Source organism: Melghirimyces profundicolus, assembly GCF_003054245.1.
GTDB lineage: Bacteria > Bacillota > Bacilli > Thermoactinomycetales > DSM-45169 > Melghirimyces > Melghirimyces profundicolus.
Window position 1 is genome coordinate 1 of record NZ_QBKR01000002.1, and the last position, 115343, is coordinate 115343.

A 115343-nucleotide genomic window follows, 5' to 3' on the forward strand; every position below is an offset into this window, starting at 1 on the left:
GCACAAGCGACCCAGGCGAGACTTGTGCTCTGTGAGTGCATAGCGAGACCGGGGAGCACAAGCGACCCAGGCGAGACTTGTGCTCTGTGAGTGCAACCGGAGCGGCTTCGGGTAAATGCCGCAGCTCACTTTTTCACAACGCTTCCAGGGCAACCCGGATCCAAGCAGGTGCTTCATTCATCAAATTCCTTCTTCCAAAGCATCCTTCCGCCGGGAAGGAACAACCCTCAACCTGCCGGACCGTTCGAGACGGCGGAACAAAACGTGGTAAACCGACGCGCTGACGAAGGCGAAAGCCGCCAATACCACGAAAGTCCATGCATAACCCGCCCAGGCCGCCATCGGAATGGCAAAGGGAGCAATGGCCCGACCGATGGAAAAACGAAGGCTGGCTGCGGCAAAATACTGCCCCCGCAGATCTTCGGGTGCCAGCTTGGAAACAAACCCCTCCTGCAGGCCCACCACCAACAGCTCCGCAACCGTCAGAAGGGCGATTCCCCCCACCGCCACCCACAGATGGGTCGAGCTCCCAATCACCAGCATCGACACTCCGTAGAGGAGAGACGACACGACAAAAACCGGCCCTTCCCTCCATCTGTCGACCCAACGGGTCACCCGGACGGTGAACAAAACGACCAGAAAACCGTTTTCCGCCATCAGCCAACCGAAAAACTCCGCCCCTCCCGTCGTCACCGATCCGTCACCCCAGGCGATGAAGGACTGAACCGGGATCATTTCCGTCACATAAACGGCAATGGCCAAATCCAATTGCATGAAGGTCTGGGCCGCCAGTATTCCCGCCAGGATGAACAGCACAAAATTCCGATCGGACAGGATGACCCGGTAATCTCTCAGCTGAACGGCCAGGAACCGGTACCACGGCAGATCTTTGCTTTCCCGGAAGCCGGAAGCGTCATCCGGGCGGGGAACGGTTTCCCGTATACAGCGGGCGATCACGAAGGTCAGGATCAGGGTCACGGCCGCCGCGGTCAGAAGAAGGGTAAACCGGTGTTCAAAAAAGAACAGCCCCCCCAAAACCGGCCCGATCACCACTGCGATGTTGATCGCCGTGTAAAAGACGGCAAACACTTGATTCCGGTATTCCGGCTTCACCAAATCCGCCACCATGGCGTGACTGGCCGGCCAATACAGAGAGCCGAACACACCCAGAGCGGTGAAACAGACAAAGGACAACACAGGAGAATCGTACCACGGAGAGTTGGCAAGAGCGAAAAAAACGAAGGCAACCCCTTGCCCGAAAGCGGACGCCACCATCATCCGTTTGCGGCCGAAACGATCCGCGCAATATCCACCGACCAAATTGGCAAAGACCCCGATGACCTGAGACAGGATCAACAGTCCTCCGGCCGCTCCTTTTCCGAACGAATCGGCAAAATAGACCGCCATGAAGGGAAAGAACATCCAAAAAAGGATATGGACCATCCCTTCCCCGAGCAGGCGGATCTTCAAGTTCCGGTCCCAATCCTTCCAACGCACAGGGCCTCCCTCCGTTTCTTCTGTCCCGCAAAAAACACAAAAAAGCCATGGGGAAGGTTTCCCTGCCCATGGCTCCGGCTCCCGGATAACGTTTCTACCTCTCTCCCGAAGCGGCGAAAAAGGTCGAGCAGGAGGTGGAAAGGAAACCCCTGCGCATATCACGGATTTGGTTCATTTTTCCACAGAAAGACCCAACCTTCCACCGGAATGCCAAAACGCCGCTCTTCCGGGAACGGATGATGCCGGTTGCAGGGCTGTGGCTGACGTTTCCGTTGATGCGCATGGTTCGTTCCACCTCCTTTTTCCGAGTGAATGACAACTTCATTCTATCCCATTCTCATGGGATTGGCAACGGTTTTTGAAAGAGTGCGAACTTACGCAAAAAAAAGAAGGGTCTCCCCTCCAATGTCACCGTTAAAGTCCCTCTCAGAAAAAACTTCCGAAGAAGGTAACAAATTCTCCCCTGCGGAGATTGATGGTCCCCCGGTTGAAACGGAGGAAAGAGTTGAACACTGTCACACTTCTTCCCAGACAGGTCACTCTCACGAAATCGCCGGGCCTCAACCGGATCCTGGCCACCTGTATGCCGAAGAAAACGCATGCCAAGCTAAATCTGCGTCCGGGGCGGACGTTGATGTTACGGGAGGTGCTCCCGATTACGGCTTTCCGGGTTTCACGGGTTTTGACAGCCACGATCATCACCCTCCTTTTCTCCTTTTCTATCTTTTATATGGAAGAGAGGGCCACTCGGATCCGGCCAAGTATCCATGTACCGGAGAAATTGGACGCAAACACGCACATTGGATGGGTTGTGAAAAAGTGAGCGGCAGCATTTACCCAAAGACTGTAAAACCAGGGAGCGGATCACGGATCCCTACTTTCGCACAAACTGAGCTCCCGGAAGCTGGCGAACGGCCCCCTTGATCTGCAGGTTCATCAAATGCCGGTGCAGTTCCCCAAGGGAGAGGTTCAACCTGGCCGTCAGGGTGTCAACCGTCACCGGAACGTCGCCCAAAAGGTTCAACACCCTCTCCTCTTCCGGGTCCAACGGGGAAGGAGCGGATGTTTCCCGAACACCGGGAGGTTCCGGGCTGGAAATGTGCTCCAGTTCCTCCCAGATGTCTCCGGTCTCCACCACACATTTGGCTCCTTCCTGAATCAACCGGTTGGTGCCCATGCTTTGAGCCGAGGTGACCGGACCGGGGACGGCGAAAACCTCCCTCCCCTGCTCCAAGCTGCAATGGGCGGTGATCAGGGAACCGCTTTTTTCCGCCGCCTCCGTCACCAATGTTCCATAGCTCAACCCGCTGATAATCCGGTTGCGCTGGGGAAAAAGGCCCGGATGGGGTGGGGTTCCCGGCGGCGCCTCGGAGATCACCGCTCCTTTTCTCACGATTTTTCCGTACAGTTCGCGGTGATGCTTGGGATACACCACATCCACCCCGCACCCCATCACGGCCAGTGTCTTTCCCTCCACTTCCAGGGCCGCCCGGTGGGCCTCCCCGTCCACGCCCGCCGCCATTCCGCTTACCACCGTCCATCCCCGGGCGCCGATTTCCCCGGCAAACCGGCGGGTCACCCGGAACCCGTAGGAGGTGGGCTTTCGGCTTCCCACCACTGCCAGACCGGGCCGGGACAACAGGGAAAGGTCCCCCCTGAGATACAGAACCCAGGGCGGCTGAGGCAACTGGCTCAACAGCGGTGGATACGCTTCCTCCAGCATCGTCACCGCACGGATTCCCCGGTGTTCCAGCTCCTTTCCAACTTTTTCGATAAATTCGGGCGTCCATTTTTCCCGGATCCGTTGAATCGTTCCCTCCCCGATCCCCGCTTCTCTCCAACGTCTTTCCTCTTCCCCCGTCAACGGTTCACCGGGATCCCAATCCGATTGTCTCAATTTATCAATGGTATGCCATCCCACCCCCTGGATCTGGTGAACCGCGACCAATCCTTCCCGTGGCTCCCAAGCGTTCAAGGTTGTTCGCTCTCTCCTTTCCTGTTTCCAAATAAAAAGGGACCTCCAAGCAAAGGTCCCTTGAAAAGCCGATGTTATTTCGCCGTGGTGCATTCTTCCAAAAGCCCTTTTTCTTCGAGGACCCGGGCCAGGGTTTCGCCGATGACAGCCGGGGTGGACGCGACGGACACCCCGCATTTTTCCAGGGTGGCGATCTTTTCGGCCGCCGTCCCTTTTCCTCCGGAGATGATGGCGCCGGCATGGCCCATCCGTTTTCCGGGAGGGGCGGTCTGCCCGCCGATAAAGCCGACCACCGGTTTGGTCATGTTGGCCTTGATCCACTCAGCAGCTTCCTCTTCGGCGGTACCGCCGATCTCCCCGATCATGATGACCGCTTCCGTTTCCGGATCGTTCTGGAATTCTTTCAGCACATCGATGAAGTTGGTTCCGTTGACCGGATCCCCGCCGATTCCCACGGCGGTGGACTGACCGATGCCCCGCTGGGTGAGCTGATGGACCGCTTCATAGGTCAGGGTCCCGCTCCGGGAGACGATCCCCACTTTCCCGGGGGTATGGATATAGCCGGGCATGATTCCGATTTTGCACTCTCCGGGAGTGATGACACCGGGACAGTTGGGTCCGATCAACCGGGTCTTCTTGCCCTCCATGTAGCGCTTGACTTTGACCATGTCCATCACTGGGATCCCTTCGGTGATGCAGATGACCAGATCCAACTCCGCGTCCACCGCTTCCATGATCGCGTCGGCGGCGAACGCCGGCGGCACGTAAATGGCGGAAGCGTTGGCGCCGGTTTTTTCCACCGCTTCACGGACGGTGTCAAAGACCGGAATCCCTTCGACTTCCTGTCCCCCTTTACCGGGGGTCACCCCGCCGACGATGTCGGTCCCGTATTCGATGGCCTGCTTGGTGTGGAACAGACCGTTGGAGCCCGTGATCCCCTGCGTGATCACTTTCGTATTCTTGTTCACGAAAATACTCAACTTGGAACCCGCCTTTCCTTTCCAGATGTTAGGGACTTGTCCGTTACTTCACAAGGGAGACGATTTTTTCCGCAGCGTCCGCCATCGAATCGGCAGCCGTGATCTTCAGGCCGGATTCGTTCAGGATTTGCTTGCCCAACTCCACGTTGGTCCCTTCCAGCCGCACGACCAAAGGACGATCCAGACCGACTTCTTTGGCGGCTTCCACGACCCCGTTGGCGATGACGTCGCATTTCATGATCCCGCCGAAAATGTTGACCAGAATTCCTTTGACGTTGGGATCCTCCAGGATAATCTTAAAGGCCGCGGTCACTTTTTCGGTGGTGGCGCCGCCTCCCACATCCAGAAAGTTGGCCGGCTCTCCGCCGTAGTGCTTGATGATGTCCATCGTGGCCATGGCCAGACCGGCACCGTTCACCATGCAGCCGATATTGCCGTCCAGTGCGATATAAGTCAGATCGAACTTGGAAGCTTCGATTTCTTTCGGATCTTCTTCAGAGAGGTCCCGAAGCTCCACGATGTCAGGATGGCGGTAGAGGGCGTTGGAGTCAAAGTTCAGTTTGGCGTCCAGGGCCATCACTTCACCGTCTTCGGTGGTGATCAGCGGGTTGATCTCCGCCAGGGACCCGTCTTTTTCCACAAAAGCCTGGTACAGTCCCATCATAAACTTGACCGCTTTGTTGACCAGTTTCTTCGGAATGCCGATGGCATAAGCCAGCTGCCGTGCCTGGAACGGTTGCAGCCCCACGGCCGGATCGGCGGTCACCTTCACGATTTTTTCGGGAGTCTTGGCCGCCACTTCTTCAATCTCGGTACCGCCCTCCGAGGAGGCCATCATGGTCACCCGGTCGGTGGAACGGTCCACCACGACTCCGACATAGTACTCTTTCTGAATCTTGCAGCCTTCCTCGATCAGAAGACGCTTCACTTCTTTTCCTTCCGGGCCGGTCTGGTGGGTTACCAGTGTTTTGCCCAGAAGTTCTTCTGCGTATTGTTTCACTTCATCCAGGTTTTTGGCCAGTTTCACCCCGCCGGCTTTCCCGCGTCCGCCTGCATGGATCTGGGCTTTGACGACCCACAGGTCCCCGCCCAGCTCTTTTGCAGCGTCAACCGCTTCTTCCGGGGTGAAAGCCACATGGCCGCGGGGTACGACCACCCCGTACTGTTTCAGCACTTCTTTACCCTGATACTCATGTACGTTCATGCCCCATCCCCCTATCCAATGGAAAAATGACTGTGTAATGAAACCAAGCCGGAACGGTTCCCTCCTCCGATTCAGGAGTTTCGAACCTGCGATGGGATCGGTTTCACCCCTCGATCGAGGCCGCTGCAGGAAACACTCCGGCCCAGATACCGGTACCCTTCACGATAAACCTCGAAAGGGATTACATTGTCGGCCCTCTGAAAGTATAGCGTAACGATCGGGATCTTGCCAACCTTGCCCTCCCCGCCTTCGGCACAGGCCTGCCCTTTTCGGGGGAGCGCACGGATGAACGGATCAGCTTTTGCCCTCCAACACGCGGTTCCGCTTCTTATGTACGAACGCCGGGTCAGATCCCCGCTCTCCCCTTCCGGATCACGGACATCGGTTCCTCGAACAGGGGATGGTTCCCCATCCTCCCCGGATTCTTCCTCCCGCTCCGCATCGGCGGATTGAGACGCGGTCCGACTCCAGGAACAGGAAGTAAGCAGGGATCAAAAGAAAAAGCCGCATCCGGCGAATACGGAACGGAGATCCGCAACCAAATCCCTCTCCCCTTCCCTTGCTGTGGACATAAGAACAGAGGGCTGTCACCAGCCCTCTTGGAAAAGATACGTTACTTCAAAAGCTCGGCCAAAATCGCACCGATCAGCGCGATTCCCATAAACAGGCCAGTAAAGATCATTGTCCCTTTCACCATGTCCAGAAAATCGTTTTCTTCTTCATGATGATTGCGGGATTCCGTTTGGGAGCCCATCTTTCACCCTCCTGCCATCCGGACCTGAACCGGTCCTCGTTTCCAAAGGGGCAGCGCCGTGTGGCTGCCGCCGGGTATCAATTTCGTCCCTGTTTCAGTATAGCATGCTTTTTTTAAGCCGAAAATACTTGGGTCCTGCCAAAAAGACGGTGAATCGGAACCGTACGCGTTTTTTACCCTGGAAGCGTTGTGATTGAATGTTCGTTTCGAGAAAAGGGGAAGCGTTTACCCAAAATAGCGACTTTGCTGTCCTGCCCGGCGGAGAATCAGCCTGCAAGGGCGTTCAGGGGCAAAAGCTTCTCTGTGTTGCATCCGAAGGCGTTTGCCCCTGCCCGCAGCAGGATGATTCGGAGCGGACCGTGCCTGCATCTCTGCAGGACAGCATAGCGAGACCGGGGAGAGAAGCGACCCCGGCGAGACTTGTACTCTGTGAGTGCATAGCGAGACCGGGGAGAGAAGCGACCCAGGCGAGACTTGTACTCTGTGAATGCAGCCGGAGCGGCTTTGGGTAAATGCTGCCGCTCACTTTTTCACAATGCTTCCAGGGCTCCTTCCATTTAAAAGGAGCACACACCGCCTGCACGTTTTCCAAACCCGGCTTCCGTCCTGGCCGCAGCCAGGATTCCCTCCCGCCTCAGCCGTCGAAACTGCCTCCGTTTGCAGCAATACACCCGAACGGTATCCCCGTCCATCCCGAGAACCCACACCTTTCTCTGGGTCAACCGGCCTTGCCGGTCCAGATAAATGACTTCCACCGCTTCCTTTCTTCGGGCCGCCTGATTCAAGACCGTTCTCATCTCCATCCCTCGCAAGCGGAACGTTTGTTCTTATTATATGCCTGGCATCTGAAAAGATATAACATCCATAATCAGGATCGATGAAGGGATAAAAGCTCGGAAAATTGTCGACAAAAAGTAATGAAATCCCATGAATTGGATCGGAGGGATCCTGATGACCACTTCACGGCAGTGGCTTTACCTGAGTCTCGCCTTTGCTTTCGTTCTCATCGCCACCACGGCCCTGCTCCCGATTCCGTGGTTCGGAGGAAAAACGGTGATCGAAGAAGTGGAAGAGGTGTCGTCCCGGGAAACCCCCGCGGAAAAAACTTTCCACCTGATCACAACGGAGTACCAAACCAACCACAACGGTCAAAAGAAGGAGGTATACCGCTGGGACCCCGGCTCCTTGGTCGTTCGGGAGGGGGATGAAGTCAACCTGGTGATTCACGGCTTTCACGGCAACGTTCATCACTTCTCTCTGAAGGAGTTCGGGATTCAAGGAAGCGTCAGAAAAGGGGAAAAAACCGAAGTCAGCTTTACCGCCGACCGCCCGGGAACCCACGAGCTCGTCTGTCACAACCACTCTTCCGCGGAAAAGGAGGGCCCGATGGTGGCCTACATCACGGTGCTCGAAAACAAACGGTGAAAAACACGGCTTTTGCCGTGTTTTTTTATGCCCAGCCCCCCCTCCGCGTCACCCGGTTCCTCCATCCCCTTATTTCCTTGAAACCGAATGGGTTCCGATTTTTTCACCCTCGTGATATAGTGGCGTCAACCGTAAAAGTAAGATGGAGGGATCCGGCTTTTGAACATCCGGTTTTCCACACCCCACCAATACGTCTTTATCCATGAAAATGTCAAACACCTTCTCCTCGTCTGGTCCAAGGAAGCCAAAAAACAACTGTTTGTCGTGGAGGAAGAAGAAGAGGCGATGACCCTCACCTACCCCGGGGAAACCTATCTGGAGACGGTGTTGGCTCAGGTCGAACCCATCTTCTTCCGTCAATTGGAAACCGAAGACGAAAGCTTTCCCGTCGCGCTGGGTGCCACCTTTGATTTCCGGGGTCAGCGGATCGGCATGTACTACAATCGGGAAAAACCGGGGGGCCATCCCTTTTTCTTCCGGTTGGAAAACGAAGAGCTGAAAGACATCCCCGACGAGGAATACGAAGAGGTGGCCCGCACGTTTCTGGAGGAATTTCCGGAGTATATCGTGAACAATGGGGACTGAGGCACCCGGTTCTCTGATGAATGAAAAATGACAAAAATTAGGTATTTGTCAATTGACATTTTTCTGATATAATGTCAGTACCGTAAGGTTTCTCCCCAGAAACCAATTTTCATGACACGGGGCGGCAGGATCGCTCCTGTTTTTTTTTGTTTCTCTGCTCCCATCAATAACGAAAACGGATCTGCCGTGACGGCAGATCCCAATTATTCCAAAGGGCGCAGTGCCGCCCGAACCGGACTTCCGTCCGCCTCCGCCAACGGAAGCGGAAGGGCGGCCAGTTCATACTCCCCCGGCTCGACCCGGTCCAGTACGACTCCCTCCAGGATATGAACCCCATGTCGGGTCAGGGCGTGGTGGGCAGGCAGCGCTTTGCTGTCCAGAGGATCCACCGAGGGAAGGTCCAACCCCAGGAGCCGGATCCCTTTCTCCTCCAGATACGGAGCCAAATCGGGGTGAACGGGCGGGATTTCCCCGGGGAAAACCGATTTGTCCGGCCACGCATCCGTCCGGATCAACAGGCGGGCAACCCCCTCCAGATTTTCCCCCTCCAGTTCCCGGCGGCTGATTCCCGCCGGCCGGTGCAAACGGATCACCCGCACCGGTCCGATGTACAGGTCCAGGTCGAGTTCCGACACCCTTTTTCCGTCCCGATCAAAATGGTACGGTGCGTCGATGTGGGTCCCGGTATGGGTGCTCATCGTCACCCGGCCCACATTGACCGAACCCGTCTCTTCCTTTGTCCAGGTCAGCCGGTAAGAAAACGGGGTGTCTCCCGGCCAGACGGCCATTCCCGCCTCCAGCCGTTGAGAGATATCGATCCACCGACTCACGCCACCACCCCCCGCTTTTTTTCGTGCCGCTCATAGTCTTTGGTTTCCATGATCTCTTTCAGGATCCGCACTGCCTCCCATACCTCCGTGTAGGAGGTGTAGAGAGCGACGGGGGCGAGACGGATCACATCCGGGGCCCGGAAGTCGGGCACCACCCCTTTTTCCTTGAGCGACTTGGAGATCCGGACCGCTTCTTCGTGAACCAGGCAGACATGCCCGCCCCGACGGTGATCCTCCACCGGGTTCCCGAAGGAAAAGTTCATCCCCGGCATTTCTTTTTCCACCAGATCCATCAGGTAGCGCGTCTGTTTGAGGGATTTCTCCCTGATCCGATCGATTCCCGCTTCGACAAAGATCTCCAGGGAACCGATCAGGGGGGCGAGGCTGAGAATATGGGGGGTCCCGATCTGAAACGCGCCGGCGTCCCCGGCGGGTGTCAACCGGTGCTCCATGTCGAACTGGATGCTTTTGTCGGAGCTGAACCAACCGGCCAATCCCGGCATCCGGCCAAAATGGTTCCGATGGACAAAGAGCCCCCCCACTCCCCCCGGTCCGCTGTTCAGGTATTTATAGTTGCACCAGAAGGCAAAATCCACTCCCCACTTGTGCAGCCGGTGCGGAATGGCCCCGACGGAATGGCACAAATCGAACCCGATGGGAATTCCCCGTGCCCGGGCCGCCTCCGTCAACCGTTTCATATCCAGGAGCTGTCCGCTCTTGTAAAGGACCGAGGGCAGCACAATGACAGCTACCTCATCGGTCATCTGAGCGATGAGGTCTTCCTCTTCCAGGGTGCGACCATCCCGACTGGCAACCCGGATCAGATGCTCTTCCGGGTTCAGTCCGTGGAGACGAAGCTGGCTTTGCATGGCATAAATATCCGAAGGAAAAGCCAGTTCGTCGGCCAGAATCCGGGTCCGCTTTCCCTCCGGACGGTAAAAGGTGCCCAGGAGCTGGTGAAGGTTGAGTGTGGTGGAGCCGGTCACGATCACTTCTCCCGGCTCCGCTCCCACCAGAGGGGCGTTTTGTTCTCCCAGTTTCTCCGACAGGTCGAACCAGGGAAACTCTCCCGAAGTCCAACCGTCGATCCCATACTCCTTCCAGGCGGAAACCACCTCCATCAGGCTCTTTTCCGCCCGCCTGGACATCAAGCCGAGAGAGTTCCCGTCAAGATAAATGCTCCCCTCCGGGATGTAAAACTCATCCCGGAACCGGGCCAGCCCGTCATCTCTGTCCAACCGTTCCGCCGTTTCCCGCGATGCATCCCATGTCAAGGTCTCAACCCCCTTTACCCCTCTATAAGTATTGTGAAAAAGTGAGCGGCTGCATTTACCCAAAGCCGCTCCGACTGCACTCACAGAGTACAAGTCTCGCCTGGGTCGCTTCTCTCCCCGGTCTCGCTATGCACTCACAGAGCACAAGTCTCGCCTGGGTCGCTTCTCTCCCCGGTCTCGCTATGCTGTCCTGCAGAGATGGTGGCACGGTCCGCTCCGAATCATCCTGCTGCGGGCAGGGGCAAAACGCCTTCGGATGCAACCCAGAGAAGCTTTTGCCCCTGATTCTCCTCTGGGCAGGAAAGCAAAGTCGCTATTTTGGGTAAACGCTTCCCCTTTTCTCGAAACGAACATGAAATCACAACGCTTCTATAACCGTGTCCTCAGGCTCCACAACTCGGGAAAGAAGCGGTGATCCAGCACCCGCTTCAAGTAACTCACCCCGGATGAGCCGCCGGTTCCCGTCTTCTGTCCGATGATCCGTTCCACGGTTTTCATGTGGTTGTATCGCCATTGTTGTTGTTTGTCTTCAATATCCACCAGCTTTTCGGCCAGTTCATAAAGATCCCAGTATTTCTCCACATCCCGGTACACGGCCAGCCACGCCTCTTCCACGCTGGGATGGGCTTGGTAATCCTCCGACCAGTCCCTCTCCAGGCGGGAGGGATCCACCGGCAGCCCCCGCCCGGCGAGGGTCCGGATGGAAACATCGTAGATACTCGGGGCATGAAGCGCCTGATCCAACCGTTGGTACAGGTCGGGGCGGTGCCGGTGAACCGTTAGCACCTTCCGGTTTTTATGGCCCAGAGCGAACTCGATCAGACGGTTCTGGTACGACTGGAACCCGGAGGAATGCCCCAGTTTGTCGCGGAACTGCATATATTCCGCGGGTGTGAGCGTGGAAAGCACATCCCAGGACTGGATCAACTGCTCCTGGGTCCGGGCCACCCGGGCCAGCATCTTGAAAGCCGGTTCCAGCTCCCCGGACCGGATACGGACAATCGCCGCCTCCAGTTCATGCAGGATCAGTTTCATCCACAGTTCACTGGCCTGGTGGATGATGATGAACAGCATTTCATCGTGATGTCCCGTCAGCCGTTTCTGGCTGTTCAGAATTCGATCCAGCTGGAGGTAATCACCGTAGGTCATCTCTTTGCTGAAATCGGTGTGGATCCCCTGTTCCGGAGCGTCCTTTTCCGCCTCTTTCCTTTCCGGCATGGTTCTCTCCCCCTTATCTCTCTTCTCTTTTAAGCATACCATGAAAAAGGGGGTTCCGGCGGTAACCACGTGAATGAAAAACGACCCGGTGGATTACCGGGGAAGAAGAGGTGAGCGTCATCCGGGATGGCTACGGCCCCCGAATCCCCGCGCGGAACCGTCACGATCTCCACTTCGCCCGGAAGTATGGTAAAGCCCTGTCCCGATCAGACAGGGCTGCATGGTGTTATTCCGATGCCACCCCGACCGGTACCAGATACAAAGGGGACAGCCCTTTCCCCTTCAGCCCGAGAGCCTCGGTGGCGGGACGGTCCAGAAAACCTCCGACGGGAGCCGCGTCCCAGTCCATGGCACGGGCCGCCAGTTGCAGGTTTTGCACCATGTGGCCCGCTTCCATCAGAGTAAAACGATAGCCCCGAAAACCGTAACCCTGAGCCGCGGCCGGCAAGTCGGCGGCGATCACCAGGCAGAAATTGAAGTCCAAGTCCGGTTGGACCAGAGCCGGTGCCAGATTCCCGCTTCCCCCACCGGGAATCAGAGAGTGCTCGTCCGGGAGGTACTCATACAGTCCCGGGGACAGCCCGTCCACATGGCGGATCGAAATAAAAATCCGGTTAGGATAACGGGAGCCCGCCGAGGGGTACATGCGCTTCTCCGCACGGGATCCCAGGGACCACTCTAAAAACGGACCCAGTTCACCCGCCGCCAATCCTTCCACCGGCTTCATCTCCTTCGGGGAACGCCGGGAAGTCAAGGCGGAAGTGAGAGAATCCTTTTTTAGCTTCCCGGTCTCCAAAGAAATCACTTCCGGGTGGCTGCCCCCTGTGTGCTTGGGAGGGTCCGGAGGGGGAGAGACCACCGGCGGCCAGGAAGAGGCTTCATGGATACAGACCTCCGGAGAACCCTCCTCCGGAATCAGCATCCGCTTTCAAGCAACCGATCCCGTTCCGGAAATGGAGGAAGTTCGGCCGATTCGCCGATGAAACGGCCGAACCGGTTTTCCTCCCAGAACCGACCCGCTTCTCCGGAATCTTTCACGACCACCGTTTCCCTGCCGAGACGAAAAATCCAACGTTCTCCCTCTCGTTCAATCCGAACACCCGGTTTCAAAAAAAACCGGAAGCTCTCTTTCCCCATTTCTCCCGTCCTTTCTTCTTCCCGGTTCCAAACCCAAAAAAGACGCCCGGGGTTCTCCTTCAGTCCTCTTTCCGGTTGGGCACCACCGCCATGGTGCAGCGGGAAACACAGATGAGCTTGTCTTCTTCATCCTTGATTTTGATCTCCCAAACCATGGTGGACCGCCCGATGTGGAGGGGCTCCGCAACGGCGGTGACCGTTCCCTCCCGCTTGGACCGGATGTGGTTGGCGTTGATTTCCAAACCGACCGTATGTTCCTTTTCATGGTCACAGTTGAGCCAGGCCCCGAGACTGGCAGCCGTTTCCGCCAGCACGACGGACACCCCTCCGTGCAAGATCCCGTACGGTTGATGGTGACGGGAGTCCACCGGCATCTTCAACACCACAGAATCCCGTTTCAATTGCACCGCCCGGATCCCCAATTCGTTCAAAACCGTGTTGTCGAAGGAAAATTCCGTTTGTGACATGCTCATCCTCCGTTCCGTTTAATCTGTGACTTGACAGTTGGGCCATGGATTGCCGAGAAGGGAAATTCTCTCAATCTGCACGATTGTATGTCTGATCCAAATAACTCCTTATATCTATTCAAGATCAGGTCCCCGTTTCCTTCTTTCTTCGGGTCGGTCACGGCCAAGCGCCGTTTCTCTGCCCGTCCTCCTCTCATAAAATGTTCTATCAAATCGGGAGGACGGGTTACGATGTTATGGTTGAGTTTTACGCCGGTCATCCTCTATCTTCTGCTGGAGACCCTGCGGAAACAACCTCAGGGAGAGAGGAGAAAAGACCGCACCTCCACTCTCGTTCTGGCCGCTGCCCTGGCATGGATGACTCTGGTTCCGACCTGGGTCTTGCTCAGCCGGCCGACAGACTTCTCCCTTCACCCCCCCTTCTTCTACACCGGCCTCGCCACCGGGATCGCGGGGGTTTGGTTCCGGGCCAAAGCCATGCAGACCTTGGGCCGTTTCTTCAGCCGGAACATCGGGATCCAAAACCGTCACCGCGTGGTGGATACCGGGTGTTACCGTTATATCCGGCACCCCGGATACCTGGGCACGATGGGAACCTTTGTCGGATTCGCCTTGAGCACGGGTTCCGGAGTGGTGGTCCTCGCCAACCTGCTATGTTTTCTGACGGCCTATTCCTTCCGGATGCAGATGGAGGAACGGGCCCTGGTGGCTCATTTCGGCTCCGTATACTCAGAATACCAAGCCCGGACTTGGAAATTGATCCCCTGTCTGTATTAAAAAACGCGGCCTCTTTTAAAAGAAGAGAGCCGCATTTTTTCATCATCCGGAAGAAGAGAGAAGGACGGAGAGTATTCATCCCGACAAAATAAGAGCCCTCGCGGGCTTTTCGGCCATGCCGGTTGCCGAAGGCAGCTCCGTCGCTTCGCGCCGGCGGACGTTGATCATCACCAACGTGATTTCCGCTCCCATCCCGGCCGCTACCTTGTGGTCACCGCCCGGCCCGGATACGAACTGGCAGATGTCCACTCCCCCACCAGGAGCAGGGCACGGCTCCCTTCACCGGATCGACTCCACCGCTCCCATCATCATCGCCGGGACGGACCGGCTTCCAAAACACTGGCGGATCGTGAACCTGAAAGCGTTCATACTCTCTCTTCCCGTCCCCGCCGGAAACGGTTCATGAAAAGGACCGATCCTTTTGGATCGGCCCTCTCCCATTTTCCCTTATCCTCCCGCCAGCATCCAGCGCATCCACTGGCCGATGAAAATTCCGACATAATTGCCGACGGCATAACCCAAAACCCCCAAGAGCACCGCCGGGGTCACCAGAGAGGTCCACCCTTTGGAGCTGGCCAGAGCCAAAGCGGTGGACGGTCCTCCCACACAGGCCTGACTGGTCACCGCCAACAGTTCTGCCTCCACCTTAAAGATCCGGCCCATCCCGAAGAGGATCAGTGCGTGGATACCCACCATCACGGCCAGAAACAGTAAAACGACCGGCCCTTTATCCACCAAGGTGCTCAAAATGGTCCCGGCTCCCATGGTGGCAAAGAAAAAATGAAGAATAAAGTTACCCATCTCTTCCCCTCCCTTTAAACGGTTCACCGGCGTCAAAAAGGAGAGGAGCAAAGCCAGAGTGGTATACCAGATCACAGAGGGGATTTCAAAGCCGGCCCACCCGTTGATCACAGGTGTCACCGCCTCGGCTGCAGCCACCACGATAAACGTCACGGCCGTCAAGACAATCAGATCCTGGGTGGAGGCTTCCTTCCGATTCCAAAATTCCGTTCCCGACCCGTCCGGGCCGAAAGAAGCCCGGTCCCGGATACTCGGGTACCAGCGAAGCAGAAGCGCGGGCAGGAGCGCGGTCATGACCATCCAAAAATTGGTCATGAGATTGTCTGCCGCCGCTCCGGTGGCGTACAACGTCTCCGGGGTTCCCAAAGCGCTGCCCACAGCCGCATAATTGACACCGCCCCCGATATAGCTGGCCGCGAATTGCCCTCCCAGCTTCCAGGCGTCCGGTCCGATTCCTCCGGCGGTCAACCAAACGGCCACCATGGCTCCGGCGGCGGTTCCAAGAGCTCCCAGCAAAAACGCCAACCCAGCCCGGCGTCCCAAGGAACGAAGCTGGCTTAAATCCGAAGAGAGAAGCAGAAGGACAATGGCAATGGGAATTCCATAATCATTGGCAAAGGTGTAAATCGGGTTTAACTGCTCCACCCCCACGGAGGGGGGAATCACCCCGAGATTGACCAGCACCGCTGCCCCGGTGATCACGAGGATCGCGGTGCCCAAAAAGGAAAACAGGCGAAATTTACGGTCCAGCCAAAACGATACGGCAATAAGGGATGTAATGACTGCACCCACTCCAAATGGTGTGGCAATCAGCGCATCACTTGGCATCAGACCTACCTCCGTTCCATGTTTCTCAGCACTTCCGCATTGGCACCTGCTTTTCCATCATACCAGAGAAATCCCGAAATGGGCGCACATGATTCACGCCCCGCTTGCCAGCTCCCTTCCCTTGAATCCTCCTGCCCCCGATCCGGTCGGGAGGCCAAAAACCCGCCCACCAGCACCATGATGCCCACCTGGGTAAACCATGAAAAGATCAGGACCATCCATCCGCCGAAGAACAGGTATCGGGCACGTGATCCTGGGCGAGACGCGAAGAAGTGGCATACAGGCACCCGGATACACCGCGGCCGGCCAGCCATCCGCCCCCTGCCTTTTGCCGTTACAAATACATGGATCGCAAGGGCGGCTGAACCGACCGCTACCAAAGAGAACTCAACATCCCCCACCATACCTCCGCCGTCGGATCTCTGCACTTGGCCACAACTTCTCCCTCCTCTCTCTGATGTCTCCATCTTATGCGACAAGGAGGGGATGAAATGTTGGTTTCAGCAAAACTTCCTCGCCAACCGGGAGGCGCCACCGACGTGTGAACCCTGGGAAGCGGTCTTAGACAAGCCGGGCGGCTTCCGGATCGAGAATGACAGTGACGCGGGAATGCTGCCGGAGAAGAGAAGCGGGACAGCTGGCAGTCACGGGCCCCCGAAGCATCCGCCGCACCGCCTCCGCTTTTTTCACCCCTGACGCCAGCAGCAGGATTTCCCGGCTGAATTCAAGGATGGTTCCCAACCCCATCGAGAGAGCCCGACGGGGAATGTCATCTTGATCGCGAAAATAACGGGCATTCGCTCTCCGGGTGGATTCCGACAGTTTCACCACCCGGGTTCTCCCCGCGGGATCGGAGGTGTCCCCTCTCATCAGATGAATGTTCTTCCCTGAAATGTTGACGAATAAATGCCGATCCATATAAGCGTGATAACTCGGTTCATCGGAGGGGGACAACTCCAAATACTCGTCCAGATTAAAGGTGGAAACACCGCTGAAATCCAGCTCTCCTCTGCGGTGCAAGCGAACCAGTTCCCGATACATCCCCTCAGGCGTCCCTCCCGTTGCCAATCCCAAGACAGCCATGGATCGGCTTCGAATGATTTCAGCCACCCGCCTGGCCCCCTCCCTGGCCATTTCATCGTCATTCTTCGTACAAACAAGCTTCACTTCTCGCCCTCCTTCATCGTGCAACCCGGGTTTCAGGATCGGGATGCCATGGACACGAGAACGCTTTTCCCGGGCTGCTCATGAAAGCCGTACTCGTGGTCCTCATGCACTCCCTCTCTTGTAAAAAAAGAACTCCTCTTTTGAATTTTATTATGAAAGGAACATCCCTTTGTCTTTTCACAAAAGGATTGTTTATGGACATAAAATAATTTAAATTTATTCACTCATCACATATGATAGGAATAGACTGATATGATTACATAGGATCAACCAACGGGTGGTTGGAAGCGAACAACCAAGCAGACCGAATCCACCCTCACGGCAGGGTACCGGGGAGAGGAAAGAGAAAGAAAGAGGGATCGGCCTATGGAAGATGTAAAAATCATTCGAAGAGGCATGATTTATGTTGCAAAGTCCGGGAAAACCACGGGAAAGGGCTTCACTGAGCAAGAAGCTCTCATGAATCTGCAAAAGAAGCTGGACCGGAAAAAAGCGGAAGATTCCCCTGATCGCAAGGAATAATCAACGACGAAAAGAAGGTCAACCCGAAGGTTGGCCTTTTGCCCCCCGGATCAAAACGACGGATGATCCATTAGCCGGATGTCCAAACATCCCATCAGCGGGAAATCTATGAGCCAACGTTTTGGGACCGAAGGGGATTGCCCCGGTGGATTCGCAATGAACCACCTTTCTCCCCAATCATCCCGTCGCTGACAGACTACGTCAGAATAAACGCCATCGTGTGCCGGGATACGGTCCGCCTCGCTCGGATGCAATCCGATCCCGGCGATGAAAAAGGAAATAAGGAACCGGATGCCTAATCCATAAAGGGACAGACATCGCAAGGAGGTTTCACCATGGGAAAAACCAAACACACGGGACCCGTCTCCCTGCCGAAAAAACCGGACCCCCGTCTGTGGGTCAGCAAAGTGCCCTTCGGGCTGGGGAAAGTGAAACCCCATCACCTCCGGGACACATTGAAAACGGTCTGGGAAAACCGGGACAATCTGAAATACGCATCCAGAATCCTTACCCGGGGCGTGTGCGACGGATGCGCCCTGGGGGTGGCGGGTCTCAAAGACCAAACGCTCACCGGCCCCCATCTGTGCACCACTCGACTGAACGTCCTGCGCCTCAACACCATGCCGGCCATTCCGCCGGAAGTGCTCCACTCGGATATCGACGCGTTGAGGGAAAAAGACAGCGAAGAATTGCGCAAACTGGGGCGCATTCCTTATCCCCTTCTCCGCGAACCGGGGGACCGCTCATTCCGACGGCTGTCGTGGGATGAAGCCCTGGACCGTATCGCAGGCAAAATCAAGGAGCTGAATCCCCGTCAATTCGCTTTTTATCTCACTTCCCGGGGCATCACCAACGAATCCTATTATGCCGCCGCCAAGGCAGCCCGCTTCTTGGGGACCAACAACATCGACAACGCATCCCGGATCTGCCACTCCCCCTCCAAGACCGCGATGAAGCGCTCTCTCGGCATCGGGGCTTCCAGCTGCAGTTATAAGGACTGGATCGGCACCGATGTACTGGTTTTCTGGGGATCGGTGGCAGCCAACAATCAACCCGTCTCCACCAAATACATGTATGCCGCCAAGCGAAAGGGAACGAAAATCATCGTGATCAACCCTTACCGCGAACCGTCGATGGACCGTTACTGGATCCCGTCCATTCCCGAGTCGGCCCTCTTCGGCACCAAATTGGCGGACGACGTGTTTCAGGTGAACATCGGCGGGGACATCGCCTTTATGAACGGCGTCATGAAACACTGGTTTGAAATGGAAAAACTGGACCCCGGCTCCGCCATTAATCACGCCTTTGTGCAGGCCCATACCAACGGGTATGCGAAGTTGAAAGAACATGTGTTGAAGTACAGCTGGGAGGAACTGGAGCGGTCCTCCGGACTCTCCCGGGAACGGATCGGAGCCTTCGCCGAACTTCTCGCCCATTCGAAATCCGCTGTCTTCGTCTGGTCCATGGGGCTGACCCAGCACCGATACGGGACCGACAACATCTCACAAGTGGCCAACCTGGCCCTGCTCCGGGGATTTTTGGGTCGGGAACACTGTGGGTTGATGCCGATCCGCGGCCATTCCGGAGTACAGGGATCCAGCGAGATGGGAGCCGATCCCTTCAGCCTGCCGGGAGGCGGTTTTGACGAGGAGACTGTGCGCCGGGTGGAAGAAGTATGGGGGTTTGAAATCCCCCGTTGGCAGGGAGATATTGTGGGCGTCACCCTGGAAAACGCCCTTCTCCCCGACGACCATGAGCAGAAAACCCGGCTGTACTACCTCTCCGGGGGGAACTTCCTGGAAACCATGCCCGACCCGGATTTCGTGAAACAGAGCCTGGAAAACCTGGACATCCGGGTCCATCAGGATATTATCCTGAACTCCTCCACCCTGTTGGACGCCCGGGAAGCGGTGATCGTCCTGCCGGCGATGACCCGGTATGAGCAGCCGGGAGGCGGCACTTCCACTTCAACGGAACGAATGGTGTATTTCTCGCCGGAAATCGAGGGGCCACGCATCGGAGAAGCCCGGGCGGAATGGGAGATCTATCGGGACCTGGCGGCCCGGATCAAACCCGGGAAGCGACACCTTCTCCGGATGGAGGACGCGGAACGGATCCGGGAGGAAATCGCCAAGGCCGCCCCAAACTATGACGGCATCCAACACCTCAAGGAAGCGGGAGACGTGTTTCAGTGGGGCGGTGCCTGGCTCTGTGAAGGAGGGTTTTGCCCCACCACCGACGGAAGGGGGAACCTCCTCGCCATCGAACTTCCGGAACGGCGCCAGTCGGAAGGCCGCTTCCACGTGACCACCCGACGCGGCAAACAATTCAATTCCATGATTTACGGGAATACCGATCCCTTCAATGAGGCGGAACGCCGGGATGTCTTGATTGACGGGGGGGACGCACGAAAACTTCATATCGGGGAGGGAGACGCCGTCGTCCTCTACAACCGCCACGGACGCTTTTTTGGAAGAGCCCGGTATGCCCCGATCCGATCCGGCAACCTGGGCGTTCACTGGCCGGAGGGAAATGTCCTCTTCCCCAAGGGCGTTTACGAGGGACACGCCGGCATCCCCGAATACAACACCGATGTCTTTCTGGAGAAAGCGGAAACATTCCACGCACAAAAAGACATCAACTACGTGGAAAAACGGATCGAGGAGTTGGAAACGGAAGTCGGATGAACCCATTCTCCGGATCTTCCCGGAGGATGGATCGAATATCAGAAAACAAAGGCATCCGGGAACGTATACAAGGCCCGTCGAGGGTGGGTTTTCCCATTCACCTTCGCTATAATGGGAGGGGAGGAACACTACGTATGAAGGAGATTTGATGAAACTGATCCGAACTTTATTTCATTGGTCGATTTCTTTGTTGATCGCGGCCGTCCTTTCTCTCCTCATCACCACTTTTTTGATCGAACCTGCGGAAGTTCACGGCCAATCCATGATGCCGACCTTGCAGGACAACAACTACATCCTGATTTCCAAACTTTCCCACACCCTGGATCAAACACCCGGCTACGGGGACATTGTGGTGATTGACAGCGAGATCGATCGGGACCGGAGCCTGATGCGGGAATTCAAGGAGGCCTCCCTCTACCGCCTGCTCACCGGAAGGGAGAAAGCCCACAACCGTTGGCTGAAGCGGGTCATCGGCGAACCGGGCGACACCCTGGAATTCAAGAACAACAAAGTCTACCGAAACGGCAAACCGTTGCAGGAACCCTATACGATGGACCCCACAACGCCTCCGCCGAGAAACGCCCGTTGGCAGAAAGTCACCGTACCCGAAGATCATGTGTTCGTAATGGGAGACAATCGGGACAACAGCAAAGACAGCCGTGACATCGGACCGATTCCGAACAACCACATACTCGGAAAGATGATTGTACAGATGGAAAGCTGGCCCTTTCGTTGATCAACCAACCCCCGCCGATCGGCGGGGGTTGGATATTTTTCATGATGGTCTCCTTTCCAAATCACGTACTGTTTCACTCCGCTCAGTCTCTCTTTCCCTTCGGTACGTCCCCAATCCCATATCCAAAAAGGGCTGGGTCACTCCGAACCAGTAGTGCTCGTTTTTGAAATGGTGCCACAGGTGGACTTTTTTCATGTACCGGCCCCAGGGAGTAAAGGGCTTCACCGGTCGGTGGGCGATGAAATGCATCCATTCATAATGAAGGAGATACCCCATGACGCCCACTGCAAACGCGACGGTCCATAAGAGGTTCCCCGTCAGCGCGTAAACCCCGGCGGAGGTGAGCGCAATCAGGGGGAAGCTGTACCAAATGGGCAAAAACAGAAGCTTCCGGTTTTGTGGATCCACATGATGATCATAGTGGAGGCGCTTCAGCAACTTTAACAACCAAGGATTTTTCGGCGGCTTCAGATGAAAGAAAAAACGATGGATCAGATATTCGCTGCAGGCGTAACCCACCATCCCGGCCAGGATCGCCAGCCAAACCCCTCCCTGGTCCAAACCGGGAAGGATCCAGACCGTCGCGGCGAGAAAGACCGCTCCGGTCACCAGGATGTCAAATTGGCTGAAAAACTCTTTCAGATACACCTTCAAGATCATCCCCCCTTTTCCGATTCACCTTAAAAGCGTTGTGATGGATTGCCAGGCTCAGAAGAAGGGAAGCGTTTACCCGAAACAGGTGACTTTGCTCTCCTGCCTGGTGGAGAATCCGCCGGCAAGGGTGTTCAGGGGCAAAAGTTTCTCCGTTGCATTCTGCAGGCGTTGCCCCTGCCCGCAGCAGGAAAATTCGGAGCGGAGCATGCTTCGGGTAAATGCCGTCGTTCCTTTTTTCACAATAATCCTAATGGTAGCACAATATTCCGGAGAAAAAAAGCTCCGTACGGGAGCTCTTAAGTTACGGCCGGACGACAAACCGGGCGCGTTTCAGGAGAATTCGATGTTGCCGGAGGGCGTTCTCCACTTGTTTCCAAAGATCGTCGACGAGATCCAGACGGCCGGTCCGTCGGGCCCGGCGGAGATCCCTCCGGAGGGGGGCCACCACCCGGCTGTAATACAGGTCCGATTCCTTGATCATCTTTCGCTTCGGGGGTATTTTCGGTTCTTTGGGCCGATTGGACCGACGCCTTTTTTTCTTTGCCATCCGGAACCACCTCTGTCACAGGATGATTCATCCTATGCAGCGGGGGCTTGACGGGACTCTTTTTCCCGCCGGATTCCAAAACAACCCCGGCAAAACCTTCACCGGGGTTGTCGGGTTCAGTATCTCCTGATTTTGAAGTTCTCCCGGAGGAGCGACCAATTCCGGGGGAAGTCTTCCCCGAGGACCCAGTAGCTGATGCCGCGGAGACGGTATTCTTTGATCAAGTCGAACTTCGCCTGGGCACTCTGTTCGTTCTCAAACCAGACCACGTGCTTTTTCCCTCCGTTGTCCCGGTAGTAGAAGTACGGAGCCTGATCCCGGTTGTTGTACTGGATTTTGGCCCCCGACCGCTGAGCCAGTTTCATCGCTTCCTGCGGCGCCAGACGTTTGGCGGGCGGGCCCCCTTTTCGGTAAGGCAGGGTCCAGTCATACCCGTAGAGCGGAGCCCCCATCATGATTTTTTTCCGGGGGATCTTGGTGACGGCGTAATCCAGTACTTTTCTCACCTGGGGAATCGGGGCAACCGCCATCGGGGGCCCCCCGGTCCAACCCCATTCATATGTCATCAGGATGACAAAGTCCGCCACTTTGCCATGAAACGCGTAATCATGCGCTCCGTGCCAGGGACCTCCCTGACGGTCACTTGCCTTTGGAGCCAAGGCTGTGGACACGGTAAACCCTTCCCGTTTCACGATCGGCAGGATGGTTTCCAGAAATCCATTGTATAGAAGCCGGTCCTTTTCCCGGATGTGTTCGAAATCCACATTGAGGGCTTTGTACCCTTTTTGTTTCATCACGCGAACCACGTTGCGGATCAGTCGTTTGCTCGCCTTGGGATCGGTGAAAATCCGGTGGGCGATGTCCGGCTGGAAGTTGCCTTCATGAAAGTTGGTGATCACCAACATCGGCAAGGCCCCGTGGTTTCGGGTAACTCTCAGCGGATCTTTGTCATTTAAGGGGATCAGATCCCCGTCGGATTTGACGCGATAGCTGAAAAAGCTGACGTAAGTCAGGTGATCGGCGACATCGTGAACATCCTTCATCGCCTTTTTCCTGTCCATCGGCTCCAGAAAGCCGATGGATTCGATCCTCGGTTTGGCGGGACGATTCTTCGCGGAATCGGTTTCGTGTCCGTGTCTGACTTTCTCCGCTTTAGGAGGGTGGGAAGACTGGGCTTTGTGGGGATTGTTTTCCCCGCTTCCCTGCTTCTTCTGTCCCATTCCGGCGCAGCCGGTTGCAAGAAGGGCCAATACCAAGACGATACCCATCCATCGTTTCATAGCAGATCTCTCCTGATTGTCAGTGGTAATGATCAGCTATAACGTTTCAGAAAGAACCGGTTTTTATACTCAAAAAGAAAAAGCATGCCGTGCGGCATGCTTTCCCGGTCAAGACCGGAGGTGTTGTTCCAGTTCCTCGATCCGGTCGGCAAGAAACTTCCCTGTCCGCTCGTAAACCAAGGGGTCCGCTTGATCCGACAGTGCCTCCAGAACATGGTCGTAATGCCGGAGGACATCATCGGCCATTTTCCGTTTCAATGCTTCGGCCTCCTCCCGCCATGCCCGGACGTAGTGAGGGATCCATCGGGATTGTTCTTCCCGAAGATAGCGGTCGACCGCTGGTTCCAGCTCCGTTTTCATCGCCTCGCGCATCCGGAGTTTCCCGTTTTTCTCAAAAAAATCCCGGCTGTTTTTGAACAGGTTCGCCGCTTTTTTAAATGCTTCCGGATCGAGGGACGGGAAAGGCTCTTTCCACTCCGGAGGTTCCGGCGCCTCTCCCGGGAATTCCGCCAGGGAGAGGCTGTCATTCCACCTGAGACATTCCTTCCGTACCGATGCTTGAACGCGCTCCAGCCTCCCTGAAAACCATCGCTCCACCCGGAGTGAAGTGGCACGCAGTTCCTGCATCAGATCCTGCCGCAGAAACTCGATCATCTCCCGGATGCAGGAATACAGCCGTTTTTTGGCGTGGACCCCCTTCAACGCGGATGGATGGAAAATCTCCGTGAACACATCATTATAACGGAGAAAAAGACGCTGTTTCACGTAGTAAAACAGCTCCTCGATTTCCTGACTGAGAGCCTGTTCGTCGGAGCGGGGGTCCACCTCGGAAAGAAAAGATAAAACCTCTTTCTTCTCCCGTCCGTATACATCCATTTTCCTCCGTTTCTCTTCGTTCCCCTGACGAACTTCCTTCGCCAAACGCTTCAGGACGGCATCGGCCCGCCGGAGGTCCGCTTCCATGCCGTGGAGGGAGACGGACATCAGGTCCACCTCCAGAAATTCCGTAAACGCCTCCCTGAAGGCCTTCATGCCCGATCCGGCCGGCGGCGCGATTCGATCCTTCTCTTCGCCCTCTTTCAACGCTTTTAAGCTGGAGACGGCAAACATCCGGGGGTGACGGATTCCGTATTGAAGCAGTTGATCCCGGAGGTAAGCCGACACTTCCGCCCGTTCTTGGTCGGAAGCAGCCAAATCGGCAGCATTCATAATGAAGAACATCTTGTCCATGGAAAAGGCATCTTTCACCCGGCCGAGCTGGATCAGAAACTCCCGGTCCGCCCGGGAGAAGGCATGGTTGTAGTAGGTGACAAACAGAATGGCATCCGCTTCCTTGATATAACGAAAGGCGACTTCCGTGTGGCGGGCATGGATGGAATCGGCGCCGGGGGTGTCCACCAGGGTCACCCCCCGGCGAGTCAGGGGGCAGTCATAAAACAGCTCCGCCATTTCCACCAAACAGGAGCGGGATTCCCTGGCTGCGAAAGAACCGAACGCTTTCAGGGGAAAACGACGGGTTTGGCCCAGCATTTCCGAAAGTTCATCATACCCTTCCCGGACCGCCCGCAGAAAGGGGAATACGGTTTGTTGAGCCGGATCCGGATCCGATACCGACAGCAATTCCCCGATGTCCTGCACCGCCGCCCTCAAACTGTCCGCCGACTTTCCGAACCGACCAAAGGCTTCCCGCAGTTCTTCCAGCAACCCCGCTTCCGATTTGAAATGGATCAAGACGTCCCCGTGACCATAGTCTCCCTCCGGTGCGGTAATCCGGTTGATGGCGGCTGTGGTCGGGTTGGGAGAAACGGGCAGGACTTCTCTTCCCAACCATGCGTTGGCAAAGGAAGATTTTCCTGCACTGAAAGCTCCGAAAAGAGCCACGGTGAAACGGCGGTTTTCCACCCGTTTCCGCTTCCCGGCCAAATCGTCTCCGATGGATCGGAGCGCCTTGATGTCCTTCATCGCGGACTCCGCCTCCCGGAGGCAACGAAGCGCTTCCCGGGTTCGTTCCACGCTCTTTGAGGGGTCAGGCTCCTTCACCGTCCCCGGCTTTTCCACACCGGGTCCGGCTTCCCCCGACCGTTCCTCATTCGGGAAAATCGAGCCTGTCTCTTCCGGTTCTTCCTCCCAAAAAACATCCGGTTCCGTCCGGATCTCCGGCGCACGGGTTCCATCCAAGATCAAGCGAAGGTTTTCCTCCCAGTCCGAATGCTCTTTATGAAGACGATCCACTTCCGCAGCCTTTTTGCGAAGCGTCTCCAGTTTCCGGATCCGGTCCTCCGCTTCCTCCCGTCGGGCTTCCGTTTGTTCCTTCAGTATTTTTACATAAGAATCAAAGAGGGCCTGGGCCTGCCGGGAATAGCCCTGTTTGATCCGGCCGGCAAGGTCCCCGGTGTATTTCAGCAAGTAATCACCGGTCATCCCCGCCCCTTCCTTGATCGTCTCCTTCAACAACTCCGGACGGAACGGGCTTTCCAACCCGTAGACCGCTTCCGCCCGCTCCTCGGTGTGTATGCCCTGCTGTTTCAAAAATCCGATCAGATACTGTTTGACATGAAAATCCAACTGGGTGTCCACGGTCTGCTTCAGTTTTTCGTAAAAATCCCGGAATCGCTCTTCCCTTTCCTTTTTCGTCTTCCCCTTGGACAGGAACCAGCCGACCCGGAATTTGGTCAGTTCCGTTTCCAGGTAGCGACGGGCACGCTCCCGGTTTTCATAGGACATCAAATAGGCGTTATGCAGGAGGTCCTCCAGTCCGTTCCGGAATTCCCGTTCCACCTCCCGGATTTCACGGTCCAGACCCTCCCGTCTTTCCTTCCACTCCGCGTATTCCCGATCCAGCTCTTCCAACGGGGGAAGGGGCTCTTCCAATCCGTCGGTGATTTCCTCGATGGTATTCCTCTTTTGTTCTTTCAAATGAGAGAGATGTTCACGGATCAGATACTCTGCTTCCAGGGACAGACTTTCCTTCAGAAGAGCCTCCCGGTCCCGGATCAATTCGTCGACCTGGGCCTTCAGCCGGGGCATTTGGTTATGAGGGTGTTCCGGCTCTCTAATCGAAGTGTAGAATACTGGATCCGGATCCAGGCCCCACGCCCGGAACGTCTCCTCCACCCTTTCCCGAAAACGATGAAAGGAAAGCTCCTCCTCCCGGTGTTTGTCAATCTGGTTGATCACGGGAAAAATCCGTTTATTCCTCTCCTTCATCCGTCTTAAGAAGCGAAGGTTCCCTTCGGACTGGACGTGGTTGTAATCCATCACATAAAAAATGGCGTCGGCCAGATGGAGGGCCGATTCGGTCACCCTCTGGTGAGCCTCATCGGTGGAATCCACTCCCGGTGTATCCAACAGCGCCACCCCTTTCGGAAAGGGGGCATCCGGACGGTAAACGTCCACGGCGGTCACTTCGTCGCCGTTTTGACACAGGGCTTTCAAATCCTCTTCGGTATAGGGACCCCGATAGATCTTCTTTTTTCCGGAAACCAGTGTCAATACCACCCGATGTTCCCCGGGACGCACTCTCACCACGTTGGCACTGGTGGGAACCGGGCTGGTCGGCAGCAGATTCTCCCCGTACAACCGGTTTAGAAGCGTGGATTTACCTGCCGAAAAATGACCGCAAAAAGCCATGGAAAATTCTTTTTCACGGTCTTTTCGGATCAGATCTTGGATCCGGTCCCGACGGACCGTATCTTTCCGGCTCTCCATCAAACGGTGAATTTCCGCCAGTCGATGGTACATTTCAGATATCAACGTTTGTGGCACGTTTCTCGTTTCCCCTTTTATGTCATTTCCGTCACCGGTGATTCGGCTCACCTGTCATGTTAATACAGGTGCGGAAATAAAGTAAATGTTCCCCTTTCCGGAACGAAAAAGGCCCCGCTGCCGTCGGCAGCGGGGCTATCCTTGAGACCAGACCAGATAAGCAAGAGGGATTCAAATCCGTTCCTATTTATTTATTCGGACCGGCATCGGTTTTTATGGCCACTTTGCAAAAATTTTTTTGACATCGGTCACTGAATCTTAATTTTTTTCTCGGGATCTTCCCGGTGCTTCTTGTAATAGGAGACAAGGTTGGGCAAGTAGGAAGCGAAGTCGGGACAACGGATTCCTCCCTCGGCGAGTACCGCCTGAGCGTGGGAGCTGTCGTAATCGGATTGATTGGTCATGTAGGCAATCGCTTCTTTTTCCACATCGTAGTAACGGCGTACCGGCTTGATGGACATCAGCCCGTCGGCTAATCGGGCCGGAAGGGTGAACATCGGTTTTCTGCCCAAAAGCTCCTCCGAGATCATCCGGTACACCTCCCGTGCCGTATAGGGGGAAGGATCGGTCAGGTGGAATGTACCGTCTTTTCCCGCATGGGCCAGGTAAACCGTGGCGTTGACGATATAATCCACGGGAACGATGTTAAAGGGATTTCTTCCGTGACCGATGTAAGGAATCGGAAGAGGCCCCATCCCGTCGAGGAACCGCATCACGAAATACGGACCGTCAAATTTGGCCGTCTCCCCCGTGCGGGAATCGCCGACCACCACGCCGGGGCGGATAATGGTGAGAGGAACTCCATCCAAGGCTCTCACCCGTTTCTCCGCTTCAAATTTCGTGGATTCATAATGATTTTTAAAACGTTGTCCCTGATCCAGTTCCTCCTCTGTCACCCGACCCGTCCGTTCTCCCGACACATATGCCGTGCTGAAGTAAAGATAGCGTTTCAGTCCCGGAATGGACCGGACGAATTGATTCACCCGATCGGTTCCGGTCACATTGACCTTTTCTGCGGCTTCCTTCGGGACGGCCAGATCATAAATGGCTGCCAGATGAAAAAAATGAGTGACGGTTTCTTGGAGCGAGGCCATGACTCCGCTCTCCATGCCCAGATCTTCCTGTGTGATGTCTCCCTCCACCAACTTCACCTTTTCCTCCATATCCAACATTTGACGGGCTTTTTTCATTTGGCTGGGATGGACCAGAAAAGTGAAACGGGCCGAAGGATCTTTTTCCTTCAACCCCCTGTACAACCTCCCGGAGATAAATCCCGGATATCCGGTCATCATATAGTGATTCTCCATCTGCTTTCACCCCTTCACGTACGAATTGGAAATATAACCATCAAAATCATTCGTTGTTTTTATATTTTAATGAATTGACATTATTATCGCAAATATCAATCGCTCCTTTTCGTTCTTTATGCGGTAGAACATTTATTTTTTTGCAGACTGGAAGAATCAACCGTTGTCCACCTCCTCATAATAACGCCAGAAAGACGAAGGGGGACATGCGGATGAATAAAGAAACGCAACCCGCCGGATCCAACCCGGTGTTTTGGATTTCCGCCGCGGTGATTGCCGGTTTTGTCGTCTGGGGGGCGCTGTCTCCCAAAACATTGGCGGACAACGCCACCACGGTCTTTGACTGGACCACCGCCGCTTTTGGCTGGTTCTACCTGCTTTCCGTCCTCTTCTTTGTCCTGTTCTGTCTCTTTCTGGCATTGAGTCGATACGGCCGGATCCGGCTGGGAAAAGACGGAGAAGATCCTGAATACCCCTACTTCACTTGGATCGGGATGCTGTTCAGCGCCGGATTCGGAGTCGGGCTGGTGTTTTGGGGAGTCGCGGAGCCAATGTCTCACTTCTTCGAACCCCCGATGGGGTTGGAACCGAAAACCGCCCGGGCCGCTCTGATGGGATTGCGGTATTCCTTTTTCCATTGGGGGATCCACCAATGGTCTGTATTCACCGTCGTCGGCCTCGCCATCGCCTATCTCCAGTTCCGGAAAGACCGTCCCAGTCTGATCAGCAACACCTTCAACCCCCTGATCGGAGAGGAAGGTCGTCCCTCCCTCCGGCGAACCCTCGACATCCTCGCTGTCATCGCGACGGTGATCGGGGTGGCCACCTCCCTGGGCATGGGAATCCTGCAGATCAACGGAGGATTGAGCCATGTTTTTGGGATCCCCAAAAACGGCTTCACTCAACTCATGATCACCGCGGGACTGGCCGTTCTCTACCTCGCTTCCTCCACCAGCGGCCTGAACCGGGGGATTAAATGGCTGAGCAACCTCAACCTCGGCCTGGCTCTGGGAATCCTGGTCTTCGTACTGGTGGCCGGCCCCACGAAATTCATCCTGGACAGTTTCACCCACACCCTCGGTCAGTACATCCAGCACTTCTTCGGGATGAGTCTCCGTCTCACACCCTTCCTCAAAGGCACTTGGGTGCGGGATTGGACGGTTTTTTACTGGGCTTGGGTCATCGCCTGGTCCCCCTTTGTCGGCACCTTCTTCGCCCGGGTCTCCCGCGGCCGGACCATCCGTGAATTTGTGATCGGGGTCCTGATCGTTCCCCCTTTGATCGCCATCCTGTGGATGGCGGTCTTCGGCGGCTCGGCCCTCCACCTGGATCTGTTCGAGGGCACCCGGATCGGGGAGGCCGTGCAGAAAGACGTGGCGCTGGCCCTCTTCGCGATGTATGAACACTTTCCTTTCGCCACCCTGGTTTCGGTTCTCTCCATCCTTCTCATCTTCACTTTCCTGATCACCTCGGCCGATTCCGCCACCTACGTGTTGGGGATGATGACCAGCGAGGGTCGGTTGAACCCGCCGATGACCGTCAAGGTGATCTGGGGAGTATTGATTGCCGCCATCTCCGCCGTTCTGATCCTGTCCAGCGGATTGCAGGGCCTGCAGACAGCCTCCCTTGTCGCCGCCCTTCCCTTTGCCTTCATCCTGCTGGGAATGTGCATGTCGCTGTTGCGGGCGCTGAAACAGGAACGAATCAGCCGAATACCAAAACTCTGAAAAACCAAACCACCTTCTTCCCTGCCCATGGAAAAAGGTGGTTTCCTTCGGGAAAATTTGCGAGGCACGGCTGCTTTGGGTTGGTTTTTTCATGGGCTGGTTGGGAAGAGTTCGGCTGGGACAGAAAAACCGTGAAAAAACGCATTCGCTTACTTAAGCTGGAATTGAATGTCGCCATCAATCGTTATTATTTCAGTGATCACGTTACGAAAGTCGGTCAGCAGTACATCAGTGAATGGCAAACGGATGAGATAAACGAGTGTTCCCTGGGCTTTTTTTTGCCTAAAATTCTTCGCTGTGTGAAACGTTTTTGGAGAAAAAAAGTCTAACGGGTGAGCATCAAAGGAAGGTAAAACAAAGACAAGGGAGGTTGAACATGTTAATCGAGGAAGAGGTAAAAAAGGCTAAGAAAGGAAATACAAAAGTCTCTTTTATTCCCGAGAAAACCCTTAGGATCGGGCTTGATCAGTCGAAGGAAAATAAAGATTCCGTAAGGGAGGTCCGACAGATTGTAAAGAAGATCCTGGCGTCGCGAAATATCGATGCCTTGGCCATCGAAGTCAACCTGAGGGGTGGAGAAAAAGGAGGCCCGACCGAGGAGCAGAGACAAGAAATCGAAAAACTGCATAAGATCGAAGAAGACATCATGAAAGAATTGAAGAGAAACCAACTGAGTGAAATTCGTCCACAAATTCGACCGTACGATAAAACCGTCCACATGGAGATTCCCAATACAGAGACACAAGTAAAGGAGATCAAAGAGACGGTGATCCGGGTTCTGAAACAAAAAGGCCTGGGGAACTACACATTAAAAGCTCATATATATGATCCCGAGCTCCGAAAAAAAGACAGCCAGTGGGCCGATGTCGTCTCGGATATCGGGAATGGACTCATGGCGAGAAAAGAATTCCATGTCACGGGGATCGGCTATTCCGTTCATCCGGAACCGACCACCCGGGTCATCATCCGTACGTCTTTACCAAGTTTCGACCCCGATGCCCGTCGGCTTGGAAACAAGATTGAACATGACGTGGATAAGTTTCTGAAATCAAAAAAAATGGATAAGGAACCCTATATCATCATCGTGAAAAGCAAAGATAAAAAGAAAATCAACTGATCTTGTTAATCCCGATAATCCCTTCCAGCTGGAGATAGGGATTGTCGGGGTTTTTCCATTTACCGTGGGATTGGGATTTCTCTGATGATCCTTGCTTTTTTCTGCGGCATGTTCTTTGCTCGAGAGGAAATTGCAGAGGAAATACATATGGGAAGACAGTGCAACCATCTCTGCAGGACAGCATAGCGAGACCGGGGAGTGAAGCGACCCAGGCGAGACTTGTGCTCTGTGAGTGCATAGCGAGACCGAGGAGCAAAGCGACCCCAGGCGCGACTTGTGCTCTGTGAGTACAGCCGGAGCGGCTTTGGGTAAATGCTGCCGCTCACTTTTTCACAACGCTTTAAGGAGTGGATGGTAGTAGGGATCGGGCCAACGCCGTGATTTTTGAAACCCAAAAAAAGCCGGCGCCTTGTGCGCCGTCCGGATCTCCATTCTCTTATCTTTCTAGGCTTCTTCCGCGCCCTTCACAAAAAACCAAACAATCGTCAAGATCCATAGCAACCCTGCAAATGCCGCCACGCGCTTTCCTCCTTTTTTCTCTCAACCCCGGGGTTCGGTTTCAGGGTAACACTTGCAAACCGATTCCATCGACATCCTTCAACGGAATCTCCTGGCACCTCCATTCTACCTCATTTGAGAAAAATTACAACAAATGTGTTATAATTCCGCACAAAAAGAACCCGCGCATTCGACGCGGGCTCTTGCCGTTTACTCGTTTACGGCAATTCGGTCTCACCCATCAGAAAACGGTCGCATTCCCGGGCCGCTTCCCGGCCTTCGTGGATGGCCCAGACGATCAGGCTCTGTCCCCGGCGCATGTCACCGGCGGCGAAGACCCCTTCCAGGTTGGTTTCGTACTTGCCGTATTCCGCTTTCACTTTGCGCCGCTCATGCTCCAAACCGGAGCTTTCGAGCAAGGAATCTTCCGTTCCCTCAAAACCGATGGCGATCAACACCAGCTGAGCGGGCCATACCTTTTCGGATCCCGGGATCTCTTTGAAGGAATAGTTCCCGTTTTCATCGAAGATCTTCTCCGCTTCCACCGTGTGGAGTTCCTTCACGTGTCCCTTTTCGTCCCCGAGAATCTTCTTGGTGATGATGGAATACTGCCGGGGATCTTTGCCGAACCGGGCTTTCGCCTCTTCATAGGCATAGTCCAGCGTGAAGACATACGGTTGTTCCGGCCAGGGGTTATCCTCCGTCCGCTCGCCCGGCAGGCGCGGGTGACGCCCGAATTGGACCACACTGCTGCATTTCTGCCGAAGGGCGGTGGCCACACAATCCGCACCGGTGTCGCCGCCCCCGATCACGATGACATCCTTCCCTTCGGCGTGGATGGTCTCCCGGTACTCCGGATCCAGAAGGGCTTTGGTGGACTGGGTCAAATACTTCATCGCGAGATGGATGCCGTCCAGACTCCGGCCTTCGATCGGCAAATCCCGATGCTTCTGGGCCCCGGCGCAGAGAATGACCGCGTCATACTCTTCCCGCAAATCGTCCAGGGTCCGGTCTTTTCCGATCTCCGTACGGGTGATGAAGGAGATCCCTTCTGCTTTGAGCAGCTCGACCCGGCGTTTTACCAGCCGTTTCTCCAGCTTCATGTTGGGAATCCCGTACATCAGGAGACCGCCGATCCGATCGTCCCGCTCGTAGACCGTCACCGAATGTCCCACTTTGTTCAGCTGGTCGGCGGCCGCGAGGCCGGCGGGGCCGGAACCGACCACGGCCACCTTTTTGCCGGTCCGCTTCTCCGGCGGCTGAGGGACAATCCAGCCTTCGTCAAACCCTTTGTCGATGATCTCCCGCTCGATGCTCTTGATGGCCACCGCCGGGTCGTGAATGGCGACGGTACAGGCCCCTTCACAGGGGGCGGGGCATACCCGTCCCGTGAATTCCGGGAAATTGTTGGTCATAAGAAGCCGGTCCAGCGCTTCCTTCCAGCGTCCGCGATAAACCAGATCGTTCCACTCCGGAATCAGGTTATAGAGCGGACAGCCGGAGTCGGTACCGTTGATCGGGATCCCGGTGTGGCAGAAGGGGGTTCCGCAGTCCATACAGCGGGCACCCTGGCGTTTGAGTTCCGTTTCGGGCATCCGGAGCTGGTACTCACCCCAGTCATTCTGGCGGGAAAGCGGGTCCCGTTCCTTTGCCGTCTTTCGTTCATATTCCATAAATCCCGTGGCTTTCCCCATGCGTCATCTCCCTCCTTTTCACAAGAGTACCGGTTCTTTTTTCCGGTCCGGATCGGGATGGACCGGCTTTTTCCGTTTTTTGCTTTCGAAGGCCGTCTCGATCGCTTCTTTGGGGTCCATGCCGGAGGCCACCAAGTGTTCGATCGATTCCAGCATCTGTTTGTAATCCTTCGGGATCACTTTGACGAAACGGGAGACCGATTCATCCCAGCGGTCCAGAATCCGCTCTGCATGCCGACTGCCGGTGTAATGCACGTGGTTTCGGATCATCCGCTCCACTTCGGCCACTTCCCCGTCGTCATCCAAGGTCTCCAAGAGCACCATTTCCGGGTTGCAGCGAGCGGCGAAGGTGTTCAGGTCGTCGGCCAATACATAGGCGATTCCGCCCGACATCCCGGCGGCGAAATTCTTGCCCACATCGCCGAGGATGACCACACGGCCGCCGGTCATGTATTCACAACCGTGGTCACCCACGCCTTCCACGACCGCCCGGACTCCGCTGTTGCGGACGCAGAAGCGCTCACCGGCGATCCCGCGGATGTATGCTTCGCCGGCTGTGGCGCCGTAAAAAGCGACGTTGCCGATCACGACGTTCTTTTCCGGATCAAAGGAAACCGTCTCCGGCGGCCGGACGGCGATTTTGCCGCCCGAAAGCCCTTTTCCGATATAATCGTTGGCGTCTCCTTCCAGGGACAGGGTGATCCCCTTCGGGACGAAAGCCCCGAAGCTCTGCCCGGCAGATCCCCGGAAATGAAGGCGGATCGTATCTTCAGGCAACCCTTCGGCCCCGTATCGTTTCGTCACTTCATGGCCCAGGATCGTGCCGACCACCCGGTCCGTGCTGCGGATCGGAAGCGCGGCTTCCACTCTTTCACCCGACTCGAGCGCCGGTTCGCACAGCGGGAGCAGTTCCCTTCGGTCCAGAGATTCCTCCAGCCGGTGGTCCTGGGAACGACGGTGATACCGTCCCACTTCCTCCGGCACATCCGGTCGGTACAGGAACCGGGACAGGTCCAGATGCTTCGCCTTCCAGTGGGTTTTCGCCCGCTCGCTCACTTTCAGCACATCGCTGCGTCCGATCATCTCTTCCACCCGGCGGAAACCGAGCGCTGCCATGATCTCCCGGACTTCTTGGGCGACAAACTTCATGAAGTTGACCACGTGATCCGGATCCCCGACAAATTTCTTCCGCAGTTCCGGATTCTGGGTGGCGACACCCACCGGGCAGGTGTCCAGGTGGCAGGCGCGCATCATGACACACCCCATGACCACCAGGGGAGCCGTGGCGAATCCGAATTCCTCCGCCCCGAGCAGTGCAGCCACCACCACGTCCCGTCCGGTCATCATCTTGCCGTCGGTCTCCAGGGCGACGCGGTCCCGAAGCCGGTTCAACAGCAAGGTCTGATGGGTCTCCGCCAACCCCAGTTCCCAGGGCATCCCGGCGTGGCGAATGCTGGTCCGGGGGGAAGCGCCGGTTCCTCCTTCGTACCCGCTGATGACGATCACATCGGCCAGGCCTTTGGCCACGCCGGCCGCAATCGTCCCCACTCCGGGTTTGGAGACCAGCTTCACGCTGATTCGGGCCTCCGGGTTGGCGTTTTTCAGATCGTGAATCAACTGGGCCAGATCCTCGATGGAATAAATATCATGGTGGGGAGGCGGGGAAATCAATCCCACCCCGGGAATGGACCCCCGAACTTCGGCGATCCAGGGATATACTTTGTTCCCGGGAAGCTGCCCGCCTTCTCCGGGCTTCGCCCCCTGAGCGATCTTGATCTGGATCTCGTCGGCGTTCACCAGATAATGGCTGGAAACCCCGAACCGTCCGGAAGCCACCTGTTTGATGGCACTCCGGCGCAGATCCCCGTTTTCGTCCGGGGTGAACCGGACAGGATCCTCTCCGCCTTCTCCGCTGTTGCTTTTGCCACCGATCCGGTTCATGGCGATCGCCAGCACTTCGTGGGCTTCCTGGCTCAGCGCGCCGTAGGACATCGCCCCCGTCTTGAAGCGGCGGACGATCGATTCCACCGGTTCCACCTCATCCAGGGGAACGGCGGGACGATCGGATGTGAATTCCAGCAACCCCCGCAGAAATGCGAGATTCTCTTCATCCACCATTTTGGAGAACTTCCGGAACCGATCGAAGTCCCCCCTGCGGCAGGCCTGTTGCAGGGTGTGGATCGTGATCGGATTGAAAGCGTGGTACTCTCCGTTTCTTCGCCATTGGAGCTCACTTCCCGGATCCAGACCGTCATCCCCGTCTTTGCGGGGCGCATGGGCCGCTTCGTGACGCATCAAGGTTTCCTTGGCGATCACGTCGAGACCGATTCCTCCGATCTGGGAGGTCGTACGGGTGAAGTACCGGTCGATGAGCTCCTCATCGATGCCGATCGCTTCAAAGATCTGGGCTCCCCGGTAGCTTTGGACGGTGGAAATCCCCATCTTGGACATCACCTTCACGATGCCGTCCGTCGCCGTCCGGATATACTTTTTCACCGCTTCTTCCGCGCTCTCCTCCGGAATCGCACCTTCCCGGACCATCCGGTTGAGCGTATCCAAGGCCAGGTACGGGCAGACGACATCCGCGCCGTACCCGATGAGCATGGAGAAATGGTGCACGTCCCGGGGCTCGCCGGATTCGATGATCAGGCTGGCCTGGGTGCGGGTTCCCCGCCGCACCAGATGGTGGTGCAATCCGCTGGTTGCCAGCAGAGCCGGGATGGCCGCGTGTTTTTCGTCCACCCCCCGGTCGGACAGGAACAGAAGGGTGACACCCTCTTCGATGGCCCGGTCCGCTTCGGCGAACAAGCGGTCCAGCGCTTGTTTCATTCCCTCTGCCCCGTCTTCCACCGGGAACAGGATGGACAGTGTCCGGCCCCGGAATTCCGGGTGCGGGTTTTTCCGCAGCATCATGCAGGCTTCCTTGGAGATCACCGGGGTTTCCAGCCGGATGCGCCGGCAGTGTTCCGGCTCCGGCTGAAGGAGGTTGCCCTCGGACCCCAGATGGGTGAGAGTGGAGGTGACGCAGGCTTCCCGGATCGCATCGATCGCCGGGTTGGTCACCTGGGCGAAAGACTGTTTGAAGTAGTTGTAAAGAAGCTGGGGACGATCGGAGAGAACGGCCAGGGGTGTATCGTTCCCCATGGATCCGACCGGATCCTTCCCTTCCGTCACCATCGGGGCGAGGTTCTTGGTCAATTCCTCGTAAGTGTAACCGAAGGTTTTTTGGAGACGGAGGAGTTCCTCTTCTTCCGTTTCCGCCGCCGCTTCCGCTTCCGGGAGATCCTCCAGGGAGATCAGATGTTCATTCAGCCATTCCCGGTAAGGCTGTTCGCAGGCGATCCGATTCTTCAGCTCGTCATCGGACACGACCCGTCCTTCTTCCAAATCGGCCAGTAACATGCGGCCGGGTTCCAGCCGGCCTTTGTAAGCCACTTTTTCCGGCGGAATGTCCACCACTCCGACCTCGGAGGAGAAGATTAACGTGTCCTCCGTCGTGACATAATACCGGGCCGGCCGAAGTCCGTTCCGGTCCAGGACGGCCCCGATCTGACGACCATCGGAGAAAGAAATCGCTGTCGGTCCGTCCCAGGGCTCCATCAGACAGCTGTGGTATTCGTAAAAAGCCTCTTTGGGATCGGTCACCTCATCGTTTTTATCCCAGGGTTCCGGAATCATCATCATGGCCACATGGGGAAGGGAGCGGCCGGAGAGGGCGAGAAATTCAAAACAGTTGTCCAGGATGGCCGAATCGCTTCCCTCCAAGTCGATCACCGGCAACACCTTTTCGAGGTCGTCACCGAAATCATCGGTGTCAAACATCCGCTCCCGGGCCAGCATCCAGTTGACGTTCCCCCGCAGGGTGTTGATTTCCCCGTTGTGAAGGAGATAGCGGTTGGGATGGGCCCGCTCCCAGCTGGGGAACGTATTGGTGCTGAAACGGTTGTGAACCATGGAGAAAGCCGACTGAAAGTCCGGCTCTCGGAGATCCCGGTAAAACGCATCCACCTGGGCCGGGGTCAAGAGTCCCTTGTAAACCAGGGTCCGGCTGGAAAGGCTGGCGACGTAGAGCTTTTTCCCCGCCGCTTTTTCCAGTTGTTTGCGGATGACATACAGTTTCCGCTCGAAAGACAGAGGATCCTCCAACTCTCCGTCCCGGCCGATGAAAACCTGACGGATATGGGGCTGACTTTCCCGCGCCGTCTCCCCGATTTCCGAGGGGTTGACGGGAACGGTCCGCCACCCCAAAAGCTTTTGTCCTTCTTCTTCGACGATGGTTTCCAACATTTTTTCACAGTCGGCCCGTTCCGCCTCGTCACGGGGCAAAAACAGCATCCCGACCCCGTATTCTCCCGGGGCGGGCAATTCGAAACCGCAGTATTTTTTGAAAAATTGATGCGGGATTTGGAGCATGATCCCCGATCCGTCCCCGGTCTCCAGATCCTGCTGGCCCCCCCGATGAACGAGACGGCAGAGGATCTCCAGGCCGTTTTTGACGATATCGTGGGAAGGCTTCCCTTTCAGGTTGGCCACAAAACCAATCCCGCAGGCATCGTGTTCAAACTCGGGAGTGTACAATCCCTGTTTGTCCGGATAGCTCGTAAACGCCGCCACGAGGCTTCACCTCTCTTTTCTGTGCTGGTCAAACCACTCTGAACCGCACCATTTGGTTCTCTCTCTGGTATGTTCCCTTTAAAAATAATGCCGGACGAAGATCGTTCGGCTTACTTTCTGACGATTGTTGCGCTTCGCGCTTTTACTTGTTATTTTAAAAGCAACGATTGATCCCAACAATATATATTTTAGATATAACCAATCTCATTATGAGATGAATGGCCGTGGGAGGTTGATATCATGGAATTGAGACAGATCCAATACTTCATCGAAGTGGCCAAAAGGGAGCACGTCACCGAGGCGGCCCACGCTCTGCACGTGGCCCAGTCGGCGGTCAGCCGTCAGATCGCCAATTTGGAGTCGGAGCTGGGGGTTCAGCTGTTTGTGAGAGAAGGAAGGAACGTCAGACTGACCCCTCTCGGAAAAATCTTTATGGAGCACGCGGAAAAATCGATGCTGGAAATTGAAAAAGCTAAAGTGGAGATCGAAGAGTTCCTGGACCCGGAACGGGGAACCATTCGCCTCGGGTTTCCCAGCAGCATGGCTTCCCATATCCTCCCCCGCGTCATCTCCGCCTTCCGGGCCCGATATCCCCAGATTGGATTCCAACTCCGCCAAGGTTCCATGAAGCAGTTGATCGACGCCCTCGTTCGGGGGGAAGTCGAATTGGCCATGATCGCCCCCGTCCCCACGGATGAGAAAGATTTTACGGGAACCATCTTTTTTTCGGAGAAGCTGGTGGCACTTCTCCCCGCCAGTCACGAGCTGTCCGATCAGCCCGCCCTTCGGCTCGATCAACTGCGGAATCATTCCTTTGTCCTTTTCCCTTCCGGCTTCGTCTTGAATCAGATTGTGGTTGAGTCCTGCCAACAAATGGGGTTTCACCCGGATATTTCTTTTGAGGGGGAGGATATCGATGCCATCAAAGGGCTGGTCGCCGCCGGTCTCGGTGTCACCATCCTGCCGGAAATCACCCTGATGGACAATATCCCCCGGGCCACGGTCAAGATCCCCGTCAGCGAACCGGAACTCACCCGGACTGTTGGGGTCATCGTCCCAAAAAACCGGGAACTCCCTCCGTCGGAGAAACTTTTTTACGACTTTCTGAAAGACTTTTTCGCCAACCTGGATCGTTTCCGCAGTTGAAAGGAACGAACCAACCCCCGGTTTTCCACCGGGGGTTGGTTCGTTCTTTTTTATCAACTGAACAATGGGTGTACAAACCCGGCCAAGAGGGGAAGCGTTGTGAAAAAGTGAGCGGCGGCATTTACCCGAAGCCGCTCCGGCTGCACTCACAGAGCACAAGTCGCGCCTGGGTCGCTTCACTCCCCGGTCTCGCTATGCACTCACAGAGCACAAGTCGCGCCTGGGGTCGCTTGCGCTCCCCGGTCGCGCTATGCTGTCCTGCAGAGATGGTTGCACGGTCCGCTCCGAATCATTCGGCTGCGGGCAGGGGCAAACGCCTGTGGATGCAACACAGAGAAGCTTTTGCCCCCGAACGCCCTTGCAGGCTGATTCTCCGCTGGGCAGGACAGCAAAGTCGCTGGTTCGGGTAAACGCTTCCCTTCTTCTGAGCCTGAACATCAATCACAACGCTTTTAGATCCACCCCTCCTTCGGATGGCCGAAGCGATAGTACTCTCATCCGCCTGTTCATATCCCCCCGTTCTCCCCACATACGTATTGTGTACATGCGGATTTCGGAGGGTGAAGAAATGCGGAAAGAGTTCAAAGAATTTGCTTCTCGTGGAAACGTGGTGGATATGGCCATCGGGGTGATCCTGGGCAGCGCCTTCGGAAAAATTGTCACCTCCCTGGTGGAAGATGTAATCATGCCGCCCATCGGGTTGGTGCTCGGCAAAGTGGATTTCACCCATCTCTACATCAACCTCTCCCAAGAGCGTTTTTCCACATTGGAGGAAGCGAAAGAAGCCGGTGCCCCCACCATCAACTACGGCACTTTTATCAATACGGTCATCGATTTTTTGATCGTGGCCACGGTCACTTTCTTTCTCGTCCGCCAAGTGGAACAGTGGCGTCCAAAAAAGAACGTTGTCTCTTCAGTTTCCCGGAGAAAACCATGCCCATTCTGCCACTCACCGATCTCTCCCCGGGCAATCCGGTGTCCCCATTGCACCTCCGCGCTGAAAGGAGACCTCAAAGTGGTGATCCGTTCCGGAGGAAGAAAACCCTCAAAAGAGGCATAAACAGCCGCACCCTCCATCAAAACGGAGGTGACGGCTGTTTCGGGAATGGGGGACTTACCGGTTGGCCACCGGTTCCACCCGGTATTCTTCCAGCTTTTTCACCCATTCTCCGGGGATGGGGACGCTTTGTTGCTCACGGAAATCGAAGTAGACCATCACCGATTCCGATCGGCCCACCGGAACGCCGTTTATGGCATCCAGGATGTCCTGCCGGAGACGGAAGCTTTTGTTTCCGATCCCGGCCACTCCCGTCCGGATAGTCAGCTTCTGGTTGAAATAGGCCTGCTGCAGGAAATCGCATTGGATGTGTCCCAGGATAAAGGGCCAACGGGACATCGCCATGGATGAGCCCAAGTTTTCAAAAAACTCCACCCTCGCCTGTTCCAGATAGATGAAATAACTGGTGTTGTTGACGTGACCCAGCGCGTCGGTTTCGCAAAAACGCACCTTGATCTCCGATTCGACCATGGATCTTCTCCTCTCCGTCTGCTGTTTAAACCGATTCCACCACCATGGCGATTCCCTGCCCCCCTCCGATGCAGAGGGTAGCCAAACCGTACTTTTTGCCGCACCGCTTCAGTTCGTGAAAGAGCGTGAGCAGGATCCGGGCCCCGCTGGCTCCGACCGGATGCCCCAGCGCGATGGCGCCGCCGTTGACGTTGACCCGCTCCCGGTCAAGTCCCAGTTCCTTTTCCACGGCGATGTACTGAGCCGCAAAGGCTTCGTTGACTTCCACCTGATCGATCTCTTCCAGCTTCATTCCCGCCCGTTCCAGGGCCAGCCGGCTGGCGGGCGCCGGACCGATTCCCATGATGGTGGGGTTCACCCCGCAGACAGCCCAACTGACGATCCGTCCCATCGGAGTCGTGTCCCGAGAGTGGACCGCTTCTTCCGAAGCCAGGACGACACAGGCGGCACCGTCGTTGATACCGCTGGCATTGCCGGCCGTGACGGTTCCTCCCTTTTTGAAGACCGGTTTCAATTGGGCCAGGCCTTCCGCCGTGGTCCCGGACCGGATATGCTCGTCACGGGAGATTTCCTTCTCCCCCTTTTTTCCTTTCACCCGGACGGGGACAATCTCCTCGGCGAGGCGGCCGCTTTCTCTCGCAGCCTCGGCTCGTTGCTGGCTGAGGAGGGCGTACTCGTCCTGTTCCTCCCGGGTAATCCCGTACTTATCGGCCAGATTTTCCGCCGTCAGGCCCATTCCGAGGCCGCACTGCTTGTCACTCAGGGTTTCGGACAGGGTATCCGCCAGTTCCCCGTCCCCCATTTTCATCCCCCAACGGGCTTTCCGCAGAACGTAGGGAGCCTGACTCATGTTCTCCGCTCCCCCGGCCAAAGCAATTTCCGATTCCCCCAGCTTCACCGATTGTGCCGCAGAGACGACCGCCTGCATCCCGGAGCCGCACAGACGATTGACGGTCAACGCCGGTGCCTCAATCGGAATTCCCGTCCGGAGAGCCACGTGCCGGGCCAGGTAGGGTGCCCCTCGATGGGTTTGGATCACGTTTCCCAACACCACGTTATCCACGTGGGAAGCCTCCAGCCTTGCGCGCCGGATCGACTCCCGGGCCGCCTGCACGCCCAGCTCTTCGGCGGAGACGTCTTTGAGAGCCCCTCCAAAGCTGCCAAAGGCCGTTCTTGCGCCGCTGACGATGTAAACATCCCTCATTCTTCCATCCCCCCTGGCTGATCATTGCGCAAAAGATCCACCCTTCCCAACCATCTTACTAGTCTGACTTCGGTTTCGCCAGAGGAAAAAGAAAAAACCTCCCGTCCCAAACGGGAGGCGGCCCTCCGTCTCAATCCGGATACTCCACTCTCAACCCGCACCGGGGACAGGTGAACGAAAACGTGACTTGGTACCATCTCATGGAGCAACGGGGACAACGATGAACCGGTTCTTTTTCGGAACGGCAGAGTTCCTCGGCATGCAAACGATCCCGGGCGTGCTTGACGATCTGTTCCGTCTGCTTCAAAGGCAAGCCAAACTTCCGCGACAGTTGTTCCGCCAAGTGGCTGGACACAGGAATTCCCCCTCTTTCCCCGAGGCCATCCTTTATGATTGTTAGTTCATTTCGTCCCCGGAAGCAGAAAACCTCTTTTCGATTCCAAATTTCCCGCTTCCCGTCCTCCCCCCTACCGAAGAGCGAGCCACCATGGTAAAGTCGATATGGACTTCTGCTGAAAAAGACGACACCGGAGGGATCATCATGGCTTTTCAACTGCCGGCGGACTGGAACGAAGTCCTGGCTGAAGAATTGGAACAACCCTATGTGCATCGCTTGAAAGCGTTTCTTGAATCCGAACGGACCCGACATACGGTCCACCCCCCGGAAGAGGAACTGTTCTCCGCCCTGAGGCTCACTCCTTACAAACAGGTGAAGGTCCTTCTGCTTGGTCAAGATCCCTATCACAACCCCGGCCAGGCCCACGGCCTCTCCTTTTCCGTCCGGCCCGGAGTGCCCCTCCCCCCTTCCCTGAAAAACATATTCAAGGAGCTGGAAGACGACCTGGGGGTCAAGCCTCCCGGACACGGCCACCTCGCCCACTGGGCCCGTCAGGGCGTGCTCATGCTCAACACCGTGCTGACCGTTCGGGAGCACCAGCCCCACTCTCATCGAAACCAGGGGTGGGAAACCTTCACCGATGCCATCATCCGCTCCGTGAACGATCATGAGAAACCGGTGGTATTCCTTTTGTGGGGAAACCACGCCAAAAAAAAGAAAAAGTGGATCGATCCCCAACGTCACACCGTGATTGAATCCGCCCATCCCTCCCCCCTTTCCGCCAAACGGGGCTTTTTCGGCAGCCGCCCCTTCTCCGCCATCAACCGGGCCCTCCGGGAAGCGGGACGGGAAGAAATCGACTGGCGGATTCCCGGGGAGTGAAGCGCGTGGCGGGTGTGTCACCATCTCTTTTTTCACATCCCCTCTTTCTTCGAACCGGAATACGCGGTGAATCCGGCCTACCTGTATAACCGGTACCTTCTCAGGGCTTTGTTCAAAATGGGCAGGTTTTTGGGGAGTATGGTTTCAGCTCGTTGCGTGGGTTGATACATATTGATCCATGCTTGCTGGGTCCGGGCGAGGGTGGGGGCCCGGTAATAACCTTGTTGGACAATCTGCCGCAGTGCGATGGATGTCCCGCGAACGAATGGGAGCGTTATAGACGGAAGCAGTTCAATGAGAGGAGGGAGTCCCGGTGGCGAAAAAATCAATGATCGCCAAAACCAAACGAAGGCAGAAGCATGCAGTACGAAACTACACCCGCTGTAAACGTTGCGGACGTCCACACTCCGTCATGAGGAAGTTCAACCTGTGCCGGATCTGTTTCCGTGAGTTGGCTCATAAAGGGCAGATTCCCGGCGTGAAAAAAGCCAGCTGGTAAATCGGGGTAGAAACGTTGTGAAAAAGTGAGCGGCAGCATTTACCCAAAGCCGCTCCGGCTGCTGTCCTGCAGAGATGTAGACACCGTCCGCTCCAAATCATCCTGCTGCGGGCAGGGGCAAACGCCTTCGGTTGCAACACAGAGAAGCTTTTGCCCCTGAACGCCCTTGCAGGCTGATTCTCCGCTGGGCAGGACAGCAAAGTCGCTATTTTGGGTAAACGCTTCCCCTTTTCTCGAAACGAACATTCAATCCCGAAGCCACTCCGGTTCCTGTCCTGCAGGGGGTGGGGTGTTTGCATGTTTAGGAAAAACGGGAAATCAGCTGCCTCCGGGCCTCTTAATGGGGTATTCCTTTCCTTTTTTTCCGCACCGACATTTTACACCTCCGGCATCCCTTTTCCGATTGACAGATCAAGCACATCCATGCATAATAATACAAACAATCAAAACACTGCCCATCCGAAAAACGCGATGACGGAGGCCAGTAAGGCGGGCTTACCGCCCAGAGAGCAGAACCCGAAGGCTGTGAGGTTCTGCCGGGACGCCCGTCTGAACCCACCTCCCGATGCGGACGGTGACGAACCGGACGGTCCTCCCGGCCGTTACACCCGGGAAGCGGCTGTGATCAGACGGCCGCCAAAGTCGGGCACGTTTTGTGCCAACAAAGGTGGTACCGCGGAAGAACCCCCCTTTCGTCCTTGGACGGAAGGGGGGTTTATGTTTGATGAACCGGAGGTGAGAACATGCAGACAGAAACCATCGTGGTGAAAATCGGAACTTCCTCGCTGACCGATGGGTCGGGACGGTTGGATCCGTCCCTTCTGGAAGGTCACGTCGCTTCCCTCATCCGGTTGAAGCGTTCAGGTTTCCGGGTTGTACTCGTCTCATCGGGGGCGATCGCCGCCGGTTTTCACGATTTGGGGTTGAGCGGCCGCCCCTGCACGCTGGCGGGGAAACAGGCGGCGGCGGCCGTCGGCCAGGTACATCTGGTGGAGCGGTACCGAAAAGCTTTCACCGCCTTCGGGGAATCCTGCGGCCAGGTGTTGTTGACCCGGAGCGATTTCGATCAACGGACCCGTTATCTCAACGCCCTCAATACCCTGAACTATTTGTTGGAACGGGGATGCGTGCCGGTCATCAACGAGAACGACTCTGTCGCCGTCGACGAGATCCGCTGGGGGGACAACGACACGCTGGCCGCGATGGTGGCCGGCCTTCTCCAAGCTCGGTGGCTTCTCTTGATCACCGACACCGACGGAGTCTACACCGCGAATCCCATGGACCATCCCGACGCGGAGAAAATCCCCCATCTGAACCGGGTCGATGAAGCATTGCTCAACCGGCTGGATGACAGCCGGTCGGCATTCGGCACCGGCGGGATGCGTTCCAAACTGACCGCCGCCCGGAAAGCCGCCCGCATCGGAGTCCGGGTCTACATCGGCACGGCCCGGGAGTCCGCCGGGTGGATGCACGACGTCATCGACGGAAAGGGAACCGGTACCTACCTGGATGCCCTTCCCCGCCGGGTCAGTCGAAAAGAGCAGTGGATCGCCGCCCACGCCTGTCCCCGGGGCCGGCTGACGGTGGACGGCGGTGCCGCCCGCGCTCTTCTCGAATCCGGAGGAAGCTTGCTTCCCTGCGGGGTTGTCGATGTCACCGGCCGCTTTGCAGCCGGCGAGGTGGTGGAGGTGACCGGACCGGGGCAGCTTTCCCTCGGCCGGGGAGTCTGCCGCTACTCCGCCGACTTGCTGAGACAGGTGAAAGGATTGCAATCCCATGAGGCTCTCCGGTTGGCCCCGGGCTGCCCGGAAGAAGTGATTCACCGGGATGACTGGGTCCGGACCGGTGCCGAATCTGATTGAAAGAGAGGAGAGAGACAGGGTGTCCGACGTACGAAGGAAAACGGAAGCGGCTCGCACCGCCTCGAAGCGCCTCGCCACCGCCCCGGCGGAAGAAAAAAACACAGCCCTGGAGACGATCGCCCGCACGCTGCGGGAGGAACAAGATTCGATTCTGGAATGCAACTCCGAAGACCTCCGGAAGGGAGAGGAAGCGGGGATTTCCCCGGCCCTGGCGGACCGGCTGAAGCTGACGGAAACACGGTTGGAAGAGATGGCCCGGGGCCTGGAAGAGCTGACCCGGCTCCCCGACCCGGTCGGTGAAGTGATGGAGAGGACGGAGCGGGAAAACGGTCTCCGGATCGAAAAAGTGCGGGTCCCCCTCGGCGTGATCGGCATGATCTACGAGGCACGTCCCAACGTGACGGTGGACGCCGCCGGTCTCGCTCTGAAAACGGGCAACGCGGTGGTGCTCAGGGGAAGCTCATCGGCATATCGTTCCAATGCCCGTCTGGTGGAGATCATCCGGAAATCCCTCGCCCTCACCCCCCTGCCAAGGGATGCGGTCCAGCTGGTGGAAGATCCCGATCGGGAAGCCGTCCGGGAAATGCTCCATTCCAACGGACGGATCGACGTGATCATCCCCCGTGGCGGAGCCGGGCTGATCCAGCGTGTGGTTCGTGAGTCCACCGTTCCCGTGCTGGAGACGGGGGTGGGAAACTGCCACATCTATGTGGACCGGTCGGCCGACCCTGAAATGGCCGGGAGGATCGTTCTCAACGGGAAGACCGACCGTCCCGCCGTCTGCAACGCCGTGGAAACCCTCCTCATCCACCGGGAATGGGCGGACCACCATCTTCACGAACTGGGCGAAGCCCTTCTGACCGCCGGAGTGGAGATCCGGGGTTGTCCCCGGACCCGGGATCGGTTTTCCCGGGCCGTTCCCGCCCATGACACCGACTGGGAAAAAGAATACCTGGATCGGATCCTGGCGGTGCGGGTGGTGGACTCCCTCAATGAAGCCATGGAACACATCGACCGGTACGGCACCCGCCATTCGGAGGCCATCGTCACCGAAGATGCAGAAGCGGCCCGCCGGTTCCTGCAGGAAGTGGACGCCGCCGCCGTATACCATAACGCCTCCACCCGCTTCACCGACGGATCCCAATTCGGTTTCGGCGCCGAAATCGGCATCAGCACCCAGAAACTTCACGCCCGCGGCCCGATGGGGTTGAAGGAACTCACCTCCTGCAAGTACCGGGTGCTGGGCTCGGGACAGGTGCGATAAAAAAGGAACCGCCTCCTCCTGCTGAGGGGCGGTTCCTTTTGAATAACGGATGTGGCACCCGATCGATTCATGATTTCATATTTCGTTGCAGATTTTCCGCCGGTTCCACGTTGCCGAAGACCGGTGTGTTTCCCGCCGTGGACGCAGCCCAGCGAACCGCATTGGAGATGACCTTCTGGACCTCCGGCTGATGATAGGTGGGATAAGTCTCATGCCCCGGGCGGAAATAAAACACCTTTCCCAACCCCCGCGTATAGGTGCACCCGCTGCGAAACACCTCTCCCCCCTCAAACCAGCTGACGAACACCAGCTCTTCCGGCTCCGGAATATCGAAAAACTCCCCGTACATCTCTTCCTTTTCCAACCGAATGGACTCCCCGATCCCTTCCGCGATCGGATGGCGGGGGCTTACCGTCCAGATCCGTTCGGTTTCACCGATATCCCTCCATTTGAGGTCGCAGGTGGTTCCCATCAGCTTCTTGAAAATCTTGGAGAAATGGCCGGAATGAAGGACAATCAACCCCATTCCCTCCAACACCCGCTTTTGCACCCTCTCAACGATCTCCTCTTTCACCTCGTCATGGGCCTGATGCCCCCACCAGATCAATACATCCGTCCGTGCCAACACTTCTTCGGTTAAACCATGCTCCGCCTCATCCAGCGTCGCCGTCGTCACGTCCATGCCTTCCCGGCTCAGGAAGTCGCCGATGGCCCCGTGGATTCCCCGGGGATAGATGCTTTTCACCTTTTCATTCGTCTTTTCGTGCCGGTTCTCATTCCAGACCGTCACCCGAATTCCATTGGCCATATCGCTCCCCCTCCTGTTTTACAGCTTGACGGCTTCCCCGGTTTCCGCCGATTGATAGATCGCTTCGATCAGTCGTTGGAGAATGACACCTTGCTCCGGAGTGGACAAGGGGGAGGTGAGCCCCAGGCAACTGTGGACGAATCGCTCGATCTCCACCTCGTGATAATTCTTTTTCGGAAGATAGGCGGGAGTGATGTCCAACAGGGTATCGTGCTTCTCCTGATAGATTTTCAGAGGAAATACATCCGCCCCGCCCCGGTCCCCCATCAGGGTCACCTGCATGGTGTCATCCTTCTCCACATTGGCTGCGAACGCCGTCTCCAGCATCAGGGAGCTTCCGTCTTTGAAACGGATCATGCCCCGGGCCATATCTTCCACGGAGTAATTTTTCCAGTCCCATTCCCCCATCAGACCGACCCCTTTGCGGTTTCCGATCTTCTGATAGGCGGCCCCCATCACCAACTCGGGTTCGGGGTACCCCATCAGGTACAGAGCGCTGTCCAACATGTGAACCCCGATGTCAATCAAGGGGCCGCCGCCCTGGAGTTCCTTGTTGGTGAAAACACCCCAGCCGGGAATCCCGCGGCGCCGGACGGCATAAACCCGGGAGGCGTAAATCTCCCCCAGTTCCCCCGCATCCACGAACCGCTTCAGGGTCTCCACTTCGGGGGAATGACGGTAGTGAAACCCGTAGGTGAGAATTTTCCCTTGCCGTTTTGCCGTCCGTGCCATCTCTTCGGCTTCTTCCGATGTCATGGCCGGGGGTTTTTCGCAAAGCACGTGGCAACCCGCCTTAAGAGCCGCGATGGTGGCCGGGGCGTGAAATTTGTTGGGAGTGCACACGCTGACCGCATCCAACTCCACCTGATCCAGCATCTCTTCCAGGCTGCTGAAAAAATGGGGGATGGAGTGGATCCGGGCGCATTCTTCCGCTTTTTCTTCGATCACATCGGCCACGGCGACCACCTGCACCCGATCGCCCATTTTTTTGTAATTGGGAAGGTGGGCCCCCCGGGCAATGCCTCCCGCGCCCATGATTCCCACACGCAATGGTTTCGTCATCCTCTGTTGGCTCCCTTCTGCGATGATTGGATGGTTTTGATGATTTATTGACCGGTCAAGGAGCCGGGGCGGGACACTTTCACCCAGGTTCCCGTCCGGGCGGACTCCTCCACGGCTTCCAGCACCCGCTGGTTTTGCAGTCCGTCCTCAAAATCGGGCGTCGGAGCCGTTTCTCCGGCAATTCCTCTCATGAATTCGGCAAGCAAATTGATGAAGGTGTGTTCATAACCGATGATATGTCCCGGAGGCCAGTAAGCCCCGGCATAGGGATGAACGTCCTCGGTGCAGTTGATCGTCCGGAATCCCTGCAGCCCCGCTTCATCCTCCGTGAAATACACCTGGAGGTGGTTCATATTTTCCAGATCCCAGCGGACGGACCCCTTTTCCCCGTTGATTTCGAAGCGGTTCCCGTTGCGGTTTCCGCCGGCGAAACGCGTTGCCTCGAAGACGCCCAGGGCTCCGTTTTGGAACCGGGCCATCACGGCCACCGCATCATCCACATCCACTTGACCCGAGCGTTCCCGGTCGGTCCGGGCATTCAACCCGCCGCTCATCTCTCCCAGCGGCCGCTCCTGGATGAAGGTTTTCATCATGCCGGTCACTTCATCCATCTCTCCGACCAAAAACCGGGCCAGATCCAGGATGTGGGAACCGATGTCCCCCAGCGCCCCCGAACCCGAAACCTCTTTTTTGAGCCGCCAGACCAGGGGAAAGGAAGGATCCATGATCCAATCCTGCAGATATTGGGCCCGAATGTGATAAATCCGGCCCAACCGCCCCTCTTCGATCAGCCGTTTGACATATTGGACGGCGGGGGCGAAGCGGTAATTATGGCAAATCATATGGACGGTACCGGCTTTCCGGACGGCCTCCAGCATCCGTTCCGCCTCCGACACCGACAGGGCCAGCGGTTTCTCGCAAATGACGTGTTTGCCCGCCTCGGCGGCGGCAATGGCCATTTCCGCGTGAGTGTTGTTGGGGGTGACGATGTCGATTACATCGATATCGTCCCGCTCAACAAGGCGGCGCCAATCCGTTTCATAGGAAGCCCATCCCATGGCGTCCGCCGCCGCCTTCAACTCCTCTTCGTTGCGCCCCGCCAAATCGCTCAAAACCGGCTCGACCGGAAGGTCGAAGAAAAAAGGAAGATCCCGGTACGCATGGCTGTGCACTTTTCCCATGAACCGGTGGCCGATCATCCCGATCCGCACCCGTCTTTTGTTTATGCCCACCACATGTCACCGATCCTTTCTTTCGCGCTTTTGGAACTTCACAATCCATCGGCCTTCCCCAGTACCATTGACTCATGCCCTCTGCCCCTTGTCAATTAGCGTCAACAACGAAAAAACCGCCCCATTTTCGTTCATTTTCCACAACACCTCCAAAACACCCCCGCGGTTTCGGAAACCGCGGGGGTGTGGATCCTCAGTGGTCGTGATGATGGGACATCTTCCGTTGCATCGCTTCCGAGAGCCCGTCCGCCGTCACTTGGATCATGTCCGTGGTGATCGGAAGGGAAACCCCTTTCGTCTTGTCAGGGGATGCCCCCGGCAGATCCACCTCCAGGATATCCAGGCCCCGTGTGGGATCGCTTACATAGACAAGGTTGGACATGTCACCGGTGATCCGTCCGTTTTCATCCCGTTCGGGCACCCAGTGGGCTCCCCAGGCTTCCTGGACACCGGCGAACCAGTATCCGACCTGCTTAATCTCCGTGGGATCCCGCACATCCAGGATTCGGACCCCCTGCTGATAAAAGCCGATGGCGACAAACCCGGCCTGATGATAGTCAAAGTAATGAGCCGAACAGATGAAGCCGGCCTGTGTATTCACGTCGGTATTCAAAATCTTGGAATTCCAGTGGTCCAGCGGTTCGATGGTGCCGGTGCCGGGCTCGATGCGGGACGGATCGGTGCCTCCTGCCTTCTTGTCGAGGCGCTGGACCTGCCAGGTTTGAAACGATCCTTCATCCTCGCAGGTTCCCGGATGGAGATAGTCTTCCTCGGTCACCATCAATGTCTCTCCCTTTCTCACCTGATCGGCCGTCCGCTCGGTGCTCTCATCGGTCTCCAGCTCCCCTTTGCCCCGGTTTTTAAATTCTTTCGCATGGGGACGAAGGGTGTTGTGGTGGATGAAGTTGTTCCAATCGGTTCCGTTGAGACCCCGTTCATCCGTGGCGTTCAAAACTTTGGGATTCAGAGGATCGGATATGTCATAGGCGACGGTTCCCTCCAGTCCCGTGTGCCACGCCACCCCGGAAGCATCGATGTCCCAATCGTGGCCGGTCGCCCCGACCGAACTGGGATAGACTTTCTCTTCAAAGGGTTGAGCAGGGTCTTTCAGGTTGATGATGGAAAAAGCGGGGTTCCCGGCATCATCCTTGCTGCCGGAAGTATAGGCGTAGGTGCATTCCGGATTGACGCAGGTGACCGTGTGGGTGCGGGTGGTGGTTTTTACCCGTGAAGTCACATGGGGATGGGTGGGATCGGTGACGTCCACCACGGCGATTTCATTGTCGGTGGCCAGACTGGGATCGTCGTGGGTCGGGGTGACCCCGTACAGGTCAATGGCCACCAGAAGAAACTTGGTCCCATCCTCCCGTTCCGCCAGATTGGCGTTTTCGTTCTCGAAATAAGAGATGGGAAGATGGCCGACGGGAACGGGCCGGGTCGGTTCGGAAATGTCGTACACTGTGATCCCCGACAATGTATTGGCGTACATATAGGGTTGATCACTGGCAAAGCTGGCGGAGATCAGGAGTTCCCCGGGATATTGCCCCACCAGACGGACATTGTCGCTGGAAAGCAGGGGAATGTCCCCCTCCAGGCCATCCCCTTCCACGACGGCGGCACCGGGGAGAAAAGCAAAAACAACGACACTCAAAATCAGACTGAACCCTTTAAAGAAAGAACTTTTCACTCAATAACCTCCTTTACGAAGAATCAGTTATATTTTCGCTGACAAAGATAAGGTTTCCTGTCTAATAAAAAACCAAGCAAAACAAAACAAGGCCGGGCAACCTTTGATCAGGTTGTCGGCCTTGTTTCATCCCTTTATAACTATGGATTTATCAGGATTTGGGAGCCAGCTCCACCGCCTGGCGGAGAGCTTCTTTCATGCTTTTCTCGTCTGCTTGACCGGTCCCGGCGATGTCGAATGCGGTTCCGTGGTCGACACTGGTGCGGATAATGGGCAAACCCACCGTGATGTTGACCCCGGCGTCCAACCCCAGCACCTTCACCGGTCCGTGCCCCTGGTCGTGATACATGGCCACCACGATATCAAAATCCCCCCGGACCGCGCGGAAAAACAGGGTGTCGGCGGGCAGAGGGCCCTTCACCCGGATCCCTTCCCGCTCGGCCTTTTCCACGGCGGGGATGATTTTCTCCTCCTCTTCCCCATTTCCAAACAGTCCGTTCTCCCCGGCATGGGGATTGATCCCGCAAACGGCTATCTTCGGTTCGGAGACACCCGCACGCTTCAACGTATCATGAGCCAGCCGGATGACGCGGTATACACGTTTCGGTTCGATCATCCGCACCGCATCGATCAAGCCGACGTGAGTGGTGACATGAATCACCTTCAGCCGGGGGGCGGACAGCATCATCGAATAATCTTCGGTTCCGGTCAGCTCGGCCAGAATCTCGGTATGCCCCGGATAGGGGTGCCCACCTTTATGCAACGCTTCTTTGTTCAGCGGAGCCGTGCAGATGGCGCTCAGTTCCCCGTCCAACGCCAAGTGGACTGCCCGCTCCAGATACCGGAAGGCCGCATCGCCCGCCTGGGCGGAAATTTGGCCGGGCTCGAGGTCGGCGGGGAGCAGGTCCAGATCGAGGACATCCACATAACCCCGCCGAAATCCGGCTTCACTTACCGTCCGGACAGGGTTCACCTTCAGTCCCGTTCGAACAAACCGGTCCGCACGTTCCATAATGGCGGCGTCCCCGATCACAAGGGGGCGGCAGATATGTTGAATCTCCGGGTCCTTCAGCGCCTTCAGGATGATTTCGGGACCGACTCCCGCCGCATCCCCCATGGTGATTCCGATGATGGGCAAATCAGACATTGGCTTTCGTTCCTTTCAATTGATGAATCGCATGGATCAGGGAATCCCCCGATCCGAAAGCACCGGCTTTGGTAACCGTCATCCGGCGGGGGTTTCCGATCAGGTTCCCGAAGGGCAATCCCGGTTCCACTTCCCCCCGAAGGGAAATCCCACGGGCCCCCAGACGGCGACAAACGCTCTTGGCGGTGTCCCCACCGGTGAGAATCAGCTTATTCACTTCGTGGCGTTGGATCACCCGGCCGGTCAGACGGGCCAATTCCTCTGAAATACGGTTTCCTGCTTCGAGCGGGGTCATTCCCAGATCCGCCCCTGTCCGCCGCGCTCTCCGAAAGGCGTCATCCCGGGTGCTGACATGGACGATCACATCGTCACCCCTCCTCAATGCCTCCTCCATTTCCGCGGTGTAGCGGTCGAGGATTTCCGAACGGGGCCGGAGAAGCTCGGAAGGATCCACTTCCACCCCTGCAGTGCGCGGTCGGGTGAGCGCCCGTTGAATCTGAACCCGGGTTACTTCTGCCATGCTTCCCGCAACCGCCATAACGGGACCCGAAGCCACATTTTCCATCCGCGCTTCCTTCCCTGTTTCCGGTACGGAATCAAGGAGATGTTCGGCCAATCCGGCGGATCCCACCCAAAGGACAGAGTGGGAAGCTGCTTTTATCTGCCGGACAAGAAGAGCGAGGTCCAAATCCGTTCGGGCGTCAAACACCAGCCAACGGATTCCCTCCTCCCGGCAACGATCCAACACTTCCTGCCACCGGGTAGCATCGTCGCCCAAGGAACGCGGATCGATGTGAGCTGTCTTCTCTCCGGACTGCTGCCTGAGCAGCCTTACCAGGTTGGATTCTTTCACCGGGGTTTTGGGATCCCGGGCCATTTCCGTTTCGTGCAGGGGTATTCCTTCCACATACTGAATTCCGTTTACCGTGGTGCGGCCCATTTTGGGATAAGCGGGAGCGATCACGGCAAAGTCGAATTCAAATTGCTCCATCACTGCCTGGATTTCCACCCCGATATGACCGCGGAGAGTGGAATCCACTTTTTTATAAACCGTCCGGCACCCCTTCCCTTTCATCCAAACCGCCGCACGGGATACGAGCGCATAAGCCGCTTCCCGGTCTTGGGTCCGGCTGTCGGTGTCAAGCACCACCACATCGCTCAGTCGATCTTCTCCTTCGGGTGCGAACAGAACCGAAACATCCAATCCCTTGGAAAGAAATCGAACCCCTGTATCCCCGGCTCCCGTCAAATCGTCCGCGATGATTCCGATGGTTGGAGAAGATTTCTTGCTGTGTCGTTGCATTGTTGTGCCTCCTATTCGGCGGCGTTCGTGGCTTTCTTTTTCCTCCACGGCGCTTTCACGAGAAAGGCGATATACAGCGGCAACAGAAGGGCCGTCGTCACTGTGGATGCGGCCACTTGCACCGTGGCGAGAGCGGAAACTTTGGCAAAGGAAGCGTTGGCTGCCGCGATGGCGGCGGGTGTGGCCACCGCATTCCCCGCCGTGGATCCCTCAGCCGCCCCCACAATCGGGTTCCATCCGAAAGCCTTGAAGGTGAGATAGCCCGCCGTTCCCGTGACGAATACCGTCAGCACCTCCCAGCAGAATACCGGCCAAACCGCCTTCCACGATTTTACCGAAGTCGATTCCCATTCCCAGGGCGAAGGCGAAAAAGGGAATCAGCATGTCGCTGCCTTTTCCGAGAAATTCCCTCATATCGCTGTCCAGGTTGCCCAACACCATCCCGACCAAGATCGGCAGCAGAACGGAAACAAAAGCGGTCAGGGAAAAGAATCCTTCCACAAATCCCATGGCCCCGAAAATGCTTAGTGCAACCATCGTCAGGAAAGGACCGTCGTTCAGGGCCAACAGGGAATAGGCCGCTTTGTCTTCTTTGTTTCCGTATTGACCCACAATGGCCATGTAAAGCCCACCGTTACTGTTGGTCATGGCTGCGATCACGGCCATCGGGACCAGTCCGAGCCACAAGCCGTCCGAACCGGCGAAAGTGTAAGCCAACAGGCCGACGGCCGCCCCCACCAACCATTTGATGAAGAGAAGCGTCCCCCCTTTGGCAAGACTGACCCCGAAACTGCGCAAATCGATTTGCGCCCCTGCACACAGCAGGAACAAGGCAATCAGTGTTCCTGCTCCATCAACGAACAAATCCTGCGTAAAATTCCCGATGCGCAGACTCCCAGGAGCGAAGGTGTTGATGATGGCGGCCAACAGCAACGGAACTACCATCATCCCCCCCGGAATCCGATCCATGGTCGCTTTGATTTTCATATGAACCTCTCCCTTATCTCCGGTTTCTATTGTTTCATAATGCAACGCAAAGCAAAAGGAAAGCGGTTTCAATTAAATAATATACGAATGTTGTTGCTATATACAATGGAATTTCGTTCCTTTGATTGCGGAGAAAGGTTATCGGTTCAGTTTGCGCCATAATGTGGTTCGGTTGATCCCCAATCGTTTTGCCGCTCTGGTCTGGTTATTTCCCTCTTCCTTCAAAACCTGGCGAATGATTCGTTGTTCAATCTCCTCCAAGGTTCCATCCAACCAACCGTTGTCTTCTGCAACATTTCGAACTTGTGATCGGGACCGCTCCCATTCCTCTTTCCCCTCCCTCAAGGGAAGGTACGGTCCTTCCAGACGGCGGACGAGGGATTCCAGGACCGATTGGAGCTGGGCGATGTTGCCGGGCCAGGAGATTTCCCGGAATTCTCTCAACAGAGCCGGTTCCAAACCGACGATCTGCTTTCCGTATTTGGTGTTCAATTCCGCCAGGAAAAGACGGCACAGATCTTCCAGATCTTCCATCCTTTCTTTCAGGGGTGGAAGGGACAGAATGGATGTGGCAGGATCAAAATAAAAGACGCCTTCTTCTTTTCCGGGAGGAAGGGTGGAAGAAAACATCAGTCGGGGGAGGTCCTTCCCTGATTTCCACTTGCGGAACAGCCGCTTTTGCAAATCTGCGGGAAAACGGTCGGCATTTCGGAAGTAAACGCTTCCCTCCTTGCCGGCCTCCAACACTCCCGCCCGGTCCTTCTCCCCGAACAGGAGCGAAGGGGCTTCCTTGGGATCGATGCGATTGAAGTCCAGTGTGATGAAAGGACCGGAGATTCCGCTCTCTGAATGGATGGCCTGAGCAAACGTCTCTTTTCCGGTTCCCGCCTCCCCCAAAATCCAGACAGGAGATACCGTGCGGCTGATCTTCCTCCCCTTTTTTACCGCCTCCCGGATCTTTCGGCTGTGGCCAGTGATCCGGGCGAACCGAGCCAATTTCCGGTATCGGATATCCATGCCGGCGTCAGAGGAGAGGGTGGTTTCCCTTAAGACCCAGATCTTGATAGAATCTTTGACCCGGATGTCCACGGCCAGAAGGGGGCCGCCGGGGAGCCGCACCAGCTGCTGCCCCTCCGCCCCCCGGAGACGGGGCTCCCTCCGAAAGAGTGTGGAAGCGACCACCTCCGGAGAATCCGTTTCCAAGCCCAGCCACTTCCGGATTCGCGGATTGGCGTATTGTGCTTCTCCCTCACCGTCCGCCACCAAGATCCCACGATCATCCTCCTCCAGGACTGTTCGGAAAAGACGGGACCGCCGGGTATGATCCCGCACCACTCGATATGTCTGTTTTGCCTGGCGGAATGCCTCCAGAACGGCTTCTTTTCCTGATGTGATGAGAATGCCGTTGAGACCCGTTTCTTCCGCTGCTCTGACGGTAATCACGTCCCCGATCACCACCTGCACACCCTTCTCCTGTAACCGGAACAGCAAATCCTGAACCTCTCCGGAATGTTGAAGGGTATGGCTTTGGATGTTCAATCCAAGGAGATCCCGGATGGTGATGGCACCTTCGACGATGTTGGGAAAACCCACAATGGCGGCTTCTCCCCTGTAGTCCCGGATCAGGGTCAACACCCGCAACATGTCATAACCTGATATCGGAATGTCGATCACCGGCAGCGACACCGATTCCCGAATCAAGCGGGCCGTACCTCCCCGGCTGATGATCAGGTCGTAGCCTTCTTTTGAAGCTTGCCGGGCCCGTTCCAATCCCTCTTCCAGATCTCCCACTTCTACAAACAGATCGATCGACGGTTCCTGGTCTCCCAGTTCCAACATCAGTTTCTTCAGCCCCGGGTAAGGTGCGATTCCCAATACTTTCAATGGCAGCACTCCGTTCCTGTTGCAATAATCAACATAACCTTATTTTTACCACACGCCCCTTCGGTAAACAATGGGAAACGGTGACGAACTTCTTCCCTTCAGGAGCATTCCTGCAATGAAAAGAACTCGCACTTTGAAAAAGAAAAAGTACCTGCTGTAAGCTGTCAGCACACTGGGTGGTCAGGAACTGACCCCTGAATAACAGCAGGAGGTACTCCAAATGAAAAGGGATCGGTGTCAATATCTGGTCTCAGCAACCTGAGAGGGAGTTCGATTTTCCCCCGGATGACGATAAAAAACCGCCGCCTGTGTGATGAGCACAGGCTGGCGGTTTTTTCTGCCGAAGAACGGTTACCGGGTGACTTTCGCAAACTCCTCCCGCAACAATCGCTTCAGGATCTTGCCGGAAGCGTTGCGGGGGAGGTCCTTGACAAAGTGGACCGCTTTGGGGACCTTGAAGGAAGCGAGGCGCTCTTTGGCATATTCGATCAGTTCCGCTTCCTCCACATGCTCCCCTTCTTTCAACACGACGATGGCCGTCACCGCTTCGATCCATTTGGGATCCGGCGTGGAGATCACCGCCACTTCCTGAACGGCGGGATGGGTGTAGATGGCGTCTTCCACATCCCGGGATGCCACCAGCACCCCGCCGGTGTTGATCACGTCTTTCTTTCGGTCCACGATGTAGATGTAACCCTTCTCATCCACCCGGGCGAGGTCCCCCGAGTGGAACCAGCCCCCCGAAAAAGCCGCTTCCGACTCCTTCGGTTTGTCCCAATACCCCTGGCAGAGTTGAGGGGAACGGTAGAGGATCTCCCCCATTTCACCGGGTCCCACATCCCGCATGCGGTCATCCACCACCCGCATCTCCACGAACATCACCGGTCTGCCCGCCGAATCGGGGCGCTCCCCGTGCTCCTCCGGCCGCAGCACGGTGGCGAGCGGTCCGATCTCCGATTGGCCGAAGCAGTTGTAGAACCCCAGTTCCGGGGCCGCCTCCCGCAGTTTCTCCAGGACCGGGACCGGCATGATGGAAGCCCCGTAGTATCCTTTTTGAAGGGAATCGAGGCGGAAATCCGGATGGTTGATCAGGGCGATCCAGAAGGTCGGCGGAGCGAAAAAACTGTTGATGCCCTCTTCCTTCAGCACCTTCAGCACGTTGGCCGGATCGGGGGCTTCCAGGAGCCGGTTGGTGGCGCCCAGCATCAGATAAGGCATCAGGAAAACGTGCATCTGGGCTGAATGGTACAACGGAAGGGCGTGGAGCGGGGCATCCCCTTCGTGGAAATCCAAGGCCTGAATGGAGCCGATGTACTCGTGGATCAGGGCCCGGTGGGTCATCATCGCCCCTTTGGGAGCGGAAGTGGTCCCGGAAGTGTACAGGAGCTGCACCAAGTCGGTATCTTCCAACTCCACCGCCGGCGGTTCCGCCGCCCCTTTTTCGGCCATCCGTAACACGTCCAGGCTCTCCCCTTCCCGGATCGTGCCGAAAACTTCCACCTCCCCCCCGTCCTTCACCGCTTCCGCATCACTCATCAGGTCCGGGTCGCAGAAGAGCGCCCGGCTCCCGGACTGTCGAAGGATGTAGGCCAGTTCCTCCCCCTTCAGGGCGTAATTGACGGGGACATGGACCAGTCCCGCTTTGGCCGCTGCCAGCCAGAGAAGCACAAACCCGTCGGAGTTGCGCCCGTAAGCCGCCACCCGATCCCCTTTTTTCAGCTCCAGCTTCAACAATGCCCGGGCCAGCCGATCCGTGGCTTCGTCCAATTCCCGGTATGTCCAACGGCGGTCCTCAAAGATCAGGGCTGCTTGTTCGGGCTTCCGTTCCGCGCTTCTTCGAAGGACATCCCCGATCGTATTTCTCCACACCGGCTCCATCCTCTCACTCCCCTGTCATCAGAATGATCATTCCAATCAAATTTTACAGACGATTGAAACCGGGTTCAACCGAATCCGTTCCGGGTTGACCCTGGAAGTATTGTGAAAAAGTGAGCGGCGGCATTCACCCGAAGCCGCTCCGAATCCTCCCGCTGCGGGCAGGGGCCAACACCCGCGGATGCAAGACAGAGAAGCTTTAGCCCCTGAACGCCCTTGCTGGCTGCCGCCGGGCAGGACAGCAAAGCCGCTGGTTCGGACGCCTCCCTTTTTTTGATCCTGACAATCCAGGCTCCGGGCCCCGTCGGACCACGGGTGCAAAAAGGAGCCTCCGTTCCCGGAAGACTCCTTTGCCCTGTCATGACTTATGCACTGAGGGAAGCCGGCCGGTCCGGCGACTTTCGTTTCATCTGCAAGAGGTACAAAAGCCCCAGGATGACCAGGCCGATCCCATCGGTGAGCAGGTCGGGGACAATCAGGGTGAGGCCTCCCACGAAGAGGAAAATCCGCTCCCACATTCGGGTGTGGGTCCGGTAGTACCCCATCATGGCGGCGCTGACTCCCAGCATCCCGATCAGCGCGGTCACAAAGGCGAGAGGAAGCGACCACCATGTGGCTCCTTCCAGCACCAGCACCGGGTTGTACACGAAGATGTAAGGAATCAGAAAGGCGCCGATGGCCACCTTGGTGGCCGTCACCCCGGTTTTGAAAGGGTTGGATTTGGCGATCCCGGATCCGGCGTAAGCGGCCAGGGCCACCGGAGGAGTGATGTCGGCGACGATGCCGAAATAGAAAACAAACAGGTGGGCCGCGATAACCGGGATCTCCACCCCGCCCACATCAAATTTCAACAATGCCGGGGCGGCCATGGTGGCCATGATCACGTAGTTGGCCGTGGTCGGGACCCCCATCCCCAGCAGTATGCAGGCGATCATGGTGAAGAGCATCGTCAGAAGAAGAATCCCTCCGGCCAGACTGATGATCCCTCCGGCCATCTTCAATCCGACTCCCGTCAGGGTGACCACCCCGACGATGATCCCGGCCGCACCACAAGCCACAATCACGCCCAGGGCGGTTCGGGCCCCTTCTTCCATGATGGCGAGCACATCCCGGAGGGTGACTCCGGAACCCTTTCTGAATTGGTTGAAAAGAACCGTTGCAGACAGCAGGATCAAAAGGCCTTTCACCGCGGTTCCCTGGCTGATGAAAGAAGGCATCGATCCGGGGGATGTCATCCATGCCATCAGGAGCAGCAGCGGAACCAGCATGTACCAGCGCTGTGCCAGAGCCTCACGAAAGCGGACTCCTTGAAAAACGCTGACGGTGACCGCCATGATAATGGCGATCAATGCCGCCCGGATCGGAGACTGGCCGGAAATCAAAACCCCGATGATGGCCAACAGGGGCAACAACAGATGTCCCTGATTCAGAAGGACGTTTTTTATTTTGGGAATCTCCCCGGCGCGCATGCCCAGGATACCGATCTTCTTCGACTCCAAGTGAACGGCGATGAAGATCCCCGCAAAATAGAGAAGGGCCGGGACCAGGGCGGCCAGCGCGATCTGACCGTACTGAATGCCGGTGAATTCGATCATCAGAAAGGCGGCGGCCCCCATGATCGGCGGCATCAGTTGCCCGCCGGTGGAAGCCGAGGCTTCCACCGCCGCGGCGAATTCCGGCCGGTATCCCGCTTTTTTCATCATGGGAATGGTGAAACTGCCCGACCCCACCGTGTTGGCAACGGAACTTCCGGTCACCGTTCCCTGTAAGGCGCTGGCCACGACGGCCGCCTTGGCGGGACCGCCCACCATCCGTCCCGTGATGGCGAAGGCCAGGTCATTGAAGAACCGGCTGACCCCGGTGTAACGCAGCACCACACCGAAAAAGAGAAAAAGGAAAATGAAGGTGGAGGAAATGGCGATGGGAATTCCCAAGATCGCTTCGGAACCCAGGAACATGAAGGTGCTGATCCGCTCCACATCAAATCCCTGATGCTGGGCGAACCCGGGGATATACGGGCCGAAGTAAGCATAGAGGAGGGCGGCGGAAGCAACCGCGGTCAACGGCAAACCCACCACCCGCCGGGCTCCTTCCAAGGTCAGCAACACCCCGATGATGGCCACGGCGATATCCGTGTTGGAGTACAGGTATCGGTTGACCAATTCTTCGTAGTACAGGACATGGTAGGCCCCGGCTCCCAAGGCCAAGGCTGCCAACACCACGTCATACCAGGGGACCCCGTTTCCGGTCTTCCCCTTTCTCCAGGGATAAAGCAAAAAAATCAGCGCCAAGGCCACTGACAGGTGGGGAGCCCGCTGCAATTGGGACTGTAATGTGCCGAAAAAGGCGGTATACAGCTGAAAGAGCGTCAAACCGACCGCCAGAACCGTCACGATGGGTTTGAACCAGCCCAGCTTTTTTCGAAACCTTTGCTCCCGGTCGTATTTTTCCAGTATCTTCTGCGCGTCATCATCCCCCTGCAGTCCCGGTTCCTGCCTGCTGTTTCTATTCATCAAAACCAACTCCTCACCCGAACCGATTGGGTAAAAAAGAAGGGAGCTTCCCCAGCCCCCTTCTTCCTTTCATCTCTAAAACTTGCCTGTTTCCTGGTCACTCGGGAAGTTCAATGTTCTTTTCCTCAAAGTACTTTTTGGCACCGGGGTGAATCGGCGTGGTGACCCCTTCCAGCGCTTTCTCCGGATCGATCTGTTTGCCGGTTTCATGTGCTTGTGCGATGGTGTCTCTTTTCTGGTACATCACTTTGGTCAGTTGGTAAACCAAATCTTCGCCCAGATCATTGCTGGCATAGAGGACCGCTTTCAGGGTGACGGTCTGGACGTCCTCATCCTGCCCTTTATAGGTCCCGCCCGGGATGTTGAGAGGCTGGTAGAATGGCCGTTCCGCCTGCATCTTTTTCAGCGCCCCGTCGTCCACGCCCAACAGGCGGACTTCTTCGGAGGCGGTGATCTCCTCGATGCTGGAGGCCGGAAGTCCCAGAATCCCGAAGCTGGCGTCCAGCTGACCGTCCTTCAGTTTGGTGGCGGCATCGCCGAAGGCGTCGTAAAAGGGCTTGATGTCATCAAAGGAGAGACCGTGGGCCTTGAGGATATCCCGGGTCGTGTTGACCGAAGCACTCCCCTGGGGCCCCACGGCGACACGTTTCCCCTTCAGATCCTTGATCGATTGGATGTCGCTGTCCTTGGGAACCACGATTTGGATCACTTCCGGGTAGATGACGCCGACGGCTCCGAAATTTTTCACCGCCTGGCCTTTAAAGTCGGCTTTTCCGTTGTAGGCGTCGTCCGCCGTCATATTGACGGCCATCCCCAGGTCCAGATCCCCCTTGCCGATCAGGGCCATGTTTTCCACCGATGCCCCGGTGGCCTGCGGAGTCACTTTTACTCCGTCCACATCTTTATTCCACTGGTTGGCCATGGCTCCTCCCAAGGGATAGTAGGTGCCGCCGGTACTCCCGGTTCCCAGGGCGAGTTGCTGTTCACCGCCTTCCGACTCCGCTCCTCCCCCGTCATCCGCAGCTTTTCCGCAACCGGTCAGTGACAGTGCGGCAATCAAGAAAACAGACAACCAAAAAGACCATCTCTTCATCCAATCATCCTCCCCACGATGTATGTCCCACTTGAGAGAGTTACAAATCCATTATACATGATTTTGATATAAATGTTGGGCATTTTGGACTATTCATTTCAGTTTGATTACTTTATTCCTTAATACAAAACGAAAAGAGCCGGATCCGTATGGAGTACGGACCCGGCTCTCCTTAACAGCCCGACGGCATCGACGCCGGCCGCGCGCCTCATGAACCCGGGAGGCCATCATCCCTGCGGCGGGTTTCCCGGCGGGAGCGGTTGCGAAACACTTCCCTTCCCCGCTCATACTGAATATCTTCGATCTTCTCCCGGGCATTGGCGGCACGGGCCAGGGCAAAAAACAAATCGGACAGGCGGTTTAAGTATCTGCGGGCTTCATGGTTGATTTCGTCGTTCAGGGTGAGTGTGACGGCCCGCCGTTCCGCCCGGCGAACCACGGTCCGGCAGATGTGGAGGCTGGACGCGACCGGGGTTCCGCCCGGCAGGATGAATTTTTTCACGGAGGGCGCCTCTTGCAAACAGCGATCCACCCACTCCTCCAAACGATCCACATGTTCCGCCGTGATTTTATAGGGACGTTTCCCTTTGACCACGGCCAGATCACTTCCCACATCAAATAATTCCTGTTGAATCTGTGTCAGGACTTCAATCAGGTCGGAATATTTCTGTCCGTCCCGCTCCCTCATGCGGGCGATGGCATCGCCCACGAAAGAGTTGGCCTCGTCCACGGTACCGTAGGCTTCCACCCGAACATCGTCCTTGGAAACACGGGCTCCGATCACCGCCGTTTGCCCTTCGTCTCCCCTTCTCGTGTAGATTTTCATGATTCTCCATCCTTCCTCTCAAGCTCGTTCCGTGCTCCATCCCAGGATCCGGTACAGCCTTTTCAGATCGACATGTTGTCGGACATGATCCGCCAGGCGGTCAAAAGCCGCTTCCCTCATCTCCCGGAACCGGACCGTCTCCTCCAGGGGAAGCCAGCCCTTGTCCCGCCGGATGCCGTTGAGCCAGCTTCTCCGGAACGCATCATTGTCGAAGATTCCATGGAGGTAAGTGCCCCAGTGCCGCCCGTCCGGGGTGATGGATCCTTCCGCCCGCTCCGCCTCCCCTTCGGCGGCGATCCGGAGCAAAGGTTCCCGGCCCGAAGTGGGGTGGGTAATTCCCATATGGATCTCGTAGCCCGACACGGGCAGCCCCTTCAGGGATGCCCAGCTTTCCGGCCGGGCGGATACGACACCGCGAACCCTTAACGTCCGTTTTTCCGGAGAAAAGTCCGTGACCAGCGGGAAAACCTTCAACCCTTCGGCTCTTTTCCGATCGGATTCGACTCCCCTTGGATCGCGGATTTCTTCTCCCATCATCTGAAATCCCCCGCAGATGCCCACAACCCGGGCTCCTTCCTCCATCCTCCGCCGGATTGCGTCGGCAAGGTGCATCCTGGACCAATGAAGCCAGTCTTCCACCGTATTTTTGCTTCCCGGGAGAATGATCACGTCCGGTGAACCGAGGCTTTCCGGACGGTCCACATAATCGAGCTCCACGTCCGGCTCCCGTTCCAAAGGATCCAAATCCGTGAAATTGGAGATCCGGGGATGCCGGATCACCGCCATCCGGATCCGCTCCCCTTCGCCCCGCATCCGCGGCCGGTGATCCAGGGCCACCGAATCTTCCGCTTCGATGCGGATATCAGGCAAAAAGGGAATCACCCCCAGCACCGGCTTGCCGGTCCGTTCCTCCAGCCAGCGGAGGCCGGGCTCCAGCAGGGACGGATCTCCCCGGAATTTGTTGATGAGAAAACCCACGACCCGTTCCCGTTCCCCGGGTTCCAACAATTCCATCGTTCCCACGATCTGGGCGAAAACGCCTCCCCGGTCGATGTCCGCCACCAGCAGGACGGGAGCCTGAATCGTTTTGGCCAGACGCATATTGACCAGTTCCCGGTCCTTCAGGTTGATCTCCGCCGGACTGCCGGCTCCTTCGATCACGATCACATCCGCCTGCTTCCTCAGGCGCTCCCAGGCATCCAGGATGACCGCCCAGGCCCCCCGGTGAAAATCTTCCCGGTAGGAACGGGCATCCATATCCCCGAGAGGTTTCCCCCGGACCACGATCTGGGAACGGGTATCGCCGGAGGGTTTGATCAGAATCGGATTCATATCCGCCGTGGCTTCCACTCCGCAGGCTTCCGCCTGAACGCCCTGTGCGCGTCCGATCTCCAGCCCGTCCCGGGTCACATAGGAATTGAGGGCCATGTTCTGGGATTTGAACGGCGCCACGGAATGGCCGTCCTGCCGGAGCATCCGGCAAAAAGCGGTGGCCAGGACGCTTTTGCCCACGTCGGAGCCCGTCCCCTGAAACATCAGACACTTTTTCAACCGCATCACCCGATTCCTCTGAATAAACCGCCGTCATCCGGATCCCGGAGATGGTCCAGGTGCAAGTAATCTCCCTTCAGTTCCCGGGCGAGACGCCGGCACCATCCCAGGCGCAGGGGGCCCGTCTCTGTATCCACCACCGTACAGGAAATCCCGGCTTCCCGGATTTTGCCGGCCACCTCCCGCACCCGGCGGAACGCCTCATCCAGAGAACCGTTTTCCCGGGAGGAAAGGTTGAGACGGCCGTCCGTCACCACCACCAACCGGCTTTCCCCTCCCCGGGTGTCCCATTGCCCGATTCTTTGATAACTCTGTTCCAACGCCTCAGCCAGGGGTGTTCCGCCCCCGCTGGGCAACTGCGCCAGTGCCTGTGTCGCAGCTTGCACGCTTCGGGTGGGGGAGAGCCACCGGGTCACTTCCCCGTTTCGGAAGCTGAGCAAGGCGACGTCCTCTCTCCGGCGGTAACACGCCTCCATCCAGGAGCGGAGCGCCCCCTTCACCTGTTCCATCCGACCGTAGCCCGCCATGGAGCCGCTGGCGTCGACCAGAAACAGCACCCGGTTCCGGTCGGGCTGGACAAACACCTTTTCCCTCAGGTCCTCCCGACGAAGGAGACGAAAAGGGGGGATCTCGCCGGTGCCGCCCCGTTTGCCGCACGCGGCGATCAAACTCCCTTCCCAGTCGAAGGAACGGGCCCCTTGCAAGGATGGAGACGGCCGGTTTTTCAGACAGCGCCCCCGGAAGGGATGCTCCCTCCGCCCGGCCCGCCGGGTACGGGACGGGGAAAGGGGGGGTCCGGAGGATGACCGCCTCCGGGGGGACGCCTCCCGATCGTCGGGAGAAATTCGAAACCAACTGCCGACGGGAAAGAGCGATTCCTTCACCTGGCTTCCGGCGGCATCCGTGAACGCTTCGGGCGACTCCCGGGAGGCGCTTCCTTCCGGCCTCTCCTCCGGCGCCGCCGCTGCTCCCGGCACCGCTTCCCCCTCGCTTCCTGCCCCGTCGGGAACGGAGGGGGCTTCCGCGTTCAAAGGGGTTTGCCTGGCTTCGGAGTCACCCGGGGATTCCTGCAACTTTTCTTCCCCGCCGCCCGTTTTTCCCGAAGGGGGATCGGGGAAATCTCCACCGGAAGGGCCGGGATCCGGCTGCCAGGGTTGCTGTGCCCGGTGGGAAAGGGCCAGACGGGCAGCCAGGTTCACATCCCCGGCAGAGACGGCATCCCGTCCGCAGTATGCCGCCCGGGCTTTGGCCGCCTCGCAGATCACCAGATCCGCCCGCACCCCTTCGGTCAGCGCTTCGGTGCAGATGCGCACCACCTGCTCCAACCGTTCCCGGGGCATGGTGACCCGGTTCAGCCGCTCTCGGGCTTCGCGCAATCGTTCCGCCTCCTCTTTCTGGGCATCGGCCCAGGCGGCACGGAACCCTTCCGGGTCTTGTTCAAAGGCCATCCGACGCTCCATCACCTCTAAGCGCAGGTGGGGATCCGACGGGGTCTTCACCTCCACCGACAACCCGAACCGGTCCAGCAGCTGGGGTCTTAAATCCCCTTCTTCGGGATTCATGGTTCCGGCCAGAATAAACCGCGCCGGATGGACGACGGAGAATCCTTCCCGCTCCACCCGGTTGCGACCGGAAGCGGCCGCATCCAGCAACAGATCCACCAGATGATCCTCCAGCAAATTGACCTCGTCGACATACAGGATCCCCCGGTGAGCACGGGCCAGGAGGCCGGGGCGGAACCGTTTTTCCCCCCGTTTCATCATCGCCTCCAGATCAGGATGGCCCAAGAGCCGGTCCTCCATCGCACCCAGGGGCAGTTCCGCCACGGTTGGCTTCCGGTGGCGGGGGGGCTCCCCGGATGCGACTCCTTCACAGTGGGGGCAAAAGGTGAAGGGTTCGTTGGGATCACACCCCAGGGAACAGCCCGGGACAACGGGGATCGGCGGAAGAAGTTCCGCCAACGCACGGACGGCCGTGGTTTTGCCGTTCCCTTTCTCGCCCCGGATCAGCACCCCTCCGACCCGGTGCGAGACGGCATTGAGCAGCAGCGCGGTTTTCAGGTCTTCCTGTCCCACCATGGCGGTAAAAGGATACCCGGATTCATGCATCTTCCCCCCTCCTTTCTCCTCCGAATCCTTCGATTCGGCTTTCCGCTTCCAAGAGTGTTTTGGCCAGTGCTTCCGTGGTCTCCGGGTCCGGCTCCTTCCACATGCCCCGCTGGGCGGCTTCCAACAGGCGTTCCGCGATATCTTTGAGGGCCCAGGGATTGGATCGGGCGAAAAACTGCCGGACTTCCGGGTCCAGCGCATACCGGCGGCTCAACTGTTCATACATCCAGTCGTCGATGATTCTCGCCGTCGCGTCATAGCCAAACAAAAAGTCCACCGTGTTGGCCATCTCCAAGGCGCCCTTGTAGCCGTGGCGCCGGACGGACCTCATCCATTTGGGGTTGATCACCCGGCTCCGGAACACCCTGAGCGCCTCTTCCTTTAAATGGCGCACCCGGATCAGGCGGGGATTGGACGAATCCCCGAAATACGTTTTGGGATCCTTCCCGGTCAGGGATCGAACGGTGGCCACCATCCCGCCGTGTTCCTGAAAATAGTCGTCGCTGTCGAAAATGTCGTGTTCCCGGTTATCCTGATTTTTGGTGGCCACCTGCACCCGGCGCAGACGGTTTTCAAATTCGGCGGCCGCCGGCTTTCCGTATTCCTTCTCCGTATACGCATACCCGGACCAGGTGGTGTAGACCCGGGCCAGATCCCGGTCGTCCCGCCACTGGCGGCTTTCAATCAGAGGCAGCATCCCGGCTCCGTAGGTGCCGGGTTTGCTGCCGAACACCCGGTACAGGGAAGTCTCCCGGGCTTCTTCCCGGGAAAGCCCGGACGCCACCTTTTCCTCCGTCTCCTCGGCCACCCGTGCGGCCAGGGGGTTGTCTTCCGCCCGTTCATCCAGACCGTTCACCATTTCCACCGCCCGGTTGATCATCCGGACCAGATTGGGAAAGGCGTCCCGGAAAAACCCGCTGATCCGGACGGTGACGTCCACCCGGGGACGTCCCAGCTCTTCCAGGGGGATCACTTCCAAATCGACCACCCGGCGGCTTTCGTCCCGCCAAACCGGCCGAACCCCCAGCAGCGCCAGCACTTGGGCGATGTCATCTCCGCGGGTGCGCATGGCGGAGGTCCCCCACATCACGAGCCCCACCGTGCGGGGAGGCTCCCCTTCTTCCTCCCGATACCGCCGGATGAGCTCTTCGGCCAGCTGCCGGCCCACTTCCCAGGCGCCGGGGGAAGGAAGGGAGTGGGGATCCACGGAATAAAAGTTGCGCCCCGTCGGCAGGATGTCCGGCATCCCCCGGGTCGGGGAGCCGCTGGGACCGGCGGGGACGAGCCCCCCTTCCAGCTCGTGCAGCAGGTTCCCGATTTCCGCCGGCGTCTCCAAAAGCTTGGGGAGCAGGCGGTCCCGGGCATACCCGAGCACGCTTTCCGTCCTTCCCTCCTGCGCCGGCAGGAGGGCATCCGTTTCGGAGCCGCCCTCCGCGGTGGACCCGGGGTTACCCGGGACCACACCGGCCGGCCGGATCACCTTTTCCGCCAGTGCCGCCTTGGACAGGCGGATGACCTCCTCGCGGACATCCCCCACTGTGCGCACCCCGCCAAACCAGGGATCCGCCACCGGGAGTGAACCTGGCCACCGCTTTCCCAGATCGTTTTGGAGCCCGTCCCAGTCCAGGCCGAGGTCGCGGCAGACCGCCTCGGGCAAGGAGGGCACCGAACCCGTCGGCAGTTGAAGAAGACTGTACAGCAGATCGGTCCAAGCCTCCTCCGTTTCCGGCAGCCGGCCCATCACGTGGAGACCGTCCCGGATCTGGGCGGACTTCAACTCGCAGATATACCCGTCGATCTCTTCCATAAACGCCTCGAAATCCTCGGGGTACTCGTCCCGGTTCAGATCCCGGTCCAGCCGGGCCTGAACCACCGTATCCCAGATTTCTTTTTCGATCAGGGGGAGTTTTTTGGGATCCAGGGGTTGCATCTGCGCATGTTCGTCCATCAGCTGTTCCAGTTTGTCCAGCTCATCGTAAGTGTCGGCCTGGGTCAGCACCGGAACCAAATGGTCGACGATGGTGGCGTGGCTGCGCCGTTTGGCCTGGGTTCCTTCCCCCGGATTATTGATGATGTAGGGGTAGAAGTGGGGAAGGTCATCCAACACCACTTCCGGATAACAGGAAACGGAGAGGCCCGTTCCTTTCCCCGGCAGCCACTCCAGGGTTCCGTGTTTTCCCACATGGACCACCGCATCGGCCCCGAAGCTCTCACGGAGCCAATGATAGTAGGCCGTGTAGTGATGGGTGGGAACCAGATCGGGGCTGTGGTAGATCGCGATCGGATTGTCTCCGAATCCCCGGGGTGGCTGAAGACCCACAAAGATGTGGCCGAACCGGATCCCGGGGATCACCAACCGGTCCAGGTGGAGGAACACATCCCCCGGCGGCGGGCCCCAGGTATCTTCGATCCCCCGGCGGGCCTTTTGCGATATCTGCTCCCAACGTTTGCGGTAGTCTTCTTTCGTCAAATGCCCTTCCGCCCCGGCCAATTGCTCCCCGGTCAAATAACCCCGGTCGTTGCTGCAACGTTCGATCAGCCTCAATGCCAGCTCATCCCCGTCCCGGGGCAGATCCTCCGGATTTCCCACATGATAGCCCTGTTCTTTCAGAGCATGAAGGATCCGGACCATGGAGGCGGGCGTGTCCAGTCCGACCGCATTTCCGATCCGGGAGTTTTTGGACGGTGCATTCGTCAACAGAAAGGCCAGCCGTTTCTCCCCCGCCGGTTTGCGTCGGAGACGGGCCCAGCGGGCTGCCAGACGCGCCAGGAAGTCCGTCCGGTCCCCGGCGGCCACGTAACGGCGGAGAGGGATGCCGAGGAGGGGATCTTCCCGAACCGTCTCCTTGAAGGAAAAGGGAACGGTGATGATGCGCCCGTCAAACTCCGGCATGGCCACGTTCATCGCCGTGTCGAGGGGAGTGAGCCCGGCGTCGCTCTCATCCCACCGTTTCCGTTCATGGAGCGACACGATGGCCTGCAGCACCGGAACGTCCAGCCCATCAATCCAGGAGCGTTCTTCTCCTTCTCCCGCGTCATCGGGACTCCGCCGGTGGACCGAAAAGCTCATGGTGACAATCAGGGCGTCCACCGCCGGCCTTCCCGACGGATCCGTCAGCAGGGGCCATGCCGAGTCCTTTTGTTGGACACCGTCGTCGGGTCCCGCCTTGAGGCTTTGGGTCAACACCGGCAGCGGGACACACCCCCGACGCCGCAGGGATTCCATCAGGGAGTCGATAAAGTCGGTGTTGCCGCTCATCCAATGGGCGCGGTAAAAGAGGATCCCCACCACCGGCGGACTTTCGCCCTCCACGGCTGCCGCCTCTTCCGGTTGAATGTTCTTTTCCCATTCCTGCCGGTCCAGAGGTTCCAGCGAGCCCGGCCGGTAGATTCCGGACCAGGGAAGGTCTCTGGGTTCCTCGTATCCATACGCCGTTCCCAGCCACGTATCGCTGATCATCCGAAACAACTGGACGAAGTTGCGGACCCCGCCGTATACGGCGTACAGCATCGCCTGACTGGACAAGGACGGGGCCACGTTGGTGGCCTCCTGCAGCTCCGGATACGGTTCCTGATCCCCCGGCCAGGCCATCAGCGGAATCTCCTTTTCCCGGCAGTGACGGACCACCCGTTCAAATGAAGGCGGATGCGCCTTTTTGCCACCCAACAGTCGGAGAATCACCACCCTGGCAACGGGCAGGCGGCGGTCCAGGAATTCCCGCGCCTCTTCCTCCCGGTCCGCCCAGTCGGTCACATTGGCCGTCCGGATCGTCGGAAACCCGTCGGGCAGTTCTGCATAAGCTTCCCGCAGCGTCAGGATATCCGTATCCGCCGTGGTCAGATAAAGAATCATCCCTTCCCCTCCTTTTTCTCTTCGTTCCGGATCGACCGCCGACCCAGGATCTCCCCTTCGGGTGTGATGACGACGGCTTCCACCGTCAAAGGACGCCCCACCTTTTGCCGAACTTTTTGGACGATCGACAGGCAGAGAAGCTCAAAAAAAGACCGTTGCCCCAGAAGGCGCATCCGTGTCCCCACCTGATGGGCGGTGTTGGCTTTCCGGATCCGCCGGATTTCATCCGCCGCGACCCCCGCTTTTTTCGCGAGGTCCGCCAGAAACTCGAAATCGACGGAGACGCGATGGGCGTGCAAATTCCCGTTCCCCCGGGCCGCTTTGGAGAACTTGCCCATCATCCCCACCAGGTTGATCCGGTCGACACCATGACGGCTTCGGCAGGCTCCCAGGGCGTCCCCCAGAAAATCCGCCATCTCGATGAAGGCCTCTTCGGGAAGATGGGGGTACATTCGCATCGCCGCCTTTTCGCTCCGCCCCCCGGTGGTCAGCACCAGCTCCCGGCACCCGTTGGCCGTCGCCACCCGGACAGCCTGCACCACACTGGCCCGGTAGGCGGAGGTGGAGTAGGGGCGGACGATCCCGGTCGTTCCCAGGATGGAGATGCCCCCGACGATTCCCAGGCGGCCGTTTAAGGTCTGCTTCGCCATTTCCTCCCCGCCCGGAACAGAGATCACCACTTCCACTCCCCGCCGCTCCAGCTCTGCGCCCGGCACCTCATTCACCGCCTGGCGGATCATCCGGCGAGGGACCGGGTTGATCGCGGCTTCCCCCACGGGAACACTCAGCCCGGGTTTGGTCACTCTGCCGACCCCGTCCCCGCCGTCCAATCCCACCCCCGGAGATTTCCGCCAGGTGACGGTGGCGACAATCCGCGCCCCGTGGGTGGCATCGGGGTCGTCTCCCCCGTCCTTCACCACTGCGCAGCGCGCCTGATTTGCATCGAATCCCGTCTCCTTCAATGGGAAGGAAACCCGGAACCCGGCCGGAAGAGGAATGTCCACCCGTTGGACCGGACACTGCCTGATCAGGGAAAGCAGCGCCCCTTTGGCGGCGGCGGCGGCACAAGCCCCGGTGGTGAAGCCGGTGCGCAAACGTTGGATCTTTCCCTGGACCTCCACCTCCACCCACCGGGTTTCGGAAGCGTGATCCAGGATTTGCGGCTCCTCATCCATGGGGGATCCCCACCTGTTCCTGTACCGATCGAACCAATTGGGAGCAGTCATGAAAGACGCGCATCCCCTCGGGCAGTGGAGGTCTTTCGACCACCACCACTTGAAGTCCCGCCGCCAGGGCGTCTTCGATTTTTTCCCGGATCCAGGCGAGCCCTCCGCTCTCTTTGGTGATCAGGACGTCGGCCGAAAAATGTCGCAGCATGGCGGCGTCGATTCCTCTGCCGAAAGGGCCCTGCATCGCCACGATGTTCGACTGATCGATCTCCCACTGGTCGCAGAGGCGCAGGTTTTCCACCGTTGGAAGCAGGCGGACCACCAACCGGACCCCCGGCGCCTTCGACAACCGCCGGGCATAGACGGGCAATCCTTTGCTCCCCGTGGTAAGAAAAACGGTTCCTCCCAGACGGGCCGCCAGGGAGGCCGCTTCCCGGTCGGAGGAAACCCGGTGCAGCCCGAAGCCGTCGGCCAGGTTTAAAGGGGGACGTTCCAGACGGTAACAGGGAATCCCCGCCGCCCGGGCCGCGTCCCGAACCGCGAAGTGAGCCTTCTCGGCGAAGGGGTGGGTCGCATCCACCAACAACCGTCCCCCCTTTTTCCGGATCCATTTCAAGAGCCCGCACCGGTCCAACCGCCCGGTTCGGACAGGGATGTGTTCCCGGCGGTAAACCCGGGCGGCGTGATCGGTCACTGTGGATACCTCCAAGGACAGCCGGCACGCGTACAGGCGGCGGACCAGGTCATAAGCCTCCCCTGTGCCGGCCAACACCAGGATCACGCTCTCCCCTCCTTTTTTTCGGAAACGGAAAGTGGATACCGTGCCCGATAACCTCTCGGGGTCAGCATTTTTCCCTCGTAAAAGACCGTGTGGGAGTTGCCGATCAGCACGGTGGTCAACATGTCGACCGGATGGGAAAGCATTTGTGCCAGCACCGTGAGCCGGATCTCTTCCCCCTCGCGATAGGCGTTCCGGACCAGAGCCACCGGGGTCTCCCCCGAACGGTACCGAAGAAAAATGTCCTTCGCTTCCCGGATCGGTTCCACCCGACGCTTGCTGCGGGGATTGTATAAAGCGGTGACAAAATCCCCCGCCGCCGCCGCTTGCAGACGCCGCCGGATCACATCCCGCGGGGTGAGAAGATCGCTGAGGCTGACCGCGCAAAAATCATGCATCAGAGGCGCACCGACCCGGGCCGCGCAGGCCTGAAGCGCGGACACCCCCGGCACCACCTCCACGGCGGGGCCTTCTCTTTCCCGCCAGCCAGCTTCTTTCAACACCTCGAACACCAACCCGGCCATCGCGTAGATTCCCGGGTCCCCGCTGGAGATCACCGCCACCCGGTATCCGTCCATGGCATACCGGTACGCCTCCCGCGCCCGGTCCACTTCTTCCGTCAACTCCCGGGCGATCACCCGTTGATCCCCCAGTTGCGGTTTCACCCTCTCCACATAACCGCGGTATCCGATCACCACCTCCGCCCCCTCGAGGGCTTCCGATGCCCGGGGGGTCATCAACCCCGGATCCCCGGGTCCCAGGCCGATGATCCGAATCCCTCCCCTTTGGCTCATCCTTTCACCCCATGGGCCGTCTCTTCGTGGGAATGGCCGTGTCCGTGATGGTGATGGTGGTGGTGATGACCTCTCTTTCCGTAGCGATGCTCCGCCAGGTCCCGCATCCAATCATGGTCATAGGCCGTAAACGTGCCTTCGTGCGCCTCCGCCACCCGCTGCTCCAACACCTCCAGAACCAGGGGGTGAAGTCCGAAGTGGCGGGTCAGCTTAAAATCCACCGACGGGTGTTTCTCCCGATGCTCCCGGGTGATCTTGGCGATCCGTTTGTACAACTTTCCGGTGAACAGAAAGTAAGGCAGCACCAGCACCCGCTTGGCCCCGAGACGAAGACAGCGGTCAATCCCCTGTTCCAGCCGGGGGTGGGTCAGTCCGATAAACGAACTCTCCACGGTCTCATAGGTCGTGCGTTCCCAAAGCATCCGGGCCAGCTTGAAAAAATTGCTGTTGGCAACGGGATCGCTGCTTCCGCGGCCCACCATCAAAACGGCCGCCCCTTCGTTCTTCCCTGTGGGATCTTCGCCCGCCTCCCGCAGACATTGAAGGAGCACTTCCAGCATCTTTTCGTGAAAGCCCAGATGGGCGCCGTAACGAATGGAGAGCCCGGGATGCCGTTTCCCGGCGTTTTCCAGTTCCCTGGGAATGTCGTCGGTATAGTGGAGAGCGTCCAGCAGCATGATCGGAATCGCCGTCACCTCCGTCGCCCCCAGGGCCGCACACCGGTCCACGCCTTCCCGGACGTTGGGGGACTCAAATTCCAGAAAACAGAACTCCACCCGCCGGTCCGGCAGCCGCTGCCGCATCTTCTCCACCATTTCCCGGAACTCTTCACACCCCTCCGGGTCCCGGCTGCCGTGTCCGATCAGCAACGTCATCTTCATGATCCATCCCTCCGGATCTGGTATTGATTTCCGCTCCCCCGCCGTACACGGCGATGGAAAGCGTCGCGTTTCGGCTCTTTTCCTTTTCCACCAGCAACCGGTCCGTCCCCGCGCTGAGCAGGGCCGCCGGCTGGCTGACGCCGCGGCTTCCCGTCACCCGGTAGACCACATCGGAAGGCTGCGGAATCGGGAGGCGGTTCAATGCCCCGGCTTCATAAAAATGGAGCGGCCAACCGTGGCGTTCCGCCAATTCCAGCAACCCAGGCTCGTCCGATTTCAGGGTGATGCTGGACAAACTGCGAATACTGTCAAAGGCCAGCCGGTACCGGCTCATCACGTCCCGAATCAGGGACTCCAGCTCATCGGCGGAAGTCCCCCGGCTGCAGCCGATCCCCAGACAGAGGGACCGCGGGTGATAGACCGCCCCCTTTGAGCACAGCCGGCGCTCTTCCCCGGTCGGAAGACGGTGGGTGATGACCAGCCAGGCTTCCGCCCGTTCCGGGGCGGAAAGCGCCTCCCGGAAAGAGGAAAAACGAAGCCACCGGCCCGATTGAGCCTCCTCTTCCGGCAGCCAGTCCTCTTCGCCGCTTTCCTGAACCACTCCGATGGTTTCCCCGTTGATCACAGCGGCGCTCAACCGTGTCATGCCCGTGTCGTCACCCGGCACCCAGCCCCGATCCCGATCCAATTCATCCACGGCCAGGGTTTCCTGCACCTCGGAGGCGGTGGTGATCACCGGCCGGGCCCCGAGCAGGTGACTCACTTCCCGGGTGAGCCGATTGGCCCCGCCCCGGTGGGCGGACAGCAGACTGACAGCATGACGGCTCCCTTCATCCACTGCCACCACGGCGGGATCCTCCTTCTTCCCCCGCAACAACGGCGCCAAGGTACGAACCGCCGCCCCCACCGCGACCCACATCACCCATCCGCGGTAGCGATGGAAGGTGGATTTCAACCACGACCGGAGGGGCCCTTGATAGGGAATCAACCGACCTGCTCCATCTTCCATCGCTTGTCGGGTCTCACCGGCGAATTTCGAGGGAACGAAGGCATCGGCACGGGGCCATGCCCGCCGGAGACGGTCCAACTGGCGGCATCCGCGACGGGTCACCGCAAGCAGCGCGATTCCTTCCCCGTCACGGGCTTCTTGCACGGTTCGGTTCATCCCTCTTTCACCGTCGGCCGGAACAGGTGGGCATATTCCGGATCATAGAGCCGGGACCGGTGGGATTCCCCTGCCTCACCGGGATCCAGGGCCTTCCCGACGAGAATCATCGCGTGCCGGGTGATCCCCGCCTCCCGGATGCGGGATTCCAGGCGGGCCAGAGTGGTCCGGATCACGCGTTCCCCGGGCCAGGTCACTTTTTCCGCCACCACCACCGGCGTCTCTTCGGGCAGCCCTGCTTCCCGCAGTTCCCCCGCCACTTTGTGGATCCGAGCCGCACTCAGAAAAATGGCCAACGTCGCCGGGTGCCGGGCCAGCTCCCGCAACTCCGCCCCCTCGGGAACCGGGGATGCCCGTCCCCCCGTCCGGGTGAGAATCACTGTCTGGCTCACCTCCGGCACGGTCAGTTCCGCACCGACCCGGGCGGCAGCGGCAAAGGCGGAGCAAACCCCGGGCACGATCTCGAAGGGAATGCCGTGCTTGCGTAGACGCGCCACCTGTTCCAGGATGGCGCCGTAGACGGTGGGATCCCCCGAATGAACCCGGGCGACCACCTGGTTTTTCCGGGCTGCTTCCACCATGATCTCCACCATTTCGTCCAAATGGAGATCCGCGCTCGAGATCTTCTCCGCCCCCGGCCGGGCCGCCTCCACCAACTCCTTGCTCACCAGGGAGCCGGCATACAGGACGACATCCGCTTCCTTCAGAATGTTCCATCCCCGGACCGTGATCAATTCTGGATCTCCGGGACCGGCGCCGATCAGATGGACGACGCCCCGCTTAACGGGTTGAGCCACGGGCTTTCCCCCTCCTTTTCCCTTTTTTTGACGATCATCAGTGAGAAATAGGGCAACGCCATTCCCTTGAGGGACGTCACATCCCGGTGGATTTTTTCCCCGGGGGCGGAAACATGGCTGACCACACAGGCATCCGCCGCCAGATCCAGCCGGGTTAACAGGTTGATCATCCCGTCCAACAACCGGGCCACTTTCAAAACGATCACCGTGTCATGAGTGAGAAGGATTTGTTCCATCCGCTCCCACTCCTCCGTCGCCGGAATCACCGCCAACCGCTGTTTCCCTTCAGCCAGAGGAAGGGTGAGACGGGCTGCGGTCCCGTGAACCGAAGAGACGCCGGGGACCGCTTCGACCGGAATGTGCGGGTTGAACCGGCGGATCCCCTTTTGAATGTGACCAAACGTGCTGTAGAAGAGAGGGTCCCCTTCCGTGATAAAGGCGACGTCTTTTCCCTGCTCCAATAACGGAAGCAGGCGAAGAACCGCTTCTTCTCTGTACCGATCCCGCTCGTCGGGGTTACGTGTCATGGGAAAAAACATCCCGATATGCTCCTGATCCGCCGACGGAATCCAGGGTTTCACGATTCTGAGGGCGACACTCTCCCCCCGGGCATTCACCGGATAAGCCAACACGGGGGCAGACCGGATCAACCGATGGCCCTGAAGGGTCAACCACTCCGGTTCCCCCGGACCGACACCGATGCCGTACAGCGTTCCCGGACGTCGTTTCACCCCGCCTCTCCTCCTCCCGAACTCTTTTCGCCCGTCAGCAGAAAAACCGGCGTCAACGGCTCCAACCGGGTTTTTCCGGCGATGGGCCGGCTTCTGGAAACTTGCAACTGGATCAGATCCGGATCGAGTCCCAACTCCTGCAACCGTCGATAACCGGCCGTCGCGTTTTCCAGTGTGACGGCGTTCATCACCAATCGTCCGCCCGGGTTTAACCGCCCGGCACAGACGGACAGCAGGGGGTCCAACCGTCCTCCAGACCCGCCGATAAAAACCGCGTCGGGATTTTCCAAGGATTCCAGCACTTCCGGCGCTTCCCCGTGAACGACGTGCAGGGATCGCCGGAGACGGCGGGCGTTTTCCCGGATGTTTTCCACGTCTTGGGCATTCCGTTCCACGGCGTATACCCGCCCTTCTTCCCCGATCACCCCCCGCGCTTCCAAACCGACGGAACCGGAGCCCGCACCGATGTCCCATAGGACACAGGTCTTTGACAGACCCAGCCGGGCCAGCACGACGGCCCGGACCTCCCGCTTGGTGAGCTGTCCCTTCATCGGCGCCCGTTGGGCAAAATTCCCGTCCTTGATCCCCAGCACCGGCTCCGGTTTCCGGATCGGTTCCGGCTCCCGCCCGGGCAGGCGTCGGATCAGCACCACATTCAAGGGAGCGAAGGTCTTTTCCGCCGCCTCTTCCAGATCCCACTCCGTCACCTTCTCCCCGGGGGCTCCCAGGTTCTCCCCCACCACCATTCGGCGGTTTTGAATCCCCTGATCGAGGAGGCGACGGGCGATCGCCCCCGGATGATGAACCGGGTCGGTCAGAAGCACCACCTTGGGATGCCGCCTCACCCAATCCGTGAGACCGCAGGCGGAACGCCCGTGAACGCTGGCCAAAAAGGCGTCGTGCCAAGACTCCCGGATCCGGGCGAACAGGAGCTGGATGCAACTGAGGTGGGGATGGACATTCAGATGCTCCCGCCCCACATGGCGGTAGAGGTAGTCGGCCACTCCGAAGAAGTTGGGATCCCCCGTCGCCAGCACCACCTGCCTTTGCTGCCTGTATTTTAAGAGCAGACGGGCGATTTCCGGAAGATTGGAGCCGATGGTCACCCGCACCCCGTCCCCTTCCGGGAACATATTCAATAAGCGGCGCCCCCCGTACAGCCGTTCACACTGGGCGATTTTCATGCGGAGGTGTGGTGCAAGACCCGCCGCACCATCCGCCCCGACTCCGATTACATCGATGGGAGGCATCCGCATCCCTCCCCGCGGGAGTGCGTCGCCATTCGGGCCAAGGCGTTCACCGCCGCCGAAGCGGCGGAACTTCCGCCTTTTCTCCCCCGGTTGGTGATCCAGGGAACTTCCGTCATCCTTTGCAGTTCTTCCTTGGATTCTTCCACGGAGACGAATCCGACGGGAAGACCCATGATCAGCGCCGGCCGGATCCCCTCCTCCCGCACGAGCCGGATCAGTTCCACCAACGCGGTCGGAGCGTTTCCCACCACGGCGAGCGCTCCCTCCAAATCAGCCGCGGACAGACGCATCGCCGCCATGGATCGCGTTATCCCTTCCCTCAGGGCCAGATCCGCCGCCTCCGGGTCGCGGATCCGGCAGACCACCCGGTTGCCCGGGCCATGCAGTTGGGACTCCACACCGGCTTTGACCATGTTCACGTCGGTCACGAGCCTCTTTCCCTCCCGGAGGGCCCGGATGCCCGTCTCCACTGCACCGGGATGAAAGAGCAACCCCATACCCAGGTCAAAGTCGGCCGTGGCATGGATGATCCGCCGGACGATGTTCCATTGCCGCGGTGAAAAGGAGTGCGAACCCGCTTCCCGGTCGATGATGGAAAAACTTTGTTCGTATATGCTCGCCGGATCCAGTTCCGGTTGAAAATCCTGCAACCTTCCCAATTTCCCACCTCCCCAAGACATTGGAACCATCACCCCCCTAAGAGAGAAGGATGTCCTGGATGTAAAAGATGCCGAACAGCAGGGAGGCCACCCCGGCTCCGATTCCCAAGGTTCGTCGGAGTCGGTCGAACCGGCCCGCAAAGGTGAAGGGCAAGCCGATGACCAGTGCAAAAAAGGCCATCCCCCCGACCGTGCCGCAACCGAACACCAAGATATACAAAACCGCCTCGGTCCAATCCTTCAGCGTGCTCATGGTGAGTAAAACCAGGGCCCCGCTCCCCGCCATTCCGTGAACCATCCCCACAAAAAAGGATTGGAGGTTCAATTGCTGAGCCGGTTTTTCAAAAGATCCCCCCCGCTTGTCTTCCGTCTGTTTCCGGAACGTACGAATCGAGGTCCAGCCCAGGACGATCAACATCACCCCCACGGTGCACTCCATGATCAACTCGAGCCGGGGCGGCACCGCCGTCTTCATCATCACCAGCGGCATTCCGATCATCAGCAGCATCAGGGTGTGTCCCGAACCCCAAAAGATACCGGAAACCGCCGATTTCAACGCATTTCCCGTTCGGGTGGCAATGGTGGACACGGCGATGAAATGATCCGGATCAAAGGAGTGCCGAAAGCCCAGCAACAACCCGACCCCCAGTACCGACAGCACTTCAAATGACATCCTGTCCCCTCCTCTTGTATTCCTGTCAGCTTTTCATCCGAACCGCAAGCTTTCCCGCTCCGCCGGACGTTCTCCTCATCCGGTATGCCAGACTGGCGGCCACCCACCGGCGGGCCATCTCCGGACGGGAAAGAAAATGAAGATGGGTGTATGCCGCCAAGAGAGCTCCCTCCGCATAGCCTTCATACCCGTGCCCGCAGGATCCTTCGGTCCGCCAGGCGGGGCTCCAATCCGGCTTTCCGGAAACCCGGGAGTAGTGAAACTCATGCCCCCGGGCCGTCTCCCCTTTCGCCAATAACAAAGTCTCTTTCTCCGCCCGCACTTCCCGGTAACCCAAGGCCGCGGCCCGGGGTGTCATTTCAATGTCCGCCGGAATCACCCCCGCCATGGCGTACCGACGGTGTTGGCGGTCGGTCAATGACCGGCACAGGAACATCCATCCCCCGCATTCGGCATAGGTGGGCAATCCCGCCTCAATCCGGGAACGGATCGCGCGCTTCAGCTCCGTGTTCCCGGCAAGCACCCCGGCCAACTCTTCGGGATACCCACCCCCGAGATAAAGTCCGTCGGTCTCCTCCGGCAGATCCTTCGATTCCAAAGGGCTGAAAAAGCGCAGTTCGGCTCCAAACAGGCGGAGCAGTTCCAGATTTTCCGCGTAATAAAAGTGAAACGCAGCATCCCGGGCGACGGCGATGACCGGTTTCGGTTCCTCTTTCGGAAGCCGGCGGGGAAACCGGGGAACGGCGGGAGGTTTCACCGGCGCATTCCGCTCGGCCAACGAGAGTAAAGCGTCCAGATCGATGTTCGATGTCACCCGATCCGAGAGATGGTTCAGCCATTCCGGCCAGCCGTCTTGCTCCAGGACCGGCACCAGGCCCAGGTGCCGCTCGGGCAGGGCCAACGATGCCTCCCGGCCAAGGGACCCCAACACGGGGATCCCGCATTCCTTTTCAATCGACGCAGTCAGGATCCGCACATGTCGGTCGCTCCCCACCCGGTTCAGAATGACGCCCCCGATCTCCACCGCGGGTTCAAACACTTGAAACCCCCGGACGACGGCAGCGGCACTCCGGGCCGCCCCGTGGGCATCGATCACCAGCACCACAGGGGCATTCAATTCCGCCGCAATTTCCGCCGTGCTCCCTTCATTTCCGTCGGGGTGCTTGCCGTCGAACAATCCCATGACCCCTTCCACGATGCACAAATCGGCTCCCCGGGCCCCTCGGATGAACACCTCGCGCATTCCGTCTTTCCCCAGCATCCAGGTGTCCAGATTACGGGAAGAACGCCCCGTCACCTTCCCGTGAAACCCGGGGTCGATGTAATCCGGTCCCGCTTTGAACGCCTGAACCCGGATCCCGCGTTTCTTCATGGCCGCCAACAACCCCGATGTCACCGTGGTTTTCCCCGCTCCGCTCCCGGTGCCGGCAATCACGAGCCGGGGCGGGTTGGACTCCATCTTCATCCTTCTCCCATCGCCTCTGCCGTACGGGAACGGGTAATCGCTCGGGCGATGGACTGAACCAGTTCCTCCGGAGTGGATTCCGAGAGACCCACCTCCACCTCCAACCCCTGTTTCCGGGCGGCTTCCGCCGCGAGGGATCCCATACAGGCCACCCGGACCCGGCCAAACAGGGATCTCCGGTCCATTCCAAGCTTTGTCAAGCCTTCCATCATCGCCTCCACCATGTGGGAGTTTGAAAAAACCACCCAATCCAACCTTTCTTCCAGCCGTTCGGCCCCCGTTTTCGCCACCGGCCGGTGTTCCCCCAGCCGGATGGTTCGCAGGTTGGGAAACCGACGGTTGAACCGGAATGTCCAACGTTTCTCCAGTGGGTGCGTATGAAGGAGAAGAGCGGTCCCCTCTGCCGGACGGGAAACAGGCCCGTCCACTTCTGTTTCGGCCCGGATCCCGAACCGCTTCAACCCCTCCTCCGCTTCACGGTCCGGGGTAAAGATCCGAAACCGCTCCAGCGACCGGATATCCTTCGTTTCCAGAAACCGCTCCAAGAACAGTTTCACCGCCGGTTCATCCGCGTACAGCAGAGCTTCGGATTCCGGCAAACAACGGAGTGCCTCTTCCATTCCCGGGAGGGAGACCGTCTCCGACACAGGGAAGTCGACGGCTTCTCCTCCCAGTTCTTCCACCCGGTTCGCAAGCCGTCCCCGCTCGTTCCGGCTCCGGGGGATGAGAATGCGCTGACCGAACAAAGGCTTATCCTCAAACCAGGCCAACTCCCCTCGTTTCAGGACCACCTGCCCGACCACGATCACCGCAGGTGCCCGAAAACCCGTTTCCCGAACCTTTTGTACGATATTGGCCAGGGTTCCGGTGAGGGTCTGCTGGTCGGCGCGAGTCCCCCAACGGACCAGGGCGACCGGGGTGTCCGGCGACCGTCCGTGCTTCAACAACGCATCACGGATGGTGGGAAGATGTTTCACCCCCATCAGGATCACGAGGGTTTCCGCTCCCTTGGCCAAATGCTCCCAACATACCGAATTTTGCTTTTTATCCGGATGCTCATGCCCCGTCACGACCGTGTACGATGAGCCCGCATCCCGGTGGGTGACGGGAATCCCCGCGTAGGCGGGAACCGCCGTTGACGATGAGATCCCCGGAATCACTTCAAATGGAATCCCCTCTTTTTTCAAGAATGCCGCTTCCTCCCCGCCCCGTCCGAAAACAAAAGGATCCCCCCCTTTCAACCGGACAACGGTGGCCCCGGTTTTTGAGTGTTCCAAGAGCATTTGATGGATCTGCTCCTGTGTCATTCCCGGCCGGTCGGGCCTTTTCCCCACATCGATCTTCCGGCAGTGCGGGGACGCCTCTGTCAGAAGCCGGGGATTGACAAGCCGGTCATAGAGAACGACATCCGCCTCTCTGAGCATTTTTTGTCCCCTGACGGTGAGCAGTCCCGGATCTCCCGGACCCGCCCCCACGATCAAGACCCTCCCTCTTCTTTTCATGGTTTCACCTCCCGGGAAAGTCCCCTGAGTTCCTTCCACAAAACGGAAAACGCATCCTAAAAGGATGCGTTTATGTACACGACAGGACGATCGTCCCCTGCAAAAAAAGAACACGGGACGTCCCTGACTCACCTCCCCATCCTCGTAGGTACCAACGGCGGTCAAGAACAGGCAGGTCTCCTGGCTGATGGTCATCGCTCCCTGCGTCTTCCCGTTCCGAAGAACAGTGACATCGTGCAGGTCGCTCCCAATCACAGTGGCGGGACCGCATCGGATTCTCACCGATTTCCCTTTTAAGCCGGCGCAATGTCCGGCACCTGTTCTTTTCCCTATTCACTTGTCTGATTCCACTATATCCAATCTGAAACGATCTGTCCAACACCGGAAAAACAAATTTTTTCGTGTTCATGCACCAGAGCGGCTTCTTTACGAAAAAATCAACACCAACGGTCCGACGATGAAGCAATAGACGGCAAAAATGATGAGGTTGCCCTGACGCATGACGTTCATGAACCATTTCAGGGAAAAGTAGGACGCAACCAGCGACGCGAAGAAAGCCACCATATAGGGGAGGAACATTCCGGGACTTTTCATCACTTGCAGGATGCCTTCGCTCTCCAGCAACATCCCTCCCAGGCTGACGGGGATGAACAGCAGAAAAGAAAAGCGCAGCGCAGTCTCCTGTTTCAGCCCGATCAGCATCCCGGCCACGATGGTGGCGCCGGAACGGCTGATCCCGGGAATCAGGGCGATCGCCTGGGCGAACCCGATGATGAGCGCTTCCTTGACGGTGAGGTCCCCGTCGTTCTTCCGTCCTTTCAGGTTCCGGATGATAAAAAGCGCCACCGCGGTCACCAGGAGGGTCCCCCCGATCGTTTTCACTCCCGTCAGATGTTCCTCGATCACGTCGTTGAACAGTACCCCGAGCACGGCGGCGGGAACGGTTCCGAGAATGATGAAGAGAACAAACTGAAAGTCATCCTTGTTCTCCGAACGTTGCTCCTTGAGATAGAGAAGAGAGTTTCGGGCCAGCCGGCTCAGGTCCTCCCGGTAAATCAGCAACACGGCCAGGAGCGAGGCGAAGTTGACCAACACCGCAAAACCCAGCTGTTTCTGTCCTTCAATCCCCACCCCGAAGTAATGGTACAGGAGCAGGAGATGACCGCTGGATGAAACCGGGATCGGTTCCGTGATCCCTTGAATGAGTCCCAGGAAAAAAAACTTGATGGTTTCCAGTAACATGTGCTCCTCCTTCAACATCCCCATTGGATTGATCAACATGAATAAGATACATCAATGGGAGAACATGAACAATACGACTTTCCTTTTAATTTGACATGGTCCCGGCGGGGATTCCCCAGCCACCGGGCGTCTCTGTTCGGTATTTAAAAATAAAAAAAGGATTATAAGTTAGTCAGACGAATATTTTATTATTCCGAAATGAAAAGGGTGATTTTTACAAAATGAGAAGAAAAACGGTCATTGCCTTGCTGGCGGCCTCCCTCCTGCTCGGAACCACGCCCTCCTGGACGGGCGCCGCTTCCGCCCCCCGGGACAAATCCAAGCAACAATTTCAAACCCGAAGCGAGGGGACACTGAAAGTCCGGTACGATCGAAGGGAAGTCCCCGTTTTCGTGTCCGGCAAACTGGAGCAAGAAGAAAGTTCCCGTGCCGCGGACGCTCTCCGCTTTCTTGACCGACACAGGGATTTCTTCAAAATGAACCGGCCGGAACGGGATCTGAAAGTGATCCAAACGGAAAAAGATGACCGGGGCTTCACCCATATCCGGTTCCAGCAAATGAAGAACGGCATTCCCGTCGACGGTGCGGTCATCGCAGTCCATTTCGACAAAGAGAACACCGTACGCACGGTAAACGGTCATTTCCGAGCTGCCGTGGATGATGCGGCCCTTGACACCAACACCCAGGTATCCGAAGAAACAGCGGTGCAAAAAGCAAAACGGGCCGTTTCCGCACCCGAAAACCTCAATTATGAACCCCAGACCGAACTTGTCGTCTATCCCTTCAACGAGACTCATCATCTGACCTATAAAGTCAACCTCAACTTCTTCGGGAAAGAACCGGGCAACTGGTTTGTCTACGTGGACGCGAAAACCGGGCACGTGGTGGATCAATACAACGCCATCATGGACGCCGGGGAACTGAAGCCGGCCACGGCTTCCGGTATCGGGGTCAAAGGGGATCACCGGGTCCTGCATGTCTCCCACCAAAAACCCGTGGATGAAAACAGACGGACTTTTTTCATGAGAGATATTTCCCACCCGTCGTTGGATGGGATTCTCACGTACGATTTCCAGAACCAGTGGCGCTCCCCGACCAACCAGCTTCCGGGGCAACTGTTCACCGACGGTGACACCTCCTGGAAGGATCCTTATCAGGCTGCGGCGGTGGACGCCCATTACAACTCGGAAATCGTGTACGACTACTTCCTTGAAAAACACGGACGGAATTCCATCGATGGAAAAGGGATGCCCATCGTCTCCACGGTTCATTATGGAGAAGACTATAACAATGCCTTCTGGAACGGACAACAGATGACCTACGGGGACGGAGACGGCAAATTCTTCATTCCTCTGTCCGCCGGCCTGGATGTCGCCGCCCACGAGATGACCCACGGAGTGACGACCCACTCCGCCAACCTTCGTTACCGTTTTCAATCCGGTGCTTTGAACGAAGCTTTTTCCGATATCTTCGGAGCACTGATTGATGATGAGGATTGGGAGATCGGCGAAGACATCATGGCACCCGACGCGATCGCTTCAGGAAGGACCTCCCTCCGCAGCCTGGAAGAACCGGGGAAATACAAGGTGAATCAAGCCTACTGGCCCTACGGGGACGGTTCCGGAAACTACCCCGCCCACATGGACGAATACTATGACCTGCCGCTTGAACTGGACAACGGCGGAGTGCACATCAACTCCTCCATTATCAACCACGCCGCCTATCTCATCGGTGAAGAGATCGGAAAGGAGAAACTGGGTGACATCTGCTACCGGGCATTAACCGCCTATCTCACACCCGATTCCGACTTCTCCGATGCGCGGGACGCCCTCATTCAAGCAGCCTCGGATCTCTACGGCGAATCAAGTGCGGAACAAAAAACGGTCGAGTCCGGGTTGGATGCGGTCGGCATCCGACAGTAACGAAGAAAGCTCCCTTCTTCTGAAGGGAGCTTTAGCTTTCTTAAAGGTCCAGGACCAGCTTTTCACACTGTGCCCGCGACACGCAGGTCAGCATGCGGTGGTGAGCCCGCTTCTCCTCTCCCGTCAGGAATTCATCCCGGTGGTCCACTTCCCCCTCCAGAACACTCACGGCACAGGTGCCGCACCGCCCCATCCGGCAGGAATGGGGAGCCTTCACTCCCGCCCGGAGCAAAACATCCAACAACGACCGGTCCTTGGGAACATGAAGCAGACGGCCGCTTTTCTTTAACTCCACCTCAAAAGGCTCCGGGTCACAGACGACCGGGGGCGAAAAGAGTTCCCAATGGATGCTTTTCTCCGGATATCCGAACCGGACCGCCGCCCCGGAAAACTGCCGCACCATCGATCCGGGTCCGCAGAAGTACAAATGGGTGCCGATCCGTTGGTCCAACAGAGGTTCCGGTGTCATCCGCTCTCCGTTGCCGGAGAAGTAAAAGCGGCACCGGTCCCCGTATCGGGAGCGGATCCGTGAATAAAAGGCACACCGGGACCGGGAGGGTGCGGCATAATGCAATTCAAAAGAGGCCCCTTTCGCCTCCAGGTCGGCCATCATGGAAAGAAAGGGGGTGATCCCGATCCCCGCCGCACAGAGGACATGATGCTTGGCGCGACGGCTCAGGGGGAAGCGGTTGACCGGCCAGCCGATTTCAAGCTCCGTCCCCTCCCGGACCCGATGATGCCAGTAATGAGAGCCGCCCCTGGAATTCTCCCGCAACCGGACCGCGATCTGATAGGAGTCCGTCCGGTGGGGATCCCCGCACAGGGAATAAGGGCGTTGGATGACGGATCCTTCTGTGCGCAGGATGGTCGTGACGTGGGCTCCTCCCCCGAATGCGGGCAGAGAACTCCCCTCCGCCGGAAGGAGGATGAACCGCTTGATCGATGGCGTTTCCCGGTGGATCTCTCCGACGACTACGCGAATGGTGGATGGATGTGACAAAGGCAACCCCCCGTTTCCGTCTCAGATGATGACAAATCCGTAGCAGGCGTCGTGGAGACGGGAATAGTGCGAGCTGACCTCCAGCTTTTCCCCGCATTCCCGGCACGGAATCTCCGCATCTTCCCCGGCCCGGTTGATGGTATGGCACCGGGCGCAGAAGACCCTCTTTTCCCGGGGGCCGACCCCTTTCACCTGCATTTCCTCTTCCGTAAAGCCGACCCGTTCCGCGAGCCGGAAAAGGGGTTTCACCCGTTCCCACTTCCCCGCGATGTACAGGCAGGTTCCCATCTTTTGCGCCGACAGCCAATCTTCCAGCCCCTTGTCCAGATGGGGGGAATCTTGAAAGAAACGAAGCTCGATCGGTACCTCCCCGTCATTCAGGGACTCCCAAACCGGCTGGATCTCCCCGTACCCTTCCGAGTCGGTCAGCAAAATGTACTTGCGGCGGCCCGGAACCACGGTCAACGACTCTGTCCAACCGCGACCCGTCATGCCTTCCTCCCCCCTCCGGCCCGCAACCCTTCCAAATAACGGACCATGGGTTCATGGAATTCAAGGATTCCCTTGTACTTCAGGATCTCATCGGAAAGGGTGGTCACCACCCGATGAAAGCGCTCCAGCCACTCCAGACGCCGGGCCAACTTTTCGAGGGGGAGCAGATGGGTGTGGATGGTGAAGAGAACGGCATGACTGCGGGGCAATCGGAACAATTTCTGAACTTCCACCCGGAGATGGACGAGGGACCCGGCATTCTCCGGGGTGACTTCTTTCTTCTGCCGTCCCCAGCGGTGGATCGTCTCCGGTGAGGTATCCAGATGTCGGCCCACCGTCAGGGACCAGTTTCGCCGCACCCAGGGCCGGCCGGCTTCCATCCGGAGGAGAAAACGCTCGATCTGGTCGGAAAGCCCTCCTTCGTTGAAACCCGGGATCGGTTCGTGGATCTCCCGAAAGGTCATCCCCAGCTTGAAGGCAAGAGACCAATTGGCCGGAAAGCAAAGCTGCCCGGCTTCCAGAATCAACTCTCCGTCTTTCTGGGCCATGAGGATCAGATCTTCCTGGACGTGGCGGCCGGCGAAATCCAGCGGCTCGCAAGGGAGCGTGGAAGCATCCCTGAAGGTGAATTCCCGCCGCTCCTCCATCACCCGGTTCACGAAAATCCGGCGATCCTCCTCCTGCTTCAGCCGAAACCGTTCCGGCGCATGCCCGGCCAGATGGTCCAACACCAGTTGAGCCGCCTCCCATTGGGCCTCCTCCGTGCCCGGGAGCGAACGGTAACACCGGGAGTGAACCTCCCGGAGCAATCGTCGCTTCAACTCCACCTCCTCCCGATACGTCGGTGTCACTTCAACGCTTAAGGGAGGATCCAGGGGAACGGAGTTATTGCTGTAACGGTGGGGAGCTTTCTCCCCGAAGGGAAAAGGAAACCGGTCCACCAACGGATCCATCCGACACCCGCTCCTTTCTTTGAACAACGGTCCATTTTCCGTCGATTCAGCCGATCACCTGCGCCTTTTTCCCAGCCAAAGGCCCCACATAAAACCAATCACCAGAATCAGGATGGCCACCATCAGGGTAAAGCTCCAGAAACGTTGTGAAAAAGTGAGCGGCAGCATTTACCCAAAGCCGCTCCGGGTTTTCGCACACGCCCAGGGCGAATGACTTACATCGCTTTCCGCAAAGCCAGTTCGGCGATGACGGAAACCACGTCGCTTTCTTCCTTCGCTAGCCGGATTCTTGATTCCAACTCCGCTTCATCTCTCAACCGGGAGAGGAGGGTCTCCATTCGATTCCGGGATTGGGCCAGTCGCGTTCGGATCATGGAAAGGTCCGGTTTGGATGAGGAACCCTGTTCCGTTTCCCGCAAGACCTCCTCCATCAGAGCCACCGCATCATCACCCGCTGTATCCGACAGGCGCTGTGCGAACCACCGGATCGCTTTTTGCAATTGCCTTTGATAAAGCCGGATCTCGGCGTTCGGGGACAAAAAGGCCAGGAGGGCAACCGCCGTGATACCCAGTTGACGGGATGCATCGGTTTCCCCTCTGTCGTGAAATGCACCGTCGGCCAGCTGGTTCCGGGCCAGGACCCGCAGCAGGGAAGGAAGGGAAAGATCATCCTTTCGGGCCGGCCCCCCCTCAACCGCCTCTTCTGACTTGAAATTTTTGCCATCGAAACCGGTTTCGCGGCTAAACTCCATGACCTCTGACATAAAATCCTGCAACTGCAATGACAAAGAAAAAAACCTACGACCGGTTCCGGCCCTTCGACCCATCATATCCCAGCCGCGCGGCGGAGCGACGGGAACGGTCTCTGTCACCGGAAGGCCGGTGGCTTTTTCCATGCGTTCCAACACCGAAACAAAGGAAGTCCGGCCGCACAGCACTTGGAACTGTTTGGACAATGCCACCATTTCCTTTTCCATTCGCTCATCCCGCCTGGGATTGCCCGTGGGAAGCTCCGCTTCCATCTCCTTGAGCTTGTTGCGGGCCCAAATTTTTTCAAGCAAGGGTTGAGTCGATTGCGGAGCGACTTCCACCGGGGCTGCCATGGTGAGAGGAACGCCCTCCACTTGGCCGGTCAAGTGAATATACTCCGGCAGGGAGCCGTCGAAACGGGCCATCACCGTCATCGGTTCCCTGTGAAACAAGCCGGGAAGCCTTTTCGGAACCACGTCCTTCAGAATCATCCCCGCCCCCTCCAACTTCAGCCCCTCCACCATTGGGGAGGCGATGCGTTGAAACTGAAGCAGAATTTTCTCCTCCAGGGGTTCACCCGGATAAATCATGACCGATTTCCCGTTCCCGTTTTCAGCCAGTTGGTGGATAAAAGCCTCGTTGACCGAGGTATCGATCCCGAAAGGGAACATTCGCCGCCGACCGATGGTTCGTTTCACAGATTGCGTGATCTCCCGTTCGTTTCCCACCTGACCGTCGGTGAACAACAACACCCGGCGATCTTTGGGTCCCGTTTTTCCCTGCAGAGCCAGCCGGATCGGCTGAAAGATTTCCGTTCCTCCCATGGGTTCGAGATTCCGGATCCACCGGGTGGCCCGGTCCAGGGTATCCTGGCGGAACGTCACGCTCCCCTGTTTGGAAAAATGGTGGCATTCGCTTTCAAACGCGATCATGTTGAACGTGTCACCTTCGGACAGGTTCCGGAGACACATCAGGAGAGCGTTCTTGGCCTCTTCCATCTTGGTTCCCATCATCGAAGAAGAAATATCGATGAGAAACATGTAATCCCGTGCCCGTTCCGTTTCCGGCATTTCCAGTTCCGGTATGAAGGTGAGATACAGCGTCCCCCCATCCCCTTTGCCGGGAGCGGCCATGGCCCGGGCGACCGGTCCCTCTTTGCATTCCTAAATCAGTACGATATCCCGGTCCAGGGACACCCGGGCCCTGGCAAAGGACACCCGGGCCTCCCGTTCGCTTTCCATGTTCACCCGAATTTCGTGGGAGGGCGATTGGATCGAGGTTAACGGCGCCATCCCCCGGATGCTCAGATCCAGTTGGACGGAGTAATCCACCTCCCCGACCGGCGGTGTGATCCGGTCCGCATCCGGAACCCGGTCCGTCGGATCCGCCCACCCCGTGCCCAAACGGTTTCCACGGGGGGTACCCGGAATATACCGGGGGGCCACCAGTGTCGGAAACGAGATCCGGATCCCTTCACCCTCGTACTCCCACTCTTGGAAGACAGAGTGGGTGAGTGTCACTTCTTCGCCGGGAAACACCTGTCCCACCGAGACCTGGAACACATTGGACCGGTGCTGTGCCAACATAAACGCGCTGTTCCCTTCCTGCACCGCATCCTCATAAACCCGGTGGGCTTCTTCTTTTTCCCGGATCTCACTCCGGAGTCTCCGCTCCCCCACCCACACTTCAAATGACGTCACTGAAGCCGAAGCCGGCAATGGAAAAGTGTAAAGGGCTTCCATCGTTTCCTCGCTGTCGTTTTGATACCGCTGGGTCAGTTGATATTGGGAAAACACTCCGCACACCGTCCCACCGATGGAAACATCCTTTAACGGAACCCTTTGCCCTTCCCGATCCACCAACCCGCACACTGTTTCCGTCCGCTCCATCAGCTTCCATTCCCCCTTGAGAAAATGGGGTATACCCATGATGTTTTTCTTCCCTTACAACATTCTTCATCATTCCAACATATCCTTTGTCCGCAATCGCTTTCACCACCCCCGACCACACGGTGATGAAAACCCCCTCTCCCCATCCCGGAAAAAAAGGGTGCCATTTTTCGGCACTCTTTGTTTATTGAATCCGGTTCACCTGAACCGCCGTGTTCTTGATGTGGTCCGGCACGACGATCGGGTCGGCTTTCCCGTTTATGTTAAACTTCAGATCGCGGGTTTTAACAGAGGTCAGGCCTTTCATTTTATATTCCATGACGACGTGAAAGTCCATCTTCTTGACATGAAACGTCTGATCGTCAATCCAAAGCCTTTGTTGCATTTCTTTCACGGTAAAAGTATCCTTGATGTGATTGAATTCATCTGTATCCCCTTTTTCCAATCCCACCGCTTCCTCACTCAGTTCACTTTTGTATATGTCTGTCAAGTATTTCCTCGATGTGTCTTGCTTTAGATGGGCCGACAGAATATACACCCCGTTTTTGTGGTTGACCCTCAACTCATCCTTTTTAAAAGCACCGTTGTATGTAACCATTTCATCAAAGAAATACTTTGGACTTGTGTAGCCCTGATCCGCCATTACTCGATACGCTGCTTCCTTGTTACCGGAAGAGAAGGGCATCTTCACCCAATTCGTCGGTTTCTTGGCAAAAAGTGCGTCTTCCGTTAAATATAATTCCGTTGTTTCCGTCTTCTCCCCTATTTTCCGGGTTCCCTTCATATGAATGGATCCTGGAATGGCTCCTGAGTCTATCACTTCTTCGATGTGCAATTGGTCTTCAAGGCTTACTTCCCGGCTGAACCCGTTCCCTTCCGCTCTCCAGGTATCTTTTGCAGTAAAATCAAAGCTCAGGCTGTCCTGCAATTTCCACTCTTTTCTCGCGATCAGCAGAACTTCGTTCATGTCCAACTCTTTCTTTTTTTCCTTCTTGCCTTCATTTTCTTTTTTCTGCTTCTCCTGTTCCTCCTTCTCTTTCATCACCTCCGCCACCATCGGACTGCATCCGGAAATCAGGGCCATCCATACAAGCAAGGCCATGCATAAGTGCAATGTTTTCCTCACATGATTTCTCCTCTCTCAGACACTTTTATGACATCTTGTCCTCTTTTCTCCACACTCAATTATTCGAATGCGGGATAGAATTTCGGTCCAAATCGACATTTTCAAATGAAAGCCAATGGATCCACATGATAAAGGATAGAGAACCAGCCACCATCAGTTGTTTTTCATGGATTAGGGGAAGCTGACAATTCCGAAGGGAAACAGAGGGTTCTTTTCCCCCTGAAAAAAGGCCAACCAACCGGCTGACCTTTTTGGGAGAGGGTGTATTGCCATGCTCCATCCTTCCCCCTCCCTGTCTTCCCTGTCGGGATCCGGACGATCAAAGACCCAACACCATCAGATCCCCCCGTTTCCTCAACCTCATTCCAGCGCTTCCATCGTCTGTTTCAGCGTATTCCCGATAAACTCCACGTCCTCGTCCGTCGCGGACAGAGGAGGTGACAGAGTGAGGACGTTGTTGAATCCGGCCACCGTGTCCCCGTTTTTGCCGATGAGAAGCCCCCGGGATTTACAACCGGCGAGGACCCGGGCCACCCGGTCCGGCGCCAGGGGTTTTTTTCCGGCTTTCTCCTCCACCAGCTCGATCCCCAGCATGAAACCGAAGCGTCTGAGATCGCCCACCCGGGGATGCTCCATGAGCGGCAGAAGGTCCTCCTCCAGCCGGGAGCCGCTTCTTTCCGCCTGCTCCGGCAGACGCTCTCTCTCCATGATCTCCAGGTTCTTCAACGCCAAGGCGCAGGCGGCGGGATTGCCGCCGAAGGTGTTGACATGCCGGAAATGCTGGTATTCCTTTTGTTCCTTGAACCGATCGTAGATTTCCTGGCGCACGGCAGTGGCGGAGAGGGGAAGATATCCGCTGGTCAGTCCCTTGGCCATCGTCACGATGTCGGGACGGAGGTTGAAATTGTGGTGGCCGAACTTTTGGCCGCTCCGACCGAAACCGCAAATCACCTCATCGACGATGAACAAGACCCCGTGTTCCCGGCAGATGCGCTGCACTTCTTCCATGTAGACGGGATGTGGTACGATCACACCCCCGCCGGAAATGGCCGGTTCCATGATCACCCCGGCGACGGTCTCTCTGCCTTCCCACAGGATCGTCTCTTCGATTGCAAGGGCACAATCCCGGTTGAACTCCTCAACGCTCCGCCCCTCCGGCCTCCGGTAACTGTCCGGCGGCCGCACATGGATGAACCCCGGTCCCAGGGGCTCATACCTGTATTTCCGCTGGGCCTGCCCCGTTGCGGCCAGCGACCCCATGGAATTGCCGTGGTAAGCCCGGTATCGGGAAATGAATTTGTACCGGTCGGATTCTCCGTTTTGCCGGTGGTACTGGCGGGCGATCTTGAAAGCCGCTTCATTGGCTTCCGAACCGCTGTTGGAGAAGAAGACGGCGTACTCCCCTCCCAGCCACTCGTTCAGCTTTTCAGCCAGCCGGATCGCCGGGAGATGGCTCTGGGTCAGAGGATAATAAGGCATCGTCTTCAACTGTTCATAAGCCGCCTCCGCCATCTCCTTGCGACCGTAACCCACATTGACGCACCAGAGCCCCGCCATCCCGTCCAGATACCGGTTTCCCTCGCTGTCCGTCACCCAGCACCCTTCCGCTTCGGTCACCACCATCTTCTCCCCGTAAGGAGTGAGATGGTGCCATACATACCGACGGTCCTTCGCTTTCACATCCCCGGTTTTGAGGGTCATTCCCGTCACCTCCCCGATTCATGGCGGGCGGTCACCATTTTTTTGCGGGTGTAAAACTCCACTCCGTCCTTTCCGTTGGCATGCAAGTCGCCGTAAAAGGAGTTCTTGTACCCCGAGAAGGGGAAAAAGGCCATGGGGGCGGGCACACCCAGGTTGATCCCCAGCATACCGGCATCGATTTCGTCCCGAAAGCGGCGGATCGCTTTGGCGCTGTCGGTGAACAGGCAGGCGCCGTTGGCAAATTCCGACCGGTTCGCCACATCGATCGCTTCATCCAGATCCTTCACCCGCACGATGGTGAGGACCGGAGCGAAGATCTCTTCCTTCCAAATCGTCATCCCCGTATCCACCCGGTCGAACAGGGTGGGACCGATGAAGAAACCGCCGCTCCCGGGACCGGCATCCTTCCTGCCGTCCCGGATCAGCCGCGCCCCTTCCTTTTCCCCTGTTTCGATGTAAGAGCAAGTCCGGTCCTTGTGGGCGGCACGGATCACCGGACCGAGAAGCACCCCCTCCTCCATCCCGTCCCCCATGCGGATGGCCTCCGCCGCCTCAACCAGTTTCTCCACCAGGACATCGGCCACCTCTCCCACGGCAACCACCACGGAGCAGGCCATGCACCGCTGTCCGGCGGATCCGAAGGCCGCGTTGATGATGTTGGGCACCGCCTTATCCAAATCGGCATCGGGCATGACGATGGTGTGGTTTTTCGCCCCCGCCAGGGCCTGCACCCGTTTGCCGTGAGCCGCGGCGGTCTTGTAGACATACTCGGCCACGGGTTGGGAGCCGACGAACGAGACGGCTTTCACCCCGTCGTGCTCCAAAAGGCCGTTCACCACATCCCGGGCACCGTGAACCACGTTGAGGACCCCGTCGGGAAGACCCGCTTCTCTGAACAGCTCCGCCAGCCGGTTGGCCAACAGGGGCGTCCGCTCCGAGGGCTTCAGCACGAAAGTATTGCCGCAGGCGATCGCCAGGGGAAACATCCAGCAGGGCACCATCATCGGGAAATTAAAGGGCGTGATCCCGCCGATGACCCCCAGGGGATACCGGTACATTCCGGATTCGATGTCCGTGGCGATGTCCGGCAGCTGTTCCCCCATCATCAGGGTGGGGACGCCGGCGGCAAACTCCACGCACTCCATCCCCCGCTGCACCTCGCCGAGAGCCTCCGCGTAACTTTTGCCGTTCTCCCGGGTCACCATCCGTGCCAGTTCCTCTTGGTGTTCCGTCAGAAGCTGTTGATACCGAAAAAGGATCCGCGCACGCTGGGGCACCGGTGTCCGCCTCCAGCCCGGAAACGCCTCGGCCGCCGCTTTCACGGCCCGGTCCAGGTCTTGACGACCGGAAAGGGGGACATGGGCCAACACCTCTCCCGTCGCGGGATTGGGCACCGTTTCGGTCTCTTCTGAGAGCGCCTCCTCCCAGCGCCCCCCAATCCAGTTTTTCAATTTGGCGGTCGTTGCCGTCGGTTCCATGGAATCGATCCTTTCCTTATTACTCAAAATTCTGATTCAGTCCTCAGTATAGAAGGGTTCATCCATTCTTTCACTAGACGCAATGTTAAGAACATAAGGGGGCGGTTTGGACATTTGGTTCATCTCAAAGAGAAAGCGGATGATAACGTCCCGACACGGCATCCACAATGACGGTGGCGGGATCTCCCCTTTCCCACTCACAGGTCATGATCCAAAACGGACGATGGCAGACTCTTTCCTCTTCTTGAATCAGCTTCAGTGTTCCCATCCATTTCAGCCCGACGGAGACGGATGAATAAATATAGGCCTCTGCCTGCTTTCGAGCCGTTTTCGGGCTCAACGTCTCCCCGATGATTTTTTCCGTCGGGACGGTCCGGGTTTGGATGACAGGCACCGTATCCACTACGGCTTCCTTCCCGGAAACCAGATCCACGGTGCATCCAACCCGACCCTTTTTCGGGAACAGACGGGTATTTCGCTCCAGCCGATATTGCAAATAAAGGTACGGATAATAGACGAAATCCCGAACTCGAACGGACCGGGCCCGGGTCTGCCGGGAGATCTTCTCCATCATCGACGGCTCGTCCCAATCGCTTGGAACAATGGATAGATCAGTCATGATCGCTTCACCTCATGCGGATCCGGATGAAGGTTGGAGGCCCCGAATATGCCGTTCGATGTTCCTCGCCTCAGGTGCCAGCTCCCGGGAGCTGTTACGGTCCAGCGCCCTGGAGACCTTACGCCCGCGTTTGGCTGCTTCCACCTCGTTTTGGATTTGTTGGGAAGGGGCACGTCCGAAGAAATTTCCGATCACCATCCCCAGGAGGGACAGGATCAGCCCGGCGATAAAGGGATGCACCGCGGTGACGCTTTCCAGGTCCATTTCCGTCCAAAGGATATGGGTAACCGCTCCCAACACCATGGAGCAAACGGCACCCACCCGGTTGGCTTTTTTGGAGTAGACCGAAGCGACATAAGGCACGATGAAGCTGTTTCCCAACACCCCGAAACCGAAAATGACCAGGTCGAAAACCGAAGGCGGTTCAAATGCGGCGACGGCCACTCCGATGATCCCGACCAACAGAATCAACAGGCGGGAAACGAGAACCATTCGCGCATGATCGGCCTCTTGATCGATGAACCGTTGATAAATATCCCGGGACAAAATGGTGCCCGCCTGCATCAACAGAGAATCCGAGGTCGACATTACCGCCGCCATCACGGCGGACAGAAGGATCGCGGCGAGGATCCCGGGGAAAAACGTATATGCCAGTTCCGGAATCACCATTTCCGGGTCCGACAGGTTCGGCAACAGCACGATCGCGCACAGGCCCAGAATGTACGGGGCGAACACAAACAACTGGTTCCAGCTGGCAGACCAGAGGATCGCCGTCCGGGCTGTTTTTGGGCTTTTCATGGACATATGCCGGACCACCACATGAGGAAGACCCATGTATCCGATGGAGTAAATGAGCACCGCACCCAAAACGACGCCCCATTGGCCCTGATAAGCCAAATCTTTCCCCCAGATACTGAGATAACTGGGGTCCACCTCCGAGAGTGAAGCGTTTAAGTGGGTCAATCCCCCCAAATGAGTCAGTGCGGCGGCGGTAATCCCCACCACCCCGATCACCATGATGATCGCCTGAACAAAGTCCGTCCACACCACCGCCAAGTAACCCCCGAACACCGTGTACAGCACAATGACACCAACCCCGATGAGCAACGCAGGCAGGTAGGACATCCCCGTCAGGGATGTTAACGCTTTCCCGGCCGCGATGAACTGGGCGAAAACATACACGGAGATAAAAATAATGGAGATCACCGAAGCGATCACCTGCACCAGGGAACTCTCGTACCTCTTTCCCAAATACTCCACCGGGGACAATGCTCCCAATCTTTCAGACAACCTCCGCATTCGTTTGCCAAGCACGGAAATGTTGATGATGGCCCCTCCCGCATCCCCGAAAGCGTACCAAAGGGCATACCAACCTTGTTGAAAGGCCAAAGCCGGACCGCCCATAAACATGTAGCCGCTCATGGACGTTCCCTGCATGGTCAGTGCCGTCACCGCCGGACCCACCGAACGCCCGCCCAGCAAAAAATCATCCACGGAACGGGCGGCCCGTTTTGAAAAGATATAACCGATTAACAGCAATCCGCCAAGGTAAACCGCAAACACCCACGTTTCCAGATTCATTTCAATCCCCCCTTCTCCCTGAAGAAACTCCATTCTCTTCCCTCTCATCTTCTCTTTTCAGTTTGAAATACATCAGCAAGGCCAGTCCGATCCAAAGAACCGGCCAAGGAGCGAACCAATAAAAGGTTTCCGCCGGCAAACCGAACATGAAAGCCCCTCCTTTTTAAAAGATTTCAATCTTCAGTATATTACCCCTCCATGGTTCATTCATTAGACGAAATGTTAAGAATTGGATAGGTTGGATTGGACATTTGATCGTTATGCCGAGTTTGCCCATCCAAAACAACCCAGTGGCAAAATAATGGCTCCCTTTTAGAGAAAAATGAAACCTGATCCTTGACCCTGACGTTACGTCAGGGGTTAGGATCCAATCGGGGGTGACCGATATGGGATATCAAGTGAAGGAAGTGGCCGATTTGGCGGGAGTGAGTATCCGGACTCTTCACCATTACGATCATATTGGGCTGCTGAAACCAAGTTCCTTCACGGAGGCCGGATACCGGATGTACAGCGACCGAGATCTAGAACGGTTGCAACAGATCCTCTTCTTCAAGGAACTGGATTTTCCGCTGCATCAAATCAAGGAAATCCTGGACGATCCAAAGTTCGATCGCAAACACGCCCTGCGGATGCACCGGGAGCTGCTTATGAAGAAAAAAGAACGATTGGAACGAATCATCGAAACGGTGGACCAAACCATCCAATCGATGGAAGGCGGGATACCCATGGATAAAAAAAAGATGTTCACGTCCTTCAGCATGAAAGAGATCGAGGAACACCAAAAGAAATACTCCGAAGAAGCCAAACGCCGTTACGGCAAAGAGCGAGTCGAGGACGTGGAGAAGAAAACCTCCCGGTACTCCGAGGAGAAGTGGGCCGCCATCATGGGGAGATGGAAGGATATTTATGAACGGATCGCCGCCCGCATGGACCGCGGCCCCGAAGATCCCGAAGTGCAACAGACCCTGGAGGAATACCGGCAGCTGATCACCGACAACTTTTACGAATGCACCCCGGAAATCTTCCGCGGCCTGGGGGATCTCTACGTCCAAGACGAACGCTTCACCCGGAACATCGACCGATACGGAGAAGGGATGGCCCGGTTCCTGCGGGACGCCATGCACGTCTACTGTGACCGGATCAACCGCTGATCAAAAAACTGCCCCCCTATCCCGGGTGCAGTTTTTGATCTTGTTTGTTCCCCTCCTGATCGCGGCTGTCATTTTAACATGGAATGTTCACGGGCAGTCGGTTTGAAGGCCGGCATCACTTCACGGGCCACCAACTGGATCGATTTCAACACTTTTTCATGAGGTAACCCACCAAAGTTCATCAGCATCATGATATGGTCACAACCGGCTTCCTTGTATTTTCGCAACCGTTGGATGACATCCTCCGGGCTGCCGATGAGTAATTGCTCCCGCGCTTCCAAGTCTTCGAATCGGGCCGACCGCCCATACAGTCGGGTATCCAAATATAGATTGAGATGTTCTTTGGCATCGCGCTCTGCTTCCTCCCGGGTCGGGGCCACATAGGTATGGAGGGCTAAAGGAATATGGATCTTCGTCTCATCATGCCCCGCTTCCCGATAGGCTTTTTTGTAACCCTCAATCACCTGTTTCAAACGGGAGATCGAATCACTGGCCACATAGGGCACTCCCATGATGTTATAACCCATTTTCCCGACAAACTCGGCCCCCCGGGAACGGAGGGTACCGATCCAGATGGGGACCTTTTTCTGTTTGGGCAATACTTTCAGTCCAACATCGGAAAACTCGTAATACGTCCCTTGATGCTGGAATCTCTTACCGCTCCAGGCTTTTTCTAGCACAGCCAGACCCTCGTTGAACCGGAATGCTTTCCCTTCAGGATCCAAATTGAATCCCGCAAATTCATGAGGTAAATAGCCGCTCCCCAAACCCAGGTTGAGACGTCCGTTACTCAGCACATCCAACAAGGCATAGTCTTCCGCCACTTGGACGGGATTGCGGAAGGGCAGGGTGACGATGGCCACGCCCAAACGGATGGTTTGGGTCCGTTCCGCCACCAAGGTCAGCAACATTTGCGGCGTGGTCAGAATGCCGTATTCACTGAAATGGTGTTCGGCAAACCATACTGAATCATACCCCAGCTGATCGGCCGCTTCAGATTGCTCCACCACTTCATGAAGAAGCTGCTCAGGGGTCCGACCCCATTTTTCTTTGTAATTGTCAAAAACAGTGAAAAGCCCAAATTGCATCGGAACAACCTCCTATTGATGCGAAAAAGTCTGATATATGCGTTTGTGGCTGCAGAACCGTATGGCCATGGCCGGTCGGGTCCAGGTCATCCCTTTTTCATTCCTTGCCCTTTTATGGGAGGCAGCGCCGAAACCGTTCCCACTCCGGCGAAACCTTGCCGGACTTGCTCCTGGATTTGGGATACGGACGTCCGGGTCAGCCAGCTAACGATCCCAAAGACCACTGCGGAGATCGGCAGGGCATAAAAGAGGGGATCCACATGGGTCCAGGGGTAGGGAAGGAGGGTTTCCTTCCCGAAGAGGGCTTTGGCCAGTCCGAAGGCGGCGGCTTCCTTCTGATGGAGGAACAGAAACCCGAAGATGCTGAGGCCAAACCCGGTGACGATGCTGGCCGCTGCCCCTGCCTGGGTGGCGTTCCGCCAGTACAGGGCTCCCACCAGCGCCGGCAGGAAGCCGGCGGCACAGATGCCGAACCAGAAGGCCGTCGCCTGAGCGATGACACTTCCCGGCAGAATGTAGGCCAAAATCACCGCAGCCACAATGCCGACCAACACCCCGATCCGGGATAGGTTCATTCTTCCTTCCCGGCTGACATTCAGGTTTCTCAGAATGTCTTCACTGAACGCCGTTCCCTGAACGTGGATCAGGGAACTGATGGTGGAGATCGCAGCGGAGAGCAGGGTCAGGGTGAACAGGTACAAGAACCATTCCGGCATGATCCGGTTGATGAAGATCGGCATGATCAGGTCGGAGTTCCCCTCGGCCACGGCGATGGCGATTTTCCCCTGCGTCTCATGGAAGTACAGGTTGCTGATGGGGCCCACCATGAAAGCGGTGCCTGTCATGAAGAACATGAACACACCGCCGATCAAAACGGAGCGGTACAGGGAACGGGTCCCCCGGACCGTCATGGAGCGCATCGCCAGCTGGGGCTGGGCCAGCACACCAATCCCGACCCCCATGACCAGGGTGCTGATCAGGGTCCACCAGAGCGGAGAACCCAAGGCAGGCATGGAGGTCCACCCCTGGTGCCCCTGTTCCACCAAGGGCGGTGGAATCTGGTCCTTCATCGCCGACAAGCCTTGATGTCCGTCCACCACTCCTCCAACTGCATAATAGGTGCTGAACAGGAGCAGGATCATCCCGAACAACATCACCAGTCCGGCAAAAGCATCGGTATACATGACCCCTTTCAATCCGCCGGTGATCACGTACAGGGCCACGATGACAGCCAGCAACAACAATCCGATATTGTAATCCACTTTCAAGGTTTCCTGCAGAAACCGTCCACCACCGATCAACACGATGCTGGTATAAGCCGGCATGAACAAAAAGATCATCAGTCCGGAAAAAACCGCGATGAACTTCGAGTGATACCGCTTGCCAAGCAAGGTGGGAAACGTGGTTGCATCCAGGTTCTGAGACATCTTTCGAAGACGGACTCCGAAGATGGCGAATGCGACGAAAATTCCAACCACAATGTTCAAAAACGCCAGCCATAACAGCCCAAAACCAAATACCGCCGCCGCTCCGCCGAAACCGATGATCGCCGAGGTGCTGATCATCGTGGCCCCATAGGACAACGCCATCACTGCGGGATGGACGTTCCGCCCTGCCACCAGATAATCTTCTGCCGTGCGGGTCTGACGATTTCCGAGGAAAGCGAGCCAGGACATCACCCCCAGGTATACAATGACCATTCCGATCAACAGAGACAGGTTCATTCGGAGTCACTCCCTTCGTTCCACCGAATCGCTCCGTATACGATACAGAACAGAGAAGCCAACACCGTCCCCAACCAGGCAATCGTAATCGTCCAATCCTCCATTCCCAACATCGGATCTCCTCCTTTTTTTGCCGTGGTACTCGAAGTTATCCCGTCTCCGAATCCGTCTGTGCCGCCAATCGGCGATATGGGCCTTGGCAGAACCACAAGGGGTTGCCCTCCTTCAGGAGAAGATCGGTCACTTCTCCGATGAACAAGGTGTGATCCCCCGCCTGATGGTTGTAAGGATGGCCGAACCGGCCGTCATGGTCAAAGCCGGACAAGCGCTTCCGCCCGTCTTCCTCACCCATTGGTGACGATCTTCGGCCTCCGATCCAACGTGGGTGGGAGGAGTTTCACTTCTTCCCCCGTCTCGAAATCCAAAAAGGGCGTCGCTTCCTCGAACCAGCTTTCCGGCGCCCTGTGTCCCCACAGGGTTTGCCGCTTGGGATCGTCGAGATCCCAACGGATGGGCTTGAAATCCGGATCGCAGGTCAGATAATCTCCTGTATACAGCTCGATGCGGTTGCCGTCTGGATCCCGCAAGTAGAGGAAAAAGGCGTTGGACAAACCGTGACGCCCCGGTCCCCGCTCCATGGAAGGCCCGTACCCCAGGGAGGCCAGAACATCACAGGTATGAAGCACTTTCATCGGGTCGCTCAACCAGAACCCGACATGATGGAGGCGGGGGCCGTGCCCGTTCATAAAGGCGACATCGTGCACCGTCGGTTTGCGGTGAAGCCAGGCGGCCCAAATCCGGTCATCCTCCGTCGCCGTATACTCCGAACAGGCAAACCCCAGTTGTTGAATGTAGAAATCGCAGGCCTTCTCCACATCGGGAACCATGCAGTTGAAATCCGCTGCATGTGGGCCCCCCGGTACAGATCGTAGCGCTGCAACATCCGTTCCACTGTCTCCATCTCCGCGAAAAACTCAAGCGGAATCCCGGAAGGGTCCTGAACCCGGAAAGCGCGCCCCACCGCATGCTGGCTCCCCTTTTCCAACCATTTCAGTTTCATTCCTTTGGACTCGAAGAAGGATGAGAGCGATTCCAAATCTTTCTCTGAAAAAACTTTATAACCGAGAGATTGAATGCCGGGCTTGGATGCCTTTTTCAAGACACAGCTGTGATGATTATGTTCTTCCAATCCCCGAAGATAAAGATGTTCACCGTCCGACTCCGTTTCGATAAAACCCAATGCATCGACATAGAACTCCCGTGCGGCATCCAAATCCGTTACCTGGACAACCGCTCTCGCCGCCCGCAGGATGTTGAAAGCCATCGTGTCCCCTCCCTGATTATGTCTTTGCGAAGTCCGGTTTGGGCGATTCGGTCCGTCCCAGAAATTCGCGGATCATCTCTTTGAACGGCTCTTTGTCATAGGCGTCGAAGTAAGCCATCCCCATTTTGACCGGGTCGCCGAAGAAGTAGTATTCGTAGTGGGTCTGACGGCTGCCGAAGGCGCTTAAGCAGATATCCCAGGCGAGGCGGAACAGCTGAACCCGCTCGTATCCCTCCAGGTTTTTCCCTTGCATCGCCCGATGGATCAGTTTCCCGATCTCCTCGTTTTCAAAATCAGCCTGGGTCGGAATGCCCATCAATCCGGATGCACCAAGGATTCGCAGGATTTCCACCAGACGCGGGTACACCCGCGGATACCAGTTGCGGGCCGCGTTCAGGGGGGCATAGTCCGGGGTCATGTTCCCCCACTTGTCGATCTGCGCGTTTTGTTCGGCGCGAAAGAGGTGGGATTTCATCGTCTCCAGGGTCAGCATGATCTCCGTGCCCTTGTCCTTCACGTGCTGGAACCGGTCGATTCCGATCGCTTCCATCAAGCTGAGGACGACACCGAGAATGAATTCGGTTTTGACGATGTTTTTGGCGACGACTTGGTGGGCCATGTGAACGACGGCGTTGGTCTGCCTGTACGTACCGTTACAGATTCCCGAATCTTCCAAAACGAAGACGCGGTCCCAGGGTATCAGCACGTGGTTGAAGATGACGATGGCGTCCCCTTCCTCAAACCGGGATCCCAGAGGATGATCCCATTCATTTTTGCCGTAGTCGAATGATTCACGGCTGAGGAATTTCAGACCGGGAGTGTTGTTGGGGATGGCGAAAGCGAGGGAATAGGGATCCTCTTTTTCCCCCGATGGTTTGACCGTGGACGGGAAGACGATCAGCTCGTCGGTGATCCCGCCCTGGGTAGCCAAGAGGCGCGCCCCGTCCACGATGATGCCGTCCTTTGTCTTCTCGACGAGATGGAGAGCCACATGATCCTTTTGCTCGTGCTGGGCTTTTGCCCGGTTGACCTGGGGATGGATCAAGGTGTGGGTCAGGGTGACATCGTTTTCGCGGCAGTGTTCGTAGTAATTTTCTGCATTTTCCGCATATTGGGGATCTCCCTGGGCAAACCACCGGTTCGCCGTCCCGCAGGCCATCACGTTGGCATTGAGATAATCGGGGGAGCGGCCCATCATCCCGCCCGAAAAACGGGCCCACTCGGAAATCATCTCCCGTCGGGCGATCAGGTCATCGATCGATTTCGGAGCGATGAAGGATAATCCCACCTTGTCTCCCGTTGTCGGAGACGTGTACAGCATCTTTTCCGGCTTTTCGTACTGGAGGTCGTACAGGCGGGCCATCGATCGGATCACGTTGCGGAATGCGGGGTGTTCGGTGACGTCCTCCACTTTTTCGCCGTGGATGTAGACGTGGTTCTTCGCCCTTTTCAAACCGTCGATATACTGCTGACCGGTTCTTGCGGGCATGTCGATCACTCCTCCCTGATTTTCGGATCATCTGTCCGATTTGCCAAACTGTGGAATGGGATGGTCGCCGAGGGCGACATGGATCACTTGGGTTTCCGTGTAAAATTCGAAGGCGTAATGCCCCCCCTCCCGGCCGATCCCGCTGTACTTGGAACCGCCGAAAGGGATCCGCAGGTCCCGCGTGTTTTGCGAGTTGATCCAAAGCATCCCGGAATCCACGGCTTGCGCCACACGGTGGGCCCGCCGGATGTCCTTCGTCCACACGTAGCCGGCGAGACCGTATTTGATGTCGTTGGCCAGCTGGATCACTTCATCTTCATCTTTGAAGGTCATCACCCCGAGGACCGGTCCGAAAATCTCTTCCTGGGCGACCCGCATGTCGTTTTTTACATTCAGGAGCAGCGTTGGCGGAACAAAATTGCCTCCGGAGAACCGCTCCGGCACCCTCCCGCTGATCACCTCCGCGCCTTCATCCCGGGCGATTTTCAGGTACGATTTCACTTTCTCACAATGCTCCTGATGAATCAGGGGACCCACTTCCGTCTTCTCATCCATCGGATCGCCGATCACGATGTGGGCGATTCGCTCCTTTAAAGCATCGACGAACTTCTCATGGATCGCCTCATGGACGAACAGCCGGGAGTTGGCCGTGCAGCGCTCGCCGTTGAAAGAGAAGATCCCCCAGACGCAGGCATCGAGCGCACGGTCAAAATCGGCGTCGTCAAAGACGATGATCGGCGATTTGCCCCCCAGCTCCATGGATACCCGCTTCAGGGTGTCGGCGCCGTTTTTCATGATTTCGGAACCGGTCACCGTCTCCCCGGTGAACGAGATCAGCTTCACGTTCGGATGAGTCACCAGCGACGCTCCTGCTGTCTCCCCGAAGCCGTGGACGACGTTGAACACGCCCTTCGGCAATCCGGCTTCATCGATAATCTGAGCCAGCTTGTTGACGGTGAGGGGGGAGAACTCCGCCGGTTTCATCACGACAGTGTTTCCCGTGGCGAGGGCCGGCGCTGCCTTCCAAGTTTCCAGCATGAAGGGGGCGTTCCAGGGCGTGATCAGACCGGCGACCCCGAGGGGTTTATGGATCGTGTAATTCAAAAAGTGGTCATCCACCTGATAGGCTTCTCCCACCATCCGGCTGGATACCATTTCCGCGTAAAAGCGGAAATTTTGTGCCGCCCGCGCCGCCTGTTTTTTTGTCTGGCTGATCGGCAGTCCGGTATCCAGGGATTCCAGGCAGGCGATCTCCTCCGCGTTTTGATCGATCAGGTCGGCGATTCTGCGGATGTATGTGAGGCGTTCACTCACTTTCATCTTCCCCCAGGGGCCGTGTTCAAAAGCGGTGTTGGCCGCTTCCACCGCCGCCTCGATATCCTCTTTTCTCCCTTCCGTCACCCGATTGATGACCCGGTTGGTGAAGGGGTTCCTATTATCAAAGCTCTCCCCGGACTGCGCATCGACAAATTCCCCGTCAATGTAGAGCTTCACATCGTCCAACGAAGTGCTCACCGGTTTTTTGTCCACTCGGGCAGTCAAGGATTTCTCCCTCCCGTCAGCTCTTCTTTTATCTCTTTTGTCTTTCGGCCGTCCACGATCGTGTTTTCCAGCGCCCCCAGCCTGTCAATCTCCAGTCGGGTCACATCCCCGGGATACACGTGTGAAATTCCCTTCGGTGTCCCGGTCAGGATCACGTCACCCGGCTCGAGGGTCATGAATGCGCTGATAAACCGGATCAACTCGGGGATCGTGTAAATCAGATCCTTCGTATTCCCCTGTTGCTTCAGTTCGTCGTTGACATAGGTGCGAAGGTTGAGGTTCTCCACGTCGGGGATATCCGCTTTGTCCACGATATACGGACCCATCGGTCCGAAGGTGTCATGACCCTTGGCACGGACCGGCGGACGGTAATAGTTGTTGACGAAATCCCGGACCGTCACATCGTTGGCGATGGTGTACCCGCTGACCACATCATAAGCATCCGCCGCTTGAACCAACCGCGCCTGTCGGCCGATCACGACGGCCAACTCGTTTTCGTAATGCATGTAGGTGGCCCCCTCCGGGTAGACGATCGACGCTTTGTGGCCAATGATGGATGAGTTCGGCTTGATGAACAACACCGGCTCCGGCGGCTTGTCAAGCCCCAGCTCCTCAGCGTGATCGGCGTAGTTGAGAGCGAGGCCGATTATTTTGCCCGGCCGGATCGGCGGAAGCCACACATCGATCTCGGCCAGGGGATACTCCTTTCCTGAGGCGGCTTTGACGATCGCTTCCTCCACCGTTCCCGTCTGTTCGCACCCCTCGGCGATAAATCGTGCGTGTTTCAATACGATCCACCCCTCGTCCACCCAATCGGGTTTATTATTCATATTATTAAGAGGAATGATTGTGTTTCTATTTTTCCGACAATAGTGGATGCAGTGATCCGTTCGTTCCCTCATCGGGCCGTTCGGTGTAATGTTTCAACACGCCACGAATCTCTTCTTGCAATTCCTGCGACGGCAGATCCATCGGCAGGCGGAGCTTCGGATGGATTTTCCCCATCATGCCGAGGGCCGCTTTCAGGGGAGCAGGATTGGTATCCTTGAACAGAACGTCGTTTAACGGCATCAATTCGTAATGCAACTCCTGCGCCCGTTTCACATCGCCGCGGTTCCAGGCATTGTACAGCTCCGCCACTTTGTCGGGAACCACGTTGGCGGTGGCACTGATGTGACCGGCACCACCGATGGCCAGCATCGGATAGCACAGCAACTCGATCCCGGAATACAACAGGAAATCCCGGCCGCAGTTCAAGAGGACGCGGTTGACGTGTTCGAAGTCTTTGTTGGATTCTTTGACACCGATGATGTTGGGACAGTCTTCATTCAGGCTCGCCAAGGTCTTCACTTTGAGGTTGACGGCGGTCCGTCCGGGGATGTTGTAGATGATAATGGGAATGTCGACGGAATCGGCGACGGTTTTGAAGTGTTTGTAGAGGGCGTGTTGGGAGGGTTTGTTGTAGTAAGGAACGATCACGAGGGCTGCGTCCGCACCCATCTCCTGGGCGAGCTTTGTCAAATGGAGCGTTTCTTGATGGTTGGTCGAACCTGTTCCCGGTACGACCGGCACGCGTCCAGCCGCCGCCTTGACGGCCACCTCCATCACCCGTTCCCGCTCTTGAAGTGTCAGGGAGCTCGGTTCCCCCGTTGTGCCGGTGACGGAAACGGCATGGCTGCCGCTCTCAATATGCCAATCGATCAGATCCTGCAGCGTCGGTTCATCGATGCTGCCGTCTTCGCGGAAGGGCGTGATGACCGGGGCGATCGACCCTCTCAGCTTTTCGCGGGCATCCGACAAGTCAGCCAAAAGAACCCTCTCCTTTTCTGAAAATTCAAGCCGAAGTGACCATGGATGATCGATATCAGCGGAATGGCTGACTCCCACATCCCCCCCTTCATTTTCCACATGGTCACCTTTCAAAAAAACGGACCGTTTTCTCTTCCTCCGGCTGCGGTTGAAAGGAGAGAACGGTATTCATCTTGTGACCACGGGCAAAGGACTCGATTTCTCCAAAGGGGCGACTTTCCCGAAGCATGCGGATCAATTCGTCATGCTCTTCGATCGATTGTTTCACCCGCACGGGCTTGAACGCCGATCCCATTCTCCGGATCGAATCCAGGCGATTTTGAGTATTGCGGATGTTTTCCAGCAGATATTGATTGTTGCAACGGCTGCAGATCCGATCATGAAATTCGCTGTTCAGATTTCCGAAACGGACAAAATCGAATTCTTCAAGCGAATCCTTCATCCTCTCGTTGATCTTTTGCAGTTCAACAATCTTATCGATGGGAAAGCATTGAGAGCTCAAGGCGGTCGCGTATCCCTCCAACACCGCCAGCGTGGACAGGGTTTCGAGATATTGGTTTTTGTCGATCGGGGTGACAACGGCTCCGCTGTAGGGTTTGTACTGGATTAAGCCGTCCGCTTCCAGTTGCCGGATGGCCTCCCGCACGGGAATGGCGCTCAATGACATCTCCTTGGCGATTTGATTGATCACGAGCCGGTAACCGGGAGAATACGTTCCGTCCAATATCCGCGAACGAAGAATTTGATAAGCGTACTGCTGTTTGTTGAGAGACGTTTTCTTTTCCATACTCTTATGGTATACGAAATCATATATGATTTTCAAAGAATTTTTCAAAAAATTGGAGAAAAACAGCGATTTTTCAACTCACGGGCATTGTGCGGACGAACAGAGAAGGTGATTGACGGAAAATCACCGTATTTTATTGTAATCGTGGATCATTCCTATTGACATCTGTTTAAAACGCGTTATCTTATGGATGAGGGGGATAACTCCTCATTCCGACCATTCACTCACTAAAGGAGGGTGTCAAATGGCCAAAAACAAACCCTTGGTCGAAAAGGAAGAACTGCCTGTCCCCGCCGGGATCATTCCCTTCTTCCTGCTCAAGAGGAAGAAAAAAGCGGCCCGCCCCGTAAGCGAGTCCGCCACACAGAAAAACATTCACTAACCAACCAACACCAACTAACACTTTAACAAAAAAATGAGGGAATGCAAAACCCCCCGCCGGGAGCGGGGGGTTTTTTACAGTTCATCCCGTCAAAAACATCAGAGCCGCACGGGCATAGATTTGGGTCGTTTCCACCAGTTGGTCCACGTCCACGTATTCATCGGCATGGTGGGGAATATGCCGGTCCCCCGCCCCCGTGGTGACGATGGGTACGCCGGCCCGATGGAGAAAGGTCCCGTCGGTGGCGCCGGGAACCCCATTGTACACCGGATCGTTCTTGGTCACGGCCCGGTAAGAGTGGGCCACTGCCTCCACCACGGGGTCCTCCCGGGCAGTCTCGGTCCAGGGACGCTCCTCGATCACCTCCAGGGTGGCGTGGAGGTCGGGGTCCTCTTTCCCCAGCCGTTCGAGGATCCGTTCCATCTCCTTCCGCAGGACGTCATGGTCCTGTCCCGGGACGGTCCGCATATCCAGGGTGGTCCGGCAGCGGTCGGGCATCACATTGATCTGGGGCTCCCCGGAGACCGGCGCCTGCAGGATGGTGGGAGTGATGCTGGGCCAGCCCAACATCGGATGCTTTCCCACCCTCGCCTTCTCCTTCTCCTCCAGGCGGCCCAGTTCGGTCAGGATGCGGGCCATGCGGGGAATCGGATTGATCCCCGTCAGCGGCATCGCCCCGTGGGCCATCTTTCCCCGGGTTTCCAACACCGCCCGCATCGCCCCTTTTTGCGTGACGCAGATCTGATTTTCCTCCGGTTCGCAAATGATGGCCCCATCCACTCCCCGGGCCCACCCCCTCCGGATGAAGTCCTTGATCCCGATCATCATCCCTTCTTCATCACAGGGAATGCAGAGGAGAATTTTTCCCTTGAAGGGCAACCCGGCCCGCTGGATGGCACGGACAGCGGAGATGGCGGCGGCCAGGTTCCCTTTGGTGTCGCAGGATCCCCGTCCGTAGAGCTTCCCGCCGTGGATGGCTCCCCCGAAGGGGTCGTAACTCCAGGAATCCCGGTCCCCCTCGGTGACCACGTCGGTATGTCCTTCAAAGAGCAGGGTTTTCCCCGGGACGCCGGAATCGTAAAAGGCGATCACATTGGGCCGCCCCGGAACCACTTCCTCGTAATGGACGGTCAGGCCCATCCCCTTCAGCACCTCCTCCACGAAGCGGGCCACCCGCTCTTCGTTCCCCCCTTCCTCCGGCCGGTAGACACTGGGAATCCGAACCAGTTCCTGCGTCAGGGAGACGACTTCCCTCTCATCGACATGGGACAATACGCGATCCGGCGACATCGGCGTTCACTCCTTGTATTCGGAATGTGAGGGCAGTCCGCCCGCCCCTGCGGCGGCTTTCACCGCCCGGACCACCGCTTCGGCCAACACTTCCGCAGAGAGGGCCCCCACCACATCCACCGCCGCCTCCACCTTTCCCGTGGCCAAGGCAAACACGGTGTCCCCGTCGTTCATGGTGTGAACCGGGTAAATGGTTCGGGCGAGACCGTCGTGGGCCATTTGGGCCACTTTGTTGGCCCGGGCTTTGGTCAGGCGGGCGTTGCTGGCCACCACCGCGAGGGTTGTGTTGGTGCCGGGGAGGTTCTTCCCGGCGTCGTTTCGCGCCATGCAGTCGATGAAATCCATAAATCCGCCCTGCCCGTCCCGGGCTCCCGCCAGGGTTTCCCCCGTCCGGGGATCACGCACCTCCCCCACGGCGTTGACGGCGACGAGGGCCCCCACCGTCAGTCCGTTTGCGAGCCGCCGGGAGGCGGTGCCCAGACCGCTTTTCATGGCGGCTTCCATCCCGCAAAACTTTCCGACGGAAGCTCCGCACCCGGCACCGACGTTGCCCTCCGCCACCGGTTCTTTACCGGCCCTCCGGGCGGCTTCGATTCCCATGGCCGCGTCGGGCCGGACCCGGGCGGAACCCAGGGAGAGATCGAAGAGGACGGCGGCGGGAACGATGGGGACCACTCCCACCCCCACGTCAAACCCCTCCCCCTCTTCCTCCAGGAAACGCATCACCCCGGTGGCCGCCTCCAGTCCGTAGGCGCTGCCCCCGGTGAGACAGACGGCGTGCACCTGTTCCACCAAGTTGATGGGATTCAACAAGTCCGTCTCCCTTGTCCCCGGGGCGGAACCCCGGACGTCCGCTCCCGCCACGGCGCCTCCCGGTGTCCGGATCACCGTGCAGCCGGTGAGCGCCTCCGGATCCTCCGCCTGACCGACTTCAATCCCCGGCACGTCGATGATCGAGCTTTTCACCCTCAACCCCCCTGGAAACTTTGGATGTTTGCCTGCCGCTCCCGATCCGCTTCCAGACACCCACCACCGCCACGGTCACAATGACGGATACGACCGCTTCCGGGATGCCGTTGGTCACGGCGATGGTAAGGGCCACCCCGGAGGAAAGATAGCCCCGGAGCACGGCCACCAAAAGGACCAGCACCGTGTTGGTCAGGGAGCCGATAAAACCCGCCAGACCGACGGCCAACAGCTGGTTGAACCGCTTCAATCCCACATAGGTGAAGTAGGCCGCCACCCCGATGAAAAGCCTCGGGATGATTGCCACCAGGGGATCTTTGAAAAGGGGAACCGTCGCGTTCAAAAAGGAGGACACTCCGAAGATCAACCCAATGACCAGACCCACTCCCCACCCTTCCAGGATGCCGCCGATCACCGCGGGAATGTGCATGATGGTGGCGTTCCCCGCCGCCGTCGGCACCGGGATGAAGCCCAGCCGGGTGACCCCGAGCAGAATGGAGATGGCCCCCAGAACGCCTGCGATCACAATTTTCCTCACCGTCAGCCGATTGTTCATAGCTCTTCCCCCTCGATTTGAATTATGGCAACCACAGAATAACCGCCGCCAGGGCCAGACTGATTCCGAGCAGCCCCCAGTCCGCTCCCTTGGAGCGGTAACGGGTGTAGACCGACCGTTCTTCCCCGGGCACGTAGCCCCGGGATTCCATGGCGAGGATCAGATCTTCCGCCCGGGTCAGGGCCAGGTTGAACAGCGGAATGATCAGGGGAAACATGTCCTTGGTGCGCCGGATGATCCGCCACCACTCCCCGCTTCCGAACTCTGCCCCCCGGGAAGCCTGGGCTTTCATCAGCTTCTCCATCTCCATGGCGAAAGTGGGGACGAACCGGATGGCGATGGTCAGCACCAGGGCGAAGGCGTGAACGGGAAATTTCACCTTCTCCAGAGGGGACAAAAGGCACTCCATGCCCCGGGTCAGATCGGTGGTGGAGGTGGAGAAGGTGAGCACGCTGGACAGGAAGATCACCTCCACAAAACGCATCGCCGACACGATCACCAGCCGGATGCTGTCCCCGGTGATCCGGATGACCCCGTACTCGAAGTGGAGGGTCCCGCCGGGGGCGATGGAACCGGAGAAGAAAAACTGTAACAGGGCGATGATGATAATGAAGGGAACCGCCGGTTTGATCCCCGACACCCCGTATCCGACGGGGATCCGGATCAGGGGAAACAGGGCGAGACAGAACGCCAGCGCAAAGAGGTTCCCGACATAGGTGTTGCAAAAGGCGATGGCCAACACCAACACCCCGAAAGCCACCAGCTTGAACCGGGGGTCAAAGCGGTGAACGGCGGAATCCGTGGGGATGTACTGGCCGATGGTCATGTTGCGGGTCAATTCAAAAGCCGAAGCCATGTTCTCACTCCCTTTCCCGGATCAGGGAGAGGATCTCCCCGGCGGCTTCCTCGGTTAAATAGGCCCCGGGATTGACTGGGTGTCCGCGGCGATGGAGGGCGTGGAGAATCTCCACCGCCTCCGGCGGACCCAGCTGGTGTTCGGCGAGAAGGCGGGTGTCGCCGAAGATTTCCCGGGGCGTGCCTTCCGCCGCCACCCGTCCTTCGGCCATCACACAGACCCGGTCGGCCAGGGTGGCCACCTCTTCCATGTTGTGGGTCACGAAGAGGACCGTCATCTTCTCCTTCCGGTTGAGTTCCCGGATCCGGTTCAGGAGTTCGTTCCGGGAGTACGGATCCAGTCCCGCCGTCGGCTCGTCGAGCACCAGGAGGTCCGGCTTCAGCGCCAACACCCCCGCCAGGGCCACTTTCCGTTTCTGACCGCCGCTCAGGGCGAAGGTGGGACGGTCCTTGTATTCGTCGAAGGAAATCCCCACCAGTTCCATCGCCCACCGGACCCGTTCCCTCACCTCCTGAAGGGGGTATCCCATCTTGAAGGGACCGTAGGCGACATCGTCTCCCACCAGCTTTTCGAAGATCTGGTCCTCGGGATTTTGGAAAACCAGTCCCACCTTGCGCCGGAGGGCTTTCACATCCGGTTTCGGGCCGCTCAGATGGAGGCCGTCCACGGTTACCTCCCCGGACTGGGGAAGGAGCAGGCCGTTCAGATGCTGGATCAGGGTGGATTTGCCGGAGCCCGTATGGCCGATGATGGCCAGGCACTCCCCCCTTCCCGCCTCCAGGCTGACCTCCCGGAGGGCGACGTGTTCCAGAGGGGTGCCTTTCATGTAGGTGTGACTCAGATTCCGGATCGTGAGAAAGGGTTCCCTCATCCGTGGTTCACCTCCACCTTCCCGCAAGTGAAGCGCTCCACTGCTTCCACCAGCTCCTCCCGCCGATAGAGATCATCGGGGAACCCGGGGTGACCGGCATGGACCCGGGAGGCGATCCGACCCGCCTCCGGCACATCCAGACGGAGACGGCTCAGCTGTTCCCGCTCCCGGAACACCTCCCGCGGCGTCCCTTCCAGGGCAATCCGGCCCTTTTCCAGGACGATCACCCGGTCGGCTTCCGCCGCTTCCGACATGTGGTGGGTGACGCTGACCACCGCGATCCCCTCCCCGTGCAACCGGCGGACCACCTGGAGAATCTCCTTCCGCCCGAAGCTGTCCAGCATGCTGGTCGCCTCGTCCAATACCAGGCAGTCGGGCCGCATCGCCAGGATCCCGCCGATCGCCACCCGCTGTTTCTGCCCCCCGGACAGGTGGTGGGGAGGTCGCTTGCGGAAGTCCTCCATCCCCACCGCCCGAAGAGCGTCCGTCACCCGGTCGGCCATTTCTTCCGGCGGAACACTCAGGTTTTCCAAGCCGAAAGCCACGTCTTCCTCCACGATGGTGGCCACCAACTGGTTGTCCGGGTGTTGGAACACCATCCCCACCCGCCGGCGGATCTCCCGGAGGTGTTTCTTCTCCCGGGTATCCAGGCCCTGGACCCAAACCGCCCCTTCGTCGGGAAGCAAAAGACCGTTCAGGTGTTTGGCCAGCGTCGATTTTCCGGAGCCGTTGTGGCCGATGACAGCGACGTGCTCCCCCCGGTTCACCCGAAGGGTGATCCCGCGGAGGACGGGAAACGTCTCCCCGTGGGTCCGGTAGGAAAAATAAAGATCCTTGACTTCGATCAAGGGGGATGCCGACATGTGCTTCTCCCTCCTTTTCAAATGCCGCGCCCACCGTCCACATTCAGGATCTCGCCGGTGATTTTTCGGGCGCCGGCGAGATACAGGACGGCCTCTGCGATATCCTCCGGCTCGATCAGGAAACCGAGGGGGACGCTTTCCACGAAGATCTTCTGAATGTCGCGCTCCGCCGTCTTCCCTTCCCCCACAAACCGTTTCAGCATGGGGGTTTGGGCGGGACCCGGATTGATGGCATTCACCCGGATCCCGTCGGGGGCCAGTTCCAGGGCGAGGGCCTGGGTCAGGCTCAGGACCGCCCCCTTGGAGGCGCAGTAGGCGGTCAGTCCGGGACGCGCACGGACGCCGGCGATGGAAGCGATGTTGATGATGGTGCCGCCCCCGGTTCGTTTCATGTGAGGAACCGCATGCTTTACCGTGAGATAGACGGACTTGGTGTTGACCTTCAGAATCCGGTCCCACTCGGTTTCTTCCAGTTCTTCCACGGGAGTGAACGTCATGGGGACGCCGGCGCAGTTGACCAACATGTCGATCCGGCCGAATCCTTCGATGACCTGCCGCACCATCCGTTCCACCGATTCGTCGATGGAGACATCCGTCACCGCCGCCATCGCCGTCGGACCCAGTGCCTGTGCCGTCTCCCGGGCGGCCGTCTCATGGAGATCGGCCACCGCCACCCGGGCCCCTTTCCGCACCAGGGATTGGGCGGTGGCCCGTCCCATGCCGGAGCCGCCTCCCGTCACGATGGCCACCTTTTCCTTCAGATTCACAGGTTGAACACCACCATGCGGAGTTCGGTCATCTCCTCGATGGTATAGCGGGGCCCTTCTTTTCCGAGACCGCTGTTTTTGGTTCCGCCGTAGGGCATCACGTCGTTCCGGTAGGTGGAGACGTCGTTGATGATCACTCCGCCGTATTCCAGCTCCCTGGATGCCCGCATCGCCACGTTCAGACTGCTGGTGAAAATCCCCGCCTGGAGGCCGTAATCCGAATCGTTGGCCAATTCGAAGGCTTCCTCCAGGGTCCGGTAGGGAGTGACGGTCACCACCGGGGCAAAAACCTCCCGGTTATTCACTTTCATCTCCGGTGTGGTCTGAACGAGCACCACCGGCGGCAGCAAGGCTCCCTGCCGCTTCCCTCTCCGGAGGGCTTCCGCCCCCCCGGCGATCGCCTCCTCCACCCAAGCTTCCGCCCGCTCCGCTTCTCTTTCGCTGATCATCGGTCCCACATCGGTCTCCGGATCTTCCGGATCCCCCACCTTCAGCCCGTCGACCCGCCGGAGGAACCGGTCCATGAACGCCTCCAACCGCTTT

The 115343-nt window shown here is 57.7% G+C and carries 101 protein-coding genes, 2 pseudogenes and 1 riboswitch (1 of these 104 running past the window's edge); of the genes and pseudogenes, 19 read left to right on the top strand and 84 right to left on the bottom strand.

Features of this window, described 5'->3' with window-relative positions:
* Nucleotides 1–180 precede the first annotated feature (180 nt).
* The 7 genes from C8P63_RS01550 to C8P63_RS01585 all read right to left on the bottom strand — a co-directional run bounded on the left by C8P63_RS01550 (nucleotide 181) and on the right by C8P63_RS01585 (nucleotide 7207).
* The gene (locus C8P63_RS01550) at nucleotides 181–1497 is read right to left on the bottom strand and encodes an MDR family MFS transporter (protein ID WP_108021582.1); all 1317 of its coding nucleotides are present in this window, start codon (nucleotides 1495–1497) and stop codon (nucleotides 181–183) included.
* Nucleotides 1498–1923: 426 nt separating this feature from the next.
* Nucleotides 1924–2190 (bottom strand): hypothetical protein, encoded by a 267-nt coding sequence (locus C8P63_RS01560; protein ID WP_146172083.1) that lies wholly within the window; start codon nucleotides 2188–2190, stop codon nucleotides 1924–1926.
* 181 nt (nucleotides 2191–2371) lie between these two features.
* Nucleotides 2372–3472, bottom strand: a complete 1101-nt coding sequence (gene dprA, locus C8P63_RS01565; RefSeq protein WP_170109431.1) for a DNA-processing protein DprA — start codon at nucleotides 3470–3472, stop codon at nucleotides 2372–2374.
* 74 nt (nucleotides 3473–3546) lie between these two features.
* A complete protein-coding gene (gene sucD, locus C8P63_RS01570) occupies nucleotides 3547–4452 on the bottom strand; it encodes a succinate--CoA ligase subunit alpha (RefSeq protein ID WP_108021586.1) in 906 nt (301 codons plus the stop codon).
* Nucleotides 4453–4495: 43 nt separating this feature from the next.
* Entirely contained in the window at nucleotides 4496–5656 is a 1161-nt protein-coding gene (gene sucC, locus C8P63_RS01575) for an ADP-forming succinate--CoA ligase subunit beta (RefSeq protein ID WP_108021587.1), read from the bottom strand.
* Between the two features lie 613 nt (nucleotides 5657–6269).
* Nucleotides 6270–6410, bottom strand: a complete 141-nt coding sequence (locus C8P63_RS18870) for a hypothetical protein (protein WP_170109432.1) — start codon at nucleotides 6408–6410, stop codon at nucleotides 6270–6272.
* A gap of 557 nt (nucleotides 6411–6967) precedes the next feature.
* Nucleotides 6968–7207: a hypothetical protein gene (locus C8P63_RS01585; RefSeq protein WP_108021589.1), complete on the bottom strand. Its 240-nt coding sequence runs from the start codon at nucleotides 7205–7207 to the stop codon at nucleotides 6968–6970.
* Nucleotides 7208–7361: 154 nt separating this feature from the next.
* Between C8P63_RS01585 and C8P63_RS01590 the strand changes: the two genes are divergently transcribed.
* Both C8P63_RS01590 and C8P63_RS01595 read left to right on the top strand, forming a co-directional pair.
* A complete protein-coding gene (locus tag C8P63_RS01590) occupies nucleotides 7362–7835 on the top strand; it encodes a cupredoxin domain-containing protein (RefSeq protein WP_170109433.1) in 474 nt (157 codons plus the stop codon).
* Nucleotides 7836–7994: 159 nt separating this feature from the next.
* Nucleotides 7995–8420, top strand: a complete 426-nt coding sequence (locus C8P63_RS01595; protein ID WP_108021591.1) for a hypothetical protein — start codon at nucleotides 7995–7997, stop codon at nucleotides 8418–8420.
* A 203-nt stretch (nucleotides 8421–8623) separates the two neighbouring features.
* On the opposite strand, the gene kynB is transcribed toward C8P63_RS01595, so the two are convergent.
* From kynB to C8P63_RS01625, 6 genes are all read right to left on the bottom strand, one after another.
* The gene (gene kynB / locus C8P63_RS01600) at nucleotides 8624–9250 is read right to left on the bottom strand and encodes an arylformamidase (protein WP_108021592.1); all 627 of its coding nucleotides are present in this window, start codon (nucleotides 9248–9250) and stop codon (nucleotides 8624–8626) included.
* On the bottom strand, nucleotides 9247–10524 hold the full coding sequence (kynU, locus tag C8P63_RS01605; protein ID WP_108021593.1) for a kynureninase: 1278 nt from the start codon (nucleotides 10522–10524) through the stop codon (nucleotides 9247–9249). Before kynU ends, kynB begins: the two co-directional genes overlap by 4 nt.
* Nucleotides 10525–10893: 369 nt before the next feature.
* Nucleotides 10894–11742: a tryptophan 2,3-dioxygenase gene (gene kynA, locus C8P63_RS01610; protein ID WP_108021594.1), complete on the bottom strand. Its 849-nt coding sequence runs from the start codon at nucleotides 11740–11742 to the stop codon at nucleotides 10894–10896.
* A gap of 226 nt (nucleotides 11743–11968) precedes the next feature.
* Entirely contained in the window at nucleotides 11969–12547 is a 579-nt protein-coding gene (locus C8P63_RS01615; RefSeq protein WP_170109434.1) for a SagB/ThcOx family dehydrogenase, read from the bottom strand.
* Between the two features lie 110 nt (nucleotides 12548–12657).
* On the bottom strand, nucleotides 12658–12879 hold the full coding sequence (locus tag C8P63_RS01620; protein ID WP_108021596.1) for a hypothetical protein: 222 nt from the start codon (nucleotides 12877–12879) through the stop codon (nucleotides 12658–12660).
* 59 nt (nucleotides 12880–12938) lie between these two features.
* Nucleotides 12939–13346 carry a hotdog fold thioesterase gene (locus C8P63_RS01625; protein ID WP_245920622.1) on the bottom strand — a complete coding sequence of 136 codons (408 nt, stop codon included), beginning with the start codon at nucleotides 13344–13346 and terminating at the stop codon, nucleotides 12939–12941.
* 231 nt (nucleotides 13347–13577) lie between these two features.
* Here C8P63_RS01625 and C8P63_RS01630 point away from each other — a divergent pair, with 231 nt between their 5' ends.
* Together C8P63_RS01630 and C8P63_RS18705 are read left to right on the top strand one after the other, a co-directional pair.
* Nucleotides 13578–14123, top strand: a complete 546-nt coding sequence (locus C8P63_RS01630; RefSeq protein ID WP_170109435.1) for a methyltransferase family protein — start codon at nucleotides 13578–13580, stop codon at nucleotides 14121–14123.
* Between the two features lie 115 nt (nucleotides 14124–14238).
* On the top strand, nucleotides 14239–14529 hold the full coding sequence (locus tag C8P63_RS18705; protein WP_146172084.1) for a hypothetical protein: 291 nt from the start codon (nucleotides 14239–14241) through the stop codon (nucleotides 14527–14529).
* A gap of 41 nt (nucleotides 14530–14570) precedes the next feature.
* On the opposite strand, the gene C8P63_RS01635 is transcribed toward C8P63_RS18705, so the two are convergent.
* From C8P63_RS01635 to C8P63_RS01645, 3 genes are all read right to left on the bottom strand, one after another.
* Nucleotides 14571–15752: a DUF819 family protein gene (locus tag C8P63_RS01635; RefSeq protein WP_108021599.1), complete on the bottom strand. Its 1182-nt coding sequence runs from the start codon at nucleotides 15750–15752 to the stop codon at nucleotides 14571–14573.
* 5 nt (nucleotides 15753–15757) lie between these two features.
* On the bottom strand, nucleotides 15758–15970 hold the full coding sequence (locus C8P63_RS01640; protein ID WP_108021600.1) for a hypothetical protein: 213 nt from the start codon (nucleotides 15968–15970) through the stop codon (nucleotides 15758–15760).
* A gap of 343 nt (nucleotides 15971–16313) precedes the next feature.
* Nucleotides 16314–16919 carry a glucosamine-6-phosphate deaminase gene (locus C8P63_RS01645; RefSeq protein ID WP_108021601.1) on the bottom strand — a complete coding sequence of 202 codons (606 nt, stop codon included), beginning with the start codon at nucleotides 16917–16919 and terminating at the stop codon, nucleotides 16314–16316.
* A 366-nt stretch (nucleotides 16920–17285) separates the two neighbouring features.
* On the opposite strand from C8P63_RS01645, the gene C8P63_RS18875 reads away from it, so the two are divergent.
* The 3 genes from C8P63_RS18875 (at nucleotide 17286) to lepB (ending at nucleotide 20864) form a co-directional block, all read left to right on the top strand.
* Complete coding sequence (locus tag C8P63_RS18875) at nucleotides 17286–17441, top strand: hypothetical protein (RefSeq protein ID WP_170109436.1); 156 nt, start codon at nucleotides 17286–17288, stop codon at nucleotides 17439–17441.
* A gap of 335 nt (nucleotides 17442–17776) precedes the next feature.
* A complete protein-coding gene (locus tag C8P63_RS01650; protein WP_108021602.1) occupies nucleotides 17777–20128 on the top strand; it encodes an FdhF/YdeP family oxidoreductase in 2352 nt (783 codons plus the stop codon).
* A gap of 148 nt (nucleotides 20129–20276) precedes the next feature.
* On the top strand, nucleotides 20277–20864 hold the full coding sequence (gene lepB / locus C8P63_RS01655; protein ID WP_108021603.1) for a signal peptidase I: 588 nt from the start codon (nucleotides 20277–20279) through the stop codon (nucleotides 20862–20864).
* Nucleotides 20865–20903: 39 nt separating this feature from the next.
* On the opposite strand, the gene C8P63_RS01660 is transcribed toward lepB, so the two are convergent.
* From C8P63_RS01660 to C8P63_RS01680, 5 genes are all read right to left on the bottom strand, one after another.
* Nucleotides 20904–21524, bottom strand: coding sequence for a sterol desaturase family protein (locus C8P63_RS01660; protein WP_108021604.1), 621 nt, complete (start codon nucleotides 21522–21524; stop codon nucleotides 20904–20906).
* Nucleotides 21525–21819: 295 nt separating this feature from the next.
* The gene (locus C8P63_RS01665) at nucleotides 21820–22065 is read right to left on the bottom strand and encodes a hypothetical protein (RefSeq protein ID WP_108021605.1); all 246 of its coding nucleotides are present in this window, start codon (nucleotides 22063–22065) and stop codon (nucleotides 21820–21822) included.
* Between the two features lie 116 nt (nucleotides 22066–22181).
* A complete protein-coding gene (locus tag C8P63_RS01670; protein WP_108021606.1) occupies nucleotides 22182–23345 on the bottom strand; it encodes a glycosyl hydrolase family 18 protein in 1164 nt (387 codons plus the stop codon).
* Nucleotides 23346–23453: 108 nt separating this feature from the next.
* Nucleotides 23454–27110: a dynamin family protein gene (locus C8P63_RS01675; RefSeq protein WP_146172085.1), complete on the bottom strand. Its 3657-nt coding sequence runs from the start codon at nucleotides 27108–27110 to the stop codon at nucleotides 23454–23456.
* Nucleotides 27111–27358: 248 nt separating this feature from the next.
* Nucleotides 27359–28417 carry an SDR family oxidoreductase gene (locus C8P63_RS01680; RefSeq protein WP_108021608.1) on the bottom strand — a complete coding sequence of 353 codons (1059 nt, stop codon included), beginning with the start codon at nucleotides 28415–28417 and terminating at the stop codon, nucleotides 27359–27361.
* A 212-nt stretch (nucleotides 28418–28629) separates the two neighbouring features.
* Between C8P63_RS01680 and C8P63_RS01685 the strand changes: the two genes are divergently transcribed.
* The 3 genes from C8P63_RS01685 to C8P63_RS01695 all read left to right on the top strand — a co-directional run bounded on the left by C8P63_RS01685 (nucleotide 28630) and on the right by C8P63_RS01695 (nucleotide 31261).
* Entirely contained in the window at nucleotides 28630–30144 is a 1515-nt protein-coding gene (locus tag C8P63_RS01685; protein ID WP_211308223.1) for a glycine betaine uptake BCCT transporter, read from the top strand.
* Between the two features lie 131 nt (nucleotides 30145–30275).
* Nucleotides 30276–30473, top strand: a complete 198-nt coding sequence (locus tag C8P63_RS01690) for a hypothetical protein (RefSeq protein ID WP_146172086.1) — start codon at nucleotides 30276–30278, stop codon at nucleotides 30471–30473.
* A gap of 47 nt (nucleotides 30474–30520) precedes the next feature.
* Nucleotides 30521–31261 (top strand): DUF4030 domain-containing protein, encoded by a 741-nt coding sequence (locus C8P63_RS01695; protein ID WP_108021611.1) that lies wholly within the window; start codon nucleotides 30521–30523, stop codon nucleotides 31259–31261.
* A gap of 716 nt (nucleotides 31262–31977) precedes the next feature.
* On the opposite strand, the gene C8P63_RS01700 is transcribed toward C8P63_RS01695, so the two are convergent.
* Together C8P63_RS01700 and gltB are read right to left on the bottom strand one after the other, a co-directional pair.
* Entirely contained in the window at nucleotides 31978–33453 is a 1476-nt protein-coding gene (locus C8P63_RS01700; protein WP_108021612.1) for a glutamate synthase subunit beta, read from the bottom strand.
* A gap of 18 nt (nucleotides 33454–33471) precedes the next feature.
* Nucleotides 33472–38067 carry a glutamate synthase large subunit gene (gene gltB, locus C8P63_RS01705; RefSeq protein WP_108021613.1) on the bottom strand — a complete coding sequence of 1532 codons (4596 nt, stop codon included), beginning with the start codon at nucleotides 38065–38067 and terminating at the stop codon, nucleotides 33472–33474.
* Nucleotides 38068–38307: 240 nt separating this feature from the next.
* Here gltB and gltC point away from each other — a divergent pair, with 240 nt between their 5' ends.
* Complete coding sequence (gene gltC / locus C8P63_RS01710; RefSeq protein WP_108021614.1) at nucleotides 38308–39213, top strand: glutamate biosynthesis transcriptional regulator GltC; 906 nt, start codon at nucleotides 38308–38310, stop codon at nucleotides 39211–39213.
* Between the two features lie 568 nt (nucleotides 39214–39781).
* Nucleotides 39782–40273, top strand: coding sequence for a large conductance mechanosensitive channel protein MscL (mscL, locus tag C8P63_RS01715; protein ID WP_108021615.1), 492 nt, complete (start codon nucleotides 39782–39784; stop codon nucleotides 40271–40273).
* Between the two features lie 54 nt (nucleotides 40274–40327).
* On the opposite strand, the gene C8P63_RS01720 is transcribed toward mscL, so the two are convergent.
* The 3 genes from C8P63_RS01720 to C8P63_RS01730 all read right to left on the bottom strand — a co-directional run bounded on the left by C8P63_RS01720 (nucleotide 40328) and on the right by C8P63_RS01730 (nucleotide 42300).
* Nucleotides 40328–40741, bottom strand: coding sequence for an acyl-CoA thioesterase (locus C8P63_RS01720; protein ID WP_108021616.1), 414 nt, complete (start codon nucleotides 40739–40741; stop codon nucleotides 40328–40330).
* Between the two features lie 25 nt (nucleotides 40742–40766).
* Nucleotides 40767–41945 carry an acetyl-CoA C-acetyltransferase gene (locus C8P63_RS01725; RefSeq protein ID WP_108021617.1) on the bottom strand — a complete coding sequence of 393 codons (1179 nt, stop codon included), beginning with the start codon at nucleotides 41943–41945 and terminating at the stop codon, nucleotides 40767–40769.
* 130 nt (nucleotides 41946–42075) lie between these two features.
* Nucleotides 42076–42300, bottom strand: a complete 225-nt coding sequence (locus C8P63_RS01730; protein WP_108021618.1) for a transcription initiation factor IIE subunit alpha family protein — start codon at nucleotides 42298–42300, stop codon at nucleotides 42076–42078.
* A 186-nt stretch (nucleotides 42301–42486) separates the two neighbouring features.
* Between C8P63_RS01730 and ung the strand changes: the two genes are divergently transcribed.
* The 4 genes from ung (at nucleotide 42487) to C8P63_RS01755 (ending at nucleotide 46789) form a co-directional block, all read left to right on the top strand.
* Nucleotides 42487–43164 (top strand): uracil-DNA glycosylase, encoded by a 678-nt coding sequence (gene ung, locus C8P63_RS01735; RefSeq protein ID WP_108021619.1) that lies wholly within the window; start codon nucleotides 42487–42489, stop codon nucleotides 43162–43164.
* Between the two features lie 313 nt (nucleotides 43165–43477).
* The gene (locus tag C8P63_RS01740) at nucleotides 43478–43663 is read left to right on the top strand and encodes a type Z 30S ribosomal protein S14 (protein ID WP_108021620.1); all 186 of its coding nucleotides are present in this window, start codon (nucleotides 43478–43480) and stop codon (nucleotides 43661–43663) included.
* Nucleotides 43664–44406: 743 nt separating this feature from the next.
* Complete coding sequence (gene proB, locus C8P63_RS01750; protein WP_108021622.1) at nucleotides 44407–45525, top strand: glutamate 5-kinase; 1119 nt, start codon at nucleotides 44407–44409, stop codon at nucleotides 45523–45525.
* Between the two features lie 19 nt (nucleotides 45526–45544).
* Nucleotides 45545–46789 carry a glutamate-5-semialdehyde dehydrogenase gene (locus C8P63_RS01755; protein ID WP_170109437.1) on the top strand — a complete coding sequence of 415 codons (1245 nt, stop codon included), beginning with the start codon at nucleotides 45545–45547 and terminating at the stop codon, nucleotides 46787–46789.
* Nucleotides 46790–46856: 67 nt separating this feature from the next.
* Here C8P63_RS01755 and C8P63_RS01760 read toward each other — a convergent pair whose 3' ends face one another.
* The 28 genes and pseudogenes from C8P63_RS01760 to C8P63_RS01900 all read right to left on the bottom strand — a co-directional run bounded on the left by C8P63_RS01760 (nucleotide 46857) and on the right by C8P63_RS01900 (nucleotide 83824).
* Nucleotides 46857–47597, bottom strand: coding sequence for a ThuA domain-containing protein (locus C8P63_RS01760; protein ID WP_108021624.1), 741 nt, complete (start codon nucleotides 47595–47597; stop codon nucleotides 46857–46859).
* An 18-nt stretch (nucleotides 47598–47615) separates the two neighbouring features.
* Nucleotides 47616–48659, bottom strand: coding sequence for a Gfo/Idh/MocA family protein (locus C8P63_RS01765; protein WP_108021625.1), 1044 nt, complete (start codon nucleotides 48657–48659; stop codon nucleotides 47616–47618).
* 44 nt (nucleotides 48660–48703) lie between these two features.
* Nucleotides 48704–49858 (bottom strand): Gfo/Idh/MocA family protein, encoded by a 1155-nt coding sequence (locus tag C8P63_RS01770; protein WP_425437223.1) that lies wholly within the window; start codon nucleotides 49856–49858, stop codon nucleotides 48704–48706.
* Nucleotides 49859–50084: 226 nt separating this feature from the next.
* Nucleotides 50085–51578, bottom strand: a complete 1494-nt coding sequence (locus C8P63_RS01775; RefSeq protein ID WP_108021626.1) for an LVIVD repeat-containing protein — start codon at nucleotides 51576–51578, stop codon at nucleotides 50085–50087.
* A gap of 151 nt (nucleotides 51579–51729) precedes the next feature.
* Nucleotides 51730–52725 carry a 4-hydroxythreonine-4-phosphate dehydrogenase PdxA gene (gene pdxA / locus C8P63_RS01780; RefSeq protein ID WP_108021627.1) on the bottom strand — a complete coding sequence of 332 codons (996 nt, stop codon included), beginning with the start codon at nucleotides 52723–52725 and terminating at the stop codon, nucleotides 51730–51732.
* Nucleotides 52718–54028, bottom strand: coding sequence for a four-carbon acid sugar kinase family protein (locus tag C8P63_RS01785; RefSeq protein ID WP_108021628.1), 1311 nt, complete (start codon nucleotides 54026–54028; stop codon nucleotides 52718–52720). Before C8P63_RS01785 ends, pdxA begins: the two co-directional genes overlap by 8 nt.
* An 11-nt stretch (nucleotides 54029–54039) precedes the next feature.
* Nucleotides 54040–55015, bottom strand: a pseudogene (locus C8P63_RS01790) (2-keto-3-deoxygluconate permease).
* A gap of 138 nt (nucleotides 55016–55153) precedes the next feature.
* Nucleotides 55154–56899 carry a sigma-54-dependent Fis family transcriptional regulator gene (locus C8P63_RS01795; RefSeq protein ID WP_108021629.1) on the bottom strand — a complete coding sequence of 582 codons (1746 nt, stop codon included), beginning with the start codon at nucleotides 56897–56899 and terminating at the stop codon, nucleotides 55154–55156.
* Between the two features lie 351 nt (nucleotides 56900–57250).
* On the bottom strand, nucleotides 57251–58777 hold the full coding sequence (locus C8P63_RS01800) for an acyl-CoA synthetase (protein WP_108021630.1): 1527 nt from the start codon (nucleotides 58775–58777) through the stop codon (nucleotides 57251–57253).
* A 362-nt stretch (nucleotides 58778–59139) separates the two neighbouring features.
* Nucleotides 59140–61287, bottom strand: coding sequence for a TRAP transporter permease (locus tag C8P63_RS01810; protein WP_108021632.1), 2148 nt, complete (start codon nucleotides 61285–61287; stop codon nucleotides 59140–59142).
* A gap of 97 nt (nucleotides 61288–61384) precedes the next feature.
* Nucleotides 61385–62380 carry a TAXI family TRAP transporter solute-binding subunit gene (locus C8P63_RS01815; protein ID WP_108021633.1) on the bottom strand — a complete coding sequence of 332 codons (996 nt, stop codon included), beginning with the start codon at nucleotides 62378–62380 and terminating at the stop codon, nucleotides 61385–61387.
* A 208-nt stretch (nucleotides 62381–62588) separates the two neighbouring features.
* The gene (locus C8P63_RS01820; protein WP_108021634.1) at nucleotides 62589–63206 is read right to left on the bottom strand and encodes a cob(I)yrinic acid a,c-diamide adenosyltransferase; all 618 of its coding nucleotides are present in this window, start codon (nucleotides 63204–63206) and stop codon (nucleotides 62589–62591) included.
* Between the two features lie 18 nt (nucleotides 63207–63224).
* On the bottom strand, nucleotides 63225–64763 hold the full coding sequence (locus C8P63_RS01825; protein ID WP_108021635.1) for a cobyric acid synthase: 1539 nt from the start codon (nucleotides 64761–64763) through the stop codon (nucleotides 63225–63227).
* The gene (locus C8P63_RS01830; protein ID WP_108021636.1) at nucleotides 64763–66865 is read right to left on the bottom strand and encodes a VWA domain-containing protein; all 2103 of its coding nucleotides are present in this window, start codon (nucleotides 66863–66865) and stop codon (nucleotides 64763–64765) included. Before C8P63_RS01830 ends, C8P63_RS01825 begins: the two co-directional genes overlap by 1 nt.
* Nucleotides 66858–70718, bottom strand: a complete 3861-nt coding sequence (cobN, locus tag C8P63_RS01835) for a cobaltochelatase subunit CobN (RefSeq protein ID WP_108021637.1) — start codon at nucleotides 70716–70718, stop codon at nucleotides 66858–66860. The genes C8P63_RS01830 and cobN overlap by 8 nt, the downstream gene beginning before the upstream one ends.
* A complete protein-coding gene (locus tag C8P63_RS01840; RefSeq protein ID WP_108021638.1) occupies nucleotides 70715–71893 on the bottom strand; it encodes a cobalt-precorrin-5B (C(1))-methyltransferase in 1179 nt (392 codons plus the stop codon). Before C8P63_RS01840 ends, cobN begins: the two co-directional genes overlap by 4 nt.
* A complete protein-coding gene (cobK, locus tag C8P63_RS01845; protein ID WP_108021639.1) occupies nucleotides 71886–72668 on the bottom strand; it encodes a precorrin-6A reductase in 783 nt (260 codons plus the stop codon). The genes C8P63_RS01840 and cobK overlap by 8 nt, the downstream gene beginning before the upstream one ends.
* Entirely contained in the window at nucleotides 72665–73459 is a 795-nt protein-coding gene (gene cobJ, locus C8P63_RS01850) for a precorrin-3B C(17)-methyltransferase (RefSeq protein ID WP_108021640.1), read from the bottom strand. The genes cobK and cobJ overlap by 4 nt, the downstream gene beginning before the upstream one ends.
* A complete protein-coding gene (locus C8P63_RS01855; protein ID WP_108021641.1) occupies nucleotides 73456–74340 on the bottom strand; it encodes a sirohydrochlorin chelatase in 885 nt (294 codons plus the stop codon). Before C8P63_RS01855 ends, cobJ begins: the two co-directional genes overlap by 4 nt.
* Entirely contained in the window at nucleotides 74288–75505 is a 1218-nt protein-coding gene (locus C8P63_RS01860) for a cobalt-precorrin 5A hydrolase (protein ID WP_108021642.1), read from the bottom strand. The genes C8P63_RS01855 and C8P63_RS01860 overlap by 53 nt, the downstream gene beginning before the upstream one ends.
* The gene (gene cobM, locus C8P63_RS01865; protein WP_108021643.1) at nucleotides 75502–76302 is read right to left on the bottom strand and encodes a precorrin-4 C(11)-methyltransferase; all 801 of its coding nucleotides are present in this window, start codon (nucleotides 76300–76302) and stop codon (nucleotides 75502–75504) included. Before cobM ends, C8P63_RS01860 begins: the two co-directional genes overlap by 4 nt.
* Nucleotides 76266–77033 carry a precorrin-2 C(20)-methyltransferase gene (gene cobI, locus C8P63_RS18880; protein WP_170109438.1) on the bottom strand — a complete coding sequence of 256 codons (768 nt, stop codon included), beginning with the start codon at nucleotides 77031–77033 and terminating at the stop codon, nucleotides 76266–76268. The genes cobM and cobI overlap by 37 nt, the downstream gene beginning before the upstream one ends.
* Entirely contained in the window at nucleotides 77030–78283 is a 1254-nt protein-coding gene (cbiE, locus tag C8P63_RS01875) for a precorrin-6y C5,15-methyltransferase (decarboxylating) subunit CbiE (protein WP_170109439.1), read from the bottom strand. The genes cobI and cbiE overlap by 4 nt, the downstream gene beginning before the upstream one ends.
* The gene (locus C8P63_RS01880; RefSeq protein WP_245920623.1) at nucleotides 78265–78942 is read right to left on the bottom strand and encodes a precorrin-8X methylmutase; all 678 of its coding nucleotides are present in this window, start codon (nucleotides 78940–78942) and stop codon (nucleotides 78265–78267) included. Before C8P63_RS01880 ends, cbiE begins: the two co-directional genes overlap by 19 nt.
* 37 nt (nucleotides 78943–78979) lie before the next feature.
* On the bottom strand, nucleotides 78980–79615 hold the full coding sequence (locus tag C8P63_RS01885; RefSeq protein WP_108021646.1) for an urease accessory protein UreH: 636 nt from the start codon (nucleotides 79613–79615) through the stop codon (nucleotides 78980–78982).
* Nucleotides 79616–79640: 25 nt separating this feature from the next.
* Nucleotides 79641–81074: a cobyrinic acid a,c-diamide synthase CobB gene (locus C8P63_RS01890; protein ID WP_245920624.1), complete on the bottom strand. Its 1434-nt coding sequence runs from the start codon at nucleotides 81072–81074 to the stop codon at nucleotides 79641–79643.
* 2 nt (nucleotides 81075–81076) lie between these two features.
* A complete protein-coding gene (gene cobA, locus C8P63_RS01895) occupies nucleotides 81077–82582 on the bottom strand; it encodes a uroporphyrinogen-III C-methyltransferase (RefSeq protein WP_108021648.1) in 1506 nt (501 codons plus the stop codon).
* A gap of 153 nt (nucleotides 82583–82735) precedes the next feature.
* A riboswitch (cobalamin riboswitch) is annotated at nucleotides 82736–82918 on the bottom strand.
* 90 nt (nucleotides 82919–83008) lie between these two features.
* Nucleotides 83009–83824 carry an undecaprenyl-diphosphate phosphatase gene (locus tag C8P63_RS01900; protein WP_245920625.1) on the bottom strand — a complete coding sequence of 272 codons (816 nt, stop codon included), beginning with the start codon at nucleotides 83822–83824 and terminating at the stop codon, nucleotides 83009–83011.
* A 221-nt stretch (nucleotides 83825–84045) separates the two neighbouring features.
* On the opposite strand from C8P63_RS01900, the gene C8P63_RS01905 reads away from it, so the two are divergent.
* The gene (locus tag C8P63_RS01905; RefSeq protein ID WP_108021649.1) at nucleotides 84046–85746 is read left to right on the top strand and encodes a M4 family metallopeptidase; all 1701 of its coding nucleotides are present in this window, start codon (nucleotides 84046–84048) and stop codon (nucleotides 85744–85746) included.
* A gap of 40 nt (nucleotides 85747–85786) precedes the next feature.
* Here C8P63_RS01905 and C8P63_RS01910 read toward each other — a convergent pair whose 3' ends face one another.
* From C8P63_RS01910 to C8P63_RS18885, 12 genes are all read right to left on the bottom strand, one after another.
* A complete protein-coding gene (locus tag C8P63_RS01910; RefSeq protein WP_108021650.1) occupies nucleotides 85787–86746 on the bottom strand; it encodes a PDR/VanB family oxidoreductase in 960 nt (319 codons plus the stop codon).
* Nucleotides 86747–86767: 21 nt separating this feature from the next.
* Complete coding sequence (locus tag C8P63_RS01915; RefSeq protein ID WP_108021651.1) at nucleotides 86768–87238, bottom strand: dimethylamine monooxygenase subunit DmmA family protein; 471 nt, start codon at nucleotides 87236–87238, stop codon at nucleotides 86768–86770.
* Nucleotides 87235–88191, bottom strand: a complete 957-nt coding sequence (locus C8P63_RS01920; RefSeq protein WP_108021652.1) for a heme-dependent oxidative N-demethylase family protein — start codon at nucleotides 88189–88191, stop codon at nucleotides 87235–87237. The genes C8P63_RS01915 and C8P63_RS01920 overlap by 4 nt, the downstream gene beginning before the upstream one ends.
* 215 nt (nucleotides 88192–88406) lie before the next feature.
* Complete coding sequence (locus tag C8P63_RS01925; protein ID WP_108021653.1) at nucleotides 88407–90074, bottom strand: VWA domain-containing protein; 1668 nt, start codon at nucleotides 90072–90074, stop codon at nucleotides 88407–88409.
* A gap of 30 nt (nucleotides 90075–90104) precedes the next feature.
* The gene (locus C8P63_RS01930; RefSeq protein WP_108021654.1) at nucleotides 90105–90869 is read right to left on the bottom strand and encodes a VIT domain-containing protein; all 765 of its coding nucleotides are present in this window, start codon (nucleotides 90867–90869) and stop codon (nucleotides 90105–90107) included.
* Between the two features lie 145 nt (nucleotides 90870–91014).
* Nucleotides 91015–91956, bottom strand: coding sequence for a DUF6612 family protein (locus C8P63_RS01935; RefSeq protein ID WP_146172088.1), 942 nt, complete (start codon nucleotides 91954–91956; stop codon nucleotides 91015–91017).
* Nucleotides 91957–92011: 55 nt separating this feature from the next.
* Nucleotides 92012–92236 carry a hypothetical protein gene (locus C8P63_RS18710; RefSeq protein ID WP_146172089.1) on the bottom strand — a complete coding sequence of 75 codons (225 nt, stop codon included), beginning with the start codon at nucleotides 92234–92236 and terminating at the stop codon, nucleotides 92012–92014.
* Nucleotides 92237–92316: 80 nt separating this feature from the next.
* Nucleotides 92317–93657: an aspartate aminotransferase family protein gene (locus C8P63_RS01940; RefSeq protein ID WP_108021656.1), complete on the bottom strand. Its 1341-nt coding sequence runs from the start codon at nucleotides 93655–93657 to the stop codon at nucleotides 92317–92319.
* A gap of 5 nt (nucleotides 93658–93662) precedes the next feature.
* Nucleotides 93663–95135 (bottom strand): CoA-acylating methylmalonate-semialdehyde dehydrogenase, encoded by a 1473-nt coding sequence (locus C8P63_RS01945; protein ID WP_108021657.1) that lies wholly within the window; start codon nucleotides 95133–95135, stop codon nucleotides 93663–93665.
* A gap of 124 nt (nucleotides 95136–95259) precedes the next feature.
* Nucleotides 95260–95754: a hypothetical protein gene (locus C8P63_RS01950; RefSeq protein ID WP_146172090.1), complete on the bottom strand. Its 495-nt coding sequence runs from the start codon at nucleotides 95752–95754 to the stop codon at nucleotides 95260–95262.
* 12 nt (nucleotides 95755–95766) lie between these two features.
* Nucleotides 95767–97335 carry a sodium/proline symporter gene (locus C8P63_RS01955; protein ID WP_108021659.1) on the bottom strand — a complete coding sequence of 523 codons (1569 nt, stop codon included), beginning with the start codon at nucleotides 97333–97335 and terminating at the stop codon, nucleotides 95767–95769.
* A gap of 1 nt (nucleotide 97336) precedes the next feature.
* Nucleotides 97337–97483, bottom strand: coding sequence for a hypothetical protein (locus C8P63_RS18885; RefSeq protein ID WP_170109440.1), 147 nt, complete (start codon nucleotides 97481–97483; stop codon nucleotides 97337–97339).
* Nucleotides 97484–97721: 238 nt separating this feature from the next.
* On the opposite strand from C8P63_RS18885, the gene C8P63_RS01960 reads away from it, so the two are divergent.
* Entirely contained in the window at nucleotides 97722–98486 is a 765-nt protein-coding gene (locus C8P63_RS01960) for a MerR family transcriptional regulator (protein ID WP_108021660.1), read from the top strand.
* Nucleotides 98487–98554: 68 nt separating this feature from the next.
* Here the strand turns inward: C8P63_RS01960 and C8P63_RS01965 are convergent, their stop codons facing one another.
* The 10 genes and pseudogenes from C8P63_RS01965 to C8P63_RS02005 form a co-directional block, all read right to left on the bottom strand.
* Nucleotides 98555–99574 (bottom strand): LLM class flavin-dependent oxidoreductase, encoded by a 1020-nt coding sequence (locus tag C8P63_RS01965; RefSeq protein WP_108021661.1) that lies wholly within the window; start codon nucleotides 99572–99574, stop codon nucleotides 98555–98557.
* 86 nt (nucleotides 99575–99660) lie between these two features.
* Nucleotides 99661–101298: a sodium:solute symporter family protein gene (locus tag C8P63_RS01970; protein WP_108021662.1), complete on the bottom strand. Its 1638-nt coding sequence runs from the start codon at nucleotides 101296–101298 to the stop codon at nucleotides 99661–99663.
* The gene (locus C8P63_RS19870) at nucleotides 101295–101411 is read right to left on the bottom strand and encodes a symporter small accessory protein (RefSeq protein ID WP_342748040.1); all 117 of its coding nucleotides are present in this window, start codon (nucleotides 101409–101411) and stop codon (nucleotides 101295–101297) included. The genes C8P63_RS01970 and C8P63_RS19870 overlap by 4 nt, the downstream gene beginning before the upstream one ends.
* Before the next feature lie 35 nt (nucleotides 101412–101446).
* A complete protein-coding gene (locus tag C8P63_RS01975; RefSeq protein ID WP_108021663.1) occupies nucleotides 101447–101650 on the bottom strand; it encodes a PNPOx family protein in 204 nt (67 codons plus the stop codon).
* Nucleotides 101643–102622 (bottom strand): annotated as a pseudogene (hpaD, locus tag C8P63_RS01980) (3,4-dihydroxyphenylacetate 2,3-dioxygenase). Before hpaD ends, C8P63_RS01975 begins: the two are co-directional and overlap by 8 nt.
* Nucleotides 102623–102638: 16 nt before the next feature.
* Nucleotides 102639–104111 carry a 4-hydroxyphenylacetate 3-monooxygenase, oxygenase component gene (gene hpaB, locus C8P63_RS01985; RefSeq protein WP_108021664.1) on the bottom strand — a complete coding sequence of 491 codons (1473 nt, stop codon included), beginning with the start codon at nucleotides 104109–104111 and terminating at the stop codon, nucleotides 102639–102641.
* 27 nt (nucleotides 104112–104138) lie between these two features.
* The gene (gene hpaE / locus C8P63_RS01990; RefSeq protein ID WP_425437219.1) at nucleotides 104139–105653 is read right to left on the bottom strand and encodes a 5-carboxymethyl-2-hydroxymuconate semialdehyde dehydrogenase; all 1515 of its coding nucleotides are present in this window, start codon (nucleotides 105651–105653) and stop codon (nucleotides 104139–104141) included.
* Nucleotides 105650–106441 (bottom strand): fumarylacetoacetate hydrolase family protein, encoded by a 792-nt coding sequence (locus tag C8P63_RS01995; RefSeq protein WP_108021665.1) that lies wholly within the window; start codon nucleotides 106439–106441, stop codon nucleotides 105650–105652. The genes hpaE and C8P63_RS01995 overlap by 4 nt, the downstream gene beginning before the upstream one ends.
* A 67-nt stretch (nucleotides 106442–106508) precedes the next feature.
* On the bottom strand, nucleotides 106509–107462 hold the full coding sequence (gene hpaI, locus C8P63_RS02000; RefSeq protein WP_108021787.1) for a 2,4-dihydroxyhept-2-ene-1,7-dioic acid aldolase: 954 nt from the start codon (nucleotides 107460–107462) through the stop codon (nucleotides 106509–106511).
* Nucleotides 107463–107565: 103 nt separating this feature from the next.
* Nucleotides 107566–108249: a GntR family transcriptional regulator gene (locus C8P63_RS02005; RefSeq protein WP_108021666.1), complete on the bottom strand. Its 684-nt coding sequence runs from the start codon at nucleotides 108247–108249 to the stop codon at nucleotides 107566–107568.
* Between the two features lie 244 nt (nucleotides 108250–108493).
* Here C8P63_RS02005 and C8P63_RS18890 point away from each other — a divergent pair, with 244 nt between their 5' ends.
* A complete protein-coding gene (locus C8P63_RS18890) occupies nucleotides 108494–108631 on the top strand; it encodes a hypothetical protein (RefSeq protein ID WP_170109441.1) in 138 nt (45 codons plus the stop codon).
* Between the two features lie 81 nt (nucleotides 108632–108712).
* Here the strand turns inward: C8P63_RS18890 and C8P63_RS02010 are convergent, their stop codons facing one another.
* The 8 genes in view from C8P63_RS02010 to C8P63_RS02045 are tightly spaced (at most 22 nt apart) and all read right to left on the bottom strand, a layout consistent with a single transcriptional unit that may run on beyond the window.
* The gene (locus tag C8P63_RS02010) at nucleotides 108713–109921 is read right to left on the bottom strand and encodes a M20 family metallopeptidase (RefSeq protein ID WP_108021667.1); all 1209 of its coding nucleotides are present in this window, start codon (nucleotides 109919–109921) and stop codon (nucleotides 108713–108715) included.
* A 6-nt stretch (nucleotides 109922–109927) separates the two neighbouring features.
* Nucleotides 109928–110887: a P1 family peptidase gene (locus tag C8P63_RS02015; protein WP_108021668.1), complete on the bottom strand. Its 960-nt coding sequence runs from the start codon at nucleotides 110885–110887 to the stop codon at nucleotides 109928–109930.
* On the bottom strand, nucleotides 110853–111443 hold the full coding sequence (locus C8P63_RS02020; protein ID WP_108021669.1) for an ECF transporter S component: 591 nt from the start codon (nucleotides 111441–111443) through the stop codon (nucleotides 110853–110855). The genes C8P63_RS02015 and C8P63_RS02020 overlap by 35 nt, the downstream gene beginning before the upstream one ends.
* Before the next feature lie 22 nt (nucleotides 111444–111465).
* Complete coding sequence (locus tag C8P63_RS02025; RefSeq protein WP_108021670.1) at nucleotides 111466–112299, bottom strand: energy-coupling factor transporter transmembrane component T family protein; 834 nt, start codon at nucleotides 112297–112299, stop codon at nucleotides 111466–111468.
* 4 nt (nucleotides 112300–112303) lie between these two features.
* Nucleotides 112304–113170 (bottom strand): energy-coupling factor transporter ATPase, encoded by an 867-nt coding sequence (locus C8P63_RS02030; RefSeq protein ID WP_108021671.1) that lies wholly within the window; start codon nucleotides 113168–113170, stop codon nucleotides 112304–112306.
* Nucleotides 113167–114033, bottom strand: a complete 867-nt coding sequence (locus C8P63_RS02035; protein ID WP_108021672.1) for an energy-coupling factor transporter ATPase — start codon at nucleotides 114031–114033, stop codon at nucleotides 113167–113169. Before C8P63_RS02035 ends, C8P63_RS02030 begins: the two co-directional genes overlap by 4 nt.
* 17 nt (nucleotides 114034–114050) lie before the next feature.
* Nucleotides 114051–114800, bottom strand: a complete 750-nt coding sequence (locus tag C8P63_RS02040) for an SDR family oxidoreductase (protein ID WP_108021673.1) — start codon at nucleotides 114798–114800, stop codon at nucleotides 114051–114053.
* On the bottom strand, nucleotides 114797–115343 hold the final stretch of the coding sequence (locus C8P63_RS02045) for an aldehyde dehydrogenase family protein (protein ID WP_108021674.1). Its footprint extends 887 nt past the window's final position; 547 of the gene's 1434 nt are visible here — the last part of the coding sequence; the start codon falls outside the window, past its right edge — the gene reads right to left on this strand; the stop codon is at nucleotides 114797–114799. Before C8P63_RS02045 ends, C8P63_RS02040 begins: the two co-directional genes overlap by 4 nt.

What these genes read in the sequence shown, in the direction of transcription:
- sucC (WP_108021587.1), bottom strand. Translation starts at nt 5,656, where the DNA reads ATGAACGTACATGAGTATCAGGGTAAAGAAGTGCTGAAACAGTACGGG.
- C8P63_RS18870 (WP_170109432.1), bottom strand. Translation starts at nt 6,410, where the DNA reads ATGGGCTCCCAAACGGAATCCCGCAATCATCATGAAGAAGAAAACGAT.
- C8P63_RS01585 (WP_108021589.1), bottom strand. Translation starts at nt 7,207, where the DNA reads ATGAGAACGGTCTTGAATCAGGCGGCCCGAAGAAAGGAAGCGGTGGAA.
- C8P63_RS01590 (WP_170109433.1), top strand. Translation starts at nt 7,362, where the DNA reads ATGACCACTTCACGGCAGTGGCTTTACCTGAGTCTCGCCTTTGCTTTC.
- kynA (WP_108021594.1), bottom strand. Translation starts at nt 11,742, where the DNA reads ATGCCGGAAAGGAAAGAGGCGGAAAAGGACGCTCCGGAACAGGGGATC.
- C8P63_RS01620 (WP_108021596.1), bottom strand. Translation starts at nt 12,879, where the DNA reads ATGGGGAAAGAGAGCTTCCGGTTTTTTTTGAAACCGGGTGTTCGGATT.
- C8P63_RS01625 (WP_245920622.1), bottom strand. Translation starts at nt 13,346, where the DNA reads ATGTCACAAACGGAATTTTCCTTCGACAACACGGTTTTGAACGAATTG.
- C8P63_RS01630 (WP_170109435.1), top strand. Translation starts at nt 13,578, where the DNA reads ATGTTATGGTTGAGTTTTACGCCGGTCATCCTCTATCTTCTGCTGGAG.
- C8P63_RS18705 (WP_146172084.1), top strand. Translation starts at nt 14,239, where the DNA reads ATGCCGGTTGCCGAAGGCAGCTCCGTCGCTTCGCGCCGGCGGACGTTG.
- C8P63_RS01635 (WP_108021599.1), bottom strand. Translation starts at nt 15,752, where the DNA reads ATGCCAAGTGATGCGCTGATTGCCACACCATTTGGAGTGGGTGCAGTC.
- C8P63_RS01640 (WP_108021600.1), bottom strand. Translation starts at nt 15,970, where the DNA reads ATGGTCCTGATCTTTTCATGGTTTACCCAGGTGGGCATCATGGTGCTG.
- C8P63_RS18875 (WP_170109436.1), top strand. Translation starts at nt 17,286, where the DNA reads ATGGAAGATGTAAAAATCATTCGAAGAGGCATGATTTATGTTGCAAAG.
- C8P63_RS01650 (WP_108021602.1), top strand. Translation starts at nt 17,777, where the DNA reads ATGGGAAAAACCAAACACACGGGACCCGTCTCCCTGCCGAAAAAACCG.
- lepB (WP_108021603.1), top strand. Translation starts at nt 20,277, where the DNA reads ATGAAACTGATCCGAACTTTATTTCATTGGTCGATTTCTTTGTTGATC.
- C8P63_RS01660 (WP_108021604.1), bottom strand. Translation starts at nt 21,524, where the DNA reads ATGATCTTGAAGGTGTATCTGAAAGAGTTTTTCAGCCAATTTGACATC.
- C8P63_RS01665 (WP_108021605.1), bottom strand. Translation starts at nt 22,065, where the DNA reads ATGGCAAAGAAAAAAAGGCGTCGGTCCAATCGGCCCAAAGAACCGAAA.
- C8P63_RS01670 (WP_108021606.1), bottom strand. Translation starts at nt 23,345, where the DNA reads ATGAAACGATGGATGGGTATCGTCTTGGTATTGGCCCTTCTTGCAACC.
- C8P63_RS01680 (WP_108021608.1), bottom strand. Translation starts at nt 28,417, where the DNA reads ATGGAGAATCACTATATGATGACCGGATATCCGGGATTTATCTCCGGG.
- C8P63_RS01685 (WP_211308223.1), top strand. Translation starts at nt 28,630, where the DNA reads ATGAATAAAGAAACGCAACCCGCCGGATCCAACCCGGTGTTTTGGATT.
- C8P63_RS01695 (WP_108021611.1), top strand. Translation starts at nt 30,521, where the DNA reads ATGTTAATCGAGGAAGAGGTAAAAAAGGCTAAGAAAGGAAATACAAAA.
- C8P63_RS01700 (WP_108021612.1), bottom strand. Translation starts at nt 33,453, where the DNA reads ATGGGGAAAGCCACGGGATTTATGGAATATGAACGAAAGACGGCAAAG.
- gltC (WP_108021614.1), top strand. Translation starts at nt 38,308, where the DNA reads ATGGAATTGAGACAGATCCAATACTTCATCGAAGTGGCCAAAAGGGAG.
- mscL (WP_108021615.1), top strand. Translation starts at nt 39,782, where the DNA reads ATGCGGAAAGAGTTCAAAGAATTTGCTTCTCGTGGAAACGTGGTGGAT.
- C8P63_RS01720 (WP_108021616.1), bottom strand. Translation starts at nt 40,741, where the DNA reads ATGGTCGAATCGGAGATCAAGGTGCGTTTTTGCGAAACCGACGCGCTG.
- C8P63_RS01725 (WP_108021617.1), bottom strand. Translation starts at nt 41,945, where the DNA reads ATGAGGGATGTTTACATCGTCAGCGGCGCAAGAACGGCCTTTGGCAGC.
- ung (WP_108021619.1), top strand. Translation starts at nt 42,487, where the DNA reads ATGGCTTTTCAACTGCCGGCGGACTGGAACGAAGTCCTGGCTGAAGAA.
- proB (WP_108021622.1), top strand. Translation starts at nt 44,407, where the DNA reads ATGCAGACAGAAACCATCGTGGTGAAAATCGGAACTTCCTCGCTGACC.
- C8P63_RS01760 (WP_108021624.1), bottom strand. Translation starts at nt 47,597, where the DNA reads ATGGCCAATGGAATTCGGGTGACGGTCTGGAATGAGAACCGGCACGAA.
- C8P63_RS01765 (WP_108021625.1), bottom strand. Translation starts at nt 48,659, where the DNA reads ATGACGAAACCATTGCGTGTGGGAATCATGGGCGCGGGAGGCATTGCC.
- C8P63_RS01770 (WP_425437223.1), bottom strand. Translation starts at nt 49,858, where the DNA reads ATGATCGGCCACCGGTTCATGGGAAAAGTGCACAGCCATGCGTACCGG.
- pdxA (WP_108021627.1), bottom strand. Translation starts at nt 52,725, where the DNA reads ATGTCTGATTTGCCCATCATCGGAATCACCATGGGGGATGCGGCGGGA.
- C8P63_RS01785 (WP_108021628.1), bottom strand. Translation starts at nt 54,028, where the DNA reads ATGCAACGACACAGCAAGAAATCTTCTCCAACCATCGGAATCATCGCG.
- C8P63_RS01800 (WP_108021630.1), bottom strand. Translation starts at nt 58,777, where the DNA reads ATGGAGCCGGTGTGGAGAAATACGATCGGGGATGTCCTTCGAAGAAGC.
- C8P63_RS01810 (WP_108021632.1), bottom strand. Translation starts at nt 61,287, where the DNA reads ATGAATAGAAACAGCAGGCAGGAACCGGGACTGCAGGGGGATGATGAC.
- C8P63_RS01815 (WP_108021633.1), bottom strand. Translation starts at nt 62,380, where the DNA reads ATGAAGAGATGGTCTTTTTGGTTGTCTGTTTTCTTGATTGCCGCACTG.
- C8P63_RS01820 (WP_108021634.1), bottom strand. Translation starts at nt 63,206, where the DNA reads ATGAAAATCTACACGAGAAGGGGAGACGAAGGGCAAACGGCGGTGATC.
- C8P63_RS01825 (WP_108021635.1), bottom strand. Translation starts at nt 64,763, where the DNA reads ATGCGGTTGAAAAAGTGTCTGATGTTTCAGGGGACGGGCTCCGACGTG.
- C8P63_RS01830 (WP_108021636.1), bottom strand. Translation starts at nt 66,865, where the DNA reads ATGCATGAATCCGGGTATCCTTTTACCGCCATGGTGGGACAGGAAGAC.
- cobN (WP_108021637.1), bottom strand. Translation starts at nt 70,718, where the DNA reads ATGATTCTTTATCTGACCACGGCGGATACGGATATCCTGACGCTGCGG.
- C8P63_RS01840 (WP_108021638.1), bottom strand. Translation starts at nt 71,893, where the DNA reads ATGGATGAGGAGCCGCAAATCCTGGATCACGCTTCCGAAACCCGGTGG.
- cobJ (WP_108021640.1), bottom strand. Translation starts at nt 73,459, where the DNA reads ATGAGCCAAAGGGGAGGGATTCGGATCATCGGCCTGGGACCCGGGGAT.
- C8P63_RS01855 (WP_108021641.1), bottom strand. Translation starts at nt 74,340, where the DNA reads ATGAAGATGACGTTGCTGATCGGACACGGCAGCCGGGACCCGGAGGGG.
- C8P63_RS01860 (WP_108021642.1), bottom strand. Translation starts at nt 75,505, where the DNA reads ATGAACCGAACCGTGCAAGAAGCCCGTGACGGGGAAGGAATCGCGCTG.
- cbiE (WP_170109439.1), bottom strand. Translation starts at nt 78,283, where the DNA reads ATGCCTCCCATCGATGTAATCGGAGTCGGGGCGGATGGTGCGGCGGGT.
- C8P63_RS01885 (WP_108021646.1), bottom strand. Translation starts at nt 79,615, where the DNA reads ATGTCATTTGAAGTGCTGTCGGTACTGGGGGTCGGGTTGTTGCTGGGC.
- C8P63_RS01890 (WP_245920624.1), bottom strand. Translation starts at nt 81,074, where the DNA reads ATGGAGTCCAACCCGCCCCGGCTCGTGATTGCCGGCACCGGGAGCGGA.
- cobA (WP_108021648.1), bottom strand. Translation starts at nt 82,582, where the DNA reads ATGAAAAGAAGAGGGAGGGTCTTGATCGTGGGGGCGGGTCCGGGAGAT.
- C8P63_RS01900 (WP_245920625.1), bottom strand. Translation starts at nt 83,824, where the DNA reads ATGTTACTGGAAACCATCAAGTTTTTTTTCCTGGGACTCATTCAAGGG.
- C8P63_RS01905 (WP_108021649.1), top strand. Translation starts at nt 84,046, where the DNA reads ATGAGAAGAAAAACGGTCATTGCCTTGCTGGCGGCCTCCCTCCTGCTC.
- C8P63_RS01915 (WP_108021651.1), bottom strand. Translation starts at nt 87,238, where the DNA reads ATGACGGGTCGCGGTTGGACAGAGTCGTTGACCGTGGTTCCGGGCCGC.
- C8P63_RS01920 (WP_108021652.1), bottom strand. Translation starts at nt 88,191, where the DNA reads ATGGATCCGTTGGTGGACCGGTTTCCTTTTCCCTTCGGGGAGAAAGCT.
- C8P63_RS01925 (WP_108021653.1), bottom strand. Translation starts at nt 90,074, where the DNA reads ATGGCCGCTCCCGGCAAAGGGGATGGGGGGACGCTGTATCTCACCTTC.
- C8P63_RS01930 (WP_108021654.1), bottom strand. Translation starts at nt 90,869, where the DNA reads ATGGGTATACCCCATTTTCTCAAGGGGGAATGGAAGCTGATGGAGCGG.
- C8P63_RS18710 (WP_146172089.1), bottom strand. Translation starts at nt 92,236, where the DNA reads ATGGAGCATGGCAATACACCCTCTCCCAAAAAGGTCAGCCGGTTGGTT.
- C8P63_RS01940 (WP_108021656.1), bottom strand. Translation starts at nt 93,657, where the DNA reads ATGACCCTCAAAACCGGGGATGTGAAAGCGAAGGACCGTCGGTATGTA.
- C8P63_RS01945 (WP_108021657.1), bottom strand. Translation starts at nt 95,135, where the DNA reads ATGGAACCGACGGCAACGACCGCCAAATTGAAAAACTGGATTGGGGGG.
- C8P63_RS01950 (WP_146172090.1), bottom strand. Translation starts at nt 95,754, where the DNA reads ATGACTGATCTATCCATTGTTCCAAGCGATTGGGACGAGCCGTCGATG.
- C8P63_RS01955 (WP_108021659.1), bottom strand. Translation starts at nt 97,335, where the DNA reads ATGAATCTGGAAACGTGGGTGTTTGCGGTTTACCTTGGCGGATTGCTG.
- C8P63_RS18885 (WP_170109440.1), bottom strand. Translation starts at nt 97,483, where the DNA reads ATGTTCGGTTTGCCGGCGGAAACCTTTTATTGGTTCGCTCCTTGGCCG.
- C8P63_RS01960 (WP_108021660.1), top strand. Translation starts at nt 97,722, where the DNA reads ATGGGATATCAAGTGAAGGAAGTGGCCGATTTGGCGGGAGTGAGTATC.
- C8P63_RS01965 (WP_108021661.1), bottom strand. Translation starts at nt 99,574, where the DNA reads ATGCAATTTGGGCTTTTCACTGTTTTTGACAATTACAAAGAAAAATGG.
- C8P63_RS01970 (WP_108021662.1), bottom strand. Translation starts at nt 101,298, where the DNA reads ATGAACCTGTCTCTGTTGATCGGAATGGTCATTGTATACCTGGGGGTG.
- C8P63_RS19870 (WP_342748040.1), bottom strand. Translation starts at nt 101,411, where the DNA reads ATGTTGGGAATGGAGGATTGGACGATTACGATTGCCTGGTTGGGGACG.
- C8P63_RS01975 (WP_108021663.1), bottom strand. Translation starts at nt 101,650, where the DNA reads ATGGGTGAGGAAGACGGGCGGAAGCGCTTGTCCGGCTTTGACCATGAC.
- hpaB (WP_108021664.1), bottom strand. Translation starts at nt 104,111, where the DNA reads ATGCCCGCAAGAACCGGTCAGCAGTATATCGACGGTTTGAAAAGGGCG.
- C8P63_RS02005 (WP_108021666.1), bottom strand. Translation starts at nt 108,249, where the DNA reads ATGGAAAAGAAAACGTCTCTCAACAAACAGCAGTACGCTTATCAAATT.
- C8P63_RS18890 (WP_170109441.1), top strand. Translation starts at nt 108,494, where the DNA reads ATGGCCAAAAACAAACCCTTGGTCGAAAAGGAAGAACTGCCTGTCCCC.
- C8P63_RS02010 (WP_108021667.1), bottom strand. Translation starts at nt 109,921, where the DNA reads ATGTCGCCGGATCGCGTATTGTCCCATGTCGATGAGAGGGAAGTCGTC.
- C8P63_RS02020 (WP_108021669.1), bottom strand. Translation starts at nt 111,443, where the DNA reads ATGAACAATCGGCTGACGGTGAGGAAAATTGTGATCGCAGGCGTTCTG.
- C8P63_RS02025 (WP_108021670.1), bottom strand. Translation starts at nt 112,299, where the DNA reads ATGGCTTCGGCTTTTGAATTGACCCGCAACATGACCATCGGCCAGTAC.
- C8P63_RS02030 (WP_108021671.1), bottom strand. Translation starts at nt 113,170, where the DNA reads ATGAGGGAACCCTTTCTCACGATCCGGAATCTGAGTCACACCTACATG.
- C8P63_RS02035 (WP_108021672.1), bottom strand. Translation starts at nt 114,033, where the DNA reads ATGTCGGCATCCCCCTTGATCGAAGTCAAGGATCTTTATTTTTCCTAC.